Genomic DNA, 114368 nt, shown 5'->3' on the forward strand with positions numbered 1-114368 from the left:
CTGGCCTCTGCGTCAGGGCGTGGTATGAGGGCGGAACACGGCAGGAGAGTGGCATGCATACGGAAATGATGCGGACAATCGTGGCAGCCGTGCCGCTTCCGGTGATCGCCATCGGGCGCGACGACCGGATCATCGCGGCCAATGCGGCGGCGCAGGCACTGCTGGGATCGGGGATCGAAGGGCGCCACCACCTGCTCACCCTGCGCCAACCCGCCCTGCAAGAGGCGATCGCCGCCGCCCTCGCGCGGGGCGAGGCCGGCACCGTGCGGCATGTCATTCCCGGCCCTTCGCAGGACATCGCCTATCGCGTCACCGTGGCCCCCGCCGCCGAAGGCCACGCGATCCTGACCTTTGAAGACGTGACCGAGGCCGAACAGATGGGCCAGATGCGGCGCGATTTCGTGGCCAATGTCAGCCATGAATTGCGCACGCCGCTGACCGCGCTCCTGGGCTTTATCGAAACGCTGCGCGGCGCTGCGCGCGACGATCCTGCCGCGCGCGACCGCTTTCTCGCGATCATGGAACGCGAGGCAGGCCGCATGAACCGCCTGATCGGCGATCTCTTGCAGCTGAGCCGGGTGGAATCCGAAGAACGCATCCGCCCGACAGAGCGTGTGGATCTTCACGCCCTCATCACCGGGGCCGTGGCGACGCTGCGCCCGCTGGCCGAAAGCGCCGGGGTGGTGGTCGAGGTGACGGGCGAACCCGGCCCGCTGCCGCTGCCCGGCGATGCCGATCAGATCACGCAGGTTCTGGTCAACCTGATCGAGAATGCGGTGAAATATGGCGGCGCGGGCGGGCGCGTCGATATCCACATCGCGCGCGAGGCGCTGCCGCGCGGCCCGGGCATCAGGGTGGAGGTGGCCGATCAGGGCGAAGGGATCGACCCCATCCACATCCCGCGCCTGACCGAACGCTTCTACCGCGTCGATGGCCACCGCTCGCGCGAAAAGGGCGGCACGGGGCTGGGTCTCGCCATCGTCAAGCACATCGTGCAACGCCACCGGGGCCGCATCCGTATCGACAGCGAACGCGGCAAGGGCAGCACCTTCACCTTCATCCTGCCGGAAACCTGACCCGCCCCCCTGCCACCCGCCGCCCGGTCCGGGGCAGGGCACATGACCGTGATTGGGGATTGGGCGCGCGTGTCCCGGCGCGCGGCGCTAAAGCCGCGCGATCCGCTCGGTCAGCAGGGCGTAGAAGCCATCGGCATCCACCGCCCCCACGAACAGCGCATTGGCCGGGCGTTTCGTGACCCCCCACCAATCGGCCACGGTCATGCCCAGCGTCAGTTCGGACTGCGTCTCGATCTCCACATTGATGTGGCGGCCGGTGAACAGTTCGGGGCGCAAGAGATAGGCGATCACGCAGGGGTCATGCAGCGGTGCGCCATCGCAGCCGTATTTCTGCATGTCGAAGCGTTCGAAGAAATCCGTCCATTCCGCCACCATCCGCCCGGCTTCGTTGCCCAGCGCGCGGAACGCCTCCACCCGCGCGCGGGTCGTCAGCGCCTTATGCGTCACGTCCAGCGGCATCACCACCAGCGGCACGCCCGACCCAAAGACAATCGCCGCTGCCTCGGGATCGACATAGATGTTGAACTCTGCCGCCGGGGTGATGTTGCCCACCTCGAAATAGGCCCCGCCCATCAGCACGATCTGCTGCACACGGCCCACGATATCGGGGGCACGCTCGAAAGCGGTGGCGATGTTGGTCAGCGGCCCCAGCGGGCAGAGCGTCACGCTGTGCGGCGCTTCCCGGCGCAGCGTCTCGATGATAAAATCGACCGCGTGCTGGTCCTGCAGCGGCATCGTCGGATCGGCCATCTGCGGCCCGTCCAGCCCGGTCTTGCCATGCACATGCTCGGCCGTCACCAGCTTGCGCCGCATCGGCCGGTCGCAGCCGGCAAAGACCGGCATGTCGCGCTTGCCCGCCAGTTCACAGATGATGCGCGCGTTCTTCTGCGTCAACGCCAGCGGCACGTTGCCCGCCACGGCGGTGATCCCCAGCACGTCGATCTCAGCGGGGCTCGCCAGGGCCAGCAGGATCGCCACGGCATCATCCTGCCCGGGATCGGTGTCGATGATGATCTTACGCGCCTGCGACATCGGTCCAGCCTCTCAGAATAGGTCCCCGTCTCAAAGCGGAAATGTATCCTTTTGTCCAGACGGTCAAAGAACAAGGGGCGCGGTGTTCCGCGCCCCTTTCAGAAATGTCCGCCTCTATGCGCGGCCGTTCTCAACCGTCGAAGTTAACTTCCTCGATCAGCTTCAGCGCGGCAGGCCGCAGCTTGGCCACCTCGGTCAGCGATTTGGAATCCGGCGTGAACTCGCCCCAGCTCGTCACCAGTTCCGACCGCGCGACACCGGGCTTCACCGGATATTCGTGGTTGGTCTCGGCATAGATGCGTTGCGCCTCGTCGCCCGACAGCCATTCCATGAACTTCAGCGCGTTCTCGCGGTTCGGGGCGGCCTTGGTCATCGCCACGCCCGACACGTTCACATGCGTGCCGTCCCCTTCGAAGGTCGGGAAGACGATGCGCACGGCTTCGGCGGCGGCCTTCTGCTCGGGGTCGTTCAGCATCTGGCCGATGTAATAGGTGTTGCCCACGGCGATATCGCACTCGCCCGCAGCAATCGCCTTCACCTGATCGCGGTCGCCGCCATCGGGCTTGCGCGCCAGATTGGCCTTCACGCCTTCCAGCCAGGCCTTGGCGGCCTCTTCGCCGTGATGGGCGATGACGGCGGCGGTCAGGGCCACGTTGTAATCATTGGTGCCCGAACGGATGCAGATCCGGCCCGCCCATTTCGGATCGGCCAGATCCTCGTAGGTCGTCACCTCGCCATCGGCCACCCGGTCGCGGCTGGCATAGACGATGCGCGCCCGGCTGGTCAGGCCGAACCAGTGGTCACCCTCGTCGCGCAGCGTGGCGGGGATGTTGGCCTCCAGCACATCGGATTGCACCGGCTGGGTCACGCCTGCATCGACGATCTGGGTCAGCCGCGCGATATCCACGGTCAGCACCAGATCGGCCGGGCTGCGATCGCCCTCGGCCACCAGACGCTCGGCCATGCCCTTGTCCACGAAGGCCACATTCACCGTGATGCCCGTCTCGGCGGTAAAGGCATCGACCAGCGGTTGGATCAACTCGGGCTGGCGATGCGAATAGACGTTGATCTCCTGCGCAAGGGCAGGAACCGCGGTCGTGGCAAAGGCAAGGGCCATGAAGGAAAGGCGCATCGTCATTGCTTGAGTCCTTTTGTCGGAAATTGCGATGGCCGCCATAAACCCGACAAATTCACTCAGGTCAATCGTTGAGTGAAATGGTCGGGGATAAATCAGTCGTGACCAGAGACCGGGCCGCGCGACCGAAACCCAGCCCCGCGACCTGCGCCGCGCGCAACCCCGGGATCCGCTTCCGGTGCCCCCGGCGCCCCGCCGGTGATCCGCTACCTGTTTGCCTTCTCTTCGGCCTTCGCGCGGTTCCACAGCGCATCCATCTCGGCCAGATCGCTCTGCTCCGGGGTCTTTCCCGCGTCCGCCAGCCAATCCTCGATCCGCCCGAAGCGGCGGGTGAACTTGGCATTGGCCGCCCGCAGCGCGGCCTCGGGGTCCACCTTCAGATGCCGCGCGAGGTTGGCCATCACGAACAGCAGATCGCCGAACTCTTCCGCCACCTCCGCCTCGGTCAGCCGGTCGCGCGCCTCCACCAGCTCGGCCGCCTCTTCCGCGATCTTGGCCACCACCTCGTCGGTGGAGGGCCAGTCGAACCCCACCCGCGCCGCGCGCTTTTGCAGCTTCACCGCCCGCGTCAGCGCAGGCAACCCCAGCGCCACGCCATCGAGCACCCGCGCCGGCCCCCGTTCGGCGGCCTTGATCCGCTCCCAATCCTCGGTCTGCTGCGCGGCGCTCTTGTCGCGGCTTTCCTGCCCGAAGACATGCGGATGCCGCGCCACCATCTTGTCCGATATCGCCGCCACCACATCGGCAAAGCCGAACAGCCCCGCCTCCTCGGCCATCTGCGCGTGATAGACGGTTTGAAGCAGCAGATCGCCCAACTCCAGTCGCAACTCGCCCCAGGCCTGCCGCGCGATCACATCGGCCACCTCATGCGCCTCTTCGATCGTATAGGGCGCGATCGAGGCGAAATCCTGCGCGATGTCCCACGGACAGCCCGTCTCGGGATCACGCAGCCGCCGCATGATCGCCAGCAGGCGATCCATCTCGCCGCCGCCCGCATGGATCAACTTATCGCCTATCGTCGCGTCACTGTCGGGCAGGGGCATTGCGGGCACCTCCGAATTGAGATTTGATCAAAGGCACCAACGCACAAGGAACATGGGATGCCCGTCCTCAACCGTATCGCCGCTTATGCCGAGGAAATGAAGACCTGGCGTCGCCATCTCCATGCCCATCCCGAACTGGCCTTCGACTGCCACGACACCGCGGCCTTCATCCTTGACCGCCTGCGCGATTTCGGCGTGGACGAGGTGCATCCCGGCATCGCCAAGACCGGCATCGTCGCCATCATCAAGGGGCAGGGCGCCGATGCCCCCAACGCCCCCGTGATCGGCCTGCGCGCCGACATGGACGCGCTGCCGATCCACGAGATCACGGGGGCCGCGCATGCCTCCACCGTCCCCGGCAAGATGCATGCCTGCGGCCATGACGGCCATGTCGCCATGCTGCTCGGCGCGGCGAAATACCTGACCGAGACGCGCAACTTCCGCGGCCGCGTGGCGCTGCTGTTCCAGCCTGCCGAAGAGGATGGCGGCGGCGGGCAGGTCATGGTGCAGGAAGGCGTGATGGACCGCTTCGGCATCGACACGGTCTACGGCATCCACAACGCCCCGAACGTGGCCTTCGGCCATTTCCACACCAATCCCGGCGCGCTGATGGCCTCGGTCGATACGGCCTTCGTCTATATCACCGGCAAGGGCGGCCACGGCGCCACGCCGCATGAATGTATCGACCCCGTGGTCGCGGTCGTGGGCATGGTGCAGGCGATCCAGACGATCATCCCGCGCAATGTCTATGCGCTGGATGAGGCGGTGATCAGCGTCACGCAGATCCACACCGGCACGGCCAGCAACATCATCCCCGAAGACGCGATGTTCTGCGCCACCATCCGCTGCTTCAACCCCGATGTACGGGCCCTCCTGAAGCGCCGCTTCCACGAAATCATCGAAGGCCACGCGCTGGCCTATAACGTGACCGCACGGGTCGATTACGACTGGGGCTATCCCGCCACGATCAACCACGCCGAACCCGCCGCCTTCGCGGCCGAAGTCGCGCGCGAGGTGTCGGGGGCGGAGGCGGTGAACGACCGGTCCAACCGCGAGATGGGATCGGAGGATTTCTCCTACATGCTCGAGGCGCGTCCGGGGGCCTATCTCTTTCTCGGCACCGGGCCGGGCGCGGGCCTGCACCACCCGGCCTATGACTTCAACGACGAGGCCGCGCCGATTGGCGCGAGCTTCTTCGCCCGTCTGGTGGAACGCGCCCAGCCTGTCGCCTGATCCCACCGCGGCGTGACCTTGCGGAGCGGCTGCGCCGCACGGCTTTCCTGTCGTCGTCGCCTTCGCTCCTCCTCCGCGGGGAGGGGCGTTCCGCCCCCTCTTGTCCCGCCTTTGGCGTGCCAATTCACCCCCTGAGGGTATTTTTCCCATGATGAAGGGGGGCGGTCTTCATCTTGGCCCAAATACCCCCGGGGTCCGGGGTGGAACCCCGGCTTGCCGGATCGGCAGCTGGCGCTGACGCGAATCATTCTGGGCAAAGCGGGGCCACATCTTGGCCCGCTTCAACCTTTGGCCCACCATATGCGGCCCCACGCAACCTTTGGTATCGGCTTCGGGCTGGCCCCTCTCGGGCAAGGCTGTTATACTAATGTGCAACAAAACCGAGACAGGACCCCCGCCATGCTGACCGCAGCCGCGCTGAATTCGCCCTCGCCCGCCGATCTTTGGGAGATGGACCGCAGCCATTCCCTGCACCCTTGGACGAATTTCGGATCGTTTCAGGACAAGGGCGCGCTGGTCATCACGAAGGGCGAGGGGTGCTGGCTCTGGGATGCCGATGGCAAGCGCTATTTCGACAGTGTGGGGGGCCTGTGGTGCACCAATATCGGCCTCGGCCGGCGCGAGATGGCGCAGGCCATCGCCGATCAGGCCGAGCGGCTGGCCTTTTCGAACACCTTCGTCGACATGGCGAATGACCCCTCCGCCCGGCTGGCGGCGCGCATCGCAGATCTCGCCCCGGGCGATCTGAACCGCGTCATGTTCACAACGGGCGGTTCCACCGCCGTCGATACCGCCGTCCGCATGGTGGCCTATGTGCAATCCTGCCTCGGTTTCCCGGACAAGACCGGCATCGTCGCGCGGGATCACAGCTATCACGGTTCCACCTACCTGTCGCAATCGGTGGGCAAGCGTCCAGGCGACCGGGTGCCGGAGTTCCGCTACAAGGAAGACGGCATCTATCACCTGAGCCCGCCCAACCCCTATCGCCGCCCGCAGGGCATGACCGAGGAGGCCTTCTGCGACGGGCTGGTGCAGGAATTCGAAGACCTGATCGCCCGCGTGGGCGCCGACCGGATCGGCGGCTTCATCGCCGAACCGATCCAGGCCTCTGGCGGCGTGATCGTCCCGCCGGAGGGTTATCTGAAGCGCATGTGGGAGGTCTGCCAGCGCCACGGCATCCTCTTTATCGCCGATGAGGTGGTTACTGCCTTTGGCCGTCTCGGCCACTGGTTCGCGTCATGGGATGCCTTCGGCGTGATGCCCGACATCATCTGCACCGCCAAGGGCCTGACCTCGGGCTATGTGCCCTTGGGGGCGATGATCTTTTCCGATCGTCTGTGGGACATCATGGCCCGCGACCCCTCGCGCTGGTTCACGGCGGGTTTCACCTATTCCGGCCATCCCGTCTCCTGCGCGGCGGGCCTCAAGAACATCGAGATCATGGAGCGCGAGGGGCTCTTGGCCAATGCGGCCCGCGTCGGGGCCTATTTCCAGAACCGGCTCAAGGCGATGGAGGATCTGCCGCTGGTGGGGCAGGTGCGCGGGCAGGGGCTGATGATCTGCACAGAGAATGTGGCCAACAAGGCCACCAAGGAGCCGCTGCCGGATGGCGTGAACGAGAGCAAGCGCATCTCGGACGCGGCCGAGGCGATGGGTCTGATCGTGCGGCCTCTGGCGCATCTGAACGTGATGTCCCCGCCCCTGACGATCACCGAGGCCGAAGTCGATTTCGTGGCCGAGGTGCTGGAGAAGGCCATCCGCAAGGTGACCGATGAGTTGGTGCGCGAAGGGCATCGTCTGGGCTGATGCCCCCGATTCGCCGATCTGGGTTAACCGTTGCGCCGGGGCCATCGGCGTACGCTGCGTGCATACGCCTGTCTGCACTCGGCGTCTGCACCCGGTGTGGCACCGCCGGATCGCGGAAAATGGCCTGCGGTCAGCGGGTTAACCCCGCGTCCGCAGCGCCGCTTTGTGCTTCGGCTTGACAACCGGGCCGCCCCTTGGTCCCTTGCCGCCACCCGATCCGCCGCGTCTCGGCCACCAAACGACGCGGCGCTTGAACAGGGGAAATCCCATCATGGCACTTGAAGACGCCAAGAGCGAGGTTGACACCGCCTTCACCCGGAAGGGCCTGCGCGGCTATGCCTTTGAAAACGCATTCGGAGGCGCCACCAGCTTCCTGCGGCGGACCTATACGAAGGATCTCACCGGGGTTGATCTGGCGATCACCGGCGTGCCCTTCGATCAGGCCGTCACCCACCGCACCGGCACCCGCTTCGGCCCCCGCGCGATCCGCGAGGCATCCAGCCTGCAACCCTATGATCCGCCCTATGGCTGGCCCACCAACCCTTTGGAAGATATGGCAATCGTCGATTACGGCGACCTCGCCTTCGACTATGCCAAGGTGTCGGATTTCCCCGATGCGCTGACCGCCCATATCCGCACCATCCTCGCCGCCGGGGCGGGGACGATCACGCTGGGGGGCGACCATTACATCACCTTTCCCATCCTGCGCGCCTATGCCGAAAAGTTCGGCCCCCTCGGCGTGATCCATTTCGATGCCCATTCCGATCTCTGGCCCGATGACGATCTGACGCGGATCGACCACGGCACGATGCTCTACAAGGCGGTGAAGACAGGGCTGGTCGATCCCAAGCGATCGGTCCAGATCGGCATCCGCACCACGACCGAAGATTATCTGGGCGTCCATGTGATCGACGCGCGCGAGGTGCATGAAAAAGGCACCGCCGCCGCCGTGGCCAAGGCCAAGGATATCGTTGGCGATTCCGCGACTTACGTGACCTTCGATATTGACGCGCTCGATCCCGCCGTTGCCCCCGGCACCGGCACGCCGGTCTGGGGCGGGCTGCAGTCGTGGCAGGCGGCTGCGATGCTGCGCGATCTTGCGGGGATCAACATGGTGGGCGGCGACATCGTCGAGGTCTCGCCCCCTTATGATACCACGGGGGCCACCGCCATCGCCGGGGCGCATGTGGCCTATGAACTGATCTGCCTCTATCATTGGGCGCGGACACAACGATAGGGCGGCAGAGGTGGGCAGGATGGGCATGATCGCGGGGCTACTGGTCCTGATTGTCTTGGGCTTCGGGCTCTATGTCCGTCTTGCCCCCTCGGACCCCGCGCGGTGGCACGTCTCCCCGACCGCCGCCGCGCGCGACGATTGCACGGTCGAACAGGGCCGGGGCGATGCCCGCGTCACCTGCCAGCGCCCACAGAACGCCACGCAACTTCTTGCCCGGCTTGACGAAATCGCCATGGCCACCCCGCGCACCACGCGCCTTGCCGGATCGCCCGGTGAAGGGCGGATCACCTGGATCACCCGCTCCCGCCTCTGGGGCTTTCCCGATTACATCACCGCCGAGGCCGGACCCGCCGCCACAGGCGCAACTGTGACCCTCCACGCCCGCCTGCGCTTCGGCAGCAGCGACATGGGCGTGAACGCGGCCCGGTTGCGTGACTGGCTCTCCCGGCTCTGATGGCTTCATCTTGGCCCAAATACCCCGGGGTCTGGGGCAGCGCCCCAGGGTCTGCCACCCCTTGACCGGCAGCACCTAACGCGCCACAGAACCCGCATGGTTCCTTTGGACAAACTCGCCCAGATCACGCAACGCTTCGAATATCTCGAGGCGCGCCTGAACGCCGGCGCCGAACCGGCCGAAATCGCCCGGATCTCCCGCGAATACAGCGACTTGCGCCCCGTCGCCGAACAGGTCGCCGCCTATCGGCGTGCGCTCGACGATCTGGCCGAGGCCGAGGCGATGCTGGCCGACCCCGAAATGCGCGCGCTGGCCGAAGATGAAATCCCCCGCCTGCGCGCCCTGATCCCCGGCTACGAACAGGCCCTGCGCATCGCGCTTCTGCCCAAGGATGCCGCCGATGCGCGCCCGGCCATCCTTGAAATCCGCCCCGGCACGGGGGGCGACGAAGCCGCCCTCTTCGCCGCCGACTTGCTCAAGATGTACCAGCGCTATGCCGAACGGCAGGGCTGGCGGTTCGACATCCTCGAAGAGCAGCTGTCCGATCTGGGCGGGATCAAGGAGGTGACCGCCCATGTGCAGGGCGAAGGCGTCTTCGCCAAGCTCAAGTTCGAATCCGGCGTCCACCGCGTGCAGCGCGTGCCAGAAACCGAAGCCGGGGGCCGCATCCACACCTCTGCCGCCACCGTCGCCGTCCTGCCCGAGGCGGCCGAGGTGGATATCGACATCCCCCCCTCCGACATCCGCATCGACACGATGCGCAGCAGCGGCGCGGGCGGGCAGCATGTCAACACCACGGATTCGGCGGTGCGCATCACCCATATCCCCACGGGCATCATCGTCACCTCGTCCGAGAAGTCCCAGCATCAGAACCGCGCCATCGCCATGCAGGTGCTGCGCGCGCGGCTCTATGAGATGGAGCGCGAACGTCAGGCCAGCGCCCGCGCCGCCGACCGCAAGGCGCAGGTCGGCTCGGGCGACCGGTCGGAACGCATCCGCACCTACAATTTCCCGCAAGGCCGGATGACCGACCATCGTATCAACCTCACGCTCTATGCCCTGTCGCAGATCATGGGCGGCGATCTGGATGAGGTGATCGGCGCACTCGTCGCTCATGATCAGGCCGAAAAACTGGCCGAGATGGAAGGATGACGGCGGGGCGTATGACGGGGGGGCGCATGACGGCGGCCGATGCGCTGCGCCTCGCCATCCCGCGCCTGTCCGCGGCGGGGGTGCCAGAGGCACCGCGCGATGCGCGCGTCCTGCTGGCCCATGCCGCAGGCCTCGCGCCCGACCGCCTCACCCTACATCTGGCCGATCCTTTGTCCGACTCGGCGCGCCTTGCCTTTGATGCGGCCATCGCCCGCCGCATCCGGCGCGAACCCGTCAGCCACATCATCGGGCAGCGCCTGTTCTGGGGCCGGACGTTCCGGGTGACACCGGACACGCTCGATCCCCGGCCCGAGACGGAGCTTCTGATCGGCTCCGCTCTGGCCGAACCCTTCGCCCATGTGCTGGACCTTGGCACCGGCACGGGCTGCATCCTGCTGTCCTGCCTTGCAGACCGCCCCGCGGCCACGGGGATGGGCACGGATATCCATCCCGCGACGCTGGAGGTGGCCGCCGCAAATGCGCGCGCTCTGGGCCTGACGGACCGCGCCGCCTTCGGCCTGTCCGACTGGTTCGCCGCCGTGTCCGGGACATTCGATCTCATCCTGTCGAACCCGCCCTACATCGCCGAGGCCGAGATGGCCGCACTCGCCCCCGAACTGGGCCATGAACCGCGCCGGGCGCTCACGCCGGGTGGGGATGGGCTCGCCGCCTATCGCGCCATCGCGCAAGGTGTGATGGCCCATCTGGCACCGGCTGGCCGGGTGATGGTGGAAATCGGTCCCACACAGGCGGCCGACGTGATGGCGCTCTTTGCTGACGCGGGCCTCACTGACCTGCGCATCCTGCGCGATCTGGATGGTCGCGATCGCGTGGTCGCGGCACGCCGCGCGCCCTGATCTGCGGGAAATCGGCCACATTCCGCCTTTTCGCTGTGTCTTTTGGGGCCTCTTCACCGTGCGCTCGCGCGAATCCCCTTGTCTTCGTCGCGCCGGGATGCTTATTCAAACGCAGGTGATGGGGCAGGGCGCAGGCTCCCCCGCGCCGAAACTGCCTGACAGTTTGAACTGCACCGTGACGCCTGCCAACCGGGCAAGACCGTCTCAGGGGCGTTCGCAGAACACCAGGTCATCTGGACCAAAGGACAAGATGAGATCTTCCAAGTCCCGCTCGCGCTCAAAGGCGAACCGCCCGCGCACCCTCGGCAACATCATCAACCGCGTCTTCGACAGTTCCGGTCCCGAAGGCAAGGTGCGCGGCACGCCGCAGCAGATCATCGAGAAGTATCAGCTCCTCGCCCGGGATGCCCAGTTGTCCAATGACCGGGTCGCTGCCGAGAACTTCCTTCAGCACGCCGAGCATTACACCCGTATGCTGGGCGAAGCGATGCGCGAGATGGCGGCCGAACAGGAAGAGCGTCAGCGTAACCAGCAGAACAACAACCAGCAGGGCGGCGGCCAGAACGGCAACCCGTCCTATCAGGGTGGTGGCCAGCAGAACGGCAACCGCGACCGCGACCGCGACAACCGGGATCAGCCTTGGCGCGACCGGCAGGAACAGCGGGGCGACTATCGCGACTACCGTGCCACGGAAGAGGCAGCTGCCTCCGGGGCGCCGGTGATCGAACTGGGCGAGGGAGGCGATACCAACCTTGTCGAAACGCCCGAGGCCCGGCCCTTCCAATCCCGCCGGGACGAGCGGGGCGATCGTGCCAATGACCGCCAGAATGACCGCCAGAATGACAGGCAGAATGACAGGCAGAACGATCGCCAGAACGATCGGCAGGATCGCAACGCGCGCGGCGATTTCCGTCGTGACCGGGATCGCGACCGCGACCGGGATCGTGACACCCGCCGCGACCCTGCCACCACAGCGCCAGCCGCCACGCCTGCCACGGCCGTGGCGCCCGGCGAGGCGGCCGCTTCCCCAGTGACCCCTGCGCCGGTGGCACAAGCTGTGGCCGAGGCCGCGCCCGTGGCCACCAAGGCGCCGCGCCAGCCCGCCCCGCCTGCAGCCGAGGGGGATGCGCCAAAGAAAACGCGCGCCCCGCGCAAGCCCAAGGATGACAGCGCCAAGGCGGCCAAGGCTGACAAAGCCGGAACCGACCCCGCCGCCGCCGCCGAGTGAGGCGTTAACCTTTCGTTAACGAACTGCCGAAAGGGCCGGGTCTATCCCCGGCCTTTTCCTATCCGGCCACGATCCGGGCCAAGGCGCAGAACTGCTCGAGCGAGATTTCCTCGGCGCGCTGCGTCGGCGTGATGCCTGCGGCTTCCAGCTTGGCCTCGATCTCCGCTACCAATCCCTTGAGCGATGATCGCAGCATCTTGCGCCGCTGGTTGAAGGCCATCGCGGTGATCCGGCTCAGCACCGCGCCATCGGCAGGAAAACGCGGCGCAGGCAGCCGCGTGATGTGGACGACCGCCGAATGGACCTTGGGCGCGGGGGTAAAGGCCTCCGGCGGCAGGTGCATCACGATCCGTGCCTCTGCCCGCCATTGCACCAACAGCGCCAGGCGCCCGTAGTGATCCGTCCGCGGCTTCGCCACGATCCGCTCGGCCACCTCCTTCTGGAACATCAGCGTCAGGCTCTCCCAGAATGGCGGCCAGATGGCCGGCGTCAGCCAGCGGATCAGAAGCTCCGTCCCCACATTATAGGGCAGGTTCGCCACTACCCGCACGGGGGCAGTCAGATGGGCCAGCGCGTCCACCTCCAGCGCATCGCCGTTGATCACCTCCAGCCGCCCGGGATAGGCCGCCGCCACCTCGGCCAGCGCGGGCAAACAGCGGGCATCCTTCTCTACCGCCAGCACCCGCCGCGCCCCTTCGGCCAGCAAACCCCGCGTCAATCCGCCGGGGCCGGGCCCGACCTCCAGCACGTCGCAGGCCGACAGATCCCCCGCCTGCCGGGCAATCTTGGCCGTAAGGTTCAGATCCAGCAGAAAATTCTGCCCCAACTGTTTCTTCGCCACCAATTCATGCGCCCGGATCACTTCGCGCAGCGGTGGCAGCCCGTCGATCGTCGCCATCCCTGAAACCGCCCCTTCATCTTGGCGAAAAATACCCCGGGGGTCCGGGGGCTGGCCCCCGGTCCCGCCTGTCACACCCCGCGCGCCCTTGCCATCTCTTGCGCCATCCGCAGCGCCGCCAAAAGGCTGGAGCCATTGGCCATCCCGCGCCCTGCGATGTCATAGGCCGTGCCGTGATCGGGCGAGGTGCGGATGAAGGGCAGACCCAGCGTCACATTCACCCCGCCGTCGAAATCCACCGTCTTGATCGGGATCAGTGCCTGATCGTGATACATGCAGATCGCCACGTCATATTGGGCGCGGGCGGCCCTGTGGAACATCGTATCGGGGGGCAGGGGTCCGCGCAGATCAAACCCCTCGGCGGTCAGGCGCGCGATCAGGGGGGCGATCCAGGTGATCTCTTCCCGCCCCATGGCGCCACCTTCCCCCGCATGGGGATTGAGCCCCGCCACCACGATGCGCGGCTTGGCAAGGCCAAAGTCGCGGCGCAGGCCCGCTGCGGTGATGCGGATCGTCTCTTCCAGAAGGGCGGGGGTCAGCGCGGCGGGAACCTCCGACAGGGGGATATGGATCGTCGTAGGCACAACCCGCAGCTCCGGGCAGGCCAGCATCATCACCACATGCTCCACCCCGGCCAGATGCGCCAGATATTCGGTATGCCCCGGAAAGGCGAAACCGGCCCCATCCTTCAGCACCTTCTTGTTGATGGGCAGCGTGCAGACGGCGCTGGCCACCCCGTCCTGCACGAGCGCCACGGCGCGGGCGATCACATCGATCACGGCCTGGGCATTGGCCGGCACAGGCCTGCCGGGGGGCGCAAGAGCGGGAAAGGCATGGGGCAGCACGGGCAGCGACGCCGCCCGCACCTCCCCGGCCTCGGTTGGGTGCGCAATCAGGCTGTGATCCGTTCCCTCTGGCAGGTGCCGCGGGTCGCCGATCCAAAAGAACGGCACCTCCGCCCCCAGAACTGCGCGGGCCTCTACGGCGATCTCCGCGCCGATCCCGGCCGGATCGCCGCAGGTCAGCGCGACAGGGCGGGGGGTCACCGTTCCTCGATGATCGCTTCCGACCGCAGCTCTTCCATGAAGGCTTCGGCCATCGCGGTCAGCTGCTGGTTGCCAAGCTGGTTGCGCACCGCTTCCCGGTCAACGGGCGACTGATCCTCGGCCTCTTCGCCTTCGACGGTCGTCACCGGGATCTCGGCGGCCTCGGGCGCGGCCTCGGGGATCCCCGTCCGCAGGCAGAGCATCAACAGCTCGTTATAGCTGCCACGGTTGCGCAGCACGCTTTCGCCCGGGTCAAGCTTGGCCAGTTCCAGCGCGATGTCCTGCGGGACCGCGCCCATCATCTGCGTCGTCACGCGCAGCTGGTCCGCCGGCAGACCTGCGGCCAGCGGATAGAGATCACCGCAACCATCCGATTGCTGGCGGATCACGGCCGGATCGAGCGTCGGCGGCAGGGCGAATTGCGCATATTGCACCTCGACCTGCGCTGGCATGGCGCTTTCCTGATCGCTGACACCGTTCAGCTGGAACAGCACCACCGCCTGCGGCACCACGATCGGATCGGACACTTCGCCCGGCGACAGGGTCAGCACCTTCTGCGCGATGGCGGGGGGAAGGTTCGTGACGGGCAGCCAATCCAGCCGCCCCCCCCGCTGGGCCGAGGGCGAGGCCGAAAACTCCCGCGCGGCAGCGGCAAAGCTGCCCTCGGAAGTGGTCTGCGCCTTGATCCCCCGGGCCTGATCGAGGACCGGTGAGACGTCTTCGCCCTGCACCGGCAGGATCAGTTCGGACAACAGGACCTGCACCTGCGGGGTCTTGGCGTTTTCCGCCAGCGCGCGGTCGATCTGCGCCTCGGTGATGCGGATCTGCGAGGCGAACCGCGCACGCACCACTTCGCGCCACAGAACGCCGTTCGCCACGAAGTCGCGGAAGGTTTCGGGGGCCACACCCTCTTGCCCCAGCGCTTCGGTGAACTGTGCCGCGGTCAGGTTGGCGCGGGCGGCGAATTCCTCCATCCCGGCGGTCACCTGTTCGGCGGTCACGGTGATGCCCAGATCTTCGGCCGCCTGCGCGCCCAGCCTGTCGCGCATCAGCGCGACGAGCGCCTCCTTCTCCGGATCGCCGGGCGAGCGCAGGGCCCGCAGCATCAGCGTCCGCTGCTCCACCTCGAAATTCGTGACGGTCTGACCATTGATGATGAGGCGCGGCGCAAACAGGCCGCCGTCCTGCGCCGGGGCCACCGTCGCCCCCGCCATCACCAGAGAAGCCCCCAGAAGCGCCGCCCTCAGCGCTTTCGCCGTCTTGATCCGCGGACGATCCGTCATTCCCGTATCCTGTATCCTGCCTTGCACTGTCATCGCCTGCACATGCGCGCCGGTCCCGCCTCGGTCCCGCCGCCAAAGCCCAGCAATTCGATCGACAGATCGACCGTCGTGCCTGGCCGCACAGTAGTGGATGACGTGAACCGACGCGAGAGAGAAAGATCGACCAGCATGCACTCGTTCTTGAAGGTCAGGCCGAAGTCGGCACTGCTGTACTGGTCGGCCTCAAAGTCATAGCGGCCCGAAGCCTTGGCCTGCCACCCCGGGCTGATCTGATAGCCGGCGCCCACCACAAGATCGGACACACGGCTTGGCCGGGATTCCGCCAGATCGGCGATCGACCAGATATAGCCCGTGTTCAGCCAGAGGTCGGGTGTGGCATATTCCGCCAGAACCTCGCCGCGTGTGACAGACAGATCGTTGTCGGCGATCATCCGCCCGGCAAGGTTCAGGCCGCCCGATGTTTCCGCCGTCACGGCCAAGAGCCAGTCCGACGTGCTGCCCGACAGGCCCGAGGCGTCCGAGAAACCAGCGACGGGATCATCGCGGAAAACCCGGCCCGCCGTCACCCCGAGCGACCAGCCCGCCGGATCAATCCGCGTCCAGCTTACGCCCAGATTGGCGCGCAGGCCCGTTTCCACGGCGTCATTGCCCGGAAAACGGTTGAGGGAGAAGAGGTTCGCCTCATCGAATTCCACCAGACGGCTGTCCTCGTTCGGGATCAGCCCGTCTTGGGCATCGGCCCAGACGATCTGCGCTACGGGTTCGATCACCTGCGCCACACCATCGGCCCCGGCGCGCACTAGGGGCCAGCGCAGTTCCACCGCCCCCGCGCCATAAAGGCGTGACTCGCGCCCGCCATAGATGGCGTCGTCGGTGATGTTGAAGGTATCAAGCCGCGCCTCGCCCAGTGCGGCCAGAACCATGCCGTTCTGCGTGACCCAGTCCTTGCGCCAATCCACGCCAAAGGACAGACGCTGCATGTCCGACCCTTCGGCGATGTCATCGGGTTCCAGCGGATTGGGATCATCCAGCGGGTTCGACGATTGCCGCGTATGGGTGTGGCTGCCAAAGCGGAAGGCACCCTCACCCCCCAGGGCGCCAAGGCGGAAGCGCTGCACATAGGTGGAATCGGTGACGAGATAGGGCGTGGCAGACGGGAAATCGTCGGCGCGCAGCGTGTCGAAGTTGATGATCCGGGCCGCGATATATTCATCGCGGCGCACGCGATCCACCTGAATGGTGTTGGTCAACCGGTCGGTGTCGCTGATGCCGTAATCGGTCAGGTAGGCGTCATCGCTGACCGCCTCGCCATGGAAGGCCAGCCTGTAGCCACGCGGCAGGCGGAAGAGGCCATCTGCCACCAGATAACCGCGCGTGTCATTGGGCTGGATCCTGTCGCGGGACAGCGTGCCCGTCACCGCGATGCTGCCCGTCTCGAAGGCCTGCCGATACCGCACTTCCAGCGACCGCGCGCCGTTGGTGGTGATGGTGGGTGAAAATGTCAGATCGCGCGACGGGCCGAGCGTCACGAAATAAGGCAGGGTGATCCCGGTGCCGAGGTCGGTGCGGTTGGTGAACTTCGGCATCAGAAAGCCGTTGCTGCGATCCAGCGTCGGGTCCGGGATGCGCAGGCGCGGAATGTAGAGAACCGGCACACCGCCAAAGCGAAGCTGTGCGCGGTCAAAGTAGATCTGCTGTTCCGCCTGATCGTGCAGCACGCGCTTGGCGCGGATCTCCCACAGCGGGGTGCTGCTGCCTGCGCAGATCCTGCAGCTTGAGGCAACGGCGTTGTCCAGTTGCAGAAAGCGCCCCTCGCTGCGCACCATCTGCGCAGAGGCCATCTGCAATTGCTGGTTCAGCACCACCCGCGCGCTTTGCAGGATGCCTTCGGTCAGGTCCGATGCAAGATCGGCCTGCGCCGCCACGATCACGGTGGATCCTTCTTCATCGGTCAGCCGGATCGGGCCTTCGATGCGCAACTGATCGCTGGATTGATCGAACACGATCCGCTGCGCCGTCATGCGGCGGCCCTGATAGAACACTTCAACCGATCCTTCGGCGATCAGGCGCTGGTCGCCCGCAATCTCCAGCCGGTCGGCGATCAGGGTGGCGGCTTCCTGTGCCTGGAGACCGCCCGGCGCGGTGGAGGCCAGCAGAGCCGCAACAGAAAGGGCCAGCGCCAGCGGGCGCAACGCGCCAAAGCGGCGCGGCTTGCGGCGGCAGAAATCGGGACCGCGCGCCATGTCAGCCATCCTCCAGATGCAGCAGCAGACCCAGCGCCATCATGGTGGCGACCACGGGCGGGGCCCAAGCGGCCAGCGCCACGGGGATCTGCCCGTTCTCGCCCAGCACTTGCGCGAAGTTGCGCAGGAAAAAGATCGCAAAGCCGCTGAGAACGGCAAAAAGGACCAGCGTCCCGGTCTTGCCAAAGCGGGCATGGCGCATGGTAAAGCCTGCCGCCACCAAGACCATGGCCGCCAGAAGCAGCGGCTGGGCAAGCTCCATCTGGAACCACACCTGATGCGCCCGCGCCGAAAAGCCTGCGCGTTCAAGCCCGGCGATATAGGCGGGCAGGGACCAGAAGGGGATCGCAGAGGGCGATCCGAAACTGTCGCGGATGCCTTCCCGCGTCAGGTCCGACGGCAGGGTGCTGCCATCGGCCAGCCGTTCAGAGGCCTGTTCGGGATTGCGCGCGGTCAGATCCCAGCGCTTTGCCCCTTCCAGAACCCACGCCCCCGGCTGGAGCCGCGCCACCGTCGCCTCGATCCGGGCAGAGGGAAGGCCTTCGGGATCGAGCAGCAGGAAGCTCACGCCATAGAGTTCCGTCCCATCCTGATTGGTGCGGGCAGCCTGAATCACCGTCTGGCCGTTTCCATCGCCCTGCCGCAGCCAAAGCCCGTTTTCGGACACCGACAGCACGCTGCCGCCGCCCCGCGCGATATCGGCCTGCACGCTGTCATGCCGCTTGATCGTGGCGGCGACGAAAGGGTTGACCAACGCCACCGCCACCAGCCCGCAGATCAGCGCGGTGACCACAGGCGCGATCAGGAAGCGCAGGCCAGACCGGCCCGCCGCCCGCACCACTACAAGCTCGCTCGACCGGGCCAGCGCCATGAACAGCGCGATCGCCGCCAGCACAACAATCAGCGGCAGGATGCGGTAGAGGCTTTCGGGAACATTCAGCGCGGCAAGGTGCAGCGCTCCGAAGAGGCCCGCATCGCTTTGCGTCAGGCGGCGCAGCTGATCAATCGTGTCGATCAGAAGCATGATGCCGAAGAACACGCCAAGGACGACCAGAAAGGTCGTCATGAAGCGGCGCGCGATGTAAAGGCTGAGCGTCATGCCAGCGCCCCCCGCACCCGGCGCGGGCGTTGCGCCACAAAAAGTAGCAGGGCCGCGATCGCGAAACCTGCCAGCGGTGCGGCGTATACGGCGGGCCAAAGCCGTGCGTCCCGCAGGGCCGCGGCCGATCCGGTGGTATTTAGCAGTTGCAGGAAGATCAGGATCCCCACCGCGCCGAGGATCTGCCGCCACAATCCGAACCGGCTGAACGCACCGACAAGCAGGGTAGCAAATCCCACTAGTGCCGCCGCCGCGCTGAGGAAGGGCTGGGCGAGGCGGCTGTGGATTTCTTGCAGGATCGTCACCCGCTCGGCCCCGGTCAAGGCCTGCAGCGCGGCGCGGTCGGTGGTGATCAGTTCCAGTGTCGTCAGGTGTTCGGCGGGCGTCAGTGTCCGTTCGTCGCCCGCCAGCATGCCAGACAGGTTGTAGGTCACGTCGGCAAAGCGTGTGACCGACAGGTTTTGCCGCTCGTCCCGCGTCAGCGTCTGCGCGATCCCGTCAAACATCAGCAGCGTCGGCCCGTTCTCGCCGCGCGCCAGCAGCGCCCGGCGCGCGGTGTAGGTCGTGCGCTCTGTCGTGCTGCGTTCGTCCGACAGGAAGATGTCGCGCAATTCGCCCGTCTGGGTGATCTCGCGGATGTAGAGCGTCACGCCGGTGGCGGGATGCATGAACTGGCCTTCGTTCAGATAGCGCGCGGTCACATTTTCGGACAGCGTCGCCTCACGCGCCGACAGCATGGCCGTGCTCCACGGCACCAGCACGTTCATCAACGTCAGATGCAGCAGCGTGACAATCGCGCCGAAATAGAGCACCGGCCGCGCCAGACGAAAGGCCGAAAAACCCGTGGCCTGCATCACCACCAATTCGCTTTCCTGCGTCAGCCGGTTGGTCGCATAGACCGCCGCGGCAAAGGCCGCGATCGGCAGGACAAGGCGGATCACGTTGGGCAGCATCAGCAGCGAGAATTCCAGAAACACCAGGGCGGAATGTCCATCGCCCAGCAGCCGGTCAAACAGGCCCACCGCCCGGTTGACCCAGTAGACAGACACAAGCACTAGGGCAAAGAAGCCGAACAGCGCAACAAGTTGCGACAGTAGATATCTGTCGAATCTCGACACGCCGACAATGCCCCTCGTTTCTTTCCTTTGGCGGAAACTATCGGAATTCCCCGGCGGGGAAAACTCATATCTGGTCAATCCCGGACGGCACAGGTAGCGTTTTGCCGATAATCGCGCGCGCCCCCCACGGGCGCCGCATCCTGCCGGAGACTTCACCCATGACCCACCCCATTCCGATCCAGTTCCGCCCCGTCGATCTGGAGGCCTTGCCCCGCGTCACCGGGCGGATCGTGGCCTTTGCCAGCGGCCCCGGCGCGATGAGCCCGGGCCTGCGGCGGCTGGATCGGCTGACGCGCGGGGCGGTGGGGCGGATGTTGAACCATGAGGCCTTCGACAAGCTGAAACCCGGTGAGGCGGTGGAAATGGCCTGGCCTTCGGGATTGCAGGCCGATGCGCTGCAGATCGTGCGCCTGCCGCGCCGCGCGGACCGGGCCGCCGCGCGCAAGGCGGGCGGTGTGATCGGGCGGGCGCTGTCGCCCGCTGGTTGCACGGTGCTGGCCGAAGGCCAGACGCAGGCGGCGGAAATAGCCTTTGGCGTGGCGATGCGGGCCTATGAATTCACCGCGCACAAGACGGGCGAACGCAAAGCCCCCGGTCCGATCGTCTTTCAGGTGTCCGATCCCGAAGCGGTGGCCGCCGCCGCAGCGCCCGGTGCCGCCGTGGCGGAGGGCGTGTTCTTCACCCGCGATCTGGTGAACGAACCGGCCAACATCCTGACCACGCATGATTTTGCCGCCCGGCTGGCCGCGATGCAGGAGCTTGGCCTTGATGTCGAGATCCTTGAGGAAGAGGCGCTGACCAAGCTTGGCATGGGGGCGCTTCTCGGCGTCGGGCAGGGGTCGGAAAGCCCGTCCAAGGTGGTGGTCATGCAATGGAATGGCGGGGCCAAGGGCGAGGCACCGCTCGCGCTGGTGGGCAAGGGCGTGGTGTTCGATACGGGCGGCATCTCGATCAAACCGGCGGGCGGGATGGAAGAGATGACGATGGATATGGGCGGGGCCGGTGTGGTGGCGGGCGTCATGCGCACGCTCGCCCTGCGCAAGGCCCGCGCCAATGTCGTGGGTCTGGTCGGGCTGGTCGAGAACATGCCCGACGGGCGCGCGCAGCGCCCGGGTGATGTGGTGCGCACGATGAAGGGCGACACGGTCGAGGTCATCAACACCGATGCCGAAGGCCGCCTCGTTCTGGCCGATGTGATGTGGTACGCGCAGGAGCGGTTCAAGCCGGTGGGGATGATCGACCTTGCCACGCTGACCGGGGCGATCATCATCGCGCTCGGGCACGAAAACACGGGCGTCTTTTCCAACAATGACGATCTGTGCGACGCCCTTCTGAAGGCCGCCAGGGCCGAGGGCGAGGGCGCGTGGCGGATGCCCATGGGCGATGCCTATGACGCCAAGCTGAAATCGCGGATCGCCGACATGATGAATGTGGGCGGGCGCGATGGCGGGGCGATCACGGCGGCGCAGTTCCTGCAGCGCTTCGTGAAGCCCGACATGCCGTGGTGCCATCTCGACATTGCAGGTACGGCGCTTCTGAAATCCGACAGCACGCTGGCGCCAAAGGGGGCCACGGGTTGGGGCGTGATGACGCTGGACCGCCTGATCCGCGACAGGTTCGAGGCGAAATGACCCCGCCATGGGCGTGGTGATGTTCTATCATCTGACGCGCTCTTCGGTTGAGGAGACGCTTGTGATGCTGCTGCCCCGGGCGGTGGCGCAAGGCTGGCGCGTCATGCTGCGCGGGGGGGACCGCGCGGCGCTTGAGGCGCTGGATACGCGGCTCTGGACGCTGGAAAGCCTGCCCTTTCTGCCCCATGGGATGGAGGGCGGGCCGCATGACGCCGACCAGCCGGTTCTGATCGGGCAGGGGGCCATCACAAACGGCGCGCAGGGGCTGTTCCTGATTGACGGGGCGGCGACAGGCCCCGCCGAGGCGCGGCCCTTGGAACGGGTGTGGCTGCTTTTCGACGGCAATGACGGGGGGCAGCTGTCGGCGGCGCGGCAGAAATGGAAGGCGCTGACAGAGGCAGGGCTGGCGGCGCAATACTGGTCAGAAGAAAGCGGGCGCTGGGAGAAGAAGGCCGAAAAGCCCGGCGCGGCCTGAGCGGCTGGCGCTAGCGGCGCAGGATCATGCGGTCGCCCGCGATCTCCACCCGGTAGAGCGACAGATAGTCCATGCCCAGAAGCGAATCCGTCATCTCGCCCTGGTTCACCCAAGCCGGAAAATTGGCGTCGGTATGGGGGCCGAGGGTGACGCTGGGCAGTTCAACCCGTGCTGTGCGGACGGTTCCGTTGGCGGTCTGCGCTGTGCCCAGATACATCAGTTCCGCAGGATCAATTCCCACGCGGCGGGCATCACGATCCGACAGCACCATGTTGGTGGCCCCGGTATCTGCGAGGAACTGCACGGGCGTGCCGTTTACCTCAAGCGTCAGGTAGTAATGCCCGTCTTCGGCGCGCGGCACCTCGATCGCGCCGGCGTCCGAAATCATCTGCCGGGGCGCGATATCGCTGCGCAGGTCGTTCCACAGACCATAGCCCGCCATCACGCCGATGAAGATCAGGCCCCATGCGGCGGCGGTGCGCAGCGCTTCGCCCATGCGTTTGCGATATTCGACAAGCACCCAGCCCCCGACTGCGACCAGCAGCAGAAGAAGGTAGAAAAGACGGGCGATACTGTCAGAATCCATGCGCGCGATCCGGTGATTTCCTGCCGATATGGGGGGGCAGGACGGTGAAGGGAAGGGTCAGCCGATCAGACCGGTACCCTTGACCCCGTCGATCACGAATTGCACCGACAGCGCGGCCAGCAGCATCCCCAGCAGGCGCGTGATCACGATGGTGCCCGTGCGGCCCAAGAGCCGCTCCAGCGGTGGTGACGCCAGGAGGAACAGAAAGGTGGTCAACAGCACCAGCACCATCAGCGCCAGCACGGCAAAGGTGCCGGGCCATCCCGGCGCCTCGCCCACCAGCAGGATCATGGTCGCAATCGCCCCCGGCCCCGCGATCAGCGGCGTCGCCAGCGGGAAGACGGAAGGATCATGGTCGGGGTCGGTTTTCTGATCCTCGCGCCGCTTGGTGCGGCGTTCGAACAGCATGTCGAGCGCGGTCAGGAACAGAAGGATCCCGCCCGCGATGCGGAAGGCGGGCATGGAGATGCCGACGAAGGCAAGGATCGACTCGCCCGCCAGCCCGAAGAGCAGCAGCAGAAAACCCGCGATCAGGCAGGCCCGACGGGCAAGGCGGCGGCGATGCGCCGCGTCCGCGCCTTGGGTCAGGGCGATGAACAGGGGCACCAGACCGGGCGGGTCGATGACCACGAAGAGCGTGGCGAAGGCGGTGATCAGGAAAGCGGCTTCGGGCAAGGGTGACCTCCGGTTCGGTGCAGCCTAGAGGCGGATGGGGCGGGCAGGCAAGCGGCGCGATCAGACGATCCGTGGGCCGAGGGTGGCGGGGTCGATCCCCGGGGTGGACCAGAAATCGGCCGCGAACGGGGGCAGCCTTGACAGGACCCGGTCAAGGTCTTCGCGCAGGACGGCGCGGCGCAGGGCACAGGCGGTGGCGGCCACGCAGTTTTCGGGCGTGACATTGTGGTGGCGGCGCAGGGCGCGGGCTTCGGCCGTCCAGTCGGCACGGGTGCCGGGTGGGATGACCGGATCGGACAGGTTCCAGTCGGCCACGAAAAGCGCACGCAGGACCGAAGGCAGAATCTGTGCGAAATCAATCGCCTGCTGAGGCGTCAACCGCCGCCGGAACGCCCGCAGCACACCTTCCACTGCGGTGAAGGTTGTGTTGTCGGTGGGCGTGTCCATCGCGTCTTTTGCATCCGCCAGAAAGGCCTGCCATTCGCGCGTCGCCTGGCGATAGGTCCACGGCATAGGCATGGGTCATGCCGCCTCGGCCTGATCGAGCTTTTCCTGCGCGGCGAGCCACAGCGCCTCGGCGCGATCCAGCGCCTCCATCACCTCTGCGTATTTCCGGTTCCAGGTTTCCAGCTCGCCGATCCGCGCGGCCTCGTACAGGTCTGGGTCGGCCAGTTTGGTGGCCAGCTTGTCGCGCATGTCGTTGATCTTGGCGAGGCGGTCTTCGCATTTGCGCACCTCGGCGCGCAGGGCGAGGATTTCGTCTCGGCTGGCTTTCTTCGGTTTATCAACGGGTTTTGCGGAGATCTTCACGTCGTCATCGCCGGCCAGCAGCATCCGGCGATAGGCTTCCAGATCATCGATGTAAGGCGCGACGGCCCCGCCCTTGACCAGCCAGAGCCGATCGGCCACCAGCGACAGCAGGTGCATGTCGTGGCTGACAAGGATCACCGCGCCGGGATATTCGGTCAGCGCCTCGACCAGCGCCTCGCGGCTTTCCATGTCGAGGTGGTTGGTCGGTTCGTCGAGGATCAGAAGGTGCGGCGCGTCGATCGTGGCGAGCAGGAGCGACAGCCGCGCCTTCTGCCCGCCCGAGAGGCGGCCCACCACGGTATCGGCCTGATCAGCCATCAGGCCGAAGCCCGCAAGCCGGGCGCGCAGGCGGGGCTGGCCTTCATCGGGGCGCAGGCGTTGAATATGTTGCAGCGGCGTTTCGTCGATGTGCAATTCATCGACCTGATGTTGGGCGAAATAGCCGATCCGCAGCTTGGACGAGCGGGTGATGCGCCCCTCTGCCGCTTGAAGTTTGCCCGCCAAGAGTTTGGAAAGCGTGGATTTCCCTTCGCCATTCCGCCCGAGGAGGGCGATGCGGTCGTCCTGGTCAATCCTTAAGGAAAGCTTGCGCAGCACCGGCGGGCCGCCATAGCCCACGGCCGCGCCTTCGAGGTTTATGATGGGGGGCGAGAGTTCTTCGGGCGCGGGAAAGGTGAAGACGACGCGCTTTGCCTCTTCCGGCGGTGTGATCGGCGTCATCTTTTCCAGCATCTTCACCCGGCTTTGCGCCTGCACGGCCTTGGATGCTTTTGCCTTGAACCGGTCAACGAAGGATTGCAGATGCGCGCGGCGGGCCTCTTGCTTTTTCGCCTCGGCCTGCAGGACGGCGCGGCGTTCGGCCATCTGGCGGGCGAACTGGTCGTAAGGCCCTGTCCAATATGTCAATTTCCGCTGATCCAGATGCAGGATCCCCTGCACGGCGCGGTTCAGAAGGCCCCGGTCGTGGCTGATGATCAGCACGGTATGGGGGTATTTTTGCAAATACGCCTCAAGCCAGAGGGCGCCTTCGAGATCGAGGTAGTTGGTCGGTTCGTCGAGCAGCAGGAGATCGGGCTGGGAAAACAGCACGCCCGCCAGCGCCACGCGCATCCGCCAGCCGCCGGAAAAGCCGGAGCAGGGCATCAGTTGCTGTTCAGCATCGAAGCCTAACCCCTTGAGAATACTGGAGGCCCGGCCCTCGGCGGACCAGGCGTCGATATCGGCGAGGCGGGCCTGAATTTCGGCGATGCGGTGGGGGTCGGTGGCGGTTTGGGATTCGGCCAGCAGGGCCGCGCGTTCGGTATCGGCGGCGAGCACGGTGTCGAGAAGCGAGGTTTCCGACGACGGCACCTCTTGCGCCACACCGCCGATGCGGGCGCGGGCGGGCAGGGAGATGGACCCGCCTTCAAGCGCAAGTTCGCCGCGTATCAGCCTGAAAAGCGTGGTTTTTCCCGCGCCATTGCGGCCCACGAGGCCGACCTTGTGGCCGGTGGGAATGGTGGCGGAGGCGCCCTCGAACAGGGGGCGGCCTTCGACGGAATAGGTGATGGCGTCGATGCGTAACATGGGATCAGGGCTTGCCCTATGGGGGGCGCGGCGTCAATTGCAACGGTGGGGGCCGGTGTTCAGCACGGCGTGCAGCATCGTAGTGCAGCAAAGCGTATGCACGCGGCGCGCGGGGGATTTACGCTTTGGCGAGGTTCCGGTCCGGGGGCGGCTTTTCATTGTTACAGGCCCATGCTAGGTGCGCCGCACATGAATTCCGGCGCCGGGATCCCCCCGCGCGCCCCAAATACGGAGACGCCACCCATGGCCATCGAACGCACGCTGTCGATCATCAAACCCGATGCGACCAAGCGCAACCTGACCGGCAAGATCAACGCCAAGTTCGAAGAAGCGGGCCTGCGCATCGTTGCGCAGAAGCGCATCCACCTGACCATGGCGCAGGCCGGGCAGTTCTATGCCGAGCACAAGGAGCGCGGCTTTTATGGCGAGCTGTGCGAGTTCATGGCATCGGAGCCGGTGGTGGTGCAGGTTCTGGAAGGCGAAGGCGCCATTCTGAAGAACCGCGAAGTGATGGGCGCGACCAACCCGGCCAATGCGGCCGATGGCACCATCCGCAAGGAGTTTGCCCTGTCGGTCGGCGAAAACTCGGTCCACGGGTCGGACAGCGAGACCTCGGCCGCCCGCGAGATTTCCTTCTTCTTCTCGGGTCTGGAACTGGTCGGCTAAGGCCGGGCTTCAGCGGCGCCGTTCCACGACGCCCAGCATATCGAGGGCCGCTTCGAGTTCGGAGCGGCCCTTTCCTTTCATCTCGGCCTTCAGCGCATCGAAGCGGCGGCGCAGCGCGGCCTTCTCTTCGCCCTGGCAGTCGTTCCAGGGGCGGCCCTGCAGGCCCATCACCAGCACATAGTAGCCAATGAAATGCGGCGCCACGCCAGAGGCAAGCAGGCGACGATAGCCTTCATCGGGGCCCATGGCGCGCAGGTCTTCGGCGGAATGGACGCCCGCCTTGGCGAAGGCGGCCTCGGTCGCCGGGCCGAGATTGGGGATGGAGGAGACGGGTGTGGGCATCTGGGCCATGCGCAAAAGAAAACAGGGCCAGCCTAGCGGCTGACCCTGTGCGAGAAAAGCGTCTGACGCGGTCTGCTTGGGTTCAGATCGACGCCCAGTCGCGGAAGATCGGGGTGGACCCTTGCTGCTGGGTCGTGCCCTGCGATTGATCCTGCTGCTGCGACGGCGTGTTGCTGCCGCCCTGCTGCTGTGAGGGGTTTGCGGGTTTCTTGGCCATTTTTCCTGCTCGCTCCGGCGTTGTGGCGCTTCCTTACCCTGTGATGTGCGTTGGGGGAAGGGCGGCGGCAAGACGCAAGCATGACGATTTTGCGACGCCTCGCCCGGTCTGTGCGACATTTGCAACAGGTTCAGGGGATTGTGGGGGCGTTCGGGGCGTGCACGCTTGCGCGATCAGCGCAGGGGGGTGGCGGGGAAGCCCACCTCATCCAGCGCGCGGATGAGGGATTCGGCGCTGGCCGGGCCGCTGGCAGTGGCGGTGCGGGCGGCGAGATCGATGCGGATTTCCCCCGCATCGGCGACGCGGCCCAGCGCCTGTTCGACCGAGGCCTTGCAATGGCCACAGGTCATGTCGGGGATGGAGAGTGTGGTCATCGGCATGGCCCTTGGGGTTGATCTGCCCCTATCTGGGGGTTCCCGTGGCGGGAAGGTCAAGGGGGCGCGGCGGAAAACGCCGGGGCGGATTGTCGCCCCTGCGGGGTTGACCTTCCCATTACGGGAAGGATTATGTGATGGGGCGGAAGGAGTTTTCCCATGACCGACGCCGCTGTTTCAACCCCTTCCCTTGCGATCCCTGTGCCCGGCCCGGACGGGCGGGACAGGGCCGTGCGTTTCCGGCTGGACGGGATGACCTGCGCCTCATGCGTCTTGCGGGCCGAGCGGGTGCTGCGGGCGCAGGCGGGGGTGACGCGGGCGGTGGTCAACCTGACGACCGAGACGGCGGATGTGGCCTATCGCGCCCCGGCGGACCCCGCGGCGCTGGCGGCGGCGCTGGCGCGGGCGGGCTATCCGGCGCGGGAGGCGACGGTCGTGCTGGAGGTGGAGGGGATGACCTGCGCGGCCTGCACCGGGCGGGTGGAGCGGGTGCTGCGCGCCCAGCCCGGGGTGCGCGCGGTGGTGGCCAACCTTGCCCTGCGGCGGGCCACGGTGACGCTGTGGGAGGGCGGGGCCGGGGCCGAGTTTCTGGCGGCGGCGGTGACGCGGGCGGGCTATGCCGCGCGCCCGGCCGAGGAGGGCGCGGCGGCACGCCGGGACGGGGGCCCGGAGGAGGGGCGGGCGCTGGTGCGCGATGCCGGGGTGGCGGCGGCGCTGACCCTGCCTGTGGTGGTGGTGGAGATGGGCGGGCATCTGTTCGCGCCGTTCCATCACTGGCTGATGGGGCTGTTGGGGATGCAGGCGCTGTGGGTGGCGCAGTTCGTGCTGGTGACGCTGGTCCTTTTGGGGCCGGGCTGGCGCTTTCAGCGGCGGGGGTGGCCCGCGCTGTTGCGGGGGGCGCCGGACATGAACGCGCTGGTTGCCCTGGGGACCGGGGCGGCTTGGGCCTATTCAACGCTGGTGACTTTTGCGCCGGGCCTTGTGCCAGAGGCGGCGCGGGCGGTCTATTTCGAGGCGGCGGCGGTGATCGTGGTGCTGGTTCTGCTGGGCCGGGTGCTGGAGGCGCGGGCGCGCGGGCGGGCCGGGGCGGCGATTGCGCGGCTGGTGGGGATGCAGCCAAAGGTGGCGCGGCTGGAGGACGGGACGGAGGTGCCGGTCGCGTCACTTGTGCCGGGGATGCGCGTGCTGGTGCGGCCGGGCGAGCGGGTGGCGGTGGATGGCGTGGTGGTCAGTGGGGCATCTGCCGTGGATGAGGCGATGCTGACGGGCGAGCCGCTGCCGGTGGCCAAGGCCGCCGGGGATGCGGTGACGGGCGGCACGATCAACGGCACGGGCGCGCTGGTGGTGGAGGTGCGGCAGGTGGGCGCGGCCACGGTGCTGGCGCGGATCGTGGCGCTTGTGGAAGAGGCGCAGGGGTCCAAACTGCCGGTGCAGGCACTGGTGGACCGGGTGACGCTGTGGTTCGTGCCGGGGGTGATGGCGGTGGCGGCGCTGGCCTGTGCGGGGTGGCTGATGGCGGGGCAGGGCGTGGCGCAGGCCATTGTTGCGGCGGTGTCGGTTCTGATCATCGCCTGCCCCTGCGCCATGGGTTTGGCGACGCCGGTGTCGATCCTTGTGGGTACGGGCCGGGCGGCGGAACTGGGGGTTCTGTTCCGGCGGGGCGAGGCGTTGCAGCGGCTGGCCGAGGTGCGGACCGTGGCCTTTGACAAGACCGGGACGCTGACCATGGGGCGCCCGGTGGTGACGGACATGATCGGGGATAATGCGGCGCTGGCGCAGGCGGCGGCGGTGGAGGCGGGGTCGGAGCATCCGCTGGCGGGGGCCGTGCTGGCCCATGCGGCGGCGCGCGGGGTGGTGGTGCCGGGGGCGGAGGCATTCGAGGCGGTGCCGGGGCAGGGCGCGCGGGCGCGGGTGGCGGGCGCAGAAGTGGCGGTGGGATCGGCGCGGATGTTTGCCGAGATGCCGGAGCCTCTGGCGCAGGCGGCGGCGGGATGGGCGGCGGAAGGCAAGGGGCTGTTGTTCGTGGGGGAGGGCCGCGTGGCGCGCGGCCTGATTGCGGTGGCCGATCCCGTGAAGCCCGGGGCGGCGGCGGCGCTGCGGGCGCTGGCGCGGCGGGGCGTGCGCGTGGCGATGGTGACGGGGGACAATGCCGCGACGGCCGGGGCCATCGCGGCGCGTCTGAGCGTGACGGAGGTGCAGGCGGGCGTCCTGCCCGCGGGCAAGGCGGATGCGGTGCGGGGTTTCGGGGCGGGCGTGGCCTTTGTGGGGGACGGCATCAATGATGCGCCCGCGCTGGCGGCGGCGGAGGTGGGGCTGGCGATGGGGACGGGGACGGATGTGGCGATTGAGGCGGGGGATGTGGTGCTGATGTCGGGCGATCCGCTCGCGGTGGTGGATGCGCTGGATGTGGCGCGCGCCACGATGCGCAACATCCGGCAGAACCTGATCTGGGCCTTCGGCTACAATGTCGCGCTGATCCCGGTGGCGGCGGGGGTGCTGGTGCCGTTTGGCGGGCCTGCCCTTTCGCCCATGCTGGCGGCGGGGGCGATGGCGCTGTCATCGGTCTTTGTTCTGGGCAATGCGCTGCGGTTGCGGGGTATCCGGGGGGTGCGGTCGGGGGAGGGGGCGGCATGAACATCAAGGATGTGGCCGCACGGTCGGGGCTGCCTGCCAAGACGATCCGCTATTACGAAGAGATCGGGCTGATCCGGCCCTTGCGGGGGGCGAATGGCTATCGCGCGTTTCGGGACAGCGATCTGCACAAGCTGGCCTTTCTGGCGCGGGCGCGGGGCTTGGGTTTTACCATCGAGGAATGTCGCAAGCTGCTTGCGCTTTATGAGGATCGCGACCGGGCCAGCGCGGATGTGAAGGCGCTGGCCGAGGCGCATCTGGACGAGATGGAGCGCAAGATCGCGGAATTGCGGGCCATGCAGGCCACGCTGCGCGCGCTGGTCGAAAGCTGCGCGGGCGATGCGCGGCCCGATTGCCCGATCCTGACGGGACTGGCCGGGCCGCCCTGCTGTTGAAGGCGGCAACGGCGGGGGTTCACCCTGACGGAGCGCCGTGCAAGGGTGGGGGCCGCGCTGCGGAGGCTTTGCATGAACGATACGGTCCCGGTTTTTGATGGCCATAACGACATTCTCTACCGTCTGCTGATGGCGCCCGAGGCGCGCGAGGCGATCTGGCTGACGGGCGAGGGCAGGGGTCATCTGGACCTGCCACGGATGCGGGCGGGGGGCTTTGCGGGCGGGCTGTTCGCGATCTATGTGCCGACGCCCAGCACGGCCGATGCCGATGTCGATGCCATCGACGCGCTGATGGACCGCCCGCCCTATGCGGTGGAGTTGCCGGGGCAATTGGCGCTGGGCCCCAGTCAGGTTGTGGCGCTGGAACAGGCGGGGCATCTGATGTGGATGGCGCGGGCATCCGGCGGGGCGTTCCGGCTGTGCCGGAGCGCCGCCGAGATCGAGGCCGCGCGGGCCGAAGGCGTGATCGCGGGCGTGATGCATATGGAGGGGGCCGAGGCGATTGATCCGGCCTGCGACGCGCTGCACGCCTTTCACGCCATGGGCCTGCGGTCGCTGGGGCCGGTCTGGAGCCGACCCACGGCCTTTGGCCATGGTGTGCCGTTCCGCTTTCCGGGTGATCCCGATACCGGGCCGGGGCTGACCGAGGCGGGCAAGCGGCTGATCGCCACCTGCAATGCGCTGCGGATCCTGGTGGATCTGAGCCATCTGAACGCCAAGGGCTTTGACGATGTGGCGCGGATCAGTGATGCGCCGCTGGTGGCCAGCCATTCCAATGCCCATGCGGTGACGCCCTCCACGCGCAACCTGACGGACCGCCAGTTGGACGCGATCCGTGAAAGCGGGGGGTTGGTGGGGCTGAACTTCGCCACCGTTTTCCTGCGCCCCGACGGGCGGCGCGATCCGGCGATGGGGTGGGAACCGGTGCTGCGACACCTCGATCATCTGATCGGGCGGCTGGGGGAGGATCATGTGGGCTTTGGGTCGGATTTCGACGGGGCGACCGTGCCGCAGGGCATCGGCGATGTGGCCGGTCTGCCCCGGCTGATCGCGGCCCTGCGGGCGCATGGTTACGATGCGGGCCTGATCCGCAAGATGGCCTGGGACAACTGGCTGTCCGTGCTGCGCCGCACCTGGGGGGGATAGAGGGGCGGGTAGGGGCAGGCTGCGCGTCTTGCCGTCAGGCGACCTGAAGCAGGCTGTGGAGCGGGGTGTTCTGTCGGACCATATCGGCCAGCGTGACGCGATCGAGTTCGGCGTAGAAGGCCGCCAAGGCCTGGTTCAGGGTGCATTGCAGGCGGCAGCAGACCAGAAGCGGGCAGTCCGTTTCGGTGCCGGCGAAGCAGTCGGTGAAGGGCAGGACGGCCTCGAATTCGCGAAAGACCGCGCCCACGCTGATCGCCTCGGGCGGTCGGGCGAGCCGCAACCCGCCCGACCTGCCGCGCAGGGTGGTGAGGAAGCGCTTTTGCGACAGGAGGTGGATCACCTGCGCGAGGTGGTTTTCCGAGGCGTGGCAGGCGGCGGCCACGTCGGATTTGCGCACCGTGCGGCCGGGGTTCACGGCGCAGAACATCAGCGTGCGCATGGCGAGATCGGTGCGGATCGTGAGTCTCATGCTGGGTCTCCGGGCGGGGGGATCGGGTCTTGTCGCCAAAGAATTATGCAAGGCTCGGCATGTGTGACATGATCTAGATCAGATGAATGAATTCCGCGCCGCCGCTTTGGGCGTGGTCGCATGGCGGGGCGTGGCAGGCAAACCGCCTGTTCGTGATGAAAGTTCTGTCGAATCGTCAAAGCGCTTTGGGTGCGGGCGGGCCGGGCAGAGCGCAGATGCGAGGCGTGCTTGATCACAAGTTTGTTGCGCCTGTTTGCGATAACATTTAAAGCGGTTTGAGGGCTGCTCTGCCCGGAACCGGCTTGGCCTGTCTGGCGCGTGTCGCTTGACGGCGCATCGGGGCCGCTTAGGGTTGGCTGCGTGGTGGCATCATGCGGATAGAGTGACGTGAACGATCTGAGCCTGACCCCGAACCTGCTGCAAGCCGATATCGCGCGGCATCTGACCTTCACGCTGGGCAAGGACGCGCCCAATGCCAGCATCTATGACTGGCGGATGGCGCTGTCCTTTGCGATCCGTGACCGGATCGTGGAGCCTTGGTTTGCCTCGACCCGCCGCACCTGGGCCGAGGATCGCAAGCGCGTCTATTACCTGTCGATGGAATTCCTGATCGGGCGGCTCTTGGAGGATGCCACGACGAACCTTGGCCTGCGCGACATCGCGGTGGAGGCGATGGCGGGCTTTGGGCAGGATTTCCGGGCCATCGTCGAGGATGAGCCCGACGCCGCGCTGGGCAATGGCGGGCTGGGGCGGCTGGCGGCCTGTTTCATGGAAAGCATGGCGACGCTGGGCTGTCCGGCCTATGGCTATGGCATCCGCTATGAGCATGGGCTGTTCCGGCAGCGGTTCGAGGGCGGCCAGCAGGTGGAAACGCCAGAGGACTGGCTGAACCAGGCCCATCCGTGGGAATTCGCGCGGCCGGAGAGCGCCTATACCATCCCGTTCAAGGGGCATGTCGAGACGCGCGACGGGCGCGAGGTCTGGGTGCCCGGCGAAACCGTGCGGGCTGAGGCGCATGACACGCCGGTGATCGGCTGGCAGGGCAAATGGGCCAATACGCTGCGCCTCTGGGCGGCGAAGCCCACGACGCTGTTCGATCTGGAGCGGTTCAACCGGGGCGATTATGCGGCGGCGGCGGAGCCCGAGGCGCTGGCGCGGACGCTGAGCCGCGTGCTCTATCCCGATGACACCACCTATCAGGGCAAGGAGTTGCGGCTGAAGCAGGAGTTTTTCCTGACCTCGGCCGCGTTGCAGGACATTCTGCGGCGTTACCTTGCCAAGCATGACGATCTGCGCGCGCTGCCCAAGCATGTGGCGATCCAGATGAACGACACCCACCCGGCGATTGCCGGGCCGGAGCTGATCCGCCTGCTGGTGGATGAGCATGGCATGGCTTTTGACGAGGCGCTGGAGACGGCGCGGGGCTGTCTGGGCTATACCAACCACACGCTGCTGCCCGAGGCGCTGGAGCGCTGGGCGACGTTTACATTCGGCAATGTGCTGCCGCGCCACATGCAGATCGTGGAGCGGATCGACAGCTGGCACCGCCGCACCTATCCGTCGCGGCCCCATTATGTGGGGATCGTGAAGCATCACGAGGTGCGGATGGGCGAACTCGCCTTCATCATGGCGCATAAGGTGAATGGCGTCTCTGCGCTGCATTCCGACCTTGTGAAGAAGAACCTGTTTCCCGAACTGGAGCGTCTGCATCCCGGGCGGATCATCAACCAGACCAATGGCGTGACGCCGCGGCGCTGGCTGAAGATGGCGAACCGCCCCTTGGCCACGCTGATCACCGACACGATCGGCGAGGGCTGGGAGGCCGATCTGGACCGTCTGCGCGGGCTGGAGCCGCATGTGGGAAGCCGACCCTTCCGCGAGGCGTTTGGCGCGGCGAAGCGGGCCAACAAGGTGGCGCTGTCGAACTGGATCGCGGCGGAATGTGGGGTGAAGGTATCGCCCGATGCGCTGTTTGACGTGCAGATCAAGCGCATCCACGAATACAAGCGGCAGCTTCTGAACATCCTTGAGACGATCGCGCATTGGAACAAGATCCGCGGCAATCCCAAGGGGCCTTGGGTGCCGCGGGTGAAGATCTTTGGCGGCAAGTCGGCGCCGGGCTATGCGGTGGCCAAGGAGATCATCCATCTGATCAACGATGTGGCGGCCGTGATCAACAACGATCCGGTGACGGGCGATCTGCTGAAGGTGATCTATCCGCCCAACTATAACGTCAGCATGGCCGAGCGGCTGGTGCCGGCGGCGGACCTGTCGGAGCAGATCTCGACCGCGGGCAAGGAGGCCAGCGGCACGGGCAACATGAAGTTCATGATGAACGGCGCGCCCACCATCGGCACGCTGGACGGGGCCAATGTGGAGATCCTGCAGGAGGTGGGGGCGGAGAACTTCTTCCTGTTCGGGCTGACGGCGGAAGAGGTGATGCGCCGCCGCGAGGACCCCGAACATGCGCGCAAGGCCATCGAGGCGAGCCAGCCCTTGCAGGATGTGCTGCAGATGATCGCGGAAGGGCGCTTTTCGCCCGGGCAGCCGGACCGCTATCATGGGTTGGTGCACCGGGTCTGGCATCATGACTATTTCCTCGTGGCGTCGGACTTTGATGCCTTCCACGCCGCGCAAGGCGAGGTGGACCGCGCCTATGCCGATCGCGACCGCTGGCTGGGCATGGCGGCGATGAACACGGCGCGGTCGGGCTTCTTTTCATCGGACCGGACGATCCGCAGCTACATGGATGACATATGGGGGGTCACTTCGGCCCTGTGACGGGCCGGGGTGGCGCCTTTTGGGAGGGGGGCAGCCATGACCGCAGAGCTGATTGATCACGGCGCGGCGCGGGCCATCATGGAAGGGCGGCATGGCGATCCGTTCTCGGTGCTGGGTTTGCACAAGCGGGGCGGTGTCTGGGTGGTGACGGCCTTTGTGCCGGGGGCAGAGCGGCTGGCGGTGCTGACCGGCAAGGCGGGCAAGGCCATCGCGGCGGAGGCCATTCCCGGCTGCGAGGGGGTGTTCTGTGCCGCCCTGCCGCGACGGGCCGACTATCGCCTGCGCGCCGAAGGCCAAGGCGCGGTGTGGGAATTCGATGATCCCTTCCGCTTTGGCCCCGTGCTGGGCGAGATGGACGAATATCTGCTGGGGGAAGGCACGCATAAGCGGCTGTGGCAGGTGCTGGGCGCGCATGTGATCACCCATGAAGGCGTGGAGGGCACGCATTTCGCCGTCTGGGCGCCCAATGCCGAGCGTGTCAGCGTGGTGGGCGATTTCAACATCTGGGACGGGCGGCGCCATCCGATGCGGCGGCGGGGTGCCACGGGCGTGTGGGAGACCTTCATCCCCGGTCTGGGTGAGGGGGCGACCTACAAATATGAAATCCGCGGCCAGCATGGCTATGTCGGGCCGCTGAAGGCCGATCCCGTTGGCTTCGGATCGGAACATCCGCCCGCGAATGCATCGGTGGTGCGGCGGATCGGCGGCGGGTTCGACGATGCGGACTGGATGGCATCGCGGGCGGCGCGCCATTCCATCGACGCGCCCATATCCGTTTATGAGGTGCATCTGGGATCGTGGCGGCGCGCGCCGGGGGACCGGATGCTGTCCTATCTGGAACTGGCCGAGCAGTTGGTCGAGTACGTTGCCGATATGGGGTTCACCCATATCGAGCTGATGCCCGTCAGCGAATATCCCTTTGACGGCAGCTGGGGCTATCAGCCGGTGGGGATGTTTGCACCCACGATCCGCCATGGCACGCCGGGCGAGTTCCGCGCGCTGGTGGATGCGGCGCATCGGCGGGGCTTGGGGGTTCTGCTGGATTGGGTGCCGGGGCATTTCCCGACCGATCCGCACGGGCTTGGCCGGTTTGACGGCACCGCGCTTTATGAACATGCCGACCCGCGCGAGGGGTTCCATCAGGATTGGAACACTCTGATCTACAATTACGGGCGGGTGGAGGTGGCGAATTACCTTGTCTCCAACGCGCTGTATTGGCTGGAAGAGTATCATGTGGACGGGCTGCGGGTGGATGCCGTGGCCTCCATGCTCTATCGCGACTATTCGCGGAAAGAGGGCGAGTGGATCCCCAACAAGGATGGCGGGCGCGAGAATTACGAGGCGGCGGCGCTGCTGCGGCGGATGAATGTCACCGTCTATGGCGAAGTGCCGGGGGTGATGACGGTGGCCGAGGAAAGCACGGCCTTCCCCGGCGTGTCGCGGCCTGTGGATCACGGGGGCCTTGGCTTTGGCTTCAAGTGGAACATGGGCTGGATGAACGACACCCTGTCCTACATGCAGAAGGACCCGATCTATCGGCAGTATCACCACCACCAGATGACATTCGGGCTGCATTACGCGTGGTCGGAGAATTACATCCTGCCGATCAGTCATGACGAGGTGGTGCATGGCAAGGGCAGCATGCTGGAGAAGATGCCGGGGGATGGCCCGGAGAAATTCGCCAATCTGCGGGCCTATTACGGGTTCATGTGGGCGCATCCGGGCAAGAAACTGCTGTTCATGGGATGCGAGTTCGCGCAGGGCCGTGAGTGGAACCACAACCAGAGCCTTGACTGGCATCAGTTGGACATTCCCGAACATCGCGGCGTGCAGGCCCTGGTGCGCGATCTGAACCGCGCCTACCGGGAGAACCCGGCGCTGCATGTGAATGACACGCGTCCCGAAGGGTTCCAGTGGATCGAGAGCAATGATGCGGGCGCGTCGGTCTATGCCTGGGTGCGCAAGGGGGGACCGCGCGATCCGATGGTCGTGGCGGTGGTCAACATGACGCCGGTGGAGCGGCAGTATCGGCTGGGCCTGCCTGCGGGCGGCCATTGGGACGAGATCCTGAACACGGATGCGGGCGTCTATGGGGGCGGCAACCGGGGGAACATGGGCGGGGTGACGGCCGAGGCGGTGGCATGGCACGGGCAGGCGCAATCGGCGCTGGTCACGCTGCCGCCCCTGTCGGCGGTCTGGTTCCGTCAGGCGGGTGCGTGAGGGTTAAGCGATAAGCGGCAAAGCCGCATAAGGGAGGGAAAACCATGATGAAACCGAGACCGAACGCGCGCCTGTCGAGCCAGGCGATGGCCTTCGTTCTGGCCGGGGGGCGGGGGAGCCGGTTGAAGGAGTTGACCGACCGGCGGGCGAAACCTGCGGTCTATTTCGGCGGCAAGACGCGGATCATCGACTTTGCCCTGTCGAACGCGCTGAATTCCGGCATCCGCAAGATGGCGATTGCCACGCAATACAAGGCCCATAGCCTGATCCGGCATTGCCAGCGGGGATGGAACTTCTTCCGGGCGGAGCGGAATGAATATCTGGACATTCTGCCCGCGTCGCAGCGGGTGGATGAGACGAAGTGGTATCTGGGCACCGCCGATGCCGTGGCGCAGAACATCGACATCGTGGACAGCTATGGCATCAAATATGTGATCGTTCTGGCGGGTGATCACATCTACAAGATGGATTACGAGATCATGCTGCAACAGCATGTCTCGACCGGTGCCGATGTGACCATCGGCTGCCTGACCGTGCCACGGATGGAGGCCACGGCCTTTGGCGTGATGGCGGTCGACAAGGAGATGCGGATCACTTCCTTCCTTGAGAAACCGAAAGACCCGCCGGGGATTCCGGGCGACCCGGATCATGCGCTGGCCTCGATGGGGATCTATGTCTTTGACTGGGCCTTCCTGCGCGATCTGTTGATCCGGGACATGGATGACAGCAATTCCAGCCATGATTTCGGCAATGACCTGATCCCGGCCATCGTGCAGAACGGCAAGGCCATGGCGCACAAGTTCGCCGATTCTTGCGTGAAATCGGGGTTGGAGGATGAACCCTACTGGCGCGATGTGGGGACGATTGATGCCTTCTGGCAGGCCAATATCGACCTGACGGATTTTGTCCCCAAGCTGGACATCTATGACAATACCTGGCCGATCTGGACCTATTCCGAGATCGTGCCGCCCGCGAAATTCATCCATGACGAGGATGGGCGGCGGGGGATGGCGATTTCGTCGCTGGTGTCGGGGGATTGCATCGTGTCGGGGTCGGAGGTGCGCAATTCGCTGCTGTTCACCGGCGTCAGGACGCATTCCTATTCCAGTCTGGAATATGTGGTGGCCCTGCCGCGCGTGGTGGTCAACCGCAAGGCGGAGCTGACGAACTGCGTGATCGACAGCGGCGTGGTGATCCCGGAGGGCCTTGTCGTGGGGCAGGACCCGGAGGAGGACGCGAAGTGGTTCCGCCGCAGCGAGGGCGGGATCGTGTTGATAACACAGGATATGCTTGACGCGCGGGCGCGGAAGTTGTCCTGACTTGGAGGCCTGAGGCAGCGGGGGGGCCACCCGGCCCCCCCGCACCCCCCGGGCGCGATGCTCATGCCGATGGAAGGGGCCGGGGATGGAAATCAGGGGACGGGTGCTGTCGGTCGCGTCGGAATGTGTGCCCCTGATCAAGACCGGGGGGCTGGCCGATGTGGTGGGCGCGCTGCCCGGCGCGCTGCGGGCGGAAGGCTGGGAGATGCAGGTGCTGCTGCCTGCCTATCGGCGCCTGCGGGACCTGCTGCCCGGGATGGGCGAGGTGTGGCGCGAGCCGGATCTGTGGGGCGGCGAGGGGGTCGTCTATCAGGGCGAGGTGGAGGGGGTGCCGGTCCTGTTGCTGGATGCGCCGCATCTCTATGACCGCGAGGGCGGCCCCTATAACAGCGCGGGCGGCGACTGGCCCGACAATCCGCAGCGCTTTGCCGCCCTGTCCTGGGTTGCGGCGCGCATGGCGCGCGAGGGGTTCGCGGGCTGGAAGCCCGATGTGCTGCATGCCCATGACTGGCAGGCGGGCTTTGCCCCGGCCTATCTGGCCTATGGCGGATCGGGGGGCGTGGGATCGGTGATCACGGTGCATAACGTAGCCTTTCAGGGCTGGGCCGATGCCGGGATGCTGGGCATGCTGCGCCTGCCGCGCGAGGCGTTCCATCCGGGGCAGTTGGAGTATTACGGGGGGCTGTCGAGCCTGAAGGCGGGGCTGGTTTCGGCGGATCGGATCACCACGGTGTCGCCCACCTATGCGCAGGAACTGATGCGGCCCGAGTTCGGGATGGGGATGCAGGGCGTGATCGCGGCGCGGTCGGGCGCGGTGTCGGGGATCCTGAACGGTGTGGATACTGGCGTCTGGTCGCCGGAGACGGAGCCCATCGCCTTTTCCGCGCGCGCGATGAAGGGCAAGGCGCAGGCGCGCGTGGCCCTGTGCGAGGAGTTCGGCCTGTCTGTTCCCGACGGGCCGCTGGCCATCGTGGTGAGCCGCCTGACGGATCAGAAGGGGATCGACCTTCTGCCGCAGGTGGTGCCGGACCTGATCGCCGCCGGGGGGGGCTTGATCGTGCTGGGATCGGGCGATCCTGCGCTGGAGGCGGCGATGCGCGGGCTGGAGAGCCGCTTCCCCGGCCGGGTGGCGGTGCGGATCGGCTATGACGAGGGGTTGTCGCACCGGCTGTTTTCGGGCGCGGATGCCGTGCTGGTGCCGAGCCGGTTCGAACCCTGCGGGCTGACGCAGATGTATGGGCTGCGCTATGGCACGATCCCCGTGGTGGCGCTGGTGGGGGGATTGGCGGATACGGTAATCCATGCGTCACCCGCCGCCCTTGCCGCTGGGGTGGCGACGGGGGTGCAGTTCCACCCGACCGATGCCGTGGCCTTTGCGCAGGCGCTGCGGCATCTGGTGGCGCTCTATCGTGATCCCAAGACATGGGTGCGGATGCAGAAGAACGCGATGACCCATCCGGTGGGTTGGGAGACGAGCGCCGCCGCCTATGCCGCGCTTTATGCGGGGCTGGTGGCGTGACACCGCAGCAGGCGCTTTTGCCCCCGCGTGCGGGGGGCCACGCCATCACCGCGGGGCGCCCCTGGCCCATGGGGGCGAGCTTTGATGGCGAGGGAGTGAATTTCGCGGTCTTTTCCGCCCATGCCGAAAAGGTGGAGCTGTGCCTGTTCAGCCCGGACGGGCGCAAGGAGCTTGCCCGGCTGGCGCTGCCGGAACGGGATGGCGACATCTGGCATGGCCATGTGGGCGGGTTGATGCCCGGCACGCTGTACGGCTTTCGCGTGCATGGGCCGTATCAGCCGGAACAGGGCCATCGCTTCAACCCCCACAAGCTGTTGATCGACCCTTATGCCCGCGCGCTGGAGGGGCGGCTGAAATGGTCGGATGCGCTGATGGGCTACAAGGTGGGCAGTTCGCGCGGGGATATATCCTATGACACGCGCGACAGCGCTTTTGCGGTGCCCAAATCGGTGGTGGTGGATACGTCCTTCATGTGGGGCGAGGATGCCGCCCCGCGCGTGCCCAACGCCGAGACGGTGGTCTATGAGGCGCATGTCCGGGGCATGACGATGCTGAACCCCGGGGTGGAGAAGGGCCTGCGGGGCAGTTTCCTTGGCCTCGCATCAGATGCGGTGATCGAGCATCTGGTGAAGCTGGGGGTGACGAGCCTTGAGTTGCTGCCGGTGCAGGCCTTTGCCGATGAGCGGTTTCTGATCGCCAAGGGGCTGCGCAATTACTGGGGCTATCAGACCATCGGGTTCTTTGCGCCCGAGCCGCGCTATCTGGCCAAGGGGCAGGTCTGGGAATTCCAGTCCATGGTGCGGCGGTTCCATGCGGCGGGGATCGAGGTGATCCTCGATGTCGTCTACAACCATACGGGCGAGGGGGATGAGTTCGGGCCGACCCTGTGCTTTCGGGGGTTCGACAATGCCAGCTATTACCGCCTGCTGCAGGGCGGGCGGCATTATGTGAACGACACCGGGACGGGGAACACGCTGAACCTGACGCATCCGATGGTGCTGCGCATGGTGATGGATTCCTTGCGCTATTGGGTGGAGGTGTGCCACGTCGACGGGTTCCGCTTCGATCTGGCCACCGTGCTGGGGCGCGAGGCGCATGGATTTGATCCGAATGGTGGCTTCTTCGATGCGATCCGGCAGGACCCGGTGCTGAGCCGGGTGAAGCTGATTGCCGAGCCATGGGATATCGGGCCGGGGGGGTATCAGCTGGGCGGCTATCCGCATCCGTTTCTGGAATGGAACGACCGCTTTCGCGATGGCGTGCGGCGCTGGTGGAAGGGGGATCCGGGGATGGCGCCGGATCTGGCCAAGCGTCTGTTGGGCAGTGCCGAGCGGTTTGATCATCACGGGCGGGCGGCGACGTCTTCGGTGAATTTCGTGACGGCCCATGACGGGTTCACGCTGGAGGATCTGGTCAGCTTTACCTTGAAGCGCAACTTCGCCAATGGCGAGGAGAACCGCGACGGTCACCATGACAACCATTCCGACAATATGGGGGTGGAGGGGCCTTCGGAGGATCCGGCAATCCGTGCGGCGCGCGATCTGCGGAAGCGCAACCTTCTGGCCACGCTGATGCTGGCGCAGGGGGTGCCCATGCTGCTGGCGGGTGATGAGGTGGGCCACAGTCAGGGCGGCAACAACAACGCCTATGCGCAGGACAATGAGACGACGTGGATCGACTGGGCGAAGGGGGACCGGCGGCTGGCGGCCTTCACGGCCCGGCTGATCGCCCTGCGCAAGGCGCATCCCGTGTTGCGGCAGCGGCGGTTCCTGCATGCGCAGGCGCGGCCAATGGACGGGTTGCCCGATGTGATCTGGCGCCGGGCCGATGGGCGCAGCCCTTCGCCGCAGGACTGGCATGATCCCGGCTTTCGCTGTCTGGGTGTCGAGTTGCGGATGGCGGCCGAGGGGGGCGATCCGGGCCATCCCGCGATCTATGCCGTCTTCAACACGGGTGCGGAATCCGTGTTGCGCCTGCCCGACACGGCGCCGGGCTGGGAGTTGATCCTCGATACCACGCGGCCCGATCTGGAGATCGCGCCCGGGGGGCCGGGGACGCGCGCGCCGGCGCAATCGGTTCTGGTGTTCCGGTCGCTTGCGGCCAAGTCCAAAGATCTTTCGGGAGGAAAGTCATGACCATCCGCATCATCCCCACGACGCCCATCGCGGGGCAGAAGCCCGGCACGTCGGGGCTGAGGAAGAAGACCCCGGTCTTCATGGGGCATCACTATCTGGAAAACTTCGTCCAGAGCATCTTTGACGTGGTGGGCGCGGCGGGAAAGACCTTCGTGCTGGGCGGGGACGGGCGCTATTTCAACGATCGCGCGGCGCAGGTGATCCTGCGGATGGCGGCGGCGAATGGGGCGGCGCGGGTGATCGTGGGGCAGGGGGCGATCCTCTCTACCCCGGCGGCGAGCCATCTGATCCGGCTGAACAAGACGGATGGCGGGATCATCATGTCGGCGTCCCATAACCCCGGCGGACCGGAGGAGGATTTCGGGGTCAAGTTCAACATGCCCAATGGCGGGCCTGCGCCCGAGGGCGTGACGGAGGCGATGTATCGCCGCACGACCGAGATCACGGAATACCGGATCGTCGAGGCGCAGGATTTGGATTTGTCCCGCGTGGGGCGGACCGCGCTGGCGGGGATGGTGGTGGATGTGGTCGATCCCGTGGCCGATTACGCCGCGCTGATGGAGACGCTGTTCGATTTCGGGGCGATCCGGGCGATGTTCGCATCCGGGTTCCGGATGCGGATGGACAGCATGTGCGCGGTGACGGGGCCTTATGCGGTGGAGATTTTGGAGCGGCGGCTGGGCGCGGCGCCGGGGACCTGCGTCAATGCCGTGCCGTTGCCGGATTTCGGGGGGATGCACCCCGATCCGAACCCGACCTGGGCCAAGGCATTGATGGATGAGATGTTCGGGGATGCGGCGCCGGATTTCGGCGCGGCGTCCGACGGGGACGGGGATCGCAACATGGTGGTGGGGCGGGGGATTTATGTCTCGCCCTCTGACAGCCTTGCGGTGCTGGCGGCCAATGCGCATCTGGCGCCGGGCTATGCGCAGGGGTTGAAGGGGGTGGCGCGGTCCATGCCCACCTCGGCCGCCGCCGACCGCGTGGCGGCGGCGCTGGGCATCGGGCATTACGAGACGCCGACGGGGTGGAAGTTCTTTGGCAATCTTCTGGATGCGGGCCGTGCGACGATCTGTGGCGAGGAAAGTTTCGGCACGGGGTCCGACCATGTGCGCGAGAAGGACGGGCTTTGGGCGGTGCTGTTGTGGCTGAACATATTGTCGGTGCGCAAGCAGACGGTGGCGGAGATTCTGGCAGAGCATTGGGCGCGGTTCGGGCGGAACTATTACAGCCGGCATGATTTCGAGGCGATCGCCACGGAGAAGGCCGATGCGATGATGGGCGCGCTGCGGGGGGCGCTGGCGGGGCTGAAGGGGCAGGTGGTGGAAGGCATGGTGATCGCGGCGGCGGATGACTTTGCCTATACCGATCCGGTGGATGGATCGGTCAGCACCAAGCAGGGCGTGCGGGTGATGTTCGAGGACGGGTCTCGCTTCGTTCTGCGCCTGTCGGGGACGGGGACGGAAGGGGCCACGCTGCGGATGTATCTGGAGCGGTTCGCGCCGGGGCCGGACGGTTTGGACCTTGACCCGCAGGCGGCGCTGGCCCCGGTGATCGCGGCGGCGCATGGGCTTGCGCGGATCGCGGAGTTCACGGGCCGCACAGCGCCCGATGTTGTGACCTGAGGCCACGGTTTTCAGGCGGAGCGCCGCGCGAAGGGCGCGGCGCGCACCTTTTGCCTCGGCTGCGCGGCGTGCCGCCGCTTGCCTCAGGCTGGGGGCGCTTCGCCCCCCAGACCCCCCGAGGGTATTTGAGCCAAGATGAAGGGCGAGGGCGGTTTTGGTCCTTTGCTGTCGCGTTTCTGGGGGATTTTCGGGGCGGGGGGGCGTCTCCTTGGCTAGGCAGCGGGGAGGCATCGCATGGACGAGGTTCGGCATCAGCGGGCGGGGCGGGCGGCGCGCACGGCGGAGCGGGCACGCAAGGCCGTGCGGGTCGGGCGGCCCTATATCACCCGCAACATTCCCCCCTATGACGTGCTTGGAGAAGAGAGCCTGATCCGCATCGAGCGGGCGGCGGATCGGATACTGGCCGAGACGGGGATCGAGTTCCGCGATGATCCCGTGGCGCTGGCGCATTGGCGGCGTGCGGGGGCGGAGGTCGAGGGCGTGCGGGTGCGTTTCCCGCCGGGGATGCTGCGCGAGGTTTTGGCAAGCGCGCCTGCGGAATTCGTGCAGCATGCGCGCAATCCGGCGCGGTCGGTGGTGATCGGGGGGAGGTCGGTCGTCTTTGCGCCGGCCTATGGCAGCCCCTTTGTGATGGACCTCGACAGGGCGCGGCGCTTCGGGACGCTGGAGGATTTCCGGAACTTCATCAAGCTGGCGCAGGCGAGCCCCAATTTCCACCATTCGGGCGGGACGATCTGCGAGCCCACGGATATTGCCGTGAACAAGCGGCATCTGGACATGGTGCTGGCGCATCTGACGCTGAGCGACCGGCCCTTCATGGGATCGGTCACGGCAGAGGAGCGGGCCGAGGACAGCATCGACATGGCGCGGATCGTCTTTGGCCGCGATTTCGTGGATGCCCATTGCGTGATCCTTGGCAATGTGAACGTGAATTCGCCGCTGGTCTGGGACGGGACGATGACGCGCAGCTTGCGGGCCTATGCGCGGGCAAATCAGGCGGCGGTGGTGGTGCCCTTCATCCTTGGGGGCGCGATGGGACCGGTGACCAATGCAGGCGCCATCGCGCAATCGCTGGCAGAGACGATGGCGGGCTGCGCGCTGACGCAGCTGGAGCGGAAGGGCGCGCCGGTGATCTTCGGCAACTTCCTGTCGTCGATGTCCTTGCGGTCGGGGTCGCCCACCTTTGGCACGCCGGAGCCGGCGATCGGGTCGATGGTGATCGGGCAGTTGTGCCGCCGGTTGAACCTGCCGTTGCGCTGTTCGGGGAATTTCACGACGTCAAAGCTGCCCGATGGGCAGGCGATGATGGAAGGGACCATGTCCATGCTGGCCGCTGTCCATTGCGGGGCGAATTTCATCCTGCATTCGGCGGGGTTTCTGGATGGCCTGCTGTCCATGTCTTACGAGAAGTTCATGCTGGATGCCGATCTTTGCGGCAGTCTGCATGCCTATCTGGACGGAGTGAGGATCGACGACGACCAATTGGCGGTGGAGGCCTTTGCGGAAGTCGGGCCGGGGAACCATTTCTTCGGCTGTTCCCACACCATGGCGCATTACGAGACGGCCTTCTGGGACAGCGAGTTGTCGGACAACGAGCCTTTCGAGAAATGGGAGGCGGCGGGGGCGGCGGATGCGGCCAGCCGCGCCAACCGGGCGTGGAAGCAGCGGCTGGCCGAGTATGAGGCGCCGCCGATGGAGGCGGGGATGCGCGAGGCGCTGGAGGCCTTCGTCGCCCGGAAGAAGGCGGCGATGGCCGATATGTGGTATTAGGAGCGCAGGCCCGTCTCTTCCAGAAGGCCCATGCGTTTGGCTTCGTAGTAATAGCCCCGGCGATACCACATATGCGCGCGGTCATGGTTTCCGCGCGCCACGAGCCAGGCCCCGCGCAGGTATTTGCCCGCATAGATCATGTTGGTTTCGGCATCCAGAAGCTGGGACGGATCACCGCGAAAGCCCATGGTCCGGGCCGTCTGCGGGTGGATCTGCATCAGCCCGTAATAGGGGCCGTTGCGGGCGGCGGGGTTGTAGCCGCTTTCGCGGCGCACGGTTTCGTGGATCAGGCTTTCGGGGATGTCATAGACGCGGGCGTATTTCGTGATCAGGCGGTTGATCTCGGCCGGGCCTTGGGGGCCGCGCGCCACCTCGGGCTCGGGCGGGCGGCCGCCGCAGGCCGCAAGTGCGGCGGGCAGGGCGAGGGCGAGGAGGGCGCGGCGGGAGAGGGACATGCGGGGAAGCCTTTGAAAAACCCTGTTGGGGTGGTGATAGCGGGCGGGGGCGTGCAGGAAAAGCCCTGCGCTGGGGCGGCTGCGGAAAGCCGCGCGGCTTAGGACCTTTGGCGCGGTTGCGGGGGTGGGGGCGGGGCTGTTAGCCTTGGCGGTAGTTTTTGCAGGCGGGGCGTGCGCGATGGACGGGGAGAGAGGCAGGCTGTCTTCGGCGCTGATCGTGGATGACCATCCGCTGTTCTGCGATGCCCTGTCGATGACGCTGCGCGCCGTGGCCGGGATCGAGACAGTGGAGACTGCGGACCGGCTGGAGACCGCGCTGACGCGGCTGGAGCTTTCGCCCCTGCCCGATGTGGTGGTGCTGGATCTGAACCTGCCGGATGTGAACGGGCTGGACGGGCTGATCCGGCTGCGGGCCACGGCGGGGGATGTGCCGGTGGTGGTGGTGTCGTCGCTGGCCGACAACCGGGTGATCGGGGCGGCGCTGCGGGCGGGGGCGGTGGGGTTCGTGCCCAAACATTCGCGGCGCGAGGTGTTCAAGGCGGCGTTTGACGCGATCCGGGCGGGGGATGGCTATGTGCCGGATGGTTTCGTGCCGCAGGCCGATCCCAAGGCGCCTGCCAACCAGCAGGAAGAAGCCATCGCGCGCCTGGCGCTGTTGACGCGGCAGCAGGCCAAGATCCTGCAACTGATCTGCGAGGGGATGCTGAACAAGCAGATCGCCTATGAGCTGTCCATCGCTGAGACGACGGTGAAGGCGCATGTCACCGCCATCATGCGCAAGCTGGGAGTGCAAAGCCGGACGCAGGCGGTGCTGATCGCGCAGGAGGCGAGCTTTGACCGGCTGATGCCCGAGGCGGGATGAGGCTTGCCGCGACCGGGGGTGGGGGCTAGCCTTCCGGGACGCAGCACGCGTTTGGGAGGGCGCGATGAACCAGCCGACGGGGGAATTCCCGGTAGATTTCGGCGCCGGCCTGCCGCTTTTGGCGCGGGCGTCGGTGCCTGTGGACGTGGCCAACCCGCTGCGCAGGCTGGAAGAGGCGCTGGGGCCGGGGCCGTTCGCGCTGGTGGTGCTGTTCGTGTCGCCCGATGCCGATCTGGATGCGCTGGCGTTGCGTCTGCCGGGGCGGTTCGGGGGGGCGCCGGTGGTGGGCTGTTCCACGGCTGGCGAGATTTCGGCGGCAGGCTATACCGAGGGCGAGATCGTGGCCGTGGGCCTGCCTGCGGCGCATTTCGCCGCCGATGTGGTGCTGATCCCCGATCTGTCGGTGCTGGAGCGGGAGGCGCTGATCGGGCGGCTGATCCGGTCGCGGCAGGGGTTGGCGCGGGCGCGGCCGGACTGGGAGGGGGAGTTCGCCTTCCTGATGGTGGATGGCCTGTCGGTGCGCGAGGATGAACTGGCGGCCGCGCTGGCCTCGGGTCTTGGGCCGGTGCCGCTGTTTGGCGGATCGGCGGGGGACGGCACGCGGTTCAAGGCGACCTATGTGCTGCACGGGGGCCAAGCCTTGCAGAATGCGGCCGTGCTGGCGCTGATCCGCACCGATTGCGGGGTGCGGGTGTTCAGTCTGGACCATCTGCTGCCGACCGAGGCGCGGATGGTGGTGACAGAGGCCGATCCCGCGCGGCGCATCGTGCGGGCGATCAATGCCGAACCCGCCGCACAGGAATATGCGCGGCTGCTGGGCAAGGATCCGGCGCAGCTGACGACCTTCACCTTTGCCGGGCATCCGGTGGTGGTGCGGATCGGGGGCAAGCATCACGTCCGCGCCATCCGCGCGGTGGGCGAGGGGGGGGATCTGGTGTTCTTCTCGGCCATCGACGAGGGGGTGGTGCTGACGCTGGCCGAACCGCAGGACATGGTGGCGCATCTGGAGGCCGAGATGGCGGCGCTGGCCGCGCGGGGGCGGCCTGTGGCGATTTTGGCCTGCGACTGCATCCTGCGGCGTATGGAGGCGCAGGAGAAGCAGAAGACCGGGGCCGTGTCGGCCATTCTGCGCGACAATGGGGTGGTGGGTTTTTCCACCTATGGCGAGCAGTTGAACGCCATGCATGTGAACCAGACGATGACGGGCGTGGCGATCTATCCGCCGCCCGGCAGGCCCGCCGGGGATGCGGGATGATCGAGACGCTGATCAATCCCGCCGATCCGCCCGAGCGGCAGACCCAGAAACTGCTGGCCATTGCGCAGGTGCTGATGCGGCGGGTGGAGCAGATCACCGATGACAGCGGTGCGGCCTATGCCCAGTTCCAGCGCGCGGCGATGCTTGAGGATCAGGTGCGCGAACGCACCCGCGATCTGGAGCGGGCGCTGGACCTGCTGAATGACAGCAATGCGCGGCTGGCCGAGGCCAACCGCGCGACCGAGGCCGCGCGGCAGAACCTCGCCAATGCGATCGAGACGATTCAGGAAGGCTTTGCCCTGTTTGATGCCGACGATGTGCTGGTCATGTGCAATTCGCGGTTCGGGATGCACATGCTGGACCTGCGCGATCATCTGAAGCCGGGCCTGCGCTTTGGCGCCTATGTGGACCTTGTGAGCCGGTCGCGCTTTCTGGAACTGCCTGCGGGAGAGACGCCTGAGGACTGGGCCATCGCGCGCCGCAAGCGGCATCAGGATCGGCATGTGATCTTTAACGTCCGCATGGTCTGGGATCGCTGGGTGCAGGTGAGCGAGCATCGCACCGTGGATGGCGGGACGGTGATCCTGCAGACCGATGTGACCGAGATCATCCGACTGGAACGGTCGGAACGCGGCAAGATGCTGGATGATCAGGCGCAGGTCATCCGTGCGACGCTGGACCATATCAGCCAGGGCGTCTGCATCTTTGATGCCGAGGCGCGGCTGGTGGGGTGGAACCAGCGGCTGGGGCAGTTGCTGGTGATCCCGATGGCGCGGTTCCGCATGGGAGTGAGCTTTGACGCTATCCTTGACCGCTATCGCCCCGATCTGGCCTTTGGCGAGGGGATGACCGAGGCGCGGCTGGGCGACTGGGTGGCGGCGCGCAATGGGCGCGGGGCGATCCGGTTCGAACTGCGGCGTGGGCCGGACATGATCATGGATGTCTTTGCCCAAGGGATGCCGGATGGCGGGTTCGTGATGTCCTTCACCGACGTGACTGCCGAGCGCGCGGCGATCGAGGCGCTGAGCCGCGCCAATGAGACGCTGGAGGCGCGGGTGATGGAGCGCACGCTGGAGTTGGAGGATGCGCTGGCCAATGCCGAGCGCGCCAATGCCAGCCGGTCGCGTTTCGTGGCCGCGGCCAGCCATGACCTCTTGCAACCGCTGTCGGCGGCAAAGCTGTTCATCTCGTCCATCGGGGATGAGGGGCTGGTGCCGGAGGCCAAGGCCACGCTGGAGAAGGCGCAGAATGCGCTTTTGTCGGTGGAAGGTATCCTTGGCGCGCTCTTGGATATCTCGAAGCTGGAAAGCGGGCGGGTGGCGGTGGCGATGGGGCCGGTCGATCTGGACCGGCTGCTGGCGCAGCTGAACGAGGAGTTCGGTGCGATTGCGTCGGCCAAAGGGCTGCGGCTGCGGGTGGTGCGGTCGCGCCTGTCGGTGATGTCGGACCCGGCCTATTTGCGGCGCATCCTGCAGAACCTGATCGGCAATGCGATCCGCTACACGGAACGGGGGCGCGTGCTGGTGGGCGTGCGGCGGCGCGGGGGGATGGTGCGGATCGAGGTGCGCGATACCGGGCCGGGGATCCCGGAAGAGGAACAGGACAACATCTTCAAGGAGTTTCACCGTCTGAACGCCCGCGCCTCGGCGAGCGAGGGGATGGGGCTGGGGCTGGCCATCGTGGAGCGTGCCTGCGCGCTGTTGGGCCATCCTTTGGGGCTGACGTCGCAGATCGGGGTGGGGACCTGCTTCATGGTGCAGGTGCCGTTGGCCGATCCCGGGGCTGGCGCGGCGGAAGGGCCGCGTCCCGGCCCGGGCATCCGCCCGTCGATGCAGAACCGCATCGTGTTTCTGGTGGAGAATGACAGCGACCTGCGCCGCGCCATGGGCCTTTTGCTGGAGAAATGGGGGGTGAGCGTGCTGGACGCCGCCTCGGGCGAGGAGGCGCTGGCGCTGATCGAGGAGTTGGGCATCCTGCCCGACTGCTTCATCGTGGATTTCAATCTGGGCGAGGGGATGGATGGCCTGGGCTTTCTGGCCGAGGTGGGGGCGCGGCACGGGGCGGTGCCTGCGCGCATCGTGACGGCGGACCGCCGCCCGGAACTGCGCGCCGCCTGCGCCGAGGCGGGGGTGGGGTTGATGATGAAGCCGCTGGAGCCGCGCGCGCTGGAGGCCTTTATCGCGGGGCTGCCTGCGGCGGGCTGATGCGCTGGGCTGATACGACGGGCTGATACGGCGGGCTGTTACGGCGGGCTGATGTGGCGGGGATCCGCCCTTGGGCCGGGTCTCTACGACCAATGTTCCATATCGGGCGGCGCATCCGCCGCTTACTCTGCTGGCACGAGAGGGGATTGACATGCAGCTCAGCGATTATCGTGACATCAAGGCCGACCCGGCAACGGTCTGGGCCGCCATCCTGAACCCCGATGTGTTGAAGGAATGTGTACCGGGCTGCGAAAGCATGACCGGCAGCCCGGAAGAGGGGTTCGAGGCCGTGGTGACCCAGAAGGTCGGCCCGGTGAAGGCCACCTTCAAGGGCGCGGTGTCGATTTCGGACCGGGTGGAAGGCCAGAGCCTGAAGATCAGCGGCGAAGGCAAGGGCGGGCCTGCGGGCTTTGCCAAGGGCGGGGCGGCGGTGACGCTGACCCCGATCGAGGGCGGCACCCGGCTGGGCTATGAGGTGGAGGCCAATGTGGGCGGCAAGATCGCCCAGTTGGGCAGCCGCATCATCGACGGCTTTGCCAAGAAGATGGCGGATGAGTTCTTCACCCGCTTTCAGGCCGCCGTCGAAGGCCCGTCGGAGGAAGAGGCCGTGACGGCCGATGCGGGCGAGGGCGGCGAGGAAAAGAAAAAGGGCTGGTTCAAGAAGCTGATCGGCTGAACCTGTTCCAGAGCGTTACCCAGGAATATCCAAGGGAGGAGAACCATGACGAAAGTCACGATGACCGTGAACGGCAAGACCGTCTCGGGCGAGGTGGAGGGGCGGACGCTGCTGTCGTCTTTCCTGCGGGAAGGGCTGGGCCTGACGGGCACGCATGTGGGCTGCGACACATCGCAATGCGGGGCCTGCGTGGTGCATTTGGATGGCAAGGCGGTGAAGTCGTGCACCATGTTCGCCGCCGATGCGGCGGGGGCGAGTGTCAAGACGATCGAGGGGATGAACAATCCCGACGGATCGCTGTCGGTGGTCCAGCAGGCGTTTCAGGATCATCACGGCCTGCAATGCGGCTTTTGCACGCCGGGGATGGTGATGTCTTCCGCCGCCCTTCTGGCTGAGAACCCCAAGCCGACCGAGGCCGAGATCCGGCATTACCTCGAGGGCAATATCTGCCGCTGCACGGGGTATCACAACATCGTAAAAGCGGTGCTGGCGGCGTCCGGGCAGGACGCGGCGGCGATGGCGGCCGAATAAGCGCAGTTTCAGGGAGGGATAAAGATGCCGAAGGATACCGGAATCGGCGCCAGCTCGAAGCGGCGCGAAGATGTGCGCTTCCTGTCGGGGCGCGGGAATTACACCGATGACCTTGCGATGCACGGGCAGACCTATGCGGTCTTCGTGCGGTCGAACGTGGCGCATGGGCGGATCAAGTCGATCGACACAAGTGCGGCGTCCAAGATGCCGGGCGTGCTGGCGATCTTCACGGGCGAGGATTTTAAGGATGTGGGCGGCAACCCGGCGGGCTGGCTGATCAACAGCCGGGATGGCACGCCGATGCGCGAACCCAAGCGCCCGGTGCTGGCCCATGGCAAGGTGCGCCATGTGGGCGATGCCTATGCTGCGGTGGTGGCCGAGACCTACAACCAGGCCAAGGATGCGGCACAGCAGCTGGCCGATGACAGCGAGATCGAGGAACTGCCCGCCATTGTGGACATGCGCAAGGCCGTGGCCGATCCGTCGAACCGCGTGCATGACGAGATCCCCGACAACCTGTGTTTCGACTGGGGCTGGATCGAGGACAACCGCGCCGCCGTGGATGCGGCGTTCAAAAGCGCGCCGCATATCACGACGCTGGAACTGGTGAACAACCGTCTGGTGCCGAACGCGATGGAGCCGCGGTCGTCCATCGGGGAGTATTTCCCCGGCACGGGCGATTACAAGCTGACGACCACCAGCCAGAACCCCCACCTGACGCGGCTTCTGGTGTCGGCCTTTGTTCTGGGTATCCCGGAGAACAAGCTGACGGTGGTGGCGCCCGATGTGGGCGGCGGGTTCGGATCGAAGATCTATCACTATGGCGAAGAGGCGCTGGTTCTGGCGGCATCCCGCAAGCTGGGCCGCCCGGTGCGCTGGACGGCGGAGCGGACGGAAAGCTTCCTGACCGATGCGCATGGCCGCGACCATGTGACCAAGATCGAGATGGCCAGCACCAAGGATGGCGAAATCCTTGCGATCCGCACGGAAACGCTGGCAAATGTGGGGGCGTATCTGTCGAACTTCTCGACCGCGACGCCCACCTTCCTGCATGGCACGCTGATGGCCGGTCCCTACAAGGTGCCGCATGTCTATGTGAACGTGAAGACGGTCTTCACCAACACCGCCCCCGTCGATGCCTATCGCGGCGCGGGCCGGCCGGAAGCCACGTTCAGCATCGAGCGGATCGTGGACAAGATGTGCCGCGAGTTGGGTCTTGACCCGTTCGAGGTGCGGCGGAAGAACCTGATCCAGCCGGATCAGTTCCCCTACACCACGCCTGTGGGCCTTGTGTATGACACCGGCAACTATCAGGCGACGCTCGACAAGCTGATCGAACTGGCCGATGTGGCCGGGTTCGAGGGGCGGGCGGCGGCGTCCAAGGCCAAGGGCAAGCTGCGCGGGATGGGGCTTTCGACCTGGATCGAGGCCTGCGGCATCGCGCCGTCGAACCTTGTGGGTGTGCTGGGCTCTCGTGTCGGTCTGTACGATGCGGCGACGGTGCGGGTGAATGCGACCGGCAATATCAGTGTCATGACCGGGGCGCATAGCCACGGGCAGGGGCATGAGACGGTGTTCGCGCAGATCGTGGCGGAGAAGCTGGGCATCGCGGAATCCTCGGTCGAGATCGTGCATGGCGACACGTCGAAGATCCCGTTCGGCATGGGATCCTATGGGTCGCGCAGCCTTGCGGTCTGCGGGGCGGCGATGACCAAGGCGGTGGACAAGATCATTGCCAAGGGCAAGAAGATCGCGGCCCATATGCTGGAAGCCAGCGAGAACGACATCGTCTTTGCGGACGGCAAGTTCAGCGTGGCGGGCACCGACAAGGCGAAAAGCTTCGGCGAGATCGCCTTCAGCGCTTATGTCCCGCATAACTATCCGCTGGAGACGCTGGAACCGGGGCTGGAGGAGACGGCCTTCTACGATCCGGCCAACTTCACCTATCCCGCAGGCGCCTACCTGTGCGAGGTAGAGGTGGACCCGGAGACGGGCAAGGTGGATATCGCGTCCTTCACCTGCGCCGATGACTTTGGTCATGTGATGAACCCGATGATCGTTGAAGGGCAGGTGCATGGCGGCGTGGGGCAGGGGATCGGTCAGGCCCTGCTGGAGAACACCGCCTATGACGAGAACGGCCAGCTGCTGACGGCGTCCTACATGGATTACGCCATGCCGCGCGCCGATGACGTGCCCTTCTACACGGTGGACCATTCCTGCGTCACGCCCTGCACCCACAACCCCCTTGGGGTGAAGGGCTGCGGCGAGGCCGGGGCCATCGGATCGCCGCCTGCGGTGGTCAATGCGGTGATCGACGCGCTGCATCGCGGTGGTCATACGCATGTGAAGCATATCGACATGCCGGTCTCGCCGTCGCGGGTCTGGCAGGCGATCAACGGCTGAGGGAGGACGGACCATGCACAATTTCGATTTCGTGAAACCCTCGAGCATCGCGGATGCGGTCAAGGCCCTGTCGAAAGAGGGGGCGCAGGCGCTGTCGGGCGGGCAGACCCTGACGCCCACGATGAAGCAGCGCCTTGCCGCGCCCACGGTTCTGGTCAGCCTGACGGGCATCGACGAGATGAAGGGCGTCTGCCTTGGCGAGGATGGCCTGTCGATCGGGGCAGCCACCCCGCATGCGGTGGTGGCGAAAGAGGCGGCCAAGCATTACCCCGCGCTGGCCATGCTGGCGGGCGGGATCGGCGATCCGGCGGTGCGCAATCGCGGTACCATCGGCGGTAGCCTTGCCAATAACGATCCGGCGGCCTGCTATCCGGCGGGCGTGCTGGGATCGGGGGCGACGGTGGTGACGAACCGCCGCAAGATCGCCGCCGATGATTACTTCCAAGGCATGTTCACCACCGCACTGGAGGAAGGCGAGATCATCACCGGCGTCACCTTCCCGATCCCGGAGAAGGCGGCCTATGTGAAGTTCAACCAGCCTGCCAGCCGCTTTGCCCTGACCGCCGTCTTTGTGGCGAAGTTCAAGGATGGCGTGCGCGTGGCCGTGACCGGGGCCAGCAATGACGGCGTGTTCCGCTGGTCGGAGGCGGAAAAGGCCCTGTCGGGCCATTTCGCGGCCTCGGCGGTGGAGGGGCTGAGCGTGTCGTCCGACGGCATGATCGGCGATCTGCACGGGACACCCGCCTATCGGGCGAACCTTGTGAAGGTGTTGACCAAACGCGCGGTTGCTGCCGCGCAGTGATTGCGGGCGTCTGAAGGTTCTGGGGGGCGCTGTTTCAGGCAGCGCCCCTTTTTGCTGTGGCAGAACATCCCCGGACTTTGTGCCTGATGGCAGGTCCGGGGCGCGGGGTTTGTTGCAGCTTACAGGGCGCGCCTTTCTTGCGCCCTGTCGCCCGTTTTTCGGGCGCCCGGGTCACGCGTCTGTCATGCAAGCGGGCTATGGAGACATCAGGCGGATGTGACGAGCCACCACAGCTTGAGGGGCTTGCCACAAGTGGCCCGCCATATATAGTTCAAACCGACGGGGCGGGGCTCCCCGCCCTGCATCGGACAGATCGCAGGACGAAGGCGGAGTCTCGGCAGGCATGGACGGCGATTTCAGGACACAATTCGTAAGGGACCCGGCGGCGCTGCGGCACTATCCGGCGCTGGTGCTGAATGCCGATTACCGGCCGCTCAGCTATTACCCGCTCAGTCTCTGGCCGTGGCAGGAGGCGATCAAGGCGGCCTTCCTTGACCGGGTGCAGATCGTGGCGGAATACGATCATGTCGTCCGCAGCCAGAGGCAGGAGTTCCGCATACCGTCTGTCGTGGTGCTGAAGGAATATGTCAAACCGCAGAAGCGCGTGGCCTTCACGCGCTTCAATCTTTTTCTGCGGGATGAATTCTCGTGCCAGTATTGCGGGGCCAAGGGTGATCTGACCTTCGATCACGTGCTGCCCCGGTCGCGCGGGGGCGTGACAAGCTGGGAGAATGTGGTGGCGGCTTGTTCGCCCTGCAACCTGCGCAAGGGATCGCGCACCTTGCGGCAGAGCGGGCTGACCCTGCGCCGCGCGCCGCGCCAGCCCACGGCCGAGGAGATGCAGGCCCATGGCCGAAAGTTCCCGCCGAACCATCTGCATGAAAGCTGGATGGATTACCTCTACTGGGATGCGGAACTGGACGCCTGATCCCCGAGGGGCGGCATGACGAGTTTGGTTGTCATCATGTCGTTACAAAACATTTACATTTCTCGTGATGGGGGATGATCCGGCCTTACCTGACCGGAGGCCCCATGCTTGCCACCTATTTTCCCCTGCCGCTGCAACTGGCCGCGATCAACCTGACGGTGGCGATGGTCTGCGGGGCCTTCATCGGTTCGGAACGCCAGGTCCGGCAGCGGATGGCGGGGTTGCGGACCAATGCGCTGGTGGCTTTGGGGGCGGCGGCTTTTGTCACCTTTTCGGGCCTTTACCCCGATGAGGTGAGCCCCACGCGGGTGGCGGCGCAGATCGTATCGGGCATCGGGTTTCTGGGGGCGGGGATCATCTTCCGCGACGGGTTCAACGTGCATGGCCTGAACACGGCGGCCACACTGTGGTGTTCGGCGGCGGTGGGCATGATGGCCGGGGCGGGGGCGTGGCCCCATGCGCTATTGCTGACGGGGCTGGTGGTGTTCATCAACCTTGGCCTGCGCCCGCTGGTCAAATGGCTGAAACGCAAGACGCGGGCCGGTGTTCCGATCAGCCGCAGCTACCGCGTGGAGGTGACGGTTCCCCCGGAACAGGAGGCGGCAGTGCGGGCCTTGGTCCTGCGGACCTTGACGATCGGCGGGCTGCACCTTTCGGAGGTGGAGGTGCGGGCGGGCGAGGGGGAGGGTCTGCTGACCCTTGCCGCGCTGGTCAGTGGCGAGGGGCTGACGGATGACCGGCTGGATCTGGCGGTGCAGCGGCTTGTGGCGGAACCCGGCCTGATGCGGGTGCGCTGGCTGGCGGTGGATGAGGGATAGGGACGCAGCCCGTGCGGATTGGCTGGCTTGTGCTGCGTTGCAGCGGTTTTCCGGAGCAGGGCTGTTGACTGCGCCTGCGTTAGCGTGAATGTGAAGCCTACCTTCCGCGCAGGTAGCAGGGCAGGCGGGGCCAAGGGATGATCGCATATACCGGCCCCCACGTCCGGTTTCGCTGATCCCGGGCGCCCTGTGCTGCCCCCACATTCTGCGGCGGTCGCGCAGGCAAAGGAGGCCTGAGCCATGGCAGATAGTGCCCATTCCGCGACCGAGGCTGCACATGCCGCCTTTGACCTTTTGCCGGTGGTGGTGCTGCTGGTGGCGGCCGTGGTGGCGGTGCCGCTGTTTCGCCGCCTGGGCCTTGGGTCGGTGCTGGGCTATCTGGCGGCGGGGCTGATCGTCGGGCCTTACGGGATCGGGTTCTTTCAGGATCCGCAGGCCATCATCCATGTGGCCGAGCTGGGCGTGGTGCTGTTTCTGTTCATCATCGGGCTGGAGATGCAGCCGTCGCGGCTGTGGTCGATGCGGGGCGAGATCTTTGGTCTGGGTCTGGTGCAGGTGGTGCTGGCGATCTTTGCGCTGATCTGGGTGGGCATCCTGTTGGGCTATCCTGTGGCGGCGAGTTTCGTGGCGGGCACGGGGTTCGTGCTGACCTCGACCGCCATCGTGATGCAGATGCTGACGGAGCGGGGCCAGATCGCGCAGCCGAAAGGGCGGCGGATGGTGTCGATCCTGCTGTTCGAGGATCTGTCCATCGTGCCGCTGCTGGCGCTGGTGGCCTTTCTCGCCCCCGGAGGCGCCGAGGCGACGGTGGCGGACCGTCTGCTGGGGGTGGGGATCGGGCTGGCGGCGATCGTGGCCTTGGTGCTGGCGGGGCGCTATCTGCTGGATCCGATGTTCCGCCTGCTGGCGCGGTTCGGCGCTCGCGAGGTGATGACGGCGGCGGCGCTGCTGGTGGTGCTGGGGGCGGCGGAATTGATGCTGCTGGGGGGGCTGTCGATGGCGATGGGGGCCTTCCTTGCCGGGGTGCTGCTGTCGGAATCGACGTTCCGGCACCAGCTGGAGGCCGATATCGAACCGTTCCGCGGCCTGCTGCTGGGCCTGTTCTTCCTTGGCGTGGGCATGGCGCTGGATCTGCAGGTGATCGCGGCCAACTGGGCGATCATCGCGATTTCGGTGCCGGCTTTCATGGGGCTGAAGATGGCGGTGATCTATGGCGTGGCGCGCCTGTTCCGCGCCCGCCACCTGGAGGCGGTGGAGCGTAGTGTGCTGATGGCGCAGGGGGGCGAGTTTGCCTTTGTCCTTTATGCCGCGGCCACGCAGGCGGGCATCCTGCTGCCGGAATGGAATGCCACGCTGACGGCCATCGTCATCATCTCGATGGTGTTGACCCCGCTTCTGGTGATCGGGATGGATCGGATGGCCCGGGCGCCCGCGCCTTCGATGGATGGGGTGGACGGGGTGGAGGCGCTGGAACCCGGGCAGGATGCGGTGCTGGTGATCGGCTACGGCCGGGTGGGCCAGATCGCGAGCCAGCCGCTGCTGGCGCGCGGGCACCGGCTTTCGATCATCGACAACGACACCGACATGATCCGCGCGGCGGGCGAGTTCGGGGCGAAGGTGTTCTATGGCGATGGCACGCGGCTGGATGTGCTGCATGCGGCGGGTGCGGATCGGGCGGCGCTGATCGTGGTGGCGGTGGACCGGCGCGAGGATGCGTCGCGCATCGTAGAGTTGTTGAAGCACGAGTTTCCGCTGGTGCCGGTACTGGCGCGGGCCTTCGATCGGGGCCATGCGCTGGAACTGGTCAGCAAGGGCGTGGATTTCCAGATTCGCGAAACCTTTGAATCGGCGCTGGTTCTGGGCCGGGCGGCGGTGCTGCACCTGGGCGCCAGCGATGCCGAGGCAGACGAGGTGCTGGAAGAGATCCGCGCCCGCGACCGCAACCGATTTGCGCTGCAGCAGGTTGAAGGTATCTATGGCGGGCGCGATCTGCTGTTGGGCAATGCGCGGCAGAGCGCGCAAGGCAACTGATCCCGCGGCTTGGGCGCGGGCTGCGCGCGCCGATGGTCCGGGTGCTGGACTTTGCGGCGCGGCGGGGGTAGAAGATTTTCGTTAGCGCTAACGGCGCTGATTTCAGGTCGGACGGTGCGGCAAGGCACGGCACACAGGCAAGGATTTCCACATGGTCTCGCGCGTCATTCCGGTCGAGGTGTTCGATCTTGTGATCTTTGGGGGCACGGGCGATCTGGCCCGGCGCAAGATCCTGCCGGGCCTCTACCGCCGTTTCGTGGCCGGGCAGATGCCCCCTGACAGCCGGATCATCGGGGCCGCGCGGGCCGATTTGACGGAAGAGGCCTTCCGCGCGCTGGTGGGCGAGGCGATCGCCGAATTCGTTCCGCCCGACCGGCAGGACAAGGCCGCGATCGCGGCCTTTCTGGCGCGGATCGGCTATGTCTCGATTGATGCCAAGGGCACAGCAGGGTGGGACGCGCTGCGCGCGGTGATGCGGGCGGATGTGGTGCGGGCCTTCTACTTTTCGGTGGCGCCGGCGCTGTTCGGCGATATCGCCGAACGCCTGCACGCCCATGGCATCGCGGATGGGCAGAGCCGGATCGTGGTGGAGAAGCCTTTCGGGCGCGATCTTGCCTCGGCGCGCGCGCTGAACGTGACACTGGCGCAGCATTTCAGCGAGGCGCAGATCTACCGGATCGACCATTACCTTGGCAAAGAGACGGTGCAGAACCTGATGGCGGTGCGTTTCGCCAATATCCTGTTCGAACCGCTGTGGAAGGCCGAATACATCGACCACGTCCAGATCACCGTGGCCGAAACCGTGGGGGTGGAGGGGCGCGGCGCCTATTACGACAAGTCGGGCGCGATGCGGGACATGGTGCAGAACCACCTGATGCAGCTTCTCTGCCTGATCGCGATGGAGCCACCCTATCACTTTGACCCCGATGCCGTGCGGGATGAAAAGCTGAAGGTGATCCGCGCGCTGGATCCGGTCCGCCCCGAGGATATCGTGCGCGGGCAATATCTGCCGGGGGGCGGGCAGGGCGGCTATGTGGAGCATTCCGAGAACCCGCAAAGCCGGACGGAGAGCTATATCGCGCTGAAATGCCATATCTCGAACTGGCGCTGGAAGGGCACGCCCTTCTATCTGCGCACGGGCAAACGCCTGCGCGCCCGCGCGTCCGAGATTGCCATCACCTTCAAGGAGCCGCCCCATTCGATCTTTGACGATGCCAAGGGCTGGCGCGAGAACGTGCTTGTCATCCGGCTGCAACCGAATGAGGGCATGAACCTGATGATGATGATCAAGGAGCCCGGTCCGGGGGGGATGCGCCTGATGCAGGTGCCGCTGGACATGTCATTTGCCGATGCGCTGGGGGCGGATGCCGAGGATATCCCCGATGCCTATGAACGGCTGGTCATGGATGTGATCCGGGGCAACCAGACGCTGTTCATGCGCGGCGACGAGGTGGAGGCGGCCTGGGCCTGGGCCGATCCGATCATCGCCGGATGGGAGGCGCGGGGGGATCGCCCGCAGGGTTATGATCCCGGTTCCAGCGGGCCGGAGGATGCGCTGATGCTGATGCATCGCGACGGGCGGCGCTGGCGGGAGATCCGGGAATGAAGCTGGAAACCTATCCCGACCGCGAGTTTCTGATGCTGGGGCTGGCGAATGTGATCGCGGGCCAGTTGGCGGATTTCCTGCGCCGGGATGGGCGGGCGTCGCTCTGCGTGCCGGGGGGGACGACGCCGGGGCCGATCTTCGACACGCTGTCGGGGGTGGATCTGGATTGGGCCAAGGTGGCCGTTTTCCTGAATGACGAACGCTGGGTGGGAGAGGATAGCCCCCGGTCGAACACGCGGCTCTTGCGGGAACGGCTGTTGCGCGGCAAGGCGGCGGGGGCGGACCTTGTTCCGCTTTACGCCGCCACCGCCACGCCGGAGGAAGGGCTGGAGGCGCTTGCCGAAGGCTTGCGCCCGCATCTGCCGATTTCCGTGCTGCTGTTGGGCATGGGGGCGGATATGCATACGGCCAGCCTCTTTCCCGGGGCCGACCGTCTGGCCGAGGCGCTGGCGCCCGATGCGCCGATCCTGATGCCGATGCGGGCCGAGGCGGCGGGAGAGCCGCGCGTGACCCTGACGGCGCCCGTCCTGAAGGGCGCCATGAACATCCATGTGCTGATCACGGGCGAGGAGAAGCGCGCCGCGCTGGAGCGCGCGCTGACCCTGCCCCCGGAAGAGGCGCCGGTGCGCGCCATCCTCGACAACGCAACCGTGCATTGGGCGGAGTGAGACATGTTTGCTGAATGGGCCGCGCTGGCCGCGCATCACGAGGCGGTCAAGGACCGCAGAATCCTCGATCTCTTTGCCGATCCGGGGCGCGCCGGGGCCTTTACCGCCGATGCGGATGGCCTGCGGCTGGACTGGTCCAAGACCAACATAGATACGGCGGGCCGTCGCCTGCTGGTGGCGCTGGCCGATGCCGCGGGTGTGGCCAACAAGCGCCGCGCCATGTTCACGGGCGAGAAGATCAACGATACCGAAGGCCGCGCCGTGCTGCACACCGCGCTGCGCGATCTGGATGGCACGGTGATCGTGGATGGCAAGAATGTCATCCCCGGCATTGTCGAGACGCTGGAACGGATGGAGGCCTTTGCCCGTGACCTGCGCGAGGGCCGCTTTACGGGGCAGGGGGGCCGGATCACCGATGTGGTGAACATCGGGATCGGCGGGTCTGACCTTGGGCCTGCGATGGCGACGCTGGCGCTGGCGCCTTACCATGACGGGCCGCGTTGCCATTACGTCTCGAACGTGGATGGGGCGCATATCGCCGATACGCTGCGCGGGCTGAACCCGGAGACGACGCTGGTGATCGTGGCGTCCAAGACCTTTACCACCATCGAGACGATGACAAATGCCAAGACGGCGCGCGATTGGATGGGGACGAGGGTCGCCAATCCGGCGGCGCAGTTCGCCGCCGTCTCCACCGCCGCGGACAAGACGGCGGCCTTCGGGATCGACCCTGCGCGCGTCTTCGGCTTCGAGGATTGGGTGGGGGGACGCTATTCCATGTGGGGGCCCATCGGCCTTGCCCTGATGTTGGCGGTGGGGCCGGACAATTTTCGCGCCTTCCTTGCGGGCGGCCACGCGATGGACGACCATTTCCAGACCGCGCCGCATGATGCCAACCTGCCCGTGCTGCTGGCGCTGGTGGGGATCTGGCACAACCAGATCTGCGGCCATGCCACCCGCGCCGTGCTGCCCTATGACCAGCGGCTGAGCCGCCTGCCCGCCTATCTTCAGCAGTTGGAGATGGAGAGCAACGGCAAGCGCGTGGCGATGGACGGGTCGGATCTGCCCTATCATTCCGGCCCGGTGGTCTGGGGGGAACCCGGCACCAACGGCCAGCACGCCTTTTATCAGCTGATCCATCAGGGCACGCGGGTGATCCCTTGCGAATTCCTGATCGCGCGGCGCGGGCATGAGGGGCATCTCGCGCATCAGCATGTGCTTCTGGTGTCGAATTGCCTTGCGCAATCCGAGGCGCTGCTGCGGGGCCGCAGCCTTGATGAGGCGCGGGCGATCATGGCGAAGAAGGGCCTGTCGGGGGCAGAGCTTGAGCGGCAGGCGCGGCACCGGGTGTTTCCGGGCAACCGGCCCTCGGTCACGCTGGCCTATGAGCAACTGACGCCCTTCGTTCTGGGCCAGATCATCGCGCTGTACGAACACCGGGTCTTTGTCGAAGGGGTGATCCTTGGGATCAACTCTTATGACCAGTGGGGGGTCGAACTGGGCAAGGAACTGGCGTTGGCGCTGCAACCCGTGCTGGAGGGGCGGCAGGGGACGGACGGCAAGGACGGATCGACGGCGGCCTTGGCGGCGTGGTTCCGGGGATGAAAAACCCCCGGCATTGCGTGCCGGGGGTCAAAAATCTTCGAAGATTTTTGCAAATTTCTTCGAAGAAACTTGGTTACTTCAGCGCGGCCGTGACGATCACCTCGACCAGATAGTCGGGCGTTGCCAGCTTCGCCTCGCCCGTGGCGCGGGCGGGCGTGTGGCCCTGCGGGACCCAAGAATCCCAGACGGCGTTCATCTCGGCGAAAGTGCCGATGTCGGCCAGCCAGATCTGCGCCGACAGGATCCGCGTCTTGTCGGTGCCGGCTTCAGAGAGGATGCGGTCCACTTCGGCCAGGCATTGCCGGGTCTGTTCGGCCACGCTGTCGCCCGGATTGCCCACCTGTCCGGCCACCCAGAGGATGCCGTTATAGGCCACGGCCTCGGACATGCGGGGGCCGGTGCCGAAACGTGTGATGTCGCTGTTCATGGAGAGGTTCCTTCCTGCTTGGTGACGGCTTGCTAGCAAGCGCGGGCGGGGAAGGAAAGGGATGGAGCGGGTGAAGGGAATCGAACCCTCGTATTCAGCTTGGGAAGCTGCTGCTCTACCATTGAGCTACACCCGCCTAGGGGTGGGAGGTAAGCGATGCGCGGGGCGGCGTCAAGCGTCAAGCGCCGTGGCAGGGCGGAAGCGGCGGGGGACAGATCAAGGGCGGAGAAAGTTGCGCGCGGCGGCCATGGCGGTGGCGTCCCGTGCCACCTCGCCCGCCGCGTCGCCCACCCCGTGCAGGGCGCCGCCCCAGCGCATGCCGAGCCATTGGATGGAGCGCTGCACCATCGCCTCGACCGGTGCGGTGACGGTGGGATCGGGATCGGCCCGCGCGGTGATGAGATAGACGGTCTTGTCCCGCGCCCAGGCGTCAAAGCCTGTTTCGGCTGCGTCCAGCCAGCCTGACCAGTGATCCATCAAAAGCTTGGCCGGGGCAGGCAGGGCATACCAGTAGACCGGGGCCACGAGGACGATGTCGCTGGCCTGCCGCATCTGGGCCATCACTTGCGCGACGGGGCCCTCGGGCAGAGCGCTGCCGGGCCGCAGGTCGCGATAGGGCGGGATCTGCAGCGCGGTCAGATCCATCCAGTGCTGCGCGCGGTCGGGCAGCCCTTCGGCGGCGACCCGGGCCAGTAGGGCCGAATTGCCCGCAGGTCGGGCCGAGGAGGTGAGAAACAGAAAGCGGCGCTCCATGCGGGAAGGCAAAGGCATGGCCCTGCAAATGACAAGGGGGTTTCGGGCGAAATAACCCGAAACCCCCTTGCCCGTCCCGAAGCCGTTGTTTTGGGGACAGGATACCGGCCCCGGGAACGTCAGATGCGCGAGGCAGGGAGTGACGGCCCCGCCCGCGCCTGCGCCCCGCGCTTAAGCCGCGGGCAGCAGTGCCGTGGCGAACAGGTCAGACCGCCTGTTCGCGTGTTTCGCCTGTGCGCGGATGGCCATGCCGTGTTGGCCCTGACCTGCGGCGGTCGTTTCCGCATCGGCATCCATCGCAGCGGTGACTGCCTTTGCCGCGCGGTCGGCGCAGGCTGCGACCGCTGACTGCAGGACGGCAGAGATGGCAATCCGATGCATCATCGTTCCGCTCCGAGGGTTGGGCGGACTGTGCCGCCTTCACTCTGAGCTACGCAGGGATGCGGCCGGAGTTTCAGGCGGGCGGAAAAAAAGGATCACAGATCCGTGATGACGCCTGCCGCGACGACCGGCCCAGTCGGTGCCCCCGTGGGCGATCCGCCTGCCGGTTCCACGGAGACGGCGATGGTCCAGCCGGCGGGTGCCTCGGGGTAGGGGACGGCGATGCTGTCGCCCTCCATCAGGCCGAGCGAGACCGGGGCCGCGTCGGGTGCGATGATCCAGACCTCCTGCACCTGTCCCTGGGGCGCGGCGCTGCCCGCGACGCGCGTCACGGTCAATTCCTGCCCGTCGAAGCGTGCCTCGAAGCGCAGGGCCGCGCCCTCCTCGCCCAGGGTGGCGACGATGGGCGCGGGCGCGGGCGGGGCCAGCAGGACCACGGCGGCAATGGCCACGGCGGCGGCGGTCAGCGCGCCCGCAAGCCAGCCGAAGAGGGGCCGCCGTGCGGGCCGGGCGGGCGCCGCGAAGAGCCGCGCCTCGATGCGGGGCAGAAGGGCGGGATCGGGGGCGACCTCGGCATAGGCGCCGTTCAAATCGGCAAGGCGCGTTTCCCATGCGGCCACGCGCGCCGCGAAGGCGCTGTCGTTCTTGATGCGCGCCTCGGCGGCGCTGCGATCCGCGAGCGACAGCACGCCCAGCACATATTCGGCGGCGAGCGCCTCATCCTCTTCCAGAGGCGACAGGGGGAGGTCGTCGGTCATGTGTCCAGACACTCCCTCAACCGCAGGAGGCTGCGCCGCAGCCATGTGCGCATCGTGTTGAGCGGGACGTCGAAGCGGGCCGCGAGATCGGCATAGGACAGCCCGTTCAGATAGGCGCCGCGCACGGCCTCGGCGCGGTCGGGCTCCAGCGTTGCGAAGCAATCGGCGATGCGCCCTGCCTCACCCATAGCGATCAGGCGGTTCTCGGCCGTGGGTGCCGTGTCGCGCACCTGATCGAGCATGTCCGTGTCATCGCGCGGCGGATCATCCGGGCGGGCACGCAGCCGATCTATGGCATGGTTCCGCGCGATGGCGATGAGCCAGGTCATGCCGCGCCCCTTCGTTGCGTCAAAGCGTCCGGCGCGCAGCCAGATGCGGGTGAAAACTTCCTGAAGCGCGTCCTCTGCCTCAGCCCGATTGCCAAGGATACGCAGGAGCACGCCCAGAAGTTTCGCCGCGCAACGCGAATAGACCTCACGAAAGGCGGCGCGGTCCTGAGCGGCCACCTTGAGAAGGAGTTCGGCTACCGGGTCTTCCTCGGTCGTCATCATCATCCCGCTGTTCTGCCCATCGGTTCTAAAGCGTCTGGCGCAGAAGGAAAGCCCAATCAGCCGCGGCGGCGGCGGCGGCCTTCGCTGCCCGCCCCGCCCGCGTTGAAGCTGACATCGGGCAGGGTGACGATGGCGTTCAGTTCCGGGAAAGGATCGGTGGCATGGGGAATCGCGTTGGCATTCACGAAATGCTCCTGGAACTTCGGCTCGATCGCCGTTTCCACCTTGTGGATGTGATGGACCGTCGCCTCGATCTGGTTGCGCGCGGCCACGTTGCACAGCGCGATGCGCGCGCCGGTGCCCGCCGCGTTGCCCGCGCTGGTGACGTGGTCGAGCGGCACATCGGGGATCATGCCCAGCACCATCGCGTGTTTGGGGCTGATATGGGCGCCGAAAGCGCCTGCCAGCGTGACGCGGTCGACCTTGTCCACCCCCATCTCGTCCATCAGGAGGCGCGCACCTGCGTAAAGGGCGGATTTCGCCAGTTGGATGGCGCGGATGTCGCCTTGGGTCACCATGATGCGCGGCCCGCCCTCAAGGCTGCCATCATGGAGGATGTAGCTGTGCGTCCGGCCTTCGGGTGTGCAGCGCCATGTGCCGGTCTGTTCCGGGCTGCCGATCAGGCCGCCCGCATCCAGAAGGCCTGCCATTCGCAATTCGGCCACGGCCTCGATGATGCCCGAACCGCAGATGCCGGTGATGCCGGTCTGCTTCGTCGCCTCGGCGAAACCGGGGTCATCGGACCACAGGTCGCTGCCGATGACGCGGAAACGGGGTTCTTTCGTGACGGGGTCGATCTCCACCCGTTCGATGGCGCCGGGCGCGGCGCGCTGGCCGCTGCTGATTTGGGCGCCTTCGAAAGCCGGGCCGGTGGGCGAGGAGCAGGCAAGGACGCGGGTTTCATTGCCCAGAAGGATCTCGGCATTGGTGCCGACATCGACGATCAGGACCATGTCCTTGGATTTGCCGGGCTCTTCCGACAGGGCCACGGCGGCGGCATCGGCCCCCACATGGCCCGCGATGCAGGGCAGCACATAGCCCCGCGCCGCGCGGTTGAGGTTGGTCAGGTCCAGTTCGCGCGCGTCGAGCGAGAGGGAGCCGGAGGTCGCCAGCGCAAAGGGCGCCTGACCCAGTTCCACCGGGTCGATGCCCAGCAGGAGGTGGTGCATCACCGGGTTGCAGACGAAGACAACCTCATAGATTGCCGTCGTTTCGATCCCCGCCTCGGCGGCGATGGAGGCGGCAAGGGCATTGATCGCCTCGCGCACCGCGCGCGTCATCTCCACATCCCCGCCGGGGTTCATCATGGCATAGGAGACGCGGCTCATCAGGTCTTCGCCGAAGCGGATTTGCGGGTTCATCAGGCCGGAGGAGGCCAGCACCGCGCCATCTTTCAGATCGCACAGATGCGCGGCGATGGTTGTGGAGCCAAGGTCGATCGCCAGCCCGTAAAGCCCGCCCTCATGGAAGCCCGGCCAGAGGTCAAGGATGCGGGGCGTGGCGTCGTGATTGCCCTTGTGCAGCGCGACCGTGGCCTTCCATTCGCCCTTGCGCAGCACAGGCTGCAGGCGGCGCATCAGGGTGAGGTCGGCCGTCACATCATCTACCCCCCATTGGTCGCGCAGCGCGATGGCGAGACGTTCGAAATCGCCGGTCGGTTCGTGCATGTCCGGCTCGGCCACCTCGACGTAGAGAAGCCGGGTCGCGGGGTCCATCACGATGTCGCGCTGGGTGGCGGATTTGCGGATCACCTGCTTGTGGACCTGGGATTCGGGCGGCACGTCGATGACCACATCGCCCATCACCCGGGCCTGACAGCCCAGACGGCGGCCGTCGATCATGCCGCGCTTGGATTTGTAGCGTTCCTCGACCGCGTTCCATTCGGTCAGGGCGCCATCGGCCACCGTCACGCCATGCTTGGGGAAATCACCATAGCTGGGCGTGATCTGGCATTTGGAACAGATGCCCCGCCCGCCACAGACGGAATCAAGGTCCACCCCCAGCTGGCGCGCGGCCGTCAGGACGGGCGTGCCAAGCGGGAAGCGCCCCCGTTTGCCCGAAGGGGTGAAGATGACAAGCGCGTCCTCGGTCATGTCACAGGGTCCGTTTCGTGAAGGAAGCTGTAGCGGATATCGCCAAAGGAGGTGGCAGCGAAGGTGTAGAACCAGCGCAGCGGCCCGTGCGCGACCGGCACGCCATGCACGGCACCGCCCGGGATATAGAGCGCGATGCCGGGGGCCAGACGGTGCGCGACACCGTCGATCATGACCTCGCCCTCGCCCTCGAGCCCGAAATAGACCTCGGCCTGCGGATGGGAATGCAGGGGAAAGGTATCCCCTGCCGCCATGATCGCCACACCGCAGGTCAGTTCGGTCGTGTCCGTCGTCGGGGCAGAGAAGAGCGTGCGAAACCTTATGCTGCCGCGCGCCGGATCGTCCCAGCGTTCGTCGGGCAGGGCGGATTGGTCCACGGCGGTGGCGGTGGGCACGGTGTTCTCCTTCTCGCCCTGTCGTTCTAGGGCTTGGCGCAGCGGCAGCAATGCCAGATAGCGGCGTCTCGCGGCCCGCCAGCGGCAAGGCGGCATTGCGCCGCGCCCCCCCGGCAGGCCATCCCGCCCCTCAACGATTTTCCTGCGAAAAATCAGAGGGGCGCAGGCCGGAATTTTCGAAGGAAATTCGTAGGCCTGCCAAGGTTCAGAACAGCATGTACACCGGCCCGGAATGGCAGACGACGATGAACTGATCCGCCGTCTGTAACAGATGAAACCGGCGTCGCCGGACCTCGGCCATGAAACGCGCGCGGCCCACCTCGCGGTCGATCCACGCGATGTTGCGGCGGATCACCTGACCCTCGGCCGCCTTGGCGGCAAAGATCCGGGCGAGCCAGAGATCGGCATGATGATCAGGCACGGGTTCCATGAGGCGAGCTTGGTCGCCTCATGGTGAAGAATCGGTTAAGGGCGCGCTGCCGTCGCGGCGGGCGTCAGGCCCGGCCGCGGCGCCCGCCGCGACGGCCGCCCGCGGCCTGGCTTGCGGCGGCGGAGGCGTCAGAGAAGCTCAGCCCGCCCTCGACCGCTTCGAGAACCTTGGCGAAGCGGATCCATTCGCCGCCGTTCGGATCGTGGTTCATCAGGAAGTTGGCGGCGCGGATCGCCTCCATCTCCTGCTGGCGGACCGGGTTCATGATCGCGCTGGTCATGCCCGCACCGATGGCCATGGGCAGGAAGGCCCCGTTGATGCCGTGGCGGTGGGGCAGGCCGAAGGAGATGTTCGACGCCCCGCAGGTGGTGTTCACGCCCAGCTCGTCGCGCAGGCGGCGGACGAGAGCAAAGACCTGCTGCCCCGCGCTAGCCATCGCCCCCACCGGCATGACCAGCGGATCGACCACGATATCATGCGCGGGGATGCCGAAATCAGCGGCGCGTTCCACGATCTTCTTGGCCACGGCGAAGCGGACATCGGGATCGGGCGAGATGCCGGTGTCGTCATTAGAGATCGCCACCACCGGGACGTTGTATTTCTTCACCAGCGGCAGGACGAGTTCCAGACGCTCTTCCTCACCCGTCACCGAATTGAGCAGCGGGCGGCCTTCGCAGGCGGCAAGCCCTGCCTCCAGCGCAGCGGGAACCGAACTGTCGATGCAGAGCGGGACGTCCACGGTTTGCTGGACGATCTCGATCAGCGCCTTCATCAGCGGCGGTTCGACAAAGTTGTTGTCGGCATAGCGCGGGTCTTCGGCCATCTTGTTGGTGAAGACCGCGCCGGAGTTCACGTCCAGCACGGTCGCGCCGCAGGCGACCTGCTCCAGCGCGTCCTTGATGACGGTCTCGTAATTGCCCGCCTCCAGTTCCGCGGCGAGCTTCTTGCGCCCGGTCGGGTTGATGCGTTCGCCGATCACGCAGAAGGGTTCGTCAAAACCGATGACGACGGTTTTGGTCTTGGATTCAAGGACGGTACGGGTCATCGGGAAACCTTCTTTCAGGCGTTGGCCGGCTGGCCGGAAGCGCCGCCGTTTTCGGTGATCCAGGTGGCATTGGTCTTGATGCCACCCAGCGGGAAGAAATGCACGGCCTCGATCCCGAAATCCGGGTGACGTGCCTTGTGCGCGGCCAGCGCCGCGACGAATTCGGTAGGCTCGTAGGGCAGAAGAAGCTTGGTCACATCCATCGCCCGCTTCTGCAGCACGCGCAGCGAGGGGCCCACACCGCAGGCGATGGCGAACTTGATCAGGGTCTGCAGCTTTGCAGGCCCCGCCACGCCGATATGGACGGGCAGGGCGATGCCTTCGGCTTTCAGGCGATCCACCCAGGCGATCACGGGATCGGCCTCGAAGCAGAACTGGGTGGCCATGGCCATCTGCGCATCCGTCCGTTCGGCAAAAGCCGATTTCCAGCGCGCGGCTTCCATCACCATGCGGTCGGACCCATCGGGATCAATGTCCTTGTTGCCTTCGGGGTGGCCCGCCACATGCAGCCGTTCGAAGCCGTCGAAGGCGCCGGATTCAAGGAGTTGCATCGAGGTGTGGAACTCCCCCACCGGCTGCGGCACGCCGCCTGCCAGAAGAAGGCCCTGCTTCACATCCGCCTCGCCCCGGTAGCGGGCGACCCAATCCAGAAGCGTGGCGCGGTCCTTGATGATGCGCGCGGGGAAATGCGGCATCACCGGGTAGCCTTCGGCATTGAGGCGCTTGGCGGTGGCGACCATGTCCTCGATCGGTGTGCCGTCGATATGGGCGATATAGACGCGGGTCCCGGCCGGCAGGATGTCGCGGAAGCTTTCCACCTTTTCCGCCGTGCGCGGCATCACCTCGATGGAGAAGCCCTTGAGAAAGGCCTCCATCTCGGCGGCCGAAAGGGCATCGGCGGCGGGGGCCTCGCGGCGGAAGTTGAACAGGGCCATCAGATACTCCCTCGGGGTGAACGGGTCAGGCCTTGGCCCAACCGTCGGCGTCGATCAGCGCCTTGAGGCGCGTGGTGTCAAATTCGGCTTCCAGACGCGCGGCCTCGGTGCGGGCGATGTCGTCGGGGTCGCCCTCCACCTCGTAGGGGGGCGCTTTCCGCCATTCGGCGAGGTAGCTGTCGGTGTCGCGCGCGCCCACCTTCATGGCGCAGCGGTCGATGGCCTGCTCGAACCGTTCGGTGAGCTGAACCTTCGATCCGCGCCGCCCCTTGCCCACGATGACCTGGGCCGGGATGTCGCGCCAGTAGACGATGGTAACTTCCGGCATCCGATTCCCCCCGCCAGCCTTGACCCTGTTGATAGCGCCGATCCCCGACAGGCGATGTCGGTTTTCGACATGGCGCAGGCGAGGAACGACCACCACCCACGGCAGCCTGCATCTAGCGCAAAGGGGCCAGCCGCGCGACAGGGCGGGATCGGAAAAATTCTCAAGCAAATGATGAGCCGCATCTAAACGACAGGGACCGGGGCGCGGCGCCCTTGCCTTGGAGGGGGAAAGGGCGTTACCATTGTCGCAACCACAGATGGAGGGCGGTCATGACGCCCCAGCGTCCCCGGGAGGCGGACGCGATCCCGCAGCGGCAGGCTGCGCCCGAGGGCGCGGCGCCGGCGGTCGAACCGTCAGCTTCCCATCCGCCGGGGGCGGGCACGCTGTATGCGGCGCTCGACCTTGGTACAAACAGTTGCCGGATGCTGATTGCCCAACCCAAGGGCAGCCAGTTTCAGGTGGTGGACAGCTTTTCCAAGACTGTCCAGCTTGGCGTGGGGCTTGAAGCCTCGGGCCGGTTGTCGCGCGCGTCCATGGGGCGGACGGTGCAGGCGCTGCGCATCTGCCAGAAGAAGATCGAAAAGCACGGGGTGCGGCGGATGCGGCTGGTGGCGACAGAGGCCTGTCGCCGCGCGCGCAATGCCAAGGATTTCATCCGGCAGGTGCGGCGCGAGACGGGGCTGAGCCTTGAGATCATCGCCCCCGAGGAAGAGGCGCGGCTTGCCGTGATTTCCTGCGCGCCGCTGGTCAACCCGCGCACCGAACAGTTGCTGGTGGTGGATATCGGCGGGGGGTCTACCGAACTGGTCTGGATCGACCTGGCGGCCGTCCCGGCCGAGGAACGGGCGCGGTCGATCATGCGGCTACATCGCGGGTTCCAGTCGCAGGGCGACAGCGCGGCGCGGGTGGTGGACTGGATTTCCGTGCCGCTTGGCGTGGCCACGCTGAAGGACCAGTTCGCCGATGTGGAGGATGATGCCGCGCGTTTCGCCCTGATGAGCTGGTTCTTCGAAGAGAACCTCGCCAGTTTCTCGCCCTATAACGCCCAGCAGGCGCGGGACGGGTTCCAGATCATCGGCACCAGCGGCACCGTGACGACGGTTGCGGCCAGCTATCTGAACCTGCGCCGCTATGACCGCACCAAGGTGGACGGGTTGCAGATGACGTCTGACCAGATCGACCTTGTGATCCGCGAATACCTCGCGCTCGGGCCGGAGGGGCGGCGCACGGATCCGCGCATCGGGCGGGATCGCCATGCGCTGATCATGTCGGGTGCGGCTATCCTTCAGGCGCTGATGCGGATATGGCCAACGGATCGCCTGTCGGTGGCCGATCGTGGCCTGCGCGAGGGGCTGCTTTATGCACAGATGAGCGCGGATGGCGTTCTGGAGGACGGACCTTACGCATGACCGAGGGCAAGGGAACATCAGGGCGCGGCCAGCGCGAATTGCGGGTGCGGGTCAAGACGGCGAAGGGGCGCAAGCTTTCCTCGACGCTCTGGCTGGAGCGGCAGTTGAACGATCCATATGTCCAGCGCGCCAAGAAAGAGGGCTATCGCGGCCGCGCGGCCTACAAGATCCTGGAACTGGATGACCGTTACGGGTTCCTCAAACCCGGGGCGCGGGTGGTGGATCTGGGCTGTGCGCCGGGGGGGTGGTGCCAGGTGGCGGTGGCGCGGGTGAACGCGCTGGGGCAGAACCCGAAAAAGCCGGTGGGCACGGTGCTGGGTGTGGACCTGCAGGAGGTGGAGCCGATCCCCGGGGCCGAGCTGCACCAGCTGGATTTCCTGTCGGATGATGCGGATGAGAAGGTGAAAGGCTGGCTGGGGGGGCGGGCCGATGTGGTGATGTCGGACATGGCGGCCGCCGCATCCGGCCACAAGGCGACCGATCACCTGCGCATCGTGGCGCTGGTCGAAGCGGCGCTGGCCTTTGCCTTTGACGTGCTGGAGGATGAGGGGACCTTTGTCGCAAAGGTTCTGGCCGGTGGCGCCGAGAACGAGATGCAGGCGATGCTGAAGCGCAATTTCCGCAAGGTGGCCAATGTGAAGCCGCCCGCCAGCCGATCCGACAGTTCCGAAAAGTTTGTCGTGGCGCAGGGGTTCCGGGGCCGTCAGGTGGCCACGCAGGCAGCAGGCGGGGATGAGGATTGAGCGGCGATTGATCCGTGACCGGAAACGCAAAAGGGGCGCATCGGCGCCCCTTTGTTCATCTCGGCAATAGGATCGGCGGTTTTCCGCCGGCCTCAGCCGCCCCAGTGCCGAACCGGCCCGCAATCCATGTGCACGAAGTTCGAACGCGAGTAGCGGCCGACACCGCCCGAAGCGCAGGCCTCGGCCGCGCGGGCCATCTGGCTGACGGAGCGGGACTTGAGCCGCAGGTCGGCGGCTTGGCCCTTCATGTGGAGCGAGTTGCGCGCCACGCCGCCCGAACGCGACCGCAGCATCGCGTTGGTGGCCGGGCTGCGATAGCCCGACAGCAGCATATAGGGTTCCGACACATCCATCAGACGATGGGCGGCGGCCATGATGTCGATGGTGCGCACGTCCATACGGGTGGTATCATCCGACCGCCAGTCGCGCATGAAGTGATTGATTTCCTTGACAACTTCGGGGATGTAGTCGCCTTCGATCCAATAGATCGTGTCGATGCTTTCGCCGGTGCGGCCCGAATACATCTTGATCCGGCGGATATCGCCCGAACCGCGCAGCAGGCCGAAGGCATTTGAGTAGGTGGGTGCCGCCGCCACGACGGTCGCCGCAAAGATGCCAAGCACACCGCGACGCGTGATACCGAAGTTGGTCATGTCTGCCATTCTGACTGCTGTCCCCGTCCGAACCGTCGCCGCCTCTCAGAGCAGCTTCCGTGCCACTTATCCCCAAGTGTGCCGACGTTATGGCACAACAGGATTCGTCACCCAAGCGCTGATTGAACGGTTGTCCGCAGCCTCGCGCCAATCGGCAAATTTTCGCTGAATCCCGCGCCACGCTTTGCATATTTCCGCGACTGTGGCCGCTGGGCCGCTTTTGCGAAAGTGGAAACGATGAATGTCGGATGGCCCTGTCTTGCGGGCGGTTGGCGGTGGACTCTGCTTGGGGAATCACCCAAACTTGTGCAAATACACAAAAATTCGCGGATTTCGGGGAAAGTCATGGTGGTGCGGTCTGGGCCTTTGGGGCAGGGTGGCAAGTGGGGCAAGGGCCTTGGGGCGGTGGTTTTGCTGTCCTCGGCGCTGATGCTGCAGGCGCCCGTGGGCCTTGCGCAGGCGGTTCAGCCGTCCGCGCCCTATGCGCAGGCGGTGGCCGTCGCGGCGGCCGAGGATGCGGTGATCGCGGAATACTATGCCGCGCGTGACTATGCCACGCTGTGGACCGGGGCCGAGGATGCGGCGCGGCGTGCAGCACTTCTTTCGGCGCTGGACGGGGCGGCGGCGCATGGCCTGCCCGTTGCGCGCTATGATGCGGCCGCGCTGCGCGCAGGCTTTGCCGCCGCCGTGACCGAGGGCGACCGCGGCCGCCTTGAGGTGCGCATGACGCGCGCCTTTCTTGATTTCGCATCGGATGTGGCGACGGGCGTGCTGGTGCCGGAAGAGGCCGATGCCGGTATCCACCGCGAGGTGACGCGCCTTGATCCCAAGCGTCTGCTGGCGCAGGTCGAAGGCGGCGATCCTGCCGCCCTTTTGCGCGCGCTGCCGCCGGATGCGCCGGAATATGCCCGGCTGATGAAGGAAAAGCTGGCGCTTGAGGCAAAGGTCGCCGTGGGCGGCTGGGGGGCGCCGGTTCCGGCCGGATCGCTTGGCCCCGGTGATACCGGGCCTGCCGTCGTGGCGCTGCGCGACCGTCTGGTGGCCATGGGCTATCTGCGCGCATCGGCCACGGCGCAATATGACACGGCGATCCAATCCGCCGTGCAGCGGTTCCAGATCGACCATGGCCTTGCCGCCGATGGCCGCGCCGACGAGGATACGCTGGCCGAGATCAACATCGCACCGCAGGACCGGCTGAAATCTGTTGTCGTCGCGATGGAACGCTTGCGCTGGATGCATGATGTGGTGCGCGGTGACCGCCACATCTGGGTAAACCTGCCGGACTTTTCGGCCAAGATCGTGGATCACGGCAAGGTCACCTTCCAGACCCGGTCGGTGATCGGCAAGAACGTCCCCGATCAGCGCAGCCCCGAATTTTCGGACGAGATGGATCACCTGGTCATCAACCCGTCCTGGGGGGTGCCGCGGTCGATCATCGTGAAGGAATACCTGCCGCTTCTGCAGCGCAACCCCAATGCCGTCAGCCATCTGCAGGTGATCGACCGCAACGGCCGCGTTGTGCCGCGCGGGGCGGTGAACTTTGCCGCCTATTCGGCGCGCAGCTTCCCCTTTGGTCTGCGCCAGCCGCCATCGGATGGCAATGCGCTGGGGAAGGTGAAGTTCATGTTCCCCAACCAGTACAACATCTATCTGCATGACACGCCCGCGAAGGAGCTGTTCGATCACGAGGTGCGCGCCTACAGCCATGGCTGCATCCGTCTCGCCGATCCGTTCGATTTCGCCTATGCCCTGCTGGCCGCGCAGAGCGACGATCCGCGCGGCCTGTTCCATGGCCATCTCGACAGCGACCGGGAGACCACGGTCAAGCTGGAGGTGAAGCTGCCTGTGCATCTGGTCTATTTCACGGCATGGCCCACGGCGAAGGGCGACATGACCTATCGCCGCGATGTCTATGGCCGCGACGGGCGCATCTTTGAGGCGCTGACAGAGGCCGGGGTGGTCTTGAGCGCGGTTCAGGGGTAATCCTTCGGCGGAAGGACGACCCAAGGATACTGCCCCATGGCCCATACCATCCGCGACATTGCCGCTGCCCTCGGGGCCGAGGCGGACGGCGATCTTGACATTGTGGTGACCCGCGCGGCCGAGCCGCAAAGCGCGGGGCCGGATGCGCTGGCGCTGGCGATGGATCCGAAATACGCCGATGGCATCGCCAAGGGCCGGGCACGGGCGGCGCTGCTGTGGCCGCAGGCCGATTGGCGCGCGCTGGGGTTGCAGGCCGCCATCTTCGCCCCGCGCGGACGGCTGGCGATGGCGGGGCTGACCGCGCTGATGGATCCCGGCCCCGAGATCGGCCCCGGCATCCATCCCATGACGGTGATCGACCCGACAGCAGAGATCGGCGAAGGCGCGGCCATCGGCCCCTTCGTGACCATCGGGCGGGGCGTGCGGATCGGGCCGCGCGCCCGCATCGCGGCCCATAGCTCCATCGCGGAAGGGGCGCGGATCGGCGCGGATGCCCTGATCCTGCAGGGCGCCCGGATCGGCGCGCGCGTCACGATCGGGGACCGCTTCATCTGCCAGCCGGGCGCGGTGATCGGGGCGGATGGCTTTTCCTTTGTCACGCCCGAGAAATCGGGGGTGGAGGAGATCCGCGAAACCCTTGGCACCCGCGACAGCATCAAGACCCAAAGCTGGACCCGCATCCATTCCCTTGGCGCGGTCACGCTGGGCGATGATGTCGAGGTGGGCGCCAATGTCTGCATCGACCGCGGCACGATCCGCGACACGTCGATCGGATCGGGGACCAAGCTCGATAACCTTGTCCATATCGGCCATAATGTGCAGGTCGGGCGCGACTGCCTACTCTGCGGTCAGGTCGGCATCGCCGGTTCGGCGCGCATCGGCGACCGGGTGGTGATGGGCGGGCAATGCGGGGTGAATGACAACATCTTCGTGGGGGATGACGTCATCGCCGGGGGCGCGACAAAGATCTTCACCAATGCGCCGGCGGGGCGCGTGCTGCTGGGCTATCCGGCGGTGAAGATGGAAACCCATGTCGAGATGCAGAAAGCGCTGCGCCGCTTGCCGCGTCTGGCCGCGCGCGTGGCGGAAATCGAACGCGAAATCGGCGGCAGTGTCATTCCAAAGTCATCACAGAGCGACTAGATCGAGACAAATGTGACAAGAGGGAATGCCATGCACATGCATCTGCGCGACAAGGTGATCGCCATCATCGCCGAACAGGCGGTGCTCGACGTGTCGGATGTGACGATGGACAGCACGCTGCAAAGCCTTGGGATCGACTCGCTCGGTCTGGTCGAGGCGATCTTTGCCATCGAAGAGGCCTTCGATATCTCGATCCCCTTCAACGCGAATGATCCGGCGCAATCGGGCTTTGACATGACCAGCGTCGCCGCCATCGTGCACGCGGTCGAAGGGTTGGTCGCGCAGAAGGCCGCATGAGGCGGGTCGTCATCACCGGGGCGGGCACGGTCAACGCGCTGGCCCATGATGTGCCGGGAACGCTGGCGGCGATGCGGGCCGGGCGCTGTGGGATCGGCCCTCTGGATATCGCGGATGTTGACAGGCTGTCGGTGCGGATCGGCGGGCAGGTGCGGGGCTGGGATGCGGCCGCGCATCTGGACCGCGCGGCCCTGTCGGGCGCCGACCGTTTCGCCCAGTTCGCGCTGGTCGCGGCGGCGCAGGCGATGCGGGAGTCGGGCCTAGCGGTGGGGGATGGCACCGATTGCGGCGTTGTCCTTGGCACGGCGGGCGGCGGGCTGATCACGCAGGATGACAGCTATCGCGCGGTTTATGCCGAGGGGAAATCCCGTGTCCATCCGCTGACGGTGCCGAAGCTGATGCAGAACGCGGGCGCAAGCCATGTGTCGATGGCGCATGGCATCCGGGGGCCGGTCTTCACCGTCTCCACCGCCTGCGCCAGTTCCAACCATGCCATGGGTCTGGCCTTTCAGATGATCCGCGCGGGCGCCCTGCGCGCCGTGTTGACCGGCGGATCGGAGGCGATGCTGTGCTTCGGCGGCATCAAGGCGTGGGAAGGCCTGCGCGTCATGTCGGCCCGCGCCTGCCGCCCCTTCAGCCGCACGCGCGACGGGATGGTTCAGGGCGAAGGCGCAGCGGTCTTCGTCTTTGAGGAGCGCGAGGCGGCGCTGGCGCGCGGGGCCCGGATCCTGGCCGAAGTCGTGGGGTTTGCGATGACGTCGGACGCGGGCGATCTGGTGGCCCCGTCGGTGGATGGCGCGGCGCGCGCCATGGCCGGGGCGCTGGCCGATGCGGGCCTCGCGCCGGGCGAGGTGGGCTATATCAACGCCCACGGCACCGGCACCGCTGCCAATGACCGGACTGAGGCGGCGGCCATCGCGCAGGTTTTTGGGGCGGCGGCGCCCCCTGTCAGTTCGACCAAGGCCATGCACGGCCATCTGATCGGCGGCACGGGCGCGGTGGAATTGCTGGCCTGCCTGATGGCGCTGCGCGACGGCATCCTTGCCCCGACCATCGGGCATGAGGAGGCCGATCCCGACTTCGCGCTGGATGTGGTGCCCAACACCGCCCGCGCGGCGCGGGTCGAGGTGGCCTTGTCCAACGCCTTTGCCTTTGGGGGGCTGAATGCGGTCCTGGCCCTGCGCCGGGGCTGATCAGGCTTTCTGCATGTAGGATGGGCCGCGCCTGGTGGCGCGGCCCATGTCATCTGTCACGCTTGTCGGCGCGTCACTCCTGCGCGGGCGCTGCCTCGCCTTCGGCGGGTGCTGCGGGGCGCGTCGCCGCCACGGCATCATAGCCGGCGGTGAAGCCGCTCAGCGACATGTCCAGCGCCACCGTCTGGTCGGGCGCCACGGCGGGCACGATCTGCAGCGTGGCCTTGCTGCCGGCCTTGAAGGCGGCGACTTCTTCGGCGGTGAAGCCCACGCGCGCCACGCAGCCCATCTGCGAGCAGAAGGTGAAGGGATAGATCTTGGCCTCGTTCGTATCGACGCTCAGGCGCAGGCCTGCGGTCAGCAGCGTCTCCAGCGGCGCGATGATCGTGGCGCCTGCCGCCGCCTCGCCGCCATCGGGCAGGGCGAACATGCCGATCTCGGCCACCGAGTTGCCTTCGCCATCTTCGAGCAGCTGGTAAAGCTGGCAGGGCTCTTCGCCTTCCGCGACACGGACGCAGCGCAGCTGCCAGTCGTTGAAGGTTTCGCGCACATAGGTCGATCCCGGGCCATCCGCAGGCGCCGCGCCCATCGACAGTTCCTGTCCCGCGGCGCCGGCGGCGGGGGCCTCGGCGGCGGGTGCCTCAGTGGCGGGGGCCTTGGTCGCGGGGGCTTCGGTTGTTTCTTGCGCCATCACGGCCATGCCGGAGGTGGCGGCCAGACCGAAGGCCATGGCCACGGCCAGCGGGCGGGGGAAGGAAAGGAGAGACATAGACTGTGTCCTTGCTTTGTTTTGCCGCCGCTTAGCATGCCGCAGGCGCAGTGTCAGGTGCCAAATTGGTGATGGGCGGGGGCTGGCCGGGCGGCCTGTGCGCGGTTCCCGCGCCGCCTTCCCCGCAAAGAAAAAAGGGCCGGTCAACCGGCCCTTTTTCGTGTCGTATTTTTGCTCCCTGTCGGACTGGCCGACTTCATGGGATGGAACGCTATGCGCTTATCTTCGGTCCGTCAACCGGGAATCTTTTGCGGTGCAAAGCTGAAAACATTGAAGAAAAGCTGTCTTTTCGGTCAAACTTTGCAGGGTGCGCCCCCGTTGGCGCTATCATCTGCGGGCGGCGCTGCGAGTGGTGCGCGTGCCATGGGCGGCAGGCAGCGGCGCGGCCCCAATCCCGCTCTGGCGCGACGGGACAAAGCCTGTATCTTGGCGGCAGGCCGGGCCGGGCAAGGACCCCGGGGAAGGACCCCGGGGCAGCACTGCGCTCCGGCAGGGCAGGCGCAAGGAAAGTACGGGGCAGGACATGACCGATCAGGCAAGCATTTTCGTGGGCGGCGGTGGCGAAGGCTATGGGCTGCCGCAGCAGTTGCTGCTGAAATACGGCAACCGCCATGGTCTGATCGCCGGGGCGACGGGCACGGGCAAGACCGTGACCCTGCAGGTATTGGCAGAAGGGTTCTCGGCCGCCGGGGTGCCTGTGTTCATGGCCGATGTGAAGGGCGATCTGGCGGGGCTTGCCGCCGCGGGTTCGGCCACGCATAAGCTGCACGGCCCCTTTACCGAACGCGCGGCCAAGATCGGGCTGGATCTGCAGTACCGCGCATTCCCGGTGACGTTCTGGGATCTGTTCGGCCAGCAGGGCCACCCGATCCGCGCCACGGTGGCCGAGATGGGGCCGCTTCTGCTGTCGCGCCTACTGGAGTTGACCGAGGCGCAGGAAGGCGTGCTGAACGTGGCCTTCCGTCTGGCGGATGAGGAAGGCCTGCCGCTTCTGGACATGAAGGATCTGCAGGCGCTTCTCGTCTTCATCGGCGAGAATGCCGACACCATCTCCACCCGCTATGGGCTTGTCGCCACGGCCTCGATCGGGGCGATCCAGCGGCGGCTTCTGGTGCTGGAGAATGAGGGGGGGGCGGAACTGTTCGGGGAGCCTGCGCTGGATCTGGCCGATCTGATGCTGACCGATGCCAGCGGGGCAGGGCGGATCAACATCCTTGCCGCTGACAAGCTGATGAACAGCCCGCGCCTCTATGCCACCTTCCTGCTGTGGCTTCTGTCCGAGCTGTTTGAAACCCTGCCCGAGGTGGGCGATCCCGAAAAGCCCAAGCTCGTTTTCTTCTTCGATGAGGCCCATCTGCTGTTTGCCGATGCGCCCAAGGCGCTGGTGGCCAAGGTGGAACAGGTGGCGCGGCTGATCCGGTCCAAGGGGGTGGGGGTCTATTTCATCACCCAGAACCCGGCCGACGTGCCGGAGAATATCCTTGGCCAGTTGGGCAACCGCGTGCAGCACGCGCTGCGCGCCTTCACCGCAAAGGATCAGAAGGATCTGAAGATGGCGGCGGAAACCTACCGCCCCAATCCGCGCTTTGACACGCAGGAGGCGATCCGCGATGTCGGCACGGGTGAGGCGGTGACATCGTTTCTGGAAAACAAGGGTGTTCCCGGCGTGGTCGAACGCACGCTGATCCGCCCGCCGTCAAGCCAGCTTGGCCCGGTCGATCCGGCCATCCGGGCGCAGGTCATGGCCACCTCGCCCGTGGCGGGCAAGTATGACACGGTGCTTGACCGCGAAAGCGCGTTCGAGATGCTGCGCGCCCGCGCCGATGCCGCCGCGCGCGAGGCCGCGCGGGCCGAGGAGGACCGCGCGGCGCCCCGTGATGCCGGGCCTGTGTCCGATGATGACGGCTATACGCGCGCGCGGCGGTATGACGGCGGCGCGCGGGAAGAGGCGCGTTCCAAGCCCCGCAGTTCGTCCAGCCGCAGCGATTCCGTGGGCGAAGCCTTCGCCAAGAGCTTTGCCCGCCAGTTGGGCACCCGCAGCGGGCAGGCGCTGGTGCGTGGCATCCTCGGCTCGCTCTTCCGCAGCCGCTAGGGTCTGGGGTTACCCATCCGCAGGGATGGGTAATCATCCGAAGGAAAGGTGGCAAAGGCGGCGTATTCGCGGCATATTTGCGGCACAGAGGGAGAGGCCCGATGACCGCACAGCCGCAAGAGGACGATGCCGACGATGTCGCCCGGTCTGCCGAAACGGCGGAGCCCGCGGGCGAACAGGCCTATTTCGATCAGGCGCTTTTTGATCTGCACTATCATCTGCTGGCCGTGCGGGTGCAGGGCCTGCCGCCGCTGCCCAACCCGGAAGATTATGGCATCACCGTCGATCATCTGGGCAACGTCACCCGGATCGAAAGCCGTGCCTGAGGCCCGCCGCGGGGGTTAGAGCGGGCGCACGCGCAGCCGCGTGATGCGGTTCTCGCGCCGTTGCAGCACCTCGAAGCGGAAGCCATGGAAACTGAACGTCTGGCCTTCCGAGGGGATGGTCTGGGATTCGTGGATCACCAGCCCGGCAATCGTGTTCGCCTCGTCATCAGGAAGCGACCAGTCATTGGCGCGGTTCAGATCGCGGATCGTCATGGCCCCGTCGATGATGTAATCGCCGGCCTCGTTCCGGCTCAGCCCGCCATCCTTGGCGACCACGTCGAATTCATCGGTGATCTCGCCCACGATCTCTTCGAGGATGTCTTCCAGCGTGATCAGGCCCTGCAGCGCGCCATATTCATCCACCACAAGGGCGAAATGCGTGCGCCGTGTCAGGAATTCGCGCATCTGTTCATCGAGCGTGGTGGTTTCGGGGATGAAATAGGGCTTCATCGCCACCTTCACGATGTCGAGCCCGGCCAGATTGGCCATGCCCACTGTCTCTTCGCTGCGCATCAGGCGGTCCACCTCGCGCAAGAGATCCTTGGCATGGATCACGCCCAGGATGTTGTCATCATTTTCCCGGAAGATCGGCAGCCGGGTGTGGGGTGAGGCCAGCGCCTGCGACAGGATCTTTTCCGGCGGGTCATCGGCGTTGATCATCTCGATCTGCCGCCGGTGGCGCATGATCTCGTCCACCGTGCGGTGGGTCAGGTCGAGTGCGCCCAGCAGGCGGTCGCGTGCGTCCTTTTCCACCGCGCCTTCGGAATGGCCCAGCGCGATGGTGCCTGCGATCTCTTCCCGGATCGCAGTCATCCGGCCTTCGTCATTGCCGCGCACGCCCAAGAGGTGCAACAGCCCGCGCACCACCGCCCGCACCACGCTGACCACGGGCGAGAAGAGGAGGATCAGCACCCGGATGATCGGGGCGACGCGGGTGGCGACGGGTTCGGGATATGTGATGGCAAAGGTCTTGGGCAGCACCTCGCCAAAGATCAGGACGAGGACCGTCATCCCCAGCGTGGCCAGCGCTACGCCCGAATCCCCGAACATCCGCGTGAGCAGCGCCGTGGCAAGCGAGGCCGACAGGATGTTGACGATGTTGTTGCCCAGAAGCAGCGCGCCGATCATCCGCTCGCTGTCTTCGGTCACGGCCATCGCACTGGCCGCGCCGGATGATCCCTTGTCGGCCTGTGCCTTGAGCTTGCCGCGCGAGGCGGCGGTCAGCGCGGTCTCGGACCCGGAGAAGAAGGCAGAGAGGCACAGAAGGCCCAGAATGGACAGGGCGGTGATCCAGAAGGCGGCATCGAGTGTCATGTGAAGTCCGTCAGTCGCGCCGCGCCTTTACGCGGCGCCCGCACTATGCGGGCAGGGGGGCGCAGGCTCAACCCTTCGGTCTGGCTTTCGCCAAGGGGTGATGTTCCAGCACCAGCGCCTTGAGGTGTTCATCCAGCACATGGGTGTAGATTTCAGTGGTGGCGACATCGGCATGGCCCAGAAGTGTCTGGATCACGCGCAAGTCGGCCCCGCCCGCCAGAAGGTGGGTGGCAAAGGCGTGGCGCAGCGTATGCGGTGTCACGCGGGCGGGATCGACGCCCGCCAGAACGGCGATGTCCTTGATCAGCAGATAGAAATGCTGCCGCGTCAGATGCCCGTCGCTGCCCGGCCCGGGGAAGAGGTGCCGGTTGGCGCCCTGTCCCTTGCGACGGGCGGCCTCTTCGCCTGCATCGCGATGGGCGATCCAGTCGGCCAGCGCCGCCCGGGCGGGGGTAGAGAGCGGGACCATCCGTTCCTTCCCGCCCTTGCCACGCACGAGGATCATGCGCGGATCGCCGCGCACGGCGGCCACCGGCAGTTCCACCAGTTCGGACACGCGCATCCCCGTGGCGTAGAGGAGTTCCATCAGGGCGCGGTTCCGCAGCCGCTCGCCCTCGGCCCGCCCCTTGCTGCGCGCGGCCGCAAGCAGGCGATCCACCTCGTCATGGGTCAGCGTTTTGGGCAAGCGCTGTGCCGCGCCCGGCCCCTTGATGCGCAGGGCGGGGTTGTCTTCGCGCCAGCCCTCGGCATGGCCAAAGCGGTAAAGCTGGCGGATCGACGACAGGCGCCGCGCCCGCGTGGCCTTTGACAGGCCTTCGCCTTCGCAGGCGATCAGGTAGGCCTCCACGTCCTCGCGCGTGGCGGTGGCGAAGGCGCGGCCCCGGCGGGCCAGCCAGCCCATGAAATCCTTCAGGTCCCGCCCATAGGCAAGGCGGGTGTTGCGCGCCGCATCGAGTTCCGCCGCCTGCGCCTCGAGAAAGGCGGAAATCCACGCCGGATCATCGCGCGGCGCCATCGCCTAGCCCCGCCGTTCCAGAAGCAACAGTTCCAGCGCGGTGCGCCGCGCCGCCCGCTCCAGCCCCACCTCGCGCAACAGCGCCAGCCCGTCCGTCACCCCATCCAGATCGCCCTGCACCCCGCGCTCGATCTTTTCGATGGCGGTCAGGATCGCCTCGCCCGTGCGGTTTTCTTCGATCAACCGGGAAAGATCCTCGCCCGGTGCAGGGGCGATGAAGGCCGGCGCGATGGCGCGCGCCAGACTGTCGGGCGGCACCAGCCCCGACACATCCCCCTGCGCCAGCCCGATCAGGAATGTCTCAAGCGGGGTGGTGGCCTTCAACCCCTTGGCGATGCTTTCGAAATCGGGGGCGAGCAGGCCCGTGACAAAGGCGATGCGTTGGGCCTCGCCTTCAAAGGGGATCGCTGCCAGCCGCTTGCCGTAGAGATCGGCGAAGGGAACCTCAAGTTCGGCCTGTGTCATCAGGGCCCAGATTTCCGGCAGGCTTTGCGCGATGGCGGCGCGCTCGCCCGATTGCATGGCGGCATCAAAACGCTGGAAGGCGCGGACCCGATCCCAGACCCCGCCCGAGGCCGCCGCGCGCCGTTCGGTGTAAAGCCCCAGCAGCACGTTGGACGAGATCGCCCCCGCGCGTGCCAGACGCTCTGCCGCCTCGACCTGGCTTTTCCATCCCGCCTGCGGGCGCAACTCGGCATGGGCAAAAGCGATGGGCAGCGTGGCCGTGGGCAGGGGTTCGCCAATCGCTTCGAACATCCGCCAGGCCAGCGGTGTGACCGGGGCGGGGGCGGGCAGGGGCGGCTCGCCCTCATAGAGATCGGGGTCGAGAAAGCGCGACAGAAGCGCCTCTTCCGCGTCGGTGATGTAACCCAGCGCCTGACCCGTGCGCAGCGTCAGCGCGGCGGCGTTCCAGTCGCCCGACCGCGCCAGACAGAAGATCCGCGCGGGGAAGGTGGGGGCAAGGCCGGGGCTTTCCACCATGATGCGGCAACCGCGATCCTCTTCCCCCGTCAGCAATGCCACGTCAAAGCTGCGGCGGAACAGGTCGGGGTCACGGCTTCCCGCCGCGTCAAGCAGCGCGCGCGCCTGATCCAGCGCGCCCATGTCCAACAGCTTGTCGATTCGCGCCGTCAGCAGCGCTGCGCTCTGGCCCGCATCGGCAGGTGGGTCCGCCTCGGCCAGAAGCACCGTCAGCAGAAGGCCGCGCAGCGCGGGCAGGCTGTCCACCCGTTCGGCCCCGATCACGCCCACGATATCCGCGCTGCGCCCCGGCCCCCAGAGCGCCGCGGGCAGCCCGGTGACCGAGGGCGGCAAAAGCCCCAGCGCATCGGGCGAAGGCGCGCCGATCACCGTCACCGCCACGGGTTCCTGCACCACGCCGGTCGATGTGACCGGTGCCTCGGCCTGTGGGGCCACGGGCGCCGGGGTTGTCACGGATTGCGAAAGCCAGTCGATCGCCGATAGCGGCTCTTGCCCTCGTCCAATGGCTGGCTGGGCAGCAAGCAGGGCGGCAAGCGCCGCTGGGCGCCACAGGCTATTCGGCATCCAGCGTCACCGGCACCGTGACCTCGGCCTGATCGGGGCGCATGTCGCCCAGATAGGCATATCCCGTCAGCCCGATGAACCCCAAGATCGCCAGAACCAGCAGCCCCTTGATGATCCGCCCCATAGCCCCTTGCCTCTTTGTCTTCCTGTCCGTTCGTTGCGGACCTTGTCGCCTGCGGCCGTACTGGGCCGCCGTCACCGATACAACGCTTGCCGTGCCTGACCGCCCTGTCATACCGCAAGCGGTTGGGAAAGGCACGCCGCCTTGCGCGATTATATATGGCTTTCGCCCGGACTTCACGCCATTGAAGGGGGCAGGGATGGTGGTCCGGCGGGCGGAATTGCGCCGGCCACGCAGGTGTGATGTGGGCAAGGGGCGATGCAGCGACTGAAGAAAACGGTCGTCATGGTCGGGATGATGGGGGCGGGCAAGACGGCGGTGGGCACGGCGGTGGCCCGCGCCTTGGGCGTGCCATTCCGCGATTCGGATGAAGAGATCGTCAAGGCCGCCAACCGCTCCATCGCCGAGATCTTCGAACGCGACGGCGAGCCATTCTTCCGCGCCCGCGAAACCGAGGTGCTGGCCCGCCTGCTGCGCGGTGCGCCCTGCATCCTGTCCACGGGTGGGGGGGCGTTCCTGTCGGATGCCAACCGTGCGCTGATCCAGAAGGCGGGCGTCGCCGTCTGGCTGCGGGCCGATCTCGATCTGCTCTGGCAGCGCGTGCGGCACAAATCCACACGGCCGCTTCTGCGGACGGCCAACCCGCGCGAAACCCTGCGCCAGCTTTACGAGGCGCGTGTCCCGTTCTACAGCCAAGCCGCGATCACCGTGGACAGCGCCGCCGATCTGTCCATCGACGAGATGGCCGCCAAGGTGATCGCGGCGCTGAAGCTGCGCCCGGATGTGCTGGAAGGGGAATAGGATGGCTGTCGATGTGGTGCCTGTGGACCTTGGGGATCGCTCCTACGAGGTGCGGATCGGGCCCGGCCTGATCGACCGGGCCGGGGCGGAAATCGCGCCGCTGCTGAAGCGCCGTCGCGCCGCGATCATCACCGATGAAACCGTGGCCCCCTTGCATCTTGCGCGCCTGACGGCGGCGCTTCAGGCCGAGGGCATCGCCACGGCGTCCCTCTCGCTGCCTGCAGGGGAACAGACCAAGGGCTGGGCCGAGTTTTCGCGCGCCGTCGAATGGCTGCTGGAACAGAAGGTGGAACGCCGCGATATCGTCATCGCCTTTGGCGGGGGCGTGATCGGTGATCTGGTGGGCTTTGCCGCCGCCGTCCTGCGGCGCGGGGTGCGCTTCGTGCAGATCCCCACCACGCTTTTGGCGCAGGTGGACAGTTCGGTCGGCGGAAAGACCGGCATCAATACCGCACAGGGCAAGAATCTTGTGGGCGCCTTTCATCAGCCATCCCTCGTGCTGGCCGATATCTCTGTACTGGAAACCCTGCCGCCGCGCGATTTTCTGGCCGGTTACGGCGAGGTGGTGAAATACGGCCTGCTGGGCGATGCGGCCTTTTTCGACTGGCTGGAGGCCCATGCCACGACCCTCGCCACCGATCCCGCGCATCGGCAATATGCCGTGCGCCGGTCGGTGGAGATGAAGGCGGGCATCGTGTCGCGGGACGAGACGGAAGAGGGCGAACGCGCGCTTTTGAACCTTGGCCATACCTTCTGCCATGCGCTGGAGAAGGCCACGGGATATTCGGATCGCCTGCTGCATGGGGAAGGCGTGGCCATCGGCTGCGCCCTGGCGTTTGAACTGTCCCAGCGTCTTGGCCTTTGCGCGCAAGAGGCGCCCAGCCGCGTGCGCGCCCATCTGCGGGCCATGGGGATGAAGGTGGATCTGGCTGATATTCCGGGGGATCTGCCGGGGGCAGAGGCGCTGGTGGCGCTGATGGGGCAGGACAAGAAGGTGATCGACGGGCGCCTGCGCTTCATCCTTGCGCGCGGGATCGGCGCGGCCTTCGTGGCCGAGGACGTCCCCCCCGACCGCGTGACCGCGCTTCTGGACGAGGCGCTGGCCGCGCGGCGCTGATCCCTGCGCTAGAACAGCACCTTGTAGCTGTTGCCAAGCGTGTCGGTCGCGGTTCCCGTGCCGCTGGTGGTACCGCTGCCCATCACGAAGGTACCCTGCACGATGGTGCCGTCCTTGCAGACGGCGTAAAGTTCGCCCGAATTCACGCCCGCCACGGTTTCCCGATCGCGGCCCAACCGCCCGCCCAGATCGCGGATCGACAGGTTGATGCCGCGTTCGCGCGTCACCACGGTGGGTGCGACGGTCGTCCAGGTTCCCGTGCAGCGCGGCCCCTTGGGGATGCGGAAGCGCAATTCGCCGGAATTGTCGTTGCTGTTCGTGGCCGTCGCGCGGATGACCGGCGGCGGCAACTCGGCAAAGAGCGGGCCTGCGGTGGGATAAAGCTGCATCTCCTTGGACGCGCCACAGGCGGTCAGCAGGACAAGGGACAGAAGGGCAAGGCTGCGATGCAAGGAAGACCCCGTTCAGGAAAGTGACTCAGTGGCGCGGGACCCTATGCGGAGCGCGTGCGCGGGGCAATGCCCCGCCCCGCGTCCCCCGGTCACAGTTTCGCAACTGTGGCCTTTGTGCGGAAGCGTGTTAGGTGGCGCAGGCGTGGCAGGTGGAGGAGGGCGGCGATGCGGGCAGGTGTGGCAGTGCTGGCGGTCATCGCCATCCTTCTGTCCATCTGGCGGCTGGAAGCCGGGCGTCAGGGCCTGACCATCGCGCCCTTCGCGATCCCCGATGGTCCGCCCGCGACGATCTACCTCGCGCTCGGCGCGGGGCCTGCGCCTGTGGTCGTGGTGGCGCATGGCTTTGCCGGATCGCGCCCGCTGATGGAACCTTTCGCCCTGGCGCTGGCGCATGCGGGCTATGTTGTTGTCAGCTTCGATTTCATGGGCCATGGGCGCAACCCGCGCCCGATGACCGGTGATGTCACCACCATCAACGGCACCACCCGCCTGCTGCAAGACGAGCTGCGCCGTGTGGCAGAGGCGGCGCTGGCCCATCCCCGCGCCGATGGGCGGCTGGCCTATCTGGGCCATTCCATGGCGTCCGACATCATCATCCGTGCGGCGGAGGACACACCCCCGGTGCAGGCCGTCGTCGCGGTTTCTGCCTTTTCGCAGGCGGTGACGCGCGAGAGCCCGCCCAACCTCCTCCTCATCAGCGGGGAATGGGAGGGGATGCTGCGGGACGAGGCGTTGCGCATGGTCCGGCTCACCGATCCCGGGGCGGCAGAGGGCCAGCTGGTCGGCGCCGTTGCGGAAGGAACCGCCCGGCAGGCCATTTTTGCCCCGAAGGTGGAACATGTGGGTGTCCTCTATGCGCCCTCTGCACTTGATGCGGCGACGCGGTGGCTGGACGCCACCTTCGCCCGAGGGGGCGCGCAACCGGCACAGGCGCGGGGCGGGTGGATCCTGCTTCTGCTGGCCGGGATCACCGCCGTCGCCTGGCCCTTGGCGCGCGCACTGCCGGCAGAGCGGGGGCCGCCCTCGGCACCCCTGCCACGCCGGATCTTTCTGATCGTCGCGCTCTTTCCTGCCGTTGTGGTGCCGCTGGTGCTGGCCCCTTTCGACATCCGGCTGTTGCCGGTGCTGGTGGCGGACTACCTCGCCCTGCATTTCGCGGCCTATGGGGCGCTGACGCTGCTGCTGCTGGCCCGTGCTGGGCGGCTGGTGGGGCAGTTTCCCGCCCGCGTCTGGCCGCTGGCCGGGTTGGTGGCCGTGGTCGCGCTGGCGGGGTTCGGTCTGGCGCTTGATCGGTATGTGGCGAATTTCCTGCCCCATCCGGGCCGCGTTGCGGTGATCGCGGGCCTGGCGCTCGGCGCGGTGCCCTATTTCCTGGGCGACGCGCTGCTGACCGAGGCCGGGCGCGCGCCGCTCTGGCGGGTGCTGGTGGTGCGCGGCGCGTTTCTCCTGTCGCTTCTTCTTGCGGTCGCATTGAATTTTGATCGGCTGATGTTCCTCCTCATTATCCTGCCGGTCATCCTGCTGTTCTACCTTCTCTTCGGTACCATGGCGGGCTGGATCGGGCGGCGCACGGGTCTGGCGGCGGTGGCGGGGCTCGGCTTCGGGCTGGTGCTGGCCTGGTCGCTGGGGGTGACCTTCCCGATGTTTGCCTGACCCGATGTTTGCCTGACCAGATGTGCGCTTTAGCGCTGCATGGCCATCTGTCAGGATAAGTTGACACATCTGCTGGACGTGCCGCCGCCACCGCGCTAGCCTCGGCGCACAGGGCCGCCCCGGCCCGCGAAAGCCGCGCCCATGCCCGATGGCCCGATCCCGCCCAGCCCCGGCCTCGTTGCCCCCGCCTTGGGGGGTGCCCCGCGCCCGGGCCTGTGCACCGATTGCGGCATCTCGCGCATGGGGGATGGCAAGGCCTGCGGCCGCGCCTGCCAGTTCATCGCCCCCGACTATCCCGCCCGCGAACGAGAGGCCCATGCCCGGGCGGCCGATCCGGGGCAGGGGGAAGAGGCGTTTTTCGGGGTCACCCGCCGGATGCTGCGCGCCCGGCTGACCGATCCTGCGCCCGGCGCGCAATGGACCGGGATCACCACGGCGCTGGCCGCGCGCCTGCTGGAGAGCGGCGCCGTCACGGCCGTGCTCGCCACGGCGCCCGATCCGGCGGATCGCTGGAAACCCCTGCCGGTGCTTGTGACCGAGGCTGCCGCGCTGGCGGGGGTCCGGGGCATGCGGATGGGCTTTGGCCCCACGCTTGCCCTGCTGGAACCCGCCGCCGCGGCCGGTCACCGCCGCATCGCCGTCATCGGCATCCCCTGTCAGGTGCATGCCCTGCGCGCGCTTGAGGCCGAGCTTGGATTTGAGCGCATCTACGTCATCGGCACCCCCTGTTCCGACAACACCACAACCGCGAATTTCCACCATTTCCTTGCCCAGATCGACCCGGCCCCCGACGCGATCAGCTATCTGGAATTCCGCGCCGATTACCGGGTGGAGCTGCGCTATGACGATGGCCGCCCCACCCGCAGCGTGCCCTTCCTGAAACTTCCGCTGTCGAAATTGCCCGCCGACTTTTTTCCGATGACCTGCAAGACCTGCGTGGATTACACCAACCGTCTGGCCGACATCACCGTGGGTTATATGGGCGGGGACGGCGATCAGTGGATCCTGACCCGCAACGACCGCGGGGAAGAGATCCTCGCGCTGCTGGCCGATCGGCTGACCGTCAAATCCATCACCGACAAGGGCAGGCGCGCGGGTGCCGTGCGCGGCTTTCTTGCCAATACCGAACGCGCGGCCGGTGGTCTGCCGCTGCGTGCCATGCCCGATTGGGCGCGCCCCATCGTGGCCTTCCTGCAACCCCGCATCGGCCCGCGCGGCCTTGAATTCGCGCGCGCGCGGGTCGAGATGAAGGCGATCGAGACGGTCCTGCATCTGCGCCGCGCCTTCCCGGCGCGGATGAAGAACATGATCCCCGGTCATGTCTGGCGCCTTGTCGCGCCCTATGGCCTGACACCGCAGCCGGGCGAGGAGAAGGAGTAGGGCGGCGCGCGCCCCCGTGCCGGGGCCGCGCACACCTTTAGCCTCGCCTGCGCGCCTTCGCGCTCGGCTCGGGGCGAAGGGGGCCTGCCGCCCCCTCTGTCGTCGCGGTTCCCGCGCCGCCATTCACCCCCCGCGGGTATTTTCCGCCAAGATGAAAGAGGCAGGCGTCTGCCCCTTCACCTTGGCCCAAATACCCAAATCCCCGCCTGAGACAGGCGCAGCTGCGCGGGCCTTGCATCCCTGTGCGTCTGCGCCCATCGTCGGGGAAAGCGGGAGGGATGGCCATGGAAACGGTACCGGCGCGGCGGGGCAGGGCGGTGCGTCTGATGGCGGGGCAGGCGATCCGCATCGTGAACACGCATGGCACGCAGGTGGTGGACACCTGGGCCTTCAATGCCGCCGATCCGGGAGAGTTCCTGTCGATGCCGCATCTTCATGCCGCGCTGGGATCGGTCTTCCCGGCGCGGGGGGATGCGCTGGTGACGAACCGGCGGCGGCCGATCCTGATGCTGGAGGAAGATACCTCGCCCGGGCGGCATGACACCGTGATCGCGGCCTGTGATGTGCACCGCTACCAGTCGCTCGGCTGTGCGGGGTATCACGACAATTGCACCGACAATCTTCAGGCCGCGCTCGCGATGATCGGCTTTCCCGCCACGCTTTGCCCACCGCCCCTGAACCTGTGGATGAACATCCCCATCGCCGCCGATGGCCGCATCACCTGGGGCGAGCCCCTGTCGCGGCCGGGCGACCATGTGGTGCTGCGGGCGGTCATGGATTGCGTCGTGGCCATGTCGGCCTGTCCGCAGGACATGATCCCCATCAATGGCCGTGACTGCACCCCGGTCGAGGTGCAGTATGAGGTGATCGCCTGAAAAGGGGGGCCGCCATGGCACAGCATCCCGTCCTGACCTTTCATGGCGCCGCCCGGGCGGTGACCGGGTCCTGCTTCCGGCTTGATGTGGCCGGGGGGGCGCTGCTGGTTGATTGCGGGATGTTCCAAGGGTCGAAGACGGAAAAGACCCTGAACTACCGCCCCTTTCCCTTTGACGCCGCCCAGATCCGCGCCGTCCTTTTGACCCATGCGCATATCGACCATTCCGGCCTTCTGCCCAAGCTGGTGCGCGACGGCTTCCACGGGCCCATCCATGCCACCCCGGCCACGTTGGACCTGTGCGGCGTGATGCTGCCCGACAGCGCGCATATCCAGGAAAGCGAGGTCGAGATGCTCAACCGCCGCAATCGGCGGCGGGGGGGCGCGGATGTGACCCCGATCTATGACGCCCGCGATGCCGAGGCGACGCTGGCGCTGTTCCGCCCGCAGGAGATGGGTGCGTGGTTCACCGTGCTGCCGGGCTGCCGGGCGCGGTTCTGGAATGCGGGCCATCTTCTTGGCTCCGCGTCGATCGAGGTGGAACTGTCCGCCCCTAATACGCCCCTGCGCCTGCTCTTCTCAGGGGATATCGGCCCGGATACGAAGCTTTTGCAAGCCGATCCCGAGGGGCCCTCAAGCCTCGACTATGTGATCGTCGAATCCACCTATGGCGATGTAGACCGGATCGAGGCCAGCGCCCCCCATCGCCGCGCCACGCTGCGCGATGAGGTGCGCGCGGCCTGGCGCGAGGATGGGGTGCTGCTGATCCCGACCTTCGCGGTAGAGCGCGCGCAGGAACTGATCGCCGATCTGGCCACGCTGATGATGGCGGGCGATATCCCTTTCTGTCCCATCCATGTCGACAGCCCGATGGCCACCCGCGCCACGGCCCTGTTCGCCAAACATGCGCGCGCGCTGGAGGGGGGCGCGGCGCTGACCGACGGGTTGAAGCTGCACCATCTGCATTTCACGGAAACGGTGGAGCAGTCCCGCGCCCTGGCGCAGGCGCGGGGCTTCCACATCATCCTTGCCGCTTCGGGTATGTGCGAGGCGGGGCGCATCCGCCACCATCTGAAGAACTGGATCGCGCGCGACGCGGCGACGCTGCTGCTGGTGGGCTATCAGGCCGAGGCGACGCTCGGCCGCCTGCTGCAAGACGGCGCGCGTCAGGTGCGCATCCAGGGCGAGGCGTTTCCGGTGCGCGCGCGGGTTCGCTCGATCGACCTCTATTCCGGCCATGCAGACGGGCCGGAACTGGCGCAATGGATCGCCGAGCGCGCACCGATCCGCCACGGCCTGTTTCTGGTGCATGGGGAAGAGGAGGCGATGGCGGGTCTTGCGGCGCGGCTGACCGCCCTGCCTGCCGAGCGGATCGTCGTGCCCGCGCTGGATGACAGCTACAACCTGACGGAAAATGGCTTTGTCCGCCGCGCCAATTCCGATCCGCCGCGCCTTGCCCCCGAACAGGTGGCGCGGATGGATTGGCATAATGATGTGTCGCGCCTGATCCTTGATATCAACGAAGCCCTGCGCGCCACCGCGGATGAGCGCACGCGCAACACCCTGATCCGCCGCCTGCGCCACGCGCTGGAGGAAAGCGGCCATATGCCACCGCCGCGAAAACCCGCGCGGCACCGGCAATGAGGGCCCGGGCTGCGGGCCTTGATGAAACGTGTCACCCCCCACAGAAAAGGTTTGCCATGTCCCTTCTGACCCGCCTGATGACCGCAGCGATCCTGATGACTTCGCCGATCCCCGCTCTCGCCTTCGAGATCGCCTTCACCTGGGATGGGCTGAAGCCCTGCAGCAGCGGCAATCCGGGAACGGTGCCCAGCCCAGCCTTCGCCGTAAGTGACGTGCCCGAAGGCACGGCCTTCATCCGCTTCAAGCTGGTGGATCGCGATGTGCCGGGCTTCAACCATGGGGGCGGCGTCGTGGCCTATGCGGGGGGCGATGTGATCCCGGCGGGGCAGTTCAAATACAAGCAGCCCTGTCCGCCGGATGGCGTGCATCGCTATGAATGGACGGCGACCGCACAGACAAAGAAGAACGGCGGCAAGCTGGCGGTGGCCAAGGCGGCGCGGCCTTACCCGGAATAGAACTGTCCCCTCTTTCCATCCCGCCCGCCTTGCGCCAAAAGGGGCCGCTTTCAGGAAAGGGCAGCGACCATGGCGCAGGGCTTCGGCTTCACGCTTCACGCAACCGACGGCGCGGCGCGCACGGGCGTGATCCATACCCCGCGGGGCGAGATCCGCACGCCTGCTTTCATGCCGGTGGGCACGGCCGCCACGGTCAAGGCCATGCTGCCCGAAAGCGTGCGCGCCACGGGGGCGGATATCCTTTTGGGCAATACCTACCACCTGATGCTGCGCCCCACGGCGGAACGCATCGCCCGGCTTGGCGGATTGCACAAGTTCATGAACTGGGACCGCCCGATCCTCACCGATTCAGGCGGCTTTCAGGTCATGTCGCTGGCCTCGCTCCGCAAGCTGACCGAGGAAGGGGTGCGGTTTTCGTCCCATATCGACGGCTCCAAACACATGCTGTCGCCCGAGCGCAGCATGGAGATCCAGAAACTCCTCGGTTCCGATATCGTGATGTGTTTTGACGAATGCCCCGCCCTGCCCGCGACCGAGGCAGAGGTGGCCAGGTCCATGCAGCTGTCCATGCGGTGGGCACAGCGGTCGCGCGACGCGTTCGGCGACCGGCCCGGTCATGCCCTGTTCGGCATCATGCAGGGCGGCGTCACGCGTGACCTGCGCGAGGAATCGGCGAAGGCCCTGATCGAGATCGGCTTTGACGGCTATGCCGTGGGCGGCCTCGCCGTGGGCGAGGGGCAGGAGGCGATGTTCGGCGTGCTCGACTATGCCCCCGGCTTCCTGCCCGTGGACAAGCCGCGCTATCTGATGGGGGTGGGCAAGCCCGATGATATCGTGGGCGCGGTGGAGCGCGGGATCGACATGATGGATTGCGTGCTTCCCTCCCGCTCGGGCCGCACGGGGCAGGCGTGGACGCGACGCGGCCAGATCAACATCAAGAACGCCCGCCATCAGGACGATCCCCGCCCGCTGGACGAGGACTGCACCTGTCCTGCCTGCCGGAACTATTCGCGCGCCTACCTGCATCATGTGAACAAGGCGGGCGAGATCATCGCCTCCATGCTGATGACATGGCACAACCTCCAGTACTATCAGGACCTGATGCAGGGCCTGCGTGATGCGATCGCGGGGGGTCGCCTGTCGGCCTTCGTGGCCGATTTCCACGCGCGCCGGGCCGAAGGTGACATCCCGCCGCTCTGACACCCCATCGGTGACGCCGTCCCGAGCGTCGGCGGCGTTGCCTTTGTCATCGGCGATCACGCCGGCAGGGCCGGTGGCCGCGTCTTTGCGAAAGGGGGGCGGGCGATGCGGCATGATCCGTGCAAGGGGGCGGCAGGACCGGGCATCGGTCCCGCAGGATTCGACCAAAACCCGCCTTGCCCCGGCCCGCGCCGGGGCGCATCATGGAGACAAGATGACGTGAAGGCGTGGTTGACTCGCCCCTTTTGCGCTACCAGATATGGATGCCGAACAGGGGAAGGCCAAGCGCTGCCGATGACCGGGGCCGGTGCCTTCCTGCCAGACAAGGAAACATGATGAGCGATTCCCTTTCCCCCAGCTATCCGGTGCTTCCGCTCCGCGATATCGTGGTGTTCCCGCACATGATTGTCCCGCTCTTTGTCGGACGCGAGAAATCCGTGCGCGCGCTGGAAGAGGTGATGGCCGATGACCGCCAGATCCTGCTGTCCAGCCAGATCGACCCGTCGGTCGATGACCCCGATACGGACGCGATCTATCGCGTCGGCGTGCTGGCCAATGTGCTGCAACTGCTGAAACTGCCCGATGGCACAGTGAAGGTGCTGGTCGAAGGCAAGACCCGTATCCGCATCACCGATTTCGTCCCCAATGACCGCTTCTTCGAGGCGCGGGTCGAGCCGCTGACGGAAACGCTGGGCGACAAGGCGGCGGTGGATGCGCTGCTCCGTGCCGTGGCCGAAGAGTTCGAACGCTACGCCAAGATCAAGAAGAACATCCCCGAAGAGGCGCTGGCCGCCGTGGCCGAGACGCGCGAACCCGCCCGTCTGGCCGATCTGGTGGCGGGACATCTGGGCATCGAGGTGGGCCAGAAGCAGGAGCTTCTCGAAACGCTCGAGGTGTCGGAGCGTCTTGAAAAGGTCTATGGCCAGATGCAGGGCGAGATGAGCGTCCTGCAGGTGGAGAAGAAGATCAAATCCCGCGTCAAGACCCAGATGGAGAAGACGCAGCGCGAATACTACCTGAACGAACAAATGAAGGCGATCCAGCGCGAGCTGGGCGATGGCGAGGAAGGCCAGAACGAGATCGCTGAACTGGAAGAGCGCATCAGCAAGACCCAGTTCTCCAAGGAGGCCCGCGAAAAGGCGGAAGCCGAGTTGAAGAAGCTCAAATCCATGTCGCCCATGTCGGCCGAGGCGACGGTGGTGCGCAACTATCTCGATTGGCTTCTGGGCGTGCCGTGGGGCGTGAAGTCCCGCGTCAAGAAGGACCTGTTCAAGAGCCAGGAGGTGCTCGACAAGGACCATTACGGTCTGGAAAAGGTCAAGGAACGCATCGTCGAATACTTGGCCGTGCAGGCCCGCAGCGCCAAGCTGAAGGGTCCGATCCTGTGCCTTGTCGGCCCCCCGGGCGTGGGTAAAACCTCGCTGGGTCGGTCTGTGGCCAAGGCCACGGGGCGGGAATTCATCCGCATCAGCCTCGGCGGCGTGCGCGACGAATCCGAGATCCGGGGGCATCGCCGCACCTATATCGGTTCCATGCCCGGCAAGATCATCCAGGCGCTGAAAAAGGCCAAGACGACCAATCCGCTCATCCTGCTCGATGAGATCGACAAGATGGGGCAGGATTTCCGTGGCGATCCGGCGTCGGCCATGCTCGAGGTGCTCGATCCCGAACAGAACTCCACCTTCGTGGACCACTACCTTGAGGTGGAATACGATCTGTCCAACGTGATGTTCATCACCACGGCCAACTCCTACAACATGCCGGGGCCGCTTCTGGACCGGATGGAGATCATCAGCCTTGCGGGCTATACCGAGGATGAAAAGCGCGAGATCGCCAAGCAGCACCTAATCCCCAAGCAGATCGAAGGCCATGGCCTGCGCAAGGGCGAATTCAAGGTGACGGACGAGGCGCTGACCGAGGTGATCCGCACCTATACCCGCGAGGCGGGGGTGCGGAATCTGGAACGCGAGATCGCCAAGCTGGCCCGCAAGGCCGTGACCGAAATCGTCAAGAAGCAGGGCAAATCCATCGAGGTGACGCCCGAGAAGCTTGAAGATTATCTGGGCGTGAAGCGCTACCGCTATGGTCTGGCCGAGAAGGAAGATCAGGTGGGCGTCGTCACGGGTCTGGCCTGGACTAGCGTGGGCGGTGACCTTCTGTCGATCGAGGCGCTGAAGCTGCCCGGAAAGGGGCGGATGAAGACCACGGGCAAGCTGGGCGACGTGATGAAGGAATCGATCGAGGCGGCGGCGTCCTATGTCCGCTCCATCTCGCCCGAGCTTGGCATCAAGCCGCCGAAGTTCGAAGCGATCGACATCCACGTCCACGTCCCCGAAGGCGCCACGCCCAAGGATGGCCCCTCGGCTGGCCTTGCGATGGTCACCTCTATCGTGTCGGTCCTGACGGGGATCCCGGTCAGGAAGGACATCGCCATGACGGGCGAGGTCACGCTGCGCGGCAATGCCTTGGCGATCGGCGGGTTGAAGGAAAAGCTGCTGGCGGCGCTGCGGGGCGGCATCAAGACGGTGCTCATCCCCGAAGAGAACGCCAAGGATCTGCCCGAGATCCCGGCCAATGTGCGCGAAGGCCTGACCATCATCCCGGTCAGCCATGTGCGCGAGGTGCTGAAACTGGCCCTCGTCCGCGCGCCCGAGCCGGTGGAATGGGACGAAGCGGCGGAAGAGGCGGCCGCAGCCGCAGCCAAGGCCGCGGCGGATGCGGCGCGCACGCAGGTCGCGCACTGATCCGCGGCGGGATCCTGAACAGGGCAGGGGGCGCAGCGCGGCTGCGCCCCTTTGCATTTGCGCATGGATGCGGCCTGATTTGTACAAATCGCACATTGCAGCAGTGGAAATCCGCCCGCAGCCCGGTTACGCTTCGGCAATCGAAACGGTCCGGCAGGACCACCAACAGGGCAGTGATGTGATGGCCACCAGTTCCGCCAAGAAACCCGATATCCGCAAATCCTCTGCCACCGCGAAACCCGCGGGAAAGGCGCCCGCCAAGGCTGCGCCTAAGGCTGCAACCAAGGCGGTGGTGACAGCCCCCAAGATGGCGGCGCCGCAGGCGGCGGCGGCTGCACCCACAGCGCCCGAAACCGGCGCGGATCTGGTGGTGGCGCCGGTCGCGCCCGCCGACAAGAAAGCCAAGATCGCCGCGCCGCAGTTGAAGAAAAAGGAACTGATCGCCCGCGTCGTCACCGCGCTGGACGGCAAGAAGAAGGGCAACGTCAAGGATATCGTCGAAGCCACGCTCGCCACCCTTGGCGAGGCCCTGCAAAAGGGCGAGGCGCTGAACCTGCCCCCCTTCGGTCGCGCCCGCGTGTCGCGGCAGAAGGGCGAAGGGGCCGCTTCGCTGACCACCCTGCGCCTGCGTGGGGCCGGTGCGAAAAATGCCCCCAAAGGCGGCAAACAGGCCCTTGCAGAGGATGGCGAAGACGACTAAACAGCCGCGCACCGGGCGATTAGCTCAGCGGTAGAGCGCTTCGTTCACATCGAAGATGTCAGCGGTTCAAATCCGTTATCGCCCACCATCGTTTCCCGCGAACGCCTCGGATCTATCCGGGGCGTTCGTCATTTCTGGCTTGTGCTATGGCCGGCCGTGCCGCAGCGGCGCCCGCGCAGGCCCGCGCCTTTCCCCTTGCCGCCTGCCCGCAGCATGGGATACACCCCGCCGCGTCGGGTGGTTAGCTCAGTTGGTAGAGCGTCTCGCTTACACCGAGAATGTCGGGGGTTCGAGTCCCTCACCACCCACCACGGCCCCCCTTTCCTTTTCCGCTGCTTCCTGCTGAAACTTGCGCAGCAACAGGAAGACCGCGATGACATCCGCCCCGCTCGGGCCTCTGCTGGACAGCCGCCCCCCTGCCTTTGCGCAAGGTGAGATTGCCGCTTGGCTGGATCGGCACTGGGCGCTGTCGGGTGACCTTGCGCCGCTGACATCGGAGCGCGACCAGAACCACCGGCTGGATGCGGGGCAGGGGCGGTTCGTCGTCAAGATCGCGAATGTCGCTGAACCCCATGCCCTGCCGCGCTTCCAGTCGCGCGCGCTGCGCCATGCGGCGGCGCGGGATCCGTCCTTGCCGATTCCCCGGGTGGTCGCCGCGCGGGATGGGGCGGATGATGTGGTCCTGCCTTCGGGCCATCTGATGCGCGTCCTGACCTGGCTGGACGGCGCGCCGCTGGCGGGCCTGCCCGCCAGTCCCGCGCAGGCGGCGGGCGTGGCCCGCCTGGGCGCGCGTCTGACGCGCGCGATGGGTGGCTTTTCCGACCCCGCCGCCGATCATGTTCTGCAATGGGACATCAAGCAGGCCGCCCGCCTGCGCCCCCTCTTGGTCCATATCGCCGATCCTGCGCTGGCCCGCCTGGCCACCGCCGCGCTGGACCGTTTCGATGCCCATGTCGCCCCGGCGCTGCCGGGCCTGCGCTGGCAGGTGATCCATGGCGATCTGAACCCACATAACGTGCTGGGCGATCCAGCCCGGCCCGATCAGGTGACCGGCATCCTCGATTTCGGGGACATGGTCCACGCGCCCATCGTCTGTGATCTGGCGGTTGCCGCGGCCTATGCACTCGATCCCGCGCGGCCCGGCCCGTCGCTGGCGGCCTTCGCCGCCGCCTGGGCGGCAGAACACCCGCTGACGCGGGCCGAGCGGGACCTCCTCCCCGATCTCGTCGCCGCGCGGATGGTCACCACCCTTGCCATCACTGGCTTCCGTGCCGCCCGCTACCCCGAGAATGCGGCCTATATCCTGCGCAACGCCCCTTCTGCCGCCGCAGGGCTGGCGTCGCTGGCCGATGCCGGGCCGCAGGCCATGGCGCGCGCCCTGTCCGACCTTCAGCCGATGGATTGCCCATGACGCGCGACCCGATGCCCAATGCCTTTGTCCCCGGGCAGGGCGAGCTTGGCCCGACCGAAACTGCGATGGTCGAACGCCGCCAGCGCCTGCTTGGCCCGGCCTACCGGCTGTTTTACGAAACCCCCGTGCATCTGGTGCGGGGGGAGGGCGTCTGGCTTTATGATCCCGACGGCAACGCCTATCTCGACACCTACAACAACGTGGCATCGGTCGGCCATTGCCACCCCCGCGTGGTCGCGGCGCAGGCCGCGCAGGCCGCGCAACTGGCCACCCATACCCGCTATCTGCATGACGGCGTGCTCGCCTATGCCGAACGCCTGCTGGCGCATTTCCCCGCCCCCCTGTCGCATGTGATGTTCACCTGCACGGGGTCCGAGGCGAATGATCTGGCGCTTCGCCTTGCCCGGGCGGCCACGGGTGGGACGGGGGTGATCGTCACCACCAACGCCTATCACGGTGTCACCGCCAGCGTTGCGGAATGTTCCCCCTCGCTCGGGCCGGGTGTGCCGCTGGGGCCGCATGTGCGCACCGTCCCGCCCCCGGATGCCCGCCACGGCGATCCCGGCACCACTTTCGCCGCCCATGTGCAGGCCGCGATTGACGATCTTGCCCGCCATGGCATCCGGCCTGCGCTTCTGATGGTGGATACCGTGTTTTCCTCCGACGGGCTCTTTGCCGATCCTCCGGGGTTCCTTACCCCGGCCGCCGCCGCGATCCGCGCGGCGGGTGGTCTGTTCCTCGCCGATGAGGTGCAGCCCGGCTTCGGGCGGACGGGGGACCAGATGTGGGGCTTCCAGCGCCACGGCGTCACGCCCGACATGGTGAGCCTGGGCAAGCCGATGGGCAACGGCTATCCCGTGGCGGCCCTCGTCCTGCAGCCCGCCGTGATTGCCGAATTTGGGGCGAAAGCGCGCTATTTCAACACTTTCGGCGGCAATGCCGTGGCGGCGGCCACGGCCATGGCCGTGCTTTCGGTGATCGAGGATGAGGGGCTGATGGCCAATGCCGCCCAAGTCGGCGCCACGTTCCGCGCAGGCCTTGCGGCACTGGCCGCGCGCTATCCCGCGCTTGGCGATATCCGCAGCGCGGGCCTCTTCCTTGCCGTCGATATCGTCACGGATGGCCAGCCCGATCCGGCCCGCGCCGCGCGCATGGTCAACGACCTGCGGGCCGAGCGCATCCTGATCTCGGCCACCGGCCCGCGCGGCCATGTACTGAAGATCCGCCCGCCGCTCGTCTTTTCCGAAGACAACGCCGCCTTCTTCCTCGACCGGATGGAGGTTGTCCTGCGCCGTCAGGGCTGACCCGCGCGCCGCCATTCCAGCCGCAGGCCCGGCGCGCCCGTGGCCCCGAAACCCGCCGGATGCCCCCCGTCGAACGGGGCCAGACGCGCGGCCTGATCCGCGCCGCGCAACGCCTGATCGAGAAAGGCCGCGATCATGTGCTGGGCCACGTTGTTCATGCGCAGGCTGTCCCAGACCGGATCGGCATAGTGTTCGAAGGGCGGGAAATCCAGCCAAGGCACCCGCGCCCAGGCCTCATGCGGGGCCGGGATGGGGGCAGCGGCGTTGTGGCCCGCGCCTTGAAAGGTGAGAAGCCAGCGGTCGCACCCCGCCGCCGCCTCGAAGACGCGCCGAATGCCACCCGTGTAGCCCGAGATGTCATCCCCATCCCCGCCGATCACCAGCATCGGCACCCGGATCGCCGCCAGCGCCCGATCGCTCCAGAACCCGTGCTGCGCGCCCCAAGGCCCGATCGCCACGATGGCCCGAAGCCCCGGCAGCGCCTCTGCCGTGCCCTCGGCATGACGCGCCATCAGATCGCCCCGCGCGCCGCCCGGCCAGCCGGTCCCTGTGTCCGACAGGCCCGCCCCCGCGCTGATCAGCGCGCCATAACCCCCCATCGAATAACCCACAATTGCCGCGCGGCCCGGCTCTATCATCTGCGGAAAGGCTGCCTCAGCGGCACGGGTCAGGAAGGCCTGATCCCAGGCGCGGTGCAAAAGCGTGATGCCGAAATCCGCCACGCCCGCCAGCCGATCCTCATAGGTGCTGCCCGGATGATCCGCCGCCACCACCACATGCCCACGCGAGGCCAGCGTTTCGCCCAGATGCGCCATCAGAAAGCGGTTCCCCGGCCAACCATGCGACAGGATCACCAGCGGGAACTGCCCTTCTTCTGCATCCGCGCCCGCCACGGCGCGGCCCTGCAGCCATGCCTCCTGCCGCCCGTCGCGCAGCGTGGTGCGATAGCGTGCCGCATCGCCCCCGGCGCGCGCCGGATACCAGACCGCACAGCGCAGCACGCGCGGCGCCATCCGCACTGGCCCATCGCCCGAGGCGCGCAGGTCCGGGCGTGGCGGCGTCTCCACCACCCAGTCGCGCCAGCCCACGGCATGGGCGCCATAGCCTGCCATGTCCGGCGCATCGGGCCGTTGCAGATCAATCCGGTTCTCCATGCCCCACCTCCACCCGCCACCATGGCACCGCGTCCCGCGCTGTGCCAGCCTGCACATCCCACGCGCGCAGGCGGCAGGTGACCCCGGCCCCGCCTTCCCCTACATTCACCCCATCTCACAGGAGGCCGCGATGAGCTGGAACCCCGCCCTCGATCCCACCATTCCCATCGGCGATGCCGTCGATGCCATTGAAACCGTGATCGTCCCGCGCGCCCGCGACCTTGGCGGGTTCGAGGTGCGCCGCGCGCTGCCTTCGGCGCAGCGGCAGATGGTCGGCCCTTTCATCTTCTTTGATCAGATGGGCCCCGCTGAATTTCTGACCGGGCAGGGGATCGACGTGCGCCCCCATCCCCATATCGGGCTGGCCACCGTCACCTACCTGCTCAAGGGGCGCCTGCACCACCGCGACAGTCTGGGGACGGATCAATGGATCGAACCGGGCGCGGTGAACCTGATGCTGGCAGGGCACGGCATCACCCATTCGGAACGCACCGACGGCCCGCTGCGCGACCGCCCGCATGGCATGTTCGGCCTGCAGACATGGCTCGCCCTGCCGCAGAAGAACGAGGATGATCCCGCGGCCTTCCTCCACGCCCCGAGTTCCGTGCTGCCGCAGCTGGAGGGCGAGGGGAAAGAGGTACGTCTGATCCTGGGCTCGGCCTGGGGCGAAACCATGCCCGTCGAAACCCCGTCCGAGGTGTTCTATGCCGATGCCACCCTTGCCCCCGGCGCGGCCATCCCGCTGCCAGACGATCATGAAGATCGCGGCGTCTACATCCTGTCGGGCGAGGTGACGGTGGGGGGCCAGACCTTCCCCGCCGGTCAGATGCTGGTGTTTCGCCCGGGCGACCGGATTTCGGTGCGGGCAGGCGGGCAGGGCGCGCGGCTGATGCTGCTGGGCGGGGCCACGATGGATGGCCCGCGCCATATCTGGTGGAATTTCGTGGCCTCCAGCAAAGAGCGGATTGATGCCGCGAAAGAGGCCTGGCGCGCGGGCGATTGGGCGCATGGCCGCTTTCGTCTGCCACCCGGTGATGACGCGGAATTCATTCCTGCCCCGTAGGATGGGCAGACCTGCCCATCCTACCGAAGGTCCGTCGCGCAGGATGGGCAGCATTGCCCATCCTACCGGCGTGTCGGTCGCGTAGGATGGGCCGATTGGCCCATCCGCCCTGCTTGTCGAAAAAACCCCAAACGTCGCTTGACGCCGCCCGCGCCCTTCCGTAATACCCCCACACGTTCGGGAAGCCGGGCGGCGGACACGCGGTTGTAGCTCAGTCGGTTAGAGTACCGGCCTGTCACGCCGGGGGTCGCGGGTTCGAGCCCCGTCAACCGCGCCACCGCCCGCTTCCCCGAATGTGACCAGCGCGGTTGTAGCTCAGTCGGTTAGAGTACCGGCCTGTCACGCCGGGGGTCGCGGGTTCGAGCCCCGTCAACCGCGCCATTTTCCTAAACACATCCTGTGATGCCAGCGCCGGGCTTGGGCGTTTCGGGCGCATTCCTTGACTTGATATGGAACCGGCTGGTCGGGGGCCAGGTGCAGACAGGGTGCTGCACGCCTGTCTGCACGCCTTCCTGCATCCGCGCAAACCGCCGAGGCCTTGGCCGCGCGGTGGATTATTCCACCGGGCGGCGTTACAGTTTCATCCTGTACCGAACATGCCCATCCGCCGGGACGAAGCGGTCATAAAGCCGCCGGGCGACCGCGTTCTCCTCATCCGTGTGCCAGTAGAGCCGCTGCCAGCCCTTTGCCCGGGCCAGCGCGATCAGGTCGTCGATCAACCGCTTGCCGATCTTCTTTCCCCGCGCCTCGGGCGCGAGGAAGAGGTCCTCCAGATAGCAGTCCTCCCCGATCACCCAGGTGGACGGGTGGTGCAGGTGGATGGCGAAGCCCACCATCCTGCCCCCGTCAAAGGCCAGCCGCGCCTTGACCGGGCTTGCGGGGTCCACGAGCCGCGCCCATGTCGCCGCCGTCACCTCGGGCGCCAGTGCAACCTCATAGAAATCAAGGTATTGCTGCCACAAGCCCCGCCAGCCTGCCTCGTCCCGCGGTTCTGCATCCCGGATCACGACAGTCATGCCAGCCGCTCCAGCACCCGCGCCCAGGACCGGATGCCCTTGTGGAAACAGGCCAGATCATATTTTTCATTGGGGGAGTGGATCTGGTCGTCATCCCGGCCAAAGCCGATCAGCATCGCATCCATGCCAAGCTCCGTCTTGAAATAGCCCGCGATAGGGATGGAACCGCCCGATCCGACAAAGGCCGCCGCGCGCCCCCATTCGTCGGTCAGCGCCTGACGTGCCGCCTCGAAGGCGGGATCGCCGATTTCCATCACGCTTGCGGGGGATCCCTCGATCCCGTCGTTCCAGATAATCTCGCAATCCGCCGGAATCCGGCTTTCCGCCCATGATCTGAAGGCGGTGATGATCTTCTCCGGGTCCTGCCGCGACACCAGCCGGAAGCTCACCTTGGCATGTGCCTCGGACGGCAGCACCGTCTTGAATCCCGCCCCGGTATAGCCGCCCCAGATGCCGTTCACCTCGGCTGTCGGGCGCGACCAGATCATCTCCAGCGGTGTGCGGTCCACTTCCCCCGCCGGGATCTTCAGGCCCACATCCCCCAGATATTTGCCGTGGTCAAAGGCCAAGGCCTGCCATTGCTGCCGCAGCGCATCCGGCAATTCGGCCACATCGTCATAGAAACCGGGAACCTGGACCCGGCCCTCGTCATCATGCAGGTCCGCCAGCAGTCGCGTCAGCACATGGATGGGGTTGCGCGCCAGCCCGCCATACATCCCCGAATGGAGGTCGCGATCCGCCGCGCGCAGGGTGAATTCACTCTTCGTCAATCCGCGCAGCATAGTGGTGATGGCGGGAACCGCATCCTCGAAAAGCCCCGTGTCACAGATCAGCGCCAACTCCGCCCGCAGCTCGGCCGCATGTTCCCGCAGAAACGGGATGAGCGAGGGCGACCCCGATTCCTCTTCGCCCTCCAGAAAGATTGTCAGCTTGCAGGGCAGGGTGCCATGCACCGCCTTCCAGGCGCGGCAGGCCTCGAGGAAGGTCATCAGCTGGCCCTTGTCATCCGATGCGCCCCGCGCGCGGATCACCTTGCCCTTCGCGGTGTCCTCGATCGCGGGGTCGAAGGGATCGCGCGCCCAAAGATCAAGCGGATCAACGGGTTGCACATCGTAATGGCCATAGAACAGCAAATGCCGGCCGCCTGTCCCGCCATGGGCCACCACCATCGGGTGGCCGGGCGTCGGGCGGCTGGCCGCCTCGAACCCCAGCGACCGCAGATCCTCGACCAGCCAATCCGCCGCGCGTGCACAATCGGCCTTGTAGGCCGGATCGGTGGAGATCGACGGGATGCGCAGCAGGGCCATCAACCGCTCCAGCGCCTGTGGCAGGTCGGCATCAATGCGGGCGAGGACGGCATCAAGGCTCATGGTCGGTGTCTCCTGATTGTGATACGCGCCGCGACCCTATCAACACTTCTGCCCCTGTCCAGACCCGGGCAGACAAGCTAAAACACTGCCGTCATCCGTGGAAGGAGCGTCCCATGCCCCGTCTTGCCTTGCTTGCCCTCGCCCTTGCGCTGCCCTCCGTTCCGGCCGTGGCCCAGACAGTCACGGGCGAACAGGCGGCCGCGCTGCTTTTCGCCCCGGCCCCGGCAGAGGTGGAGATCAACGGTCAGGGCGTGCTTGCCAAGGATGAGGCGTCGATGCTGGCCATGGTTGCCAAGGATCAGCCCTATTACGCCGCCATCGCCATCTCGCCCGATGAGGGGCTGATGTCCGAGGCGACGATCGCCGCCGCCAACCACCACACGATCGAGGCGGCCACCGCCGTCGCGCTGGGAGAATGCAACGCCAAGAAGACCGGCGCAGCTGATTGCGTGATCGTGGCGGTCGTCCGCCCCGAGGGTTGGGAAGCACGGCCGCTGCAACTGTCGATGTCCGCGACCGAGGATTTCGCCAATTACGCGGGCGGGGCGCTGGCGATTTCGGCGGCGACCGGCGCCTGGGGCATCGGTGCCTCTGCCGATGAGGCCGTGGCCGCCTGCGCCGCCAAGCAGGAAACCGCGACGGATTGCGCGGTTGCCATCGCCAACTGACTGCGGCAACAGGACACCCGCCTGCGGGGGTGAATCGCCGCCCTTTTGATACATATCAAGGTCAGCAAACCGCCCGCGTACGAAACATGTCGGCAGATTTGCCGTTTATTGATGAAGCGGCAGCCTGGTTGTCGGGATACGACGGGGTCGGGAAACGACAGGCGCACTGAGGACGGCGGACATCCCGCCGGATAGGAGACGCGATGAATTACGATGTGGCGCTGGATGCCAGCCTGCAACGCCTGCACGACGAAGGCCGTTATCGGACCTTCATCGACATCGTGCGCAAGCAGGGCCATTTCCCGCAGGCCGTCTGGCGCCGCCCCGACGGGTCGGAGCGCGAGATCACGGTGTGGTGCGGGAATGACTATCTCGGCATGGGTCAGCACCCCGACGTTCTTGCCGCCATGCATGAGGCGCTGGATGCCACCGGCGCAGGGTCGGGCGGCACGCGCAACATCTCGGGCACCACGGTCTATCACAAGGCGCTGGAGGCTGAGCTTGCCGATCTGCATGGCAAGGAGGCGGCGCTTGTCTTCTCCAGCGCCTACATCGCCAATGATGCCACGCTGTCCACGCTGCGCAGCATCTTCCCCGGCCTGATCATCTATTCCGATGCGCTCAACCATGCGTCGATGATCGAAGGCGTGCGTCGCGGCGGTGGCGCCAAGCGCATCTTTCGCCACAATGACCTGGCCCATCTGCGTGAATTACTGGCCGCAGATGATCCGGCGGCGCCCAAGCTGATTGCCTTCGAATCGATCTACTCGATGGATGGCGATTTCGGTCCGATCCGGGAAATCTGCGATCTGGCGCAAGAGTTCAACGCGCTGACCTATATCGACGAGGTCCATGCCGTGGGCATGTACGGCCCGCGCGGCGCAGGGGTGGCGGAACGGGATGGCCAGATGCACCGCATCGACATCATCAACGCCACGCTGGCCAAGGCGTATGGCGTGTTCGGCGGCTACATCGCGGCCAGTGCCAAGATGGTGGATGCCATCCGCTCCTACGCGCCCGGCTTCATCTTCACCACATCGCTTCCACCCGCGGTCGCGGCAGGGGCGGCGGCGTCGGTCCGCATCCTGAAGACCGCGCAGCATCTGCGCGATGCCCAGCAGAGCCATGCCCGCATCCTGAAGATGCGCCTGAAGGGGCTGGGTCTGCCGATCATCGACCACGGCAGCCATATCGTGCCTGTGCATGTGGGGGATCCCGTGCATTGCAAGATGCTGTCGGACATGCTGCTGGAGCAGTTCGGCATCTATGTGCAGCCGATCAACTTTCCCACCGTGCCGCGCGGCACGGAACGGCTGCGCTTCACGCCATCGCCTGTGCATGATTCAAGGCAGATCGACCACTTGGTGCGGGCGATGGATGCACTTTGGCGCCATTGTGCGCTGAATCGCGCCGAGGTGTCCGCGTGACGCTTTCCGCACATGCGAAAGCGCTTGCCCTGTGCTAAGTTATCTTGAATACGGCAGAATATGAGTCGCCCTGAACGCGACTCGCGTTCTTGGGGCAGTGAAGGGGCGGTTTGCATGATCGGTTGGAGGTCAAAACCTTCGACGGCAGAGGTCGACAAGCCTAAAGGGTTTGACGATTTCGAACTGCGCCTTGGCGATCTGATGCGTGGTGAACGGGCCACGCTTGGCAAATCGCTGCTCGACGTTCAGCGCGAATTGAAGATCAAGGCCACCTACATCGCCGCGATCGAAAATGCCGATGTCTCGGCCTTTGAAACGCAGGGCTTTGTCGCGGGCTATGTGCGGTCTTATGCGCGCTATCTGGGCATGGATCCCGACTGGGCCTTCCGAAAGTTCTGTGTCGAGGCGAATTTCACCGTCGCCCATGGCATGAGCGCGGCCGCCTCCTCGCAGGGGATGACGGCAAAGCGCGCCCCGCAGGAATTCGGCGATCCGCTGGCAAACCCGAACGCTACCTTTGTGCCGCGCGGTGAAAGCGTCTTTTCGCGGGTCGAGCCGGGCGCGGTGGGATCAGTCCTCGTGCTGGCGCTGCTGATCGGCGGCATCGGCTATGGCGGCTGGTCCGTGCTGCAAGAGGTGCAGCGCGTACAGCTCGCCCCGGTGGATCAGGCCCCGGCCGTGGTGGCCGAGATCGACCCGCTGGATGGCGTGGCGCCGGTGGCGCCTCTGGTGGCCGAAGTTGCCGCCGAGCCTGAGCCCGCCTCTGCCGCCCTGGCCGAGGCGGATGCCTCGGCGCGGCCGGATCTGATGGATCGGCTTTACCGACCGCAGGCGCTGGATGTGCCTGTGCTGACCTCGCGCGATGGTCCGATCGCCGCGATCAACCCGCGCGAAACGGGCGCCCTTGCCGATGCAGGGCGCGGCACGTCGCTGAACACGGCCGTCGATCAGGCGCTGGCCGAGGCGGGCGTGACCGAAACCGGTGTGCAGGTGGTGGCCGATGCCGCCCCGCAACTCGAGGTGCTGGCGGTGCGTCCGTCCTGGGTGCGGGTGCAGTCCGCAGACGGAACGGTGCTGTTTGAAAAGATCCTCGACGCGGGCGAGCGTTATGTCGTGCCAAGCCTCGAAGAACCGCCGGTCCTGCGGGCGGGGAATTCGGGTTCTGTTTACTTTGCCGTGAACGGGCGCACTTATGGCCCCGCCGCGCCGGGTGCGTCTGTGGTGAAGAACCTGCCGCTGGCCGCCGAAACGCTGACCGAAACCTTCGCCGAGGCGGATCTTTCGGTGGATGCCGATCTTGCGAAATTCGTGAACGTGGCCGAAGCCGCGCCTGAGGGCGAACTCCCTGCCGAAGCCGCGCCGCTGACCGAGTGACGGGCGGCACACTGTCAGGTTAAGCTGACATTTCCCTTTGCTGTGATGGCCTTTCGGTTGCCCTTGCCGGACGGGATCGCTATTTCTGGTGCAGTCATCCGCCCGCAGCAGGACCGCCCTCATGTCGCTGAATTCCGTTCGTCCCTGGCGCAACATCTATCGCCGGAAGTCGCGCCAGATCCGGGTGGGCAAGGTTCTGGTCGGGGGCGATGCACCGATCAGCGTTCAGACCATGACGAACACGCTGACCACCGATGTCGCCGCCACCATTGAACAGATCCAGCGCGCGGCCATTGCAGGCGCGGATATCGTGCGCGTCTCAACCCCCGATGAGGACAGCACCCGCGCGTTGCGCGAGATCGTGGCCGAAAGCCCCGTTCCCATCGTGGCCGATATCCATTTCCACTACCGCCGCGCGATCGAGGCCGCCGAGGCGGGCGCTGCTTGCCTGCGGATCAACCCCGGCAATATTGGCGATGCGCGCCGCGTTAAGGAAGTGGTCAAGGCCGCCAAGGATCACGGCTGTTCCATCCGCATCGGCGTGAATGCCGGATCGCTGGAGCGGCATCTGTTGGAAAAATACGGCGAGCCGTGCCCGGATGCGATGGTGGAATCCGGCATGGATCACATCAAGCTGTTGCAGGACAACGATTTCCACGAATTCAAGATCAGCGTGAAGGCATCGGATGTCTTCCTTGCCGCCGCCGCCTATCAGCAATTGGCCGAGGCGACGGATGCCCCGATCCATCTGGGCATCACCGAAGCCGGGGGCCTGATGTCGGGCACCGTGAAATCGGCCATCGGTCTGGGCAACCTGCTTTGGATGGGGATCGGTGACACGATCCGTGTCTCCCTTTCCGCCGATCCGGTGGAAGAGGTGAAGGTGGGGTTCGAAATCCTCAAATCCCTCGGCCTGCGCCATCGCGGCGTGACCATCATCTCCTGCCCCTCCTGCGCGCGGCAGGGCTTTGACGTGATCAAGACCGTCTCGGCGCTAGAGGATCGGCTGGCCCATGTGACCACCTCGCTCTCGCTGTCGATCATCGGTTGCGTGGTCAATGGCCCGGGCGAGGCGCTGATGACCGATATCGGATTCACCGGCGGCGGGGCAGGATCGGGCATGGTCTATCTGGCGGGCAAGCAGAGCCACAAGCTGTCCAACGAACAGATGATCGACCACATCGTTGAACTGGTGGAGAAGAAGGCCGCCGAAATCGAGGCGGCCGAGAAAGCCGCAGAGGCCGCGGAATAGGGCAGGGCGATCAGCCCTCCTTCGCGGCGCGCTGTTTTTGCACGATCTGCTGCATCGCCTTCAGCGGGACATAGCCACGCACCATCGTGCCACCTACGACAAAGGTGGGCGTTCCGCTGATCTCCATCGTCTTTGCCAGCCGGTGATTGTCTTCGATGACCTTGGTCACTTCGGGTGCGCCCATCCGTTCCATGATCGGCGCGGGGTCGAGACCCATCTCTCTGGCCAGTCGGGCCAGCGCTTCGGCCGTCGGTTCGGCGCGCAGCGAGAGCAGCGCATCATGCGCCTGTTTGTAGGCGTCGCCGCCGTGAAGTTGCAGCACCGCGATGGCAAAGCGCGATGACAGCACCGACGCCTCGCCCAGAATGGGGTATTCCTTCAGGACAAAGCGGATGTTGCCATCGGTTTCCACAAGCTGATCAACCTCTTGCCAGGCCTTGCGGCAATAGCCACAGCGATAGTCGATGAACTCTACCACCGTGATGTCGCCGTCCGGGTTGCCGCCCACCCAAGAGGCGGCATCGTTGAAGATGGCATCGGATTGCGCGGCCACCATTTCTTTGTCGCGCGCGGCGGCGGCAACCTTTTCGCGTGCCTCCAGCTCGTCCATGACTTCGATCAGAACCTCGGGGTTCTCAAGCAGGTAGGCCCGCACCTCGGCGCGAAAGGCCGCGCGCTCGGCATCGGTCATGTCGGTCAGCCCCTCGGCATGGCCGGGCATAGCGAAGGCAAGGGCAAGGGCAGTGCCGGTCAGAAGGTTGCGCATCGGGGCTCCGTGTGCGATCGCCCCTTCGGGGCAGTGGCAAGGTGGCTGGCTTCGGTCGGCAAGGTGCATCAGCGCCGCTTGGGTGGCAGTTTACGGGGTGAAAGGCTCGCAGTTCAAGGTCACGTCCGGCATGGTCGCCGCAACGTGATGCCGGTTTTCCCACGTCCTTCGGCTGGCTGGACAAGGCCCGCGCCGCACGGAATACTGGGAAAAAATGAGGGAGGGTAAGGGGATGCGGGCAGGGCTGATCGCCTTCTTTATCGCGATGATGGCTTTTGGACAGGCCGCCGCCCAAGAGCTTTCGGCGCTGGCGCGGCTTGATCCCGCGGCCTCGTCCATCGCGGATCAGGGCGAGATGGTATCCGTCACCCTGCATCTGAGCCAGCCCGTCCCGTGGCGGGTGCGGCTGGCCGATGATCCCCGCCGCGTGATCCTCGACTTCCGCGAGGTGGACTGGTCGGGGATCGCCGACATGCCGACGACCAGCGCCCGTCTGGGCGACCTTCGCGCCGGAAGTTTCCGCCCTGGCTGGTCGCGGCTGGTGATGGAGTTGAAGGCCCCCCTCACGGTGATGGGGGCCGAGATGACGACGGATGCTGGGGCGACCGTCCGCCTGCAACTGGCCCCGAGCACGCCCGCCGAATTCGCCCGGCAGGCCGCCTTGCCCGAACCGCCGGAATGGGCGCTGCCCGCCGCCGCCGATCTGCCGGCGCCCGCCCCGCGCGGGACCGGGCCGCTTGTGGTGGTTCTCGATCCCGGTCACGGCGGCATCGACCCCGGGGCCGAACGCGACGGCCATACCGAGGCGGAACTGATGCTTACCTTCGCGCGCGAGCTGAAGGAACTTCTGGTCCGGGATGGCAGCTTCCGCGTTGTGATGACGCGGGAAGAGGATGTTTTCGTCCCGCTCGAGACGCGCATTTCCATCGCCCATGCCGCGGGGGCGGATGTGTTCCTGTCGCTGCACGCCGATGCGCTGGCCGAGGGCGAGGCCGTCGGGGCCACGATTTACACCCTGTCCGATGACGCCAGTGACGAGGCCGCCCGCGCGCTTGCCGAACGGCACGACCGGGATGATCTGCTGTCGGGCATTGATCTGTCGGATCAGGATGATCTGGTGGCGACCGTGCTGATGGACATGGCCCGCACCGAAACCCAGCCCCGGATCGACCGGCTGGCGCTGGCCCTGCGCCAATCCATTTCAGGCGCTGGGTTGAAGATGCACCGCCACCCGATCCAGCAGGCGGGATTTTCGGTGCTGAAATCGCCGGATGTGCCGTCCCTGCTCATCGAGCTTGGTTTCCTCTCCTCTGCCTCGGATCTGGAACGCCTGATCGACCCCGAATGGCGTGCCGCCATGGCCGAGTCGATCCGGGATGCGCTGCGCGTCTGGGCCGCCGAGGATGCGGCGCTGTCCGATCTGCGCGACGATTGACCGACCGGCGGCATCGCGCCCGCCGGTTGCCGCCTCACGCCATCGTTTTGACCTTTGACCCCGCCTGCGTGTATAAGCAGGGGCATATTCCGGAAAGATTGGGAAACGCGGGCGTGATCAGGTTCATCGGTTCATTCTTCGGGGCCATCTTCACGATGGTGACGCTTGGCGTGCTATTTGCTGCGCTGACGGTGGGTGCGATCTTCTACATGTATTCGCGCGACCTGCCGAGCCATGAAAGCCTTGCCCAGTACACGCCCCCCACGATCAGCCGCATCTATTCGGGCGAAGGCCTGATCATCGACGAATTCGCGCAGGAGCGCCGCCTTTTCGTGCCGATCGAGGATATCCCCGATCTGGTCAAACATGCCTTCATCGCGGCAGAGGACAAGAATTTCTACACCCATCACGGCTATGACGTCACCGGCATGGCCGCCGCCTTCCGCGATGCCGTGGTGACGCGCGGGCAGGAATTGCGCGGCGCTTCGACCATCACGCAGCAGGTGATGAAGAACTTCCTTCTGTCGGGCGACCGGACGGGCGAACGTAAGATCAAAGAGATCATCCTTGCCACCCGTCTGGAAGAGACGCTGTCGAAGGACAAGATCCTTGAGCTTTATCTGAACGAAATCTTCCTCGGTCAGAACAGCTATGGCGTGGCCGCCGCCGCCCAGACCTATTTCAACAAGCCGCTGACCCAGCTTACGGCGGGCGAGGCGGCCTATCTTGCCACGCTGCCCAAGGCACCCTCCGAGATGCATCCGGTGCGCAATAAGGAGCGGGCGCTGGAGCGGCGGGCCTATGTTTTGAACCGCATGGCGGAAGATGGCTACATCACCCGTGAACAGGCCGAGGCCGAGGCATCCCAGCCGCTTTTGACCGTGCAGAACGGCGATTATCCCGCCTTCCGCGAGGCGCTGCCACCGCGCAGCTATTTCACCGACGAGATCCGCCGCCAGCTTTCCACCACCTTCGGCGAGGCCGAGTTCTTCGGGGGTGGCCTGTCCATCCGCGCGACGGTTGACCCAGAGCTTCAGGATGTGGCCGCCAAGGCCCTGCGCGACGGGCTGGAGCGCTATGACCGCAGTCAGGGCATCTGGCGTGGCACGGGCGAGGTCATCCCGCCCGAGGGGCTTGCGGATTGGCGCGCCGCGCTGGCCGCGGTCGATGTTCCGCGCGACATCGCGGGCTGGTATCCGGCGGTGGTGCTGGAAGTGGGCGAAAGCGACGCCCGCATCGGCATTGAAGGGGTCGAGGATGATGCCGACGGCCACTGGATCCCTGCCGAGGATGTGGATTGGGCGCGCAAGCAGAACGCCGACGGCAGCCTTGGCCGCCGCGCGCAGGTGGCGGGCGATCTGGTCGCGGTGGGCGATGTTGTCCTCGTGCGTGCCGTGACATCGGACGAGGATGGCAGTTTTGTCCGCTGGACCCTGCGGCAGGTGCCCGAGGTGCAGGGCGGCTTCATGGCGATGGACGTCTTCACGGGCCGCGTCATCGCCATGCAGGGCGGCTTTTCCTATCAGGATTCGGTCTTCAACCGCGCCACGCAGGCCACGCGCCAGCCCGGCTCCAGCTTCAAGCCCTTCGTGTTCGCCGCGGCGCTCGACAACGGCTTCACCCCCGGCACGATCGTCGTGGATGCCCCGATCGAGGTGGAAACCGCCGAAGGCCTGTGGACGCCCAAGAACGCCTCGAACAAGTTCTACGGCCCCACCCCGGTGCGGACCGGGATCGAACAGTCGCGCAACCTGATGACCGTGCGGATAGCGCAGGAAATCGGCATGGATACAGTCGCCCGCTATGCCGAACGCTTTGGCGTCTACAACCCGATGCGCCCCTTCCTCGCCAACAGCCTCGGCGCGCAGGAAACCACGCTGTTCAAGATGGTGGCCGCCTATGCCATGTTCGCCAATGGCGGCGAGCGGGTGGAACCCACGCTGGTGGACCGCGTGCAGGATCGCTTTGGCCGCACGATCTATCGCCACGATCAGCGCGATTGCGTGGATTGCCGCCTTGCCAGCCTCGATCCCGGGGCGGGCGTCACCATCCGTTCGGAACGCGAGCGGGTGATGGATGCCATCACCGCCTATCAGCTGACCTCGATGATGGAAGGTGTGGTCACGCGCGGCACCGCCTCCTCGGCGGTCAATCTGCCGGTGCCGGTGGCGGGCAAGACGGGCACCACCAACGATGCCAAGGATGTCTGGTTCATCGGCTATACCTCCAACATCGTGGCAGGCTGCTATATCGGCTTCGACCAGCCGCGCAGC

At 66.5% G+C, this 114368-nt stretch carries 100 protein-coding genes, 5 tRNA genes and 1 pseudogene (1 of these 106 cut by a window edge); 65 read left to right on the forward strand and 41 right to left on the reverse strand.

The features are described from left to right. Positions 1-53 precede the first annotated feature (53 nt). A complete protein-coding gene (locus GU920_RS12500) occupies positions 54-1076 on the forward strand; it encodes a sensor histidine kinase (protein WP_161767427.1) in 1023 nt (340 codons plus the stop codon). Between the two features lie 87 nt (positions 1077-1163). Here GU920_RS12500 and GU920_RS12505 read toward each other — a convergent pair whose 3' ends face one another. The 3 genes from GU920_RS12505 to mazG form a co-directional block, all read right to left on the reverse strand. Continuing rightward, positions 1164-2108 carry a nucleoside hydrolase gene (locus tag GU920_RS12505; RefSeq protein WP_161767428.1) on the reverse strand — a complete coding sequence of 315 codons (945 nt, stop codon included), beginning with the start codon at positions 2106-2108 and terminating at the stop codon, positions 1164-1166. 130 nt (positions 2109-2238) lie between these two features. Further along, entirely contained in the window at positions 2239-3240 is a 1002-nt protein-coding gene (locus GU920_RS12510) for a Fe(3+) ABC transporter substrate-binding protein (protein WP_201744167.1), read from the reverse strand. A gap of 209 nt (positions 3241-3449) precedes the next feature. After that, positions 3450-4223: a nucleoside triphosphate pyrophosphohydrolase gene (mazG, locus tag GU920_RS12515; RefSeq protein ID WP_235933335.1), complete on the reverse strand. Its 774-nt coding sequence runs from the start codon at positions 4221-4223 to the stop codon at positions 3450-3452. Positions 4224-4343: 120 nt separating this feature from the next. On the opposite strand from mazG, the gene GU920_RS12520 reads away from it, so the two are divergent. From GU920_RS12520 to GU920_RS19550, 7 genes and pseudogenes are all read left to right on the forward strand, one after another. Then, entirely contained in the window at positions 4344-5519 is a 1176-nt protein-coding gene (locus GU920_RS12520) for a M20 aminoacylase family protein (RefSeq protein WP_161767430.1), read from the forward strand. 399 nt (positions 5520-5918) lie between these two features. Further along, positions 5919-7325, forward strand: coding sequence for an aminotransferase (locus tag GU920_RS12525; protein WP_161767431.1), 1407 nt, complete (start codon positions 5919-5921; stop codon positions 7323-7325). Positions 7326-7596: 271 nt separating this feature from the next. Next, positions 7597-8562 (forward strand): agmatinase, encoded by a 966-nt coding sequence (gene speB / locus GU920_RS12530; RefSeq protein ID WP_161767432.1) that lies wholly within the window; start codon positions 7597-7599, stop codon positions 8560-8562. Positions 8563-8581: 19 nt separating this feature from the next. Beyond that, a complete protein-coding gene (locus GU920_RS12535; RefSeq protein ID WP_161767433.1) occupies positions 8582-9016 on the forward strand; it encodes a DUF1499 domain-containing protein in 435 nt (144 codons plus the stop codon). A 96-nt stretch (positions 9017-9112) separates the two neighbouring features. Further along, on the forward strand, positions 9113-10168 hold the full coding sequence (gene prfA / locus GU920_RS12540; RefSeq protein WP_161767434.1) for a peptide chain release factor 1: 1056 nt from the start codon (positions 9113-9115) through the stop codon (positions 10166-10168). 26 nt (positions 10169-10194) lie between these two features. After that, entirely contained in the window at positions 10195-11025 is an 831-nt protein-coding gene (gene prmC, locus GU920_RS12545; RefSeq protein ID WP_161767435.1) for a peptide chain release factor N(5)-glutamine methyltransferase, read from the forward strand. A 250-nt stretch (positions 11026-11275) separates the two neighbouring features. Next, positions 11276-11845: pseudogene (locus GU920_RS19550) on the forward strand (DUF4167 domain-containing protein); the annotation flags it as partial. 466 nt (positions 11846-12311) lie between these two features. Here GU920_RS19550 and rsmA read toward each other — a convergent pair. The 6 genes from rsmA to lptF all read right to left on the reverse strand — a co-directional run bounded on the left by rsmA (position 12312) and on the right by lptF (position 19940). Beyond that, entirely contained in the window at positions 12312-13151 is an 840-nt protein-coding gene (rsmA, locus tag GU920_RS12555) for a 16S rRNA (adenine(1518)-N(6)/adenine(1519)-N(6))-dimethyltransferase RsmA (protein WP_161767437.1), read from the reverse strand. A gap of 71 nt (positions 13152-13222) precedes the next feature. Then, complete coding sequence (gene pdxA, locus GU920_RS12560; RefSeq protein ID WP_161767438.1) at positions 13223-14197, reverse strand: 4-hydroxythreonine-4-phosphate dehydrogenase PdxA; 975 nt, start codon at positions 14195-14197, stop codon at positions 13223-13225. Then, a complete protein-coding gene (locus GU920_RS12565) occupies positions 14194-15480 on the reverse strand; it encodes a peptidylprolyl isomerase (protein WP_161767439.1) in 1287 nt (428 codons plus the stop codon). The genes pdxA and GU920_RS12565 overlap by 4 nt, the downstream gene beginning before the upstream one ends. Positions 15481-15509: 29 nt before the next feature. Beyond that, positions 15510-17723, reverse strand: coding sequence for an LPS-assembly protein LptD (locus tag GU920_RS12570; protein ID WP_161767440.1), 2214 nt, complete (start codon positions 17721-17723; stop codon positions 15510-15512). A gap of 1 nt (position 17724) precedes the next feature. After that, a complete protein-coding gene (lptG, locus tag GU920_RS12575) occupies positions 17725-18822 on the reverse strand; it encodes an LPS export ABC transporter permease LptG (RefSeq protein ID WP_161767441.1) in 1098 nt (365 codons plus the stop codon). Continuing rightward, entirely contained in the window at positions 18819-19940 is a 1122-nt protein-coding gene (lptF, locus tag GU920_RS12580; RefSeq protein WP_161767442.1) for an LPS export ABC transporter permease LptF, read from the reverse strand. Before lptF ends, lptG begins: the two co-directional genes overlap by 4 nt. Before the next feature lie 158 nt (positions 19941-20098). Here lptF and GU920_RS12585 point away from each other — a divergent pair, with 158 nt between their 5' ends. After that, entirely contained in the window at positions 20099-21571 is a 1473-nt protein-coding gene (locus GU920_RS12585; RefSeq protein WP_161767443.1) for a leucyl aminopeptidase, read from the forward strand. A gap of 7 nt (positions 21572-21578) precedes the next feature. Beyond that, a complete protein-coding gene (locus tag GU920_RS12590; protein ID WP_161767444.1) occupies positions 21579-22046 on the forward strand; it encodes a DNA polymerase III subunit chi in 468 nt (155 codons plus the stop codon). Positions 22047-22056: 10 nt separating this feature from the next. On the opposite strand, the gene GU920_RS12595 is transcribed toward GU920_RS12590, so the two are convergent. From GU920_RS12595 to GU920_RS12610, 4 genes are read right to left on the reverse strand one after another with little or no spacing between them, the layout of a single operon-like run. Beyond that, on the reverse strand, positions 22057-22632 hold the full coding sequence (locus GU920_RS12595) for a retropepsin-like aspartic protease family protein (RefSeq protein WP_161767445.1): 576 nt from the start codon (positions 22630-22632) through the stop codon (positions 22057-22059). 57 nt (positions 22633-22689) lie between these two features. Further along, positions 22690-23307, reverse strand: a complete 618-nt coding sequence (locus tag GU920_RS12600) for a MarC family protein (protein WP_161767446.1) — start codon at positions 23305-23307, stop codon at positions 22690-22692. A gap of 60 nt (positions 23308-23367) precedes the next feature. Continuing rightward, the gene (locus GU920_RS12605; protein WP_161767447.1) at positions 23368-23826 is read right to left on the reverse strand and encodes a DUF2267 domain-containing protein; all 459 of its coding nucleotides are present in this window, start codon (positions 23824-23826) and stop codon (positions 23368-23370) included. A gap of 3 nt (positions 23827-23829) precedes the next feature. Continuing rightward, on the reverse strand, positions 23830-25683 hold the full coding sequence (locus GU920_RS12610) for an ABC-F family ATP-binding cassette domain-containing protein (protein ID WP_161767448.1): 1854 nt from the start codon (positions 25681-25683) through the stop codon (positions 23830-23832). A gap of 243 nt (positions 25684-25926) precedes the next feature. On the opposite strand from GU920_RS12610, the gene ndk reads away from it, so the two are divergent. Continuing rightward, entirely contained in the window at positions 25927-26349 is a 423-nt protein-coding gene (gene ndk, locus GU920_RS12615; RefSeq protein ID WP_161767449.1) for a nucleoside-diphosphate kinase, read from the forward strand. A gap of 9 nt (positions 26350-26358) precedes the next feature. Here the strand turns inward: ndk and GU920_RS12620 are convergent, their stop codons facing one another. The 3 genes from GU920_RS12620 to GU920_RS12625 all read right to left on the reverse strand — a co-directional run bounded on the left by GU920_RS12620 (position 26359) and on the right by GU920_RS12625 (position 27282). Next, complete coding sequence (locus GU920_RS12620) at positions 26359-26691, reverse strand: TfoX/Sxy family protein (protein ID WP_161768073.1); 333 nt, start codon at positions 26689-26691, stop codon at positions 26359-26361. A gap of 82 nt (positions 26692-26773) precedes the next feature. Beyond that, positions 26774-26908, reverse strand: a complete 135-nt coding sequence (locus GU920_RS19730; RefSeq protein WP_268894627.1) for a hypothetical protein — start codon at positions 26906-26908, stop codon at positions 26774-26776. 173 nt (positions 26909-27081) lie between these two features. Further along, the gene (locus GU920_RS12625; RefSeq protein ID WP_161767450.1) at positions 27082-27282 is read right to left on the reverse strand and encodes a heavy-metal-associated domain-containing protein; all 201 of its coding nucleotides are present in this window, start codon (positions 27280-27282) and stop codon (positions 27082-27084) included. Positions 27283-27441: 159 nt separating this feature from the next. Between GU920_RS12625 and GU920_RS12630 the strand changes: the two genes are divergently transcribed. The 3 genes from GU920_RS12630 to GU920_RS12640 all read left to right on the forward strand — a co-directional run bounded on the left by GU920_RS12630 (position 27442) and on the right by GU920_RS12640 (position 31454). After that, positions 27442-29916 (forward strand): heavy metal translocating P-type ATPase, encoded by a 2475-nt coding sequence (locus tag GU920_RS12630; RefSeq protein WP_161767451.1) that lies wholly within the window; start codon positions 27442-27444, stop codon positions 29914-29916. Then, a complete protein-coding gene (cueR, locus tag GU920_RS12635) occupies positions 29913-30308 on the forward strand; it encodes a Cu(I)-responsive transcriptional regulator (protein ID WP_161767452.1) in 396 nt (131 codons plus the stop codon). The genes GU920_RS12630 and cueR overlap by 4 nt, the downstream gene beginning before the upstream one ends. 72 nt (positions 30309-30380) lie before the next feature. Continuing rightward, positions 30381-31454: a dipeptidase gene (locus GU920_RS12640; RefSeq protein WP_161767453.1), complete on the forward strand. Its 1074-nt coding sequence runs from the start codon at positions 30381-30383 to the stop codon at positions 31452-31454. Between the two features lie 34 nt (positions 31455-31488). Here GU920_RS12640 and GU920_RS12645 read toward each other — a convergent pair whose 3' ends face one another. Further along, complete coding sequence (locus GU920_RS12645) at positions 31489-31923, reverse strand: RrF2 family transcriptional regulator (protein ID WP_161767454.1); 435 nt, start codon at positions 31921-31923, stop codon at positions 31489-31491. 387 nt (positions 31924-32310) lie between these two features. Between GU920_RS12645 and GU920_RS12650 the strand changes: the two genes are divergently transcribed. The 7 genes from GU920_RS12650 (at position 32311) to GU920_RS12680 (ending at position 45292) form a co-directional block, all read left to right on the forward strand. Beyond that, the gene (locus GU920_RS12650; protein ID WP_161767455.1) at positions 32311-34704 is read left to right on the forward strand and encodes a glycogen/starch/alpha-glucan phosphorylase; all 2394 of its coding nucleotides are present in this window, start codon (positions 32311-32313) and stop codon (positions 34702-34704) included. A 36-nt stretch (positions 34705-34740) separates the two neighbouring features. Next, positions 34741-36924: a 1,4-alpha-glucan branching protein GlgB gene (gene glgB / locus GU920_RS12655; RefSeq protein WP_161767456.1), complete on the forward strand. Its 2184-nt coding sequence runs from the start codon at positions 34741-34743 to the stop codon at positions 36922-36924. Between the two features lie 47 nt (positions 36925-36971). Next, the gene (gene glgC, locus GU920_RS12660; RefSeq protein WP_161768074.1) at positions 36972-38243 is read left to right on the forward strand and encodes a glucose-1-phosphate adenylyltransferase; all 1272 of its coding nucleotides are present in this window, start codon (positions 36972-36974) and stop codon (positions 38241-38243) included. Positions 38244-38328: 85 nt separating this feature from the next. Then, positions 38329-39762, forward strand: coding sequence for a glycogen synthase GlgA (gene glgA / locus GU920_RS12665; protein WP_161767457.1), 1434 nt, complete (start codon positions 38329-38331; stop codon positions 39760-39762). Continuing rightward, positions 39759-41897, forward strand: a complete 2139-nt coding sequence (gene glgX / locus GU920_RS12670) for a glycogen debranching protein GlgX (RefSeq protein WP_328799267.1) — start codon at positions 39759-39761, stop codon at positions 41895-41897. Before glgA ends, glgX begins: the two co-directional genes overlap by 4 nt. Next, positions 41894-43522: an alpha-D-glucose phosphate-specific phosphoglucomutase gene (locus GU920_RS12675; protein ID WP_161767458.1), complete on the forward strand. Its 1629-nt coding sequence runs from the start codon at positions 41894-41896 to the stop codon at positions 43520-43522. The genes glgX and GU920_RS12675 overlap by 4 nt, the downstream gene beginning before the upstream one ends. Positions 43523-43756: 234 nt before the next feature. Then, a complete protein-coding gene (locus tag GU920_RS12680; protein WP_161767459.1) occupies positions 43757-45292 on the forward strand; it encodes a trimethylamine methyltransferase family protein in 1536 nt (511 codons plus the stop codon). Here the strand turns inward: GU920_RS12680 and GU920_RS12685 are convergent. Next, positions 45289-45747: a lytic transglycosylase domain-containing protein gene (locus GU920_RS12685; RefSeq protein WP_161767460.1), complete on the reverse strand. Its 459-nt coding sequence runs from the start codon at positions 45745-45747 to the stop codon at positions 45289-45291. The two genes, GU920_RS12680 and GU920_RS12685, sit on opposite strands and share 4 nt — an antisense overlap. A 178-nt stretch (positions 45748-45925) precedes the next feature. Here GU920_RS12685 and GU920_RS12690 point away from each other — a divergent pair, with 178 nt between their 5' ends. From GU920_RS12690 to pgi, 13 genes are all read left to right on the forward strand, one after another. Beyond that, positions 45926-46609 carry a response regulator transcription factor gene (locus GU920_RS12690; RefSeq protein WP_161767461.1) on the forward strand — a complete coding sequence of 228 codons (684 nt, stop codon included), beginning with the start codon at positions 45926-45928 and terminating at the stop codon, positions 46607-46609. A gap of 64 nt (positions 46610-46673) precedes the next feature. Next, positions 46674-47864, forward strand: coding sequence for an FIST N-terminal domain-containing protein (locus GU920_RS12695; protein WP_161767462.1), 1191 nt, complete (start codon positions 46674-46676; stop codon positions 47862-47864). Further along, the gene (locus GU920_RS12700; RefSeq protein ID WP_161767463.1) at positions 47861-50068 is read left to right on the forward strand and encodes a hybrid sensor histidine kinase/response regulator; all 2208 of its coding nucleotides are present in this window, start codon (positions 47861-47863) and stop codon (positions 50066-50068) included. The genes GU920_RS12695 and GU920_RS12700 overlap by 4 nt, the downstream gene beginning before the upstream one ends. Before the next feature lie 151 nt (positions 50069-50219). Next, entirely contained in the window at positions 50220-50744 is a 525-nt protein-coding gene (locus tag GU920_RS12705; protein ID WP_161767464.1) for a CoxG family protein, read from the forward strand. 45 nt (positions 50745-50789) lie between these two features. After that, positions 50790-51275 (forward strand): (2Fe-2S)-binding protein, encoded by a 486-nt coding sequence (locus GU920_RS12710; RefSeq protein WP_161767465.1) that lies wholly within the window; start codon positions 50790-50792, stop codon positions 51273-51275. A gap of 24 nt (positions 51276-51299) precedes the next feature. Further along, a complete protein-coding gene (locus tag GU920_RS12715; RefSeq protein ID WP_161767466.1) occupies positions 51300-53678 on the forward strand; it encodes a xanthine dehydrogenase family protein molybdopterin-binding subunit in 2379 nt (792 codons plus the stop codon). Positions 53679-53691: 13 nt separating this feature from the next. Further along, entirely contained in the window at positions 53692-54480 is a 789-nt protein-coding gene (locus tag GU920_RS12720) for an FAD binding domain-containing protein (RefSeq protein WP_161767467.1), read from the forward strand. 343 nt (positions 54481-54823) lie between these two features. Continuing rightward, positions 54824-55408 carry an HNH endonuclease gene (locus tag GU920_RS12725; protein WP_161767468.1) on the forward strand — a complete coding sequence of 195 codons (585 nt, stop codon included), beginning with the start codon at positions 54824-54826 and terminating at the stop codon, positions 55406-55408. 104 nt (positions 55409-55512) lie between these two features. Continuing rightward, on the forward strand, positions 55513-56226 hold the full coding sequence (locus tag GU920_RS12730; protein WP_161768076.1) for an MgtC/SapB family protein: 714 nt from the start codon (positions 55513-55515) through the stop codon (positions 56224-56226). Between the two features lie 240 nt (positions 56227-56466). Beyond that, positions 56467-58257: a monovalent cation:proton antiporter-2 (CPA2) family protein gene (locus GU920_RS12735; RefSeq protein WP_161767469.1), complete on the forward strand. Its 1791-nt coding sequence runs from the start codon at positions 56467-56469 to the stop codon at positions 58255-58257. A 151-nt stretch (positions 58258-58408) separates the two neighbouring features. Further along, on the forward strand, positions 58409-59863 hold the full coding sequence (gene zwf, locus GU920_RS12740; protein ID WP_161767470.1) for a glucose-6-phosphate dehydrogenase: 1455 nt from the start codon (positions 58409-58411) through the stop codon (positions 59861-59863). Further along, entirely contained in the window at positions 59860-60531 is a 672-nt protein-coding gene (gene pgl / locus GU920_RS12745) for a 6-phosphogluconolactonase (protein ID WP_161767471.1), read from the forward strand. Before zwf ends, pgl begins: the two co-directional genes overlap by 4 nt. Positions 60532-60534: 3 nt before the next feature. Further along, positions 60535-62136, forward strand: a complete 1602-nt coding sequence (gene pgi / locus GU920_RS12750; RefSeq protein ID WP_161767472.1) for a glucose-6-phosphate isomerase — start codon at positions 60535-60537, stop codon at positions 62134-62136. Between the two features lie 73 nt (positions 62137-62209). On the opposite strand, the gene GU920_RS12755 is transcribed toward pgi, so the two are convergent. The 12 genes from GU920_RS12755 to GU920_RS12810 all read right to left on the reverse strand — a co-directional run bounded on the left by GU920_RS12755 (position 62210) and on the right by GU920_RS12810 (position 70232). Continuing rightward, entirely contained in the window at positions 62210-62563 is a 354-nt protein-coding gene (locus GU920_RS12755; RefSeq protein WP_161767473.1) for a RidA family protein, read from the reverse strand. A gap of 62 nt (positions 62564-62625) precedes the next feature. Further along, positions 62626-62699 (reverse strand) — tRNA-Gly (locus GU920_RS12760). 80 nt (positions 62700-62779) lie between these two features. Continuing rightward, positions 62780-63316, reverse strand: coding sequence for a flavodoxin family protein (locus GU920_RS12765; RefSeq protein ID WP_161767474.1), 537 nt, complete (start codon positions 63314-63316; stop codon positions 62780-62782). 171 nt (positions 63317-63487) lie between these two features. Continuing rightward, positions 63488-63700, reverse strand: a complete 213-nt coding sequence (locus tag GU920_RS12770) for a hypothetical protein (RefSeq protein WP_161767475.1) — start codon at positions 63698-63700, stop codon at positions 63488-63490. Positions 63701-63792: 92 nt separating this feature from the next. Continuing rightward, the gene (locus tag GU920_RS12775) at positions 63793-64455 is read right to left on the reverse strand and encodes an anti-sigma factor (protein WP_161767476.1); all 663 of its coding nucleotides are present in this window, start codon (positions 64453-64455) and stop codon (positions 63793-63795) included. Further along, positions 64452-65009, reverse strand: a complete 558-nt coding sequence (locus GU920_RS12780; protein WP_328799269.1) for a sigma-70 family RNA polymerase sigma factor — start codon at positions 65007-65009, stop codon at positions 64452-64454. Before GU920_RS12780 ends, GU920_RS12775 begins: the two co-directional genes overlap by 4 nt. Before the next feature lie 53 nt (positions 65010-65062). Further along, complete coding sequence (locus GU920_RS12785) at positions 65063-67099, reverse strand: ASKHA domain-containing protein (RefSeq protein ID WP_161767477.1); 2037 nt, start codon at positions 67097-67099, stop codon at positions 65063-65065. Continuing rightward, on the reverse strand, positions 67096-67494 hold the full coding sequence (locus GU920_RS19835; RefSeq protein WP_161767478.1) for a cupin domain-containing protein: 399 nt from the start codon (positions 67492-67494) through the stop codon (positions 67096-67098). Before GU920_RS19835 ends, GU920_RS12785 begins: the two co-directional genes overlap by 4 nt. Positions 67495-67699: 205 nt before the next feature. Further along, positions 67700-67924, reverse strand: a complete 225-nt coding sequence (locus GU920_RS12795; RefSeq protein ID WP_161767479.1) for an N-(5'-phosphoribosyl)anthranilate isomerase — start codon at positions 67922-67924, stop codon at positions 67700-67702. A 64-nt stretch (positions 67925-67988) separates the two neighbouring features. Next, positions 67989-68969, reverse strand: coding sequence for a methyltetrahydrofolate cobalamin methyltransferase (locus tag GU920_RS12800; protein ID WP_161767480.1), 981 nt, complete (start codon positions 68967-68969; stop codon positions 67989-67991). 14 nt (positions 68970-68983) lie between these two features. After that, the gene (locus GU920_RS12805) at positions 68984-69904 is read right to left on the reverse strand and encodes a methylenetetrahydrofolate reductase (protein WP_161767481.1); all 921 of its coding nucleotides are present in this window, start codon (positions 69902-69904) and stop codon (positions 68984-68986) included. A 25-nt stretch (positions 69905-69929) separates the two neighbouring features. Then, positions 69930-70232 (reverse strand): virulence factor, encoded by a 303-nt coding sequence (locus GU920_RS12810; protein ID WP_161767482.1) that lies wholly within the window; start codon positions 70230-70232, stop codon positions 69930-69932. A 269-nt stretch (positions 70233-70501) separates the two neighbouring features. Here GU920_RS12810 and GU920_RS12815 point away from each other — a divergent pair, with 269 nt between their 5' ends. Both GU920_RS12815 and GU920_RS12820 read left to right on the forward strand, forming a co-directional pair. Continuing rightward, complete coding sequence (locus tag GU920_RS12815; protein WP_161767483.1) at positions 70502-71641, forward strand: Ppx/GppA phosphatase family protein; 1140 nt, start codon at positions 70502-70504, stop codon at positions 71639-71641. Then, positions 71638-72384 (forward strand): RlmE family RNA methyltransferase, encoded by a 747-nt coding sequence (locus tag GU920_RS12820; RefSeq protein WP_161767484.1) that lies wholly within the window; start codon positions 71638-71640, stop codon positions 72382-72384. Before GU920_RS12815 ends, GU920_RS12820 begins: the two co-directional genes overlap by 4 nt. A gap of 92 nt (positions 72385-72476) precedes the next feature. On the opposite strand, the gene GU920_RS12825 is transcribed toward GU920_RS12820, so the two are convergent. Beyond that, complete coding sequence (locus tag GU920_RS12825; protein WP_161767485.1) at positions 72477-73046, reverse strand: YcbK family protein; 570 nt, start codon at positions 73044-73046, stop codon at positions 72477-72479. 336 nt (positions 73047-73382) lie between these two features. On the opposite strand from GU920_RS12825, the gene GU920_RS12830 reads away from it, so the two are divergent. Genes GU920_RS12830 through GU920_RS12845 form a run of 4 tightly spaced genes read left to right on the forward strand, consistent with a single transcriptional unit; the run spans position 73383 to position 77653 of the window. Beyond that, positions 73383-75020 (forward strand): L,D-transpeptidase family protein, encoded by a 1638-nt coding sequence (locus tag GU920_RS12830; protein ID WP_161767486.1) that lies wholly within the window; start codon positions 73383-73385, stop codon positions 75018-75020. Positions 75021-75056: 36 nt separating this feature from the next. Further along, positions 75057-76163 (forward strand): UDP-3-O-(3-hydroxymyristoyl)glucosamine N-acyltransferase, encoded by a 1107-nt coding sequence (gene lpxD / locus GU920_RS12835; RefSeq protein WP_161767487.1) that lies wholly within the window; start codon positions 75057-75059, stop codon positions 76161-76163. A 36-nt stretch (positions 76164-76199) separates the two neighbouring features. Then, positions 76200-76460 (forward strand): acyl carrier protein, encoded by a 261-nt coding sequence (locus GU920_RS12840; protein ID WP_201744171.1) that lies wholly within the window; start codon positions 76200-76202, stop codon positions 76458-76460. Beyond that, positions 76457-77653 (forward strand): beta-ketoacyl-[acyl-carrier-protein] synthase family protein, encoded by a 1197-nt coding sequence (locus GU920_RS12845; RefSeq protein WP_161767489.1) that lies wholly within the window; start codon positions 76457-76459, stop codon positions 77651-77653. The genes GU920_RS12840 and GU920_RS12845 overlap by 4 nt, the downstream gene beginning before the upstream one ends. A gap of 73 nt (positions 77654-77726) precedes the next feature. Here GU920_RS12845 and GU920_RS12850 read toward each other — a convergent pair whose 3' ends face one another. After that, complete coding sequence (locus GU920_RS12850; protein WP_394351564.1) at positions 77727-78422, reverse strand: invasion associated locus B family protein; 696 nt, start codon at positions 78420-78422, stop codon at positions 77727-77729. 523 nt (positions 78423-78945) lie between these two features. Between GU920_RS12850 and GU920_RS12855 the strand changes: the two genes are divergently transcribed. Both GU920_RS12855 and GU920_RS12860 read left to right on the forward strand, forming a co-directional pair. Next, positions 78946-80514 carry a helicase HerA-like domain-containing protein gene (locus GU920_RS12855; RefSeq protein WP_161767490.1) on the forward strand — a complete coding sequence of 523 codons (1569 nt, stop codon included), beginning with the start codon at positions 78946-78948 and terminating at the stop codon, positions 80512-80514. 101 nt (positions 80515-80615) lie between these two features. Then, positions 80616-80840: a hypothetical protein gene (locus GU920_RS12860; protein ID WP_161767491.1), complete on the forward strand. Its 225-nt coding sequence runs from the start codon at positions 80616-80618 to the stop codon at positions 80838-80840. 15 nt (positions 80841-80855) lie between these two features. Here the strand turns inward: GU920_RS12860 and GU920_RS12865 are convergent, their stop codons facing one another. The 4 genes from GU920_RS12865 to GU920_RS19735 all read right to left on the reverse strand — a co-directional run bounded on the left by GU920_RS12865 (position 80856) and on the right by GU920_RS19735 (position 84838). Further along, positions 80856-82154, reverse strand: coding sequence for an HlyC/CorC family transporter (locus GU920_RS12865; RefSeq protein WP_161767492.1), 1299 nt, complete (start codon positions 82152-82154; stop codon positions 80856-80858). Positions 82155-82221: 67 nt separating this feature from the next. Then, entirely contained in the window at positions 82222-83169 is a 948-nt protein-coding gene (locus tag GU920_RS12870) for a site-specific tyrosine recombinase XerD (RefSeq protein WP_161767493.1), read from the reverse strand. A gap of 3 nt (positions 83170-83172) precedes the next feature. After that, positions 83173-84603: a hypothetical protein gene (locus GU920_RS12875; RefSeq protein ID WP_328799271.1), complete on the reverse strand. Its 1431-nt coding sequence runs from the start codon at positions 84601-84603 to the stop codon at positions 83173-83175. A gap of 100 nt (positions 84604-84703) precedes the next feature. Next, on the reverse strand, positions 84704-84838 hold the full coding sequence (locus GU920_RS19735) for a hypothetical protein (RefSeq protein ID WP_268894632.1): 135 nt from the start codon (positions 84836-84838) through the stop codon (positions 84704-84706). A gap of 255 nt (positions 84839-85093) precedes the next feature. Between GU920_RS19735 and GU920_RS12880 the strand changes: the two genes are divergently transcribed. Continuing rightward, a complete protein-coding gene (locus tag GU920_RS12880; RefSeq protein WP_161767495.1) occupies positions 85094-85636 on the forward strand; it encodes a shikimate kinase in 543 nt (180 codons plus the stop codon). Position 85637: 1 nt separating this feature from the next. Then, positions 85638-86753, forward strand: coding sequence for a 3-dehydroquinate synthase (gene aroB / locus GU920_RS12885; protein ID WP_161767496.1), 1116 nt, complete (start codon positions 85638-85640; stop codon positions 86751-86753). Between the two features lie 8 nt (positions 86754-86761). Here the strand turns inward: aroB and GU920_RS12890 are convergent, their stop codons facing one another. After that, positions 86762-87205, reverse strand: a complete 444-nt coding sequence (locus tag GU920_RS12890; RefSeq protein ID WP_161767497.1) for a hypothetical protein — start codon at positions 87203-87205, stop codon at positions 86762-86764. Positions 87206-87370: 165 nt separating this feature from the next. On the opposite strand from GU920_RS12890, the gene GU920_RS12895 reads away from it, so the two are divergent. The 12 genes from GU920_RS12895 (at position 87371) to GU920_RS12950 (ending at position 100570) form a co-directional block, all read left to right on the forward strand. Further along, positions 87371-88858, forward strand: coding sequence for an alpha/beta hydrolase family protein (locus tag GU920_RS12895; RefSeq protein WP_161767498.1), 1488 nt, complete (start codon positions 87371-87373; stop codon positions 88856-88858). 141 nt (positions 88859-88999) lie between these two features. Next, positions 89000-90238, forward strand: coding sequence for a Coenzyme F420 hydrogenase/dehydrogenase, beta subunit C-terminal domain (locus GU920_RS12900; protein ID WP_161767499.1), 1239 nt, complete (start codon positions 89000-89002; stop codon positions 90236-90238). Between the two features lie 284 nt (positions 90239-90522). Then, on the forward strand, positions 90523-91113 hold the full coding sequence (locus tag GU920_RS12905) for a DUF1989 domain-containing protein (RefSeq protein WP_235933292.1): 591 nt from the start codon (positions 90523-90525) through the stop codon (positions 91111-91113). A 14-nt stretch (positions 91114-91127) separates the two neighbouring features. After that, positions 91128-92756 carry an MBL fold metallo-hydrolase RNA specificity domain-containing protein gene (locus tag GU920_RS12910; protein ID WP_161767501.1) on the forward strand — a complete coding sequence of 543 codons (1629 nt, stop codon included), beginning with the start codon at positions 91128-91130 and terminating at the stop codon, positions 92754-92756. Between the two features lie 56 nt (positions 92757-92812). Further along, positions 92813-93211: a YbhB/YbcL family Raf kinase inhibitor-like protein gene (locus GU920_RS12915; protein ID WP_161767503.1), complete on the forward strand. Its 399-nt coding sequence runs from the start codon at positions 92813-92815 to the stop codon at positions 93209-93211. Between the two features lie 69 nt (positions 93212-93280). Continuing rightward, positions 93281-94411, forward strand: a complete 1131-nt coding sequence (tgt, locus tag GU920_RS12920; RefSeq protein ID WP_161767504.1) for a tRNA guanosine(34) transglycosylase Tgt — start codon at positions 93281-93283, stop codon at positions 94409-94411. A 335-nt stretch (positions 94412-94746) separates the two neighbouring features. Beyond that, positions 94747-97155 (forward strand): endopeptidase La, encoded by a 2409-nt coding sequence (lon, locus tag GU920_RS12925; RefSeq protein ID WP_161767506.1) that lies wholly within the window; start codon positions 94747-94749, stop codon positions 97153-97155. Positions 97156-97336: 181 nt separating this feature from the next. Next, entirely contained in the window at positions 97337-97855 is a 519-nt protein-coding gene (locus GU920_RS12930) for an HU family DNA-binding protein (RefSeq protein ID WP_161767508.1), read from the forward strand. Positions 97856-97868: 13 nt separating this feature from the next. Then, a tRNA-Val gene (locus tag GU920_RS12935) sits at positions 97869-97943 on the forward strand. A 147-nt stretch (positions 97944-98090) separates the two neighbouring features. Beyond that, positions 98091-98166: transfer RNA gene (locus GU920_RS12940), tRNA-Val, on the forward strand. A 62-nt stretch (positions 98167-98228) separates the two neighbouring features. Further along, positions 98229-99266: a phosphotransferase gene (locus GU920_RS12945; RefSeq protein WP_161767510.1), complete on the forward strand. Its 1038-nt coding sequence runs from the start codon at positions 98229-98231 to the stop codon at positions 99264-99266. Next, the gene (locus GU920_RS12950) at positions 99263-100570 is read left to right on the forward strand and encodes an aspartate aminotransferase family protein (protein ID WP_161767512.1); all 1308 of its coding nucleotides are present in this window, start codon (positions 99263-99265) and stop codon (positions 100568-100570) included. The genes GU920_RS12945 and GU920_RS12950 overlap by 4 nt, the downstream gene beginning before the upstream one ends. Here the strand turns inward: GU920_RS12950 and GU920_RS12955 are convergent. Continuing rightward, entirely contained in the window at positions 100561-101724 is a 1164-nt protein-coding gene (locus tag GU920_RS12955) for an alpha/beta hydrolase family protein (RefSeq protein ID WP_161767514.1), read from the reverse strand. The genes GU920_RS12950 and GU920_RS12955 overlap by 10 nt on opposite strands. A 130-nt stretch (positions 101725-101854) precedes the next feature. Between GU920_RS12955 and GU920_RS12960 the strand changes: the two genes are divergently transcribed. The 3 genes from GU920_RS12960 to GU920_RS12970 all read left to right on the forward strand — a co-directional run bounded on the left by GU920_RS12960 (position 101855) and on the right by GU920_RS12970 (position 103168). Then, positions 101855-102787, forward strand: coding sequence for a pirin family protein (locus GU920_RS12960; RefSeq protein WP_161767516.1), 933 nt, complete (start codon positions 101855-101857; stop codon positions 102785-102787). Positions 102788-102987: 200 nt separating this feature from the next. Beyond that, positions 102988-103064, forward strand: a tRNA-Asp gene (locus tag GU920_RS12965). Positions 103065-103091: 27 nt separating this feature from the next. Beyond that, a tRNA-Asp gene (locus GU920_RS12970) sits at positions 103092-103168 on the forward strand. Positions 103169-103359: 191 nt separating this feature from the next. On the opposite strand, the gene GU920_RS12975 is transcribed toward GU920_RS12970, so the two are convergent. Further along, on the reverse strand, positions 103360-103803 hold the full coding sequence (locus GU920_RS12975) for a GNAT family N-acetyltransferase (RefSeq protein WP_161767518.1): 444 nt from the start codon (positions 103801-103803) through the stop codon (positions 103360-103362). Beyond that, positions 103800-105173, reverse strand: a complete 1374-nt coding sequence (locus GU920_RS12980; RefSeq protein ID WP_161767519.1) for a M20/M25/M40 family metallo-hydrolase — start codon at positions 105171-105173, stop codon at positions 103800-103802. Before GU920_RS12980 ends, GU920_RS12975 begins: the two co-directional genes overlap by 4 nt. Before the next feature lie 113 nt (positions 105174-105286). On the opposite strand from GU920_RS12980, the gene GU920_RS12985 reads away from it, so the two are divergent. From GU920_RS12985 to ispG, 4 genes are all read left to right on the forward strand, one after another. Beyond that, positions 105287-105841, forward strand: coding sequence for a 5-aminolevulic acid synthase (locus tag GU920_RS12985; protein ID WP_161767520.1), 555 nt, complete (start codon positions 105287-105289; stop codon positions 105839-105841). Between the two features lie 203 nt (positions 105842-106044). Further along, a complete protein-coding gene (gene hemA / locus GU920_RS12990; RefSeq protein ID WP_161767521.1) occupies positions 106045-107268 on the forward strand; it encodes a 5-aminolevulinate synthase in 1224 nt (407 codons plus the stop codon). A 114-nt stretch (positions 107269-107382) separates the two neighbouring features. Next, positions 107383-108642, forward strand: a complete 1260-nt coding sequence (locus GU920_RS12995; RefSeq protein WP_161767523.1) for a helix-turn-helix domain-containing protein — start codon at positions 107383-107385, stop codon at positions 108640-108642. Positions 108643-108763: 121 nt separating this feature from the next. Continuing rightward, positions 108764-109894, forward strand: a complete 1131-nt coding sequence (gene ispG, locus GU920_RS13000) for a flavodoxin-dependent (E)-4-hydroxy-3-methylbut-2-enyl-diphosphate synthase (RefSeq protein ID WP_161767525.1) — start codon at positions 108764-108766, stop codon at positions 109892-109894. Between the two features lie 10 nt (positions 109895-109904). Here the strand turns inward: ispG and GU920_RS13005 are convergent, their stop codons facing one another. Next, positions 109905-110660: a DsbA family protein gene (locus GU920_RS13005; protein ID WP_161767526.1), complete on the reverse strand. Its 756-nt coding sequence runs from the start codon at positions 110658-110660 to the stop codon at positions 109905-109907. 214 nt (positions 110661-110874) lie between these two features. Here GU920_RS13005 and GU920_RS13010 point away from each other — a divergent pair, with 214 nt between their 5' ends. Both GU920_RS13010 and GU920_RS13015 read left to right on the forward strand, forming a co-directional pair. After that, positions 110875-112095 (forward strand): N-acetylmuramoyl-L-alanine amidase, encoded by a 1221-nt coding sequence (locus GU920_RS13010; protein WP_235933293.1) that lies wholly within the window; start codon positions 110875-110877, stop codon positions 112093-112095. A gap of 113 nt (positions 112096-112208) precedes the next feature. Further along, positions 112209-114368, forward strand: the 5' portion of a protein-coding gene (locus GU920_RS13015) for a penicillin-binding protein 1A (RefSeq protein WP_161767527.1). 390 nt of this gene lie beyond the right edge of the window; only the first 2160 of its 2550 coding nucleotides appear in the window; it begins with the start codon at positions 112209-112211; its stop codon lies beyond the right edge, outside the window.

It is taken from the genome of Paragemmobacter ruber, from assembly GCF_009908315.1.
Lineage (GTDB): Bacteria > Pseudomonadota > Alphaproteobacteria > Rhodobacterales > Rhodobacteraceae > Paragemmobacter > Paragemmobacter ruber.

Bases quoted from the DNA above. Each gene is read 5' to 3' on its own strand.
- GU920_RS12500 (WP_161767427.1), top strand. From the start codon at position 54: ATGCATACGGAAATGATGCGGACAATCGTGGCAGCCGTGCCGCTTCCG.
- GU920_RS12505 (WP_161767428.1), bottom strand. From the start codon at position 2,108: ATGTCGCAGGCGCGTAAGATCATCATCGACACCGATCCCGGGCAGGAT.
- GU920_RS12510 (WP_201744167.1), bottom strand. From the start codon at position 3,240: ATGCGCCTTTCCTTCATGGCCCTTGCCTTTGCCACGACCGCGGTTCCT.
- mazG (WP_235933335.1), bottom strand. From the start codon at position 4,223: ATGGATCGCCTGCTGGCGATCATGCGGCGGCTGCGTGATCCCGAGACG.
- GU920_RS12520 (WP_161767430.1), top strand. From the start codon at position 4,344: ATGCCCGTCCTCAACCGTATCGCCGCTTATGCCGAGGAAATGAAGACC.
- GU920_RS12525 (WP_161767431.1), top strand. From the start codon at position 5,919: ATGCTGACCGCAGCCGCGCTGAATTCGCCCTCGCCCGCCGATCTTTGG.
- speB (WP_161767432.1), top strand. From the start codon at position 7,597: ATGGCACTTGAAGACGCCAAGAGCGAGGTTGACACCGCCTTCACCCGG.
- GU920_RS12535 (WP_161767433.1), top strand. From the start codon at position 8,582: ATGGGCATGATCGCGGGGCTACTGGTCCTGATTGTCTTGGGCTTCGGG.
- prfA (WP_161767434.1), top strand. From the start codon at position 9,113: ATGGTTCCTTTGGACAAACTCGCCCAGATCACGCAACGCTTCGAATAT.
- prmC (WP_161767435.1), top strand. From the start codon at position 10,195: ATGACGGCGGCCGATGCGCTGCGCCTCGCCATCCCGCGCCTGTCCGCG.
- rsmA (WP_161767437.1), bottom strand. From the start codon at position 13,151: ATGGCGACGATCGACGGGCTGCCACCGCTGCGCGAAGTGATCCGGGCG.
- GU920_RS12565 (WP_161767439.1), bottom strand. From the start codon at position 15,480: ATGACGGATCGTCCGCGGATCAAGACGGCGAAAGCGCTGAGGGCGGCG.
- GU920_RS12570 (WP_161767440.1), bottom strand. From the start codon at position 17,723: ATGGCGCGCGGTCCCGATTTCTGCCGCCGCAAGCCGCGCCGCTTTGGC.
- lptG (WP_161767441.1), bottom strand. From the start codon at position 18,822: ATGACGCTCAGCCTTTACATCGCGCGCCGCTTCATGACGACCTTTCTG.
- GU920_RS12585 (WP_161767443.1), top strand. From the start codon at position 20,099: ATGACCCACCCCATTCCGATCCAGTTCCGCCCCGTCGATCTGGAGGCC.
- GU920_RS12590 (WP_161767444.1), top strand. From the start codon at position 21,579: ATGGGCGTGGTGATGTTCTATCATCTGACGCGCTCTTCGGTTGAGGAG.
- GU920_RS12595 (WP_161767445.1), bottom strand. From the start codon at position 22,632: ATGGATTCTGACAGTATCGCCCGTCTTTTCTACCTTCTTCTGCTGCTG.
- GU920_RS12605 (WP_161767447.1), bottom strand. From the start codon at position 23,826: ATGCCTATGCCGTGGACCTATCGCCAGGCGACGCGCGAATGGCAGGCC.
- GU920_RS12610 (WP_161767448.1), bottom strand. From the start codon at position 25,683: ATGTTACGCATCGACGCCATCACCTATTCCGTCGAAGGCCGCCCCCTG.
- ndk (WP_161767449.1), top strand. From the start codon at position 25,927: ATGGCCATCGAACGCACGCTGTCGATCATCAAACCCGATGCGACCAAG.
- GU920_RS12620 (WP_161768073.1), bottom strand. From the start codon at position 26,691: ATGCCCACACCCGTCTCCTCCATCCCCAATCTCGGCCCGGCGACCGAG.
- GU920_RS19730 (WP_268894627.1), bottom strand. From the start codon at position 26,908: ATGGCCAAGAAACCCGCAAACCCCTCACAGCAGCAGGGCGGCAGCAAC.
- GU920_RS12625 (WP_161767450.1), bottom strand. From the start codon at position 27,282: ATGACCACACTCTCCATCCCCGACATGACCTGTGGCCATTGCAAGGCC.
- GU920_RS12630 (WP_161767451.1), top strand. From the start codon at position 27,442: ATGACCGACGCCGCTGTTTCAACCCCTTCCCTTGCGATCCCTGTGCCC.
- cueR (WP_161767452.1), top strand. From the start codon at position 29,913: ATGAACATCAAGGATGTGGCCGCACGGTCGGGGCTGCCTGCCAAGACG.
- GU920_RS12640 (WP_161767453.1), top strand. From the start codon at position 30,381: ATGAACGATACGGTCCCGGTTTTTGATGGCCATAACGACATTCTCTAC.
- GU920_RS12645 (WP_161767454.1), bottom strand. From the start codon at position 31,923: ATGAGACTCACGATCCGCACCGATCTCGCCATGCGCACGCTGATGTTC.
- glgB (WP_161767456.1), top strand. From the start codon at position 34,741: ATGACCGCAGAGCTGATTGATCACGGCGCGGCGCGGGCCATCATGGAA.
- glgC (WP_161768074.1), top strand. From the start codon at position 36,972: ATGAAACCGAGACCGAACGCGCGCCTGTCGAGCCAGGCGATGGCCTTC.
- glgA (WP_161767457.1), top strand. From the start codon at position 38,329: ATGGAAATCAGGGGACGGGTGCTGTCGGTCGCGTCGGAATGTGTGCCC.
- GU920_RS12675 (WP_161767458.1), top strand. From the start codon at position 41,894: ATGACCATCCGCATCATCCCCACGACGCCCATCGCGGGGCAGAAGCCC.
- GU920_RS12680 (WP_161767459.1), top strand. From the start codon at position 43,757: ATGGACGAGGTTCGGCATCAGCGGGCGGGGCGGGCGGCGCGCACGGCG.
- GU920_RS12685 (WP_161767460.1), bottom strand. From the start codon at position 45,747: ATGTCCCTCTCCCGCCGCGCCCTCCTCGCCCTCGCCCTGCCCGCCGCA.
- GU920_RS12690 (WP_161767461.1), top strand. From the start codon at position 45,926: ATGGACGGGGAGAGAGGCAGGCTGTCTTCGGCGCTGATCGTGGATGAC.
- GU920_RS12695 (WP_161767462.1), top strand. From the start codon at position 46,674: ATGAACCAGCCGACGGGGGAATTCCCGGTAGATTTCGGCGCCGGCCTG.
- GU920_RS12700 (WP_161767463.1), top strand. From the start codon at position 47,861: ATGATCGAGACGCTGATCAATCCCGCCGATCCGCCCGAGCGGCAGACC.
- GU920_RS12705 (WP_161767464.1), top strand. From the start codon at position 50,220: ATGCAGCTCAGCGATTATCGTGACATCAAGGCCGACCCGGCAACGGTC.
- GU920_RS12710 (WP_161767465.1), top strand. From the start codon at position 50,790: ATGACGAAAGTCACGATGACCGTGAACGGCAAGACCGTCTCGGGCGAG.
- GU920_RS12715 (WP_161767466.1), top strand. From the start codon at position 51,300: ATGCCGAAGGATACCGGAATCGGCGCCAGCTCGAAGCGGCGCGAAGAT.
- GU920_RS12720 (WP_161767467.1), top strand. From the start codon at position 53,692: ATGCACAATTTCGATTTCGTGAAACCCTCGAGCATCGCGGATGCGGTC.
- GU920_RS12725 (WP_161767468.1), top strand. From the start codon at position 54,824: ATGGACGGCGATTTCAGGACACAATTCGTAAGGGACCCGGCGGCGCTG.
- GU920_RS12730 (WP_161768076.1), top strand. From the start codon at position 55,513: ATGCTTGCCACCTATTTTCCCCTGCCGCTGCAACTGGCCGCGATCAAC.
- GU920_RS12735 (WP_161767469.1), top strand. From the start codon at position 56,467: ATGGCAGATAGTGCCCATTCCGCGACCGAGGCTGCACATGCCGCCTTT.
- zwf (WP_161767470.1), top strand. From the start codon at position 58,409: ATGGTCTCGCGCGTCATTCCGGTCGAGGTGTTCGATCTTGTGATCTTT.
- pgl (WP_161767471.1), top strand. From the start codon at position 59,860: ATGAAGCTGGAAACCTATCCCGACCGCGAGTTTCTGATGCTGGGGCTG.
- pgi (WP_161767472.1), top strand. From the start codon at position 60,535: ATGTTTGCTGAATGGGCCGCGCTGGCCGCGCATCACGAGGCGGTCAAG.
- GU920_RS12755 (WP_161767473.1), bottom strand. From the start codon at position 62,563: ATGAACAGCGACATCACACGTTTCGGCACCGGCCCCCGCATGTCCGAG.
- GU920_RS12765 (WP_161767474.1), bottom strand. From the start codon at position 63,316: ATGGAGCGCCGCTTTCTGTTTCTCACCTCCTCGGCCCGACCTGCGGGC.
- GU920_RS12770 (WP_161767475.1), bottom strand. From the start codon at position 63,700: ATGATGCATCGGATTGCCATCTCTGCCGTCCTGCAGTCAGCGGTCGCA.
- GU920_RS12775 (WP_161767476.1), bottom strand. From the start codon at position 64,455: ATGACCGACGACCTCCCCCTGTCGCCTCTGGAAGAGGATGAGGCGCTC.
- GU920_RS12780 (WP_328799269.1), bottom strand. From the start codon at position 65,009: ATGATGATGACGACCGAGGAAGACCCGGTAGCCGAACTCCTTCTCAAG.
- GU920_RS12785 (WP_161767477.1), bottom strand. From the start codon at position 67,099: ATGACCGAGGACGCGCTTGTCATCTTCACCCCTTCGGGCAAACGGGGG.
- GU920_RS12795 (WP_161767479.1), bottom strand. From the start codon at position 67,924: ATGGAACCCGTGCCTGATCATCATGCCGATCTCTGGCTCGCCCGGATC.
- GU920_RS12800 (WP_161767480.1), bottom strand. From the start codon at position 68,969: ATGACCCGTACCGTCCTTGAATCCAAGACCAAAACCGTCGTCATCGGT.
- GU920_RS12805 (WP_161767481.1), bottom strand. From the start codon at position 69,904: ATGGCCCTGTTCAACTTCCGCCGCGAGGCCCCCGCCGCCGATGCCCTT.
- GU920_RS12810 (WP_161767482.1), bottom strand. From the start codon at position 70,232: ATGCCGGAAGTTACCATCGTCTACTGGCGCGACATCCCGGCCCAGGTC.
- GU920_RS12815 (WP_161767483.1), top strand. From the start codon at position 70,502: ATGACGCCCCAGCGTCCCCGGGAGGCGGACGCGATCCCGCAGCGGCAG.
- GU920_RS12820 (WP_161767484.1), top strand. From the start codon at position 71,638: ATGACCGAGGGCAAGGGAACATCAGGGCGCGGCCAGCGCGAATTGCGG.
- GU920_RS12825 (WP_161767485.1), bottom strand. From the start codon at position 73,046: ATGGCAGACATGACCAACTTCGGTATCACGCGTCGCGGTGTGCTTGGC.
- GU920_RS12830 (WP_161767486.1), top strand. From the start codon at position 73,383: ATGGTGGTGCGGTCTGGGCCTTTGGGGCAGGGTGGCAAGTGGGGCAAG.
- lpxD (WP_161767487.1), top strand. From the start codon at position 75,057: ATGGCCCATACCATCCGCGACATTGCCGCTGCCCTCGGGGCCGAGGCG.
- GU920_RS12840 (WP_201744171.1), top strand. From the start codon at position 76,200: ATGCATCTGCGCGACAAGGTGATCGCCATCATCGCCGAACAGGCGGTG.
- GU920_RS12845 (WP_161767489.1), top strand. From the start codon at position 76,457: ATGAGGCGGGTCGTCATCACCGGGGCGGGCACGGTCAACGCGCTGGCC.
- GU920_RS12850 (WP_394351564.1), bottom strand. From the start codon at position 78,422: ATGTCTCTCCTTTCCTTCCCCCGCCCGCTGGCCGTGGCCATGGCCTTC.
- GU920_RS12855 (WP_161767490.1), top strand. From the start codon at position 78,946: ATGACCGATCAGGCAAGCATTTTCGTGGGCGGCGGTGGCGAAGGCTAT.
- GU920_RS12860 (WP_161767491.1), top strand. From the start codon at position 80,616: ATGACCGCACAGCCGCAAGAGGACGATGCCGACGATGTCGCCCGGTCT.
- GU920_RS12865 (WP_161767492.1), bottom strand. From the start codon at position 82,154: ATGACACTCGATGCCGCCTTCTGGATCACCGCCCTGTCCATTCTGGGC.
- GU920_RS12870 (WP_161767493.1), bottom strand. From the start codon at position 83,169: ATGGCGCCGCGCGATGATCCGGCGTGGATTTCCGCCTTTCTCGAGGCG.
- GU920_RS19735 (WP_268894632.1), bottom strand. From the start codon at position 84,838: ATGGGGCGGATCATCAAGGGGCTGCTGGTTCTGGCGATCTTGGGGTTC.
- GU920_RS12880 (WP_161767495.1), top strand. From the start codon at position 85,094: ATGCAGCGACTGAAGAAAACGGTCGTCATGGTCGGGATGATGGGGGCG.
- aroB (WP_161767496.1), top strand. From the start codon at position 85,638: ATGGCTGTCGATGTGGTGCCTGTGGACCTTGGGGATCGCTCCTACGAG.
- GU920_RS12895 (WP_161767498.1), top strand. From the start codon at position 87,371: ATGCGGGCAGGTGTGGCAGTGCTGGCGGTCATCGCCATCCTTCTGTCC.
- GU920_RS12900 (WP_161767499.1), top strand. From the start codon at position 89,000: ATGCCCGATGGCCCGATCCCGCCCAGCCCCGGCCTCGTTGCCCCCGCC.
- GU920_RS12905 (WP_235933292.1), top strand. From the start codon at position 90,523: ATGGAAACGGTACCGGCGCGGCGGGGCAGGGCGGTGCGTCTGATGGCG.
- GU920_RS12910 (WP_161767501.1), top strand. From the start codon at position 91,128: ATGGCACAGCATCCCGTCCTGACCTTTCATGGCGCCGCCCGGGCGGTG.
- GU920_RS12915 (WP_161767503.1), top strand. From the start codon at position 92,813: ATGTCCCTTCTGACCCGCCTGATGACCGCAGCGATCCTGATGACTTCG.
- tgt (WP_161767504.1), top strand. From the start codon at position 93,281: ATGGCGCAGGGCTTCGGCTTCACGCTTCACGCAACCGACGGCGCGGCG.
- lon (WP_161767506.1), top strand. From the start codon at position 94,747: ATGAGCGATTCCCTTTCCCCCAGCTATCCGGTGCTTCCGCTCCGCGAT.
- GU920_RS12930 (WP_161767508.1), top strand. From the start codon at position 97,337: ATGGCCACCAGTTCCGCCAAGAAACCCGATATCCGCAAATCCTCTGCC.
- GU920_RS12945 (WP_161767510.1), top strand. From the start codon at position 98,229: ATGACATCCGCCCCGCTCGGGCCTCTGCTGGACAGCCGCCCCCCTGCC.
- GU920_RS12950 (WP_161767512.1), top strand. From the start codon at position 99,263: ATGACGCGCGACCCGATGCCCAATGCCTTTGTCCCCGGGCAGGGCGAG.
- GU920_RS12955 (WP_161767514.1), bottom strand. From the start codon at position 101,724: ATGGAGAACCGGATTGATCTGCAACGGCCCGATGCGCCGGACATGGCA.
- GU920_RS12960 (WP_161767516.1), top strand. From the start codon at position 101,855: ATGAGCTGGAACCCCGCCCTCGATCCCACCATTCCCATCGGCGATGCC.
- GU920_RS12975 (WP_161767518.1), bottom strand. From the start codon at position 103,803: ATGACTGTCGTGATCCGGGATGCAGAACCGCGGGACGAGGCAGGCTGG.
- GU920_RS12980 (WP_161767519.1), bottom strand. From the start codon at position 105,173: ATGAGCCTTGATGCCGTCCTCGCCCGCATTGATGCCGACCTGCCACAG.
- GU920_RS12985 (WP_161767520.1), top strand. From the start codon at position 105,287: ATGCCCCGTCTTGCCTTGCTTGCCCTCGCCCTTGCGCTGCCCTCCGTT.
- hemA (WP_161767521.1), top strand. From the start codon at position 106,045: ATGAATTACGATGTGGCGCTGGATGCCAGCCTGCAACGCCTGCACGAC.
- GU920_RS12995 (WP_161767523.1), top strand. From the start codon at position 107,383: ATGATCGGTTGGAGGTCAAAACCTTCGACGGCAGAGGTCGACAAGCCT.
- ispG (WP_161767525.1), top strand. From the start codon at position 108,764: ATGTCGCTGAATTCCGTTCGTCCCTGGCGCAACATCTATCGCCGGAAG.
- GU920_RS13005 (WP_161767526.1), bottom strand. From the start codon at position 110,660: ATGCGCAACCTTCTGACCGGCACTGCCCTTGCCCTTGCCTTCGCTATG.
- GU920_RS13010 (WP_235933293.1), top strand. From the start codon at position 110,875: ATGAGGGAGGGTAAGGGGATGCGGGCAGGGCTGATCGCCTTCTTTATC.